This window comes from Calothrix sp. NIES-3974 (assembly GCF_002368395.1).
GTDB lineage: Bacteria > Cyanobacteriota > Cyanobacteriia > Cyanobacteriales > Nostocaceae > NIES-3974.
The window spans coordinates 3,921,662-4,037,004 of sequence record NZ_AP018254.1 but is presented as its reverse complement, the minus strand read 5'-3'; the positions used below and the strand labels follow the sequence as shown (position 1 = coordinate 4,037,004).

Sequence of the window (115,343 nt, the reverse complement as noted above, 5' to 3'; positions counted from 1 at the left end):
CTGTTGCTGTTTTTTGAACCAAACAAAACTAGGCCAACGTTTCCGGACAATAACCTAAACCGCGAACAAACTGTTGGCGAAAAGCTTCTATTTCCTCCCTTTCTGGATTACCGTGGGAAACAATAGCAACTTGGTAACGACGCATCACATCTACTGGATATTGGCCAGCTTCCAAACTCCACAAAGCCATTTGTAGACGCATCGGTGGTTCATAACTAATACCGAGTTCATTTAAAAAAGCGCGGAAATCTCCATCGACCTGGGGTGAAATTTCCCCATCCAGTTTAATCCGTACTACCCAGCCATCGATTTGATGAATTACCGTGACAAATAAAACAGGTAGTTCAGGTCTAGCGTGCAGGTGCTGGACAACCCGCAGCGTTAAACTGGCATTTGCCAAATAATACAAGTATTCCATCTTTAGTGCTAAGGGCCAAAGCCAATCCTACATTTATATTATTGAGATATTTACCTTGCCCCCGGTAGGGTAAAAGCCCCCGTTTTTTGATGGGTAGGTTTACCCAAATTTCATAATGATCTATCCGTGTTACTTAATAGTAACCATCATAAACGGAAAACTGCAAATTGCCCGTATTTAGTTTACAGTTTTCTTATTCTAGCTATATATTCTGTAATTTAGGTGTTTTCCAGAAGCCAATGCAGCCACAATCTTCCCCTTCCGAACTTGCTAGTGACTCTAAGCAACAAGCAACCGACCTGGATCTAGACCACAACCTCATGGGATACGATTACGAGCTACCGAGTCAGATGATAGCGCAAAATCCGGTTGTTCCCCGCGATCGCTCCCGATTATTAGTCGTAAATTCACCCTTGACAGGGGTGACAACACCGCCGATACACACGATTTTCCGTAATCTTCCTGAGTTTTTGCAACCGGGGGATTTGTTAGTCATGAACAAAACAAAAGTGATTCCTGCGCGATTATACGGATATAAAAACACCGGCGCAATCATTGAGGTTTTGTTATTAGAGGAACGCAGTCGTGATACCTGGTTAGCCTTAGTCAAACCCGGTCGTCGGTTTAAAATTGGTTCACAAATCATGTTTGTACCCCCAGGGGTGATCCATCAAAGTAAGGGGGAAACAGAGGATTTAGACTGGGATGATGGGGAGGAAAACCAATTGCCTGAGTTCGACCCCAACCAATCCTACCTGAAGGCAACGGTCATCGATAGCGATGCAAACACCGGTGGCAGAATTTTACAATTTGACCTACCAGGGGGGGTATCATCCCTGATTGAAATCCTGCACCAATATGGCGAAATACCCCTTCCCCCCTACATCAAAAATAGTACCGCCAGGGACGAGCAATATCAAACCGTCTACGCAGACACTCCCGGTTCCGTTGCTGCACCCACAGCCGGGTTACACTTTACACCTGAACTACTCGAAAATTTACAGAAAATGGATGTTGGGCAAGCTTTTGTAACATTACATGTGGGGGTTGGGACATTTCGTCCGGTGGAGGTAGAAGATGTAACCACCCATGTCATGCATGAGGAATGGATTGAAGTCACCCAGGAAACCGTTGATCAGGTGCGTTCGACCCTTGCTCAGGGAGGAAGGATAATTGCCGTGGGAACAACTGCGGTTCGGAGTTTAGAGGGTGCAGCTAGTATATCGGGAGAATTGCAAGCTTACTGTGGGAAAACCAATTTATTTATTTATCCTGGTTATAAATGGCGAGTTGTGGACGGTTTGATTACCAATTTTCATTTACCTCGTTCCAGCTTAATGATGTTAGTTAGTGCTTTAATTGGACGCAAGCGGTTATTGAATTTGTATCAAGAAGCAATTCGTCAGGAATATCGATTTTATTCCTTTGGGGATGCGATGTTAATATTACCAGAAGGAAGGGAGTACAAGAAATTAGTTTGTAATTCGTAATTTGTACTAATAATTTCCCCTTGACGATTGAAAAGGATAGTATGGACTTTGAGGGGTTTATTGGCATATTTTTGGGCATATTTACTAGCTTTAAGGGAAATTTTCGCTGCTAAATACCGAAAGGTCTCCGACGCTAATCCTGCTTGTACCAAAATTTTGTAGGCTGCATCGGCAGTTTCGGCATCCAATACTTGATGAATTATTTCTAAGTCACCACCTGTCTTCGCAACAGCTGCGGCTATTATTTCCAATTTGCCATCGGCTAAATGACTAGATGTATTAAATATTCCCCCAGCTAATTTAATTAATTTCCCCTGGTATCCCAACAATAGGACTTCATCTACGTCGTAAATGGCAGCTTCTACTAATAATGGGCCAATCCAGTTACCCGTTTGTACAATCCGGTCATGGGCAATTCCCAAACCTTCAGCAACTTGCATTCCATTCTGACCGATACAGAAAACCAACTGACGATGCTGTTTTGCTACTGCTTGCAATTTTTGCCGTAATTCTTGCAAATGTGCAGCAGCAGATAAAGGCTGGGAAATACCACTAGTCCCCAACAGAGAAAGTCCTTCTAAAATTCCAAAGGCTGCATTAGAAGTACGTTGGGCTAGTTGGCGACCGAATGGTAATATAATGGAGACTGTAACCGTTTCGCTGTCGTCTATTAAGGGTAGCAAATTCTCCGCAAATAAGCGACGGGCGTAGCTATAAATTGCTCCTTCACCACTGGCTGTTTTTCCCACACCTTCCCCCGCTTCTAGGACTAAAGCCTGAAATTGTCTGTTTGATATTTTCACGTATGCCCAAATCGGTGTGTCCCTGGTTATGTCTAAGTTGTCTCCAGGGTCGCTGATTGTCACCGCCAAGCTACTATCTTGGGTTAATAAAGCTACTTGATTGACTGGTATGATTACGTTGTCTGGTAAGATATTAATTTCCACTTGGTCAATCGGTTGGTGACTTTTGAGGTACATTAGGGCCGCTTTTGCGGCTGTAACGGCGAATACTGGTAGTGTATATCCGGTGCGTGTCATTTGAACCTACTCCCTCTAAATCTAAATACAGAATGCTACATAAAGAGACGTAGCAATGCTACGTCTCTACACAACCCAACGATAATTTTGGTTTTCAGACAAAATGTAAATAATTATAATTCATGACCAAATTCAGCAAATACTTGCTAAATAAGGGCATTATCTATAAATCTATGGATAATACCCTTACATACATGTAGTACTTTTTCAAACAATGGGTTTTGACTTTATTCAAAACAGATTTTAGTTATCTTTTTGTCCACCTTCACGGCTTGCGGTCAGCGTGTAAAGGATGATTAAAAAAACTGAGGGAACTAGTACGAATAAAAGACTCGCAACAAACCCCAAGTCATTCACTTGCATAGCAAGAACGCCTCTCTTTTAGATAGATGTAGTTTCAATTTAACACCTTTAGGATACCATTATTGGAATCCGAGTGTATTGGCGATCGCAAGATATTTTGTTTGCTTTCTATGGTTTGGTGATTACACTCACTGGTCCATGTACCAAGGTTTGACAAGCAAGACGATAGTTGTCTGGTTTCCTCTTCAATAGACGGTTTTCTGCGTCTGTACGGGGAGAGAGATTTTCCATTCCCTCGGTGATTTCGACTATGCATGTCCCGCACTGACCGTAACCACCGCAGTTCATCATTTTACCCCAAACTTTATATATATCAATATTATTTTGCATGGCTGCCAAACGTAAGTTTGCCCCGTTTGCGGCCACAATTTCTTTATTCTCTTTGATGAAGTTGATATTACCCATTGCCTACCACCTCGACTCTACCCTTGTATAATTACTGTCTTGATAACTATAGATGTGGATTTTTCCCACCTCTATGTTACTGCAATTTTGTCACAAAATATAAAGAATTATTACGGAATTAGTCGAAATGCAAACCAAAAAATCAGACAGGTACTCAGACCTGTCTGGAAAAAAACAAATCAAACCCAGTGAAATTATCTGAAACCGACAGCCGCTTGCCAAACGAATGCCAAAAGGAGGAAAAATACGGGGATAATGGGAAGCACATCAACTAGGGGGTCAAAAATTTGGTATGCTTCCGGTAACTTTGCGAGTAGGATTGCTGCTTCCATGTTTGTTTTATCTACCTAACTAAATTCCAACACAGCTTTTCATAATTGATAGGTATCTTAACATAGGCAGTGGACAAAGTTACGTAAAGAAAAGTTGCTAAATATTTGGCGGTTGTTCACCATGCAATACATCTATCTACATGGATTTGCTTCTAGTCCTAATTCAACGAAAGCTCAACAAATAAAGTCCCATCTGGCTGATTTGGGAATTGAATTACAAATTCCCGATTTAAACCAAGGGAACTTCTCCCATTTAACTATGACTCGGCAAATCCAACAAGTTAGCCAGTTATTTAATCATGATGGGGTTGGTATCACTTTGATTGGTTCGAGTTTAGGTGGATTAACGGCTGCACATTTAGCTCAAATGTATACCCAGGTTAAGGGTTTGATGTTGCTTGCACCTGCTTTTGGTTTTTTATCCCATTGGTTAAGCAAGCTAGGTGAAGAGAAAATTAGGGATTGGCAAGGGAAAAAATATCTACCAGTTTATCATTATGGGGAAAAGCGCGAATTACCACTACACATTGAATTTCTTGAGGACGCTAAATTCTACTCGGAGGAAAAGTTACAGCGACCTGTGCCGACTTTGATTTGGCATGGTATAAATGACGAGGTGATTCCCGTAACTGCAAGTCGAGAATATGGGCGATCGCGTCCTTGGGTACAATTGATGGAGGTCACCAGCGATCATAGTTTAGTGGATGTGATGCCAGAAATTTGTGGGGATATAATCAGGCATATCAATATTTTGAGAAATTCCGATCTATCCTGATGTCTGGAAAAGATTTATTGCGGAAAATTGTGAAAAATTTAGAGACGCTCACCATGAACGTCCCTATTTAACTAAAAAAGGAGAATATTCTTGATATTTAAGTTTGACTTTTAACATAATTTAGTAGTTTGATTGCTCCTGATTATGTCTAATTGATTAATTCCCCTAGTCCTACCAGCTATTTCATAGTTTTTCCATTCTGCGGACAATGCCAACAGTTTGGGGTAAAACCCCGACTAATTGCGCAAATGCTTCATCGGGAAGGGATGCAACCACTTCCTTGGGGAAGTATTGCTCAAATTGCTCCAATATCTTTTGGACTCTTACTTTTGCTAATTGACTTTCGGTGATTTGTCTTATCAACCTAATCCATTGCCGTCTAATCAAATATGCTTTTTGGCAATCTTCATGCGATTCGGGAGTCAGCAGTGACAAATTCCCTATGGGAATAACTGCAACACAATCGCGATCGCAATTACCTCCTACCGCAGCACCAGGTCCAGCAAACTCCGCATGGAACTGCTTGAATAACAATAAACCATTTCTTCGCCGACTATTGACGACGAACACTTTGCCACTGTGAAGCATTTTTAACAGGTTTGAGCTAGAGTCTTGCTCAACACCATCGTTGGTAACTAGATATTCAAGAAAGTTGGTGTCTGGGTAATAAGTAGATACCATAGCATTTTGATAGCGTTGACATTCTCCGCTATCCATGTTTTTCAAATTTTCAAGGTATTTAGATTAATGAGAAACAACATGACAAAATTATATGCACCTAATATCTGATTTATTCCAAAATGTTAATAATGGTAAACAACTACTACATCATACATGTCTTAAATCTAAATGATTTAAGTAATCATAATTTTATGGGATTTGTCGATTTTTGTCTTCCTATATCAGTGATTTTCGTTAAAGTTTCTATAAAGTTGATGATTTTAAATACAAAGTTAGGATGATGAATTCTGGTCAAATTTTCACGTATTTTCACGGATGTCAGAATTTGCATACATACGCTATAAGAAAGGGCTGACGAGGAAAAGGGGGAAATCCATTCTCACCTGTTTATCTTGATATATCTCGTGTTTTTCCCAGGTAAGGATTATGGGTTAAATTCGAGGTGATAGGAGTAGCAGTTGGGGGTAGTAAGCGAAAGCTCGCATAAATCACATAACTACTTGATTTGCTGTTGAAGGTTAACGGTTGACAGTTAACAGTCACCCATTAAGAGTAGTGAATGTACAACTTAAATGTGCAACAGCTTATTTGCAGAAAATTCACTCCCTTGCTTGATGTAGAGGGAGTGGGGATTAAGAATGAGCTATTTTCTTGTTTGGTTGTGTCTAGAGAACATGGGAAACTGATTTGAAAGTGTAGACGTGTAGGGTTCCCCAAGGCTGTGGGAAAAACCACTTTCATGCCTTCTAGTATAAGCAGTACACCTTGGCTACTCACTTTCTGTAAAATTCTCTAAAAAGATTTTAATCTCAGTTTGGTAGATATTTGTGTAAAAATATTTGCTGAGAGCGTTGCCAAATACAAAAAATCGATTGAGCTTCCATTTCCTGGTGAACCCGATATCCTTGTTTAAAATAGAGTTGACGAGCTTGTTGATTTTTCTCTAGAACGTGTAAATATATATCTTGAAAACCCCATTCTCTGACTAATTCCTCACTACGTTGCAGGAGACCAGATGCAACTCCACGTCGGCGATATTGGGGATGGACAGCTAAATTCGATAGATAGGGATAGCTGCGACCTAACTGTGTCCAGCGATCGCTGTAACGTAGTCCTAGTTCCACCGTTCCAATGGGTATATCATGGGAGTAATTGGTGTCAATTGCGACCAAGCAAGCTTGATGTGGCTTTGTAGAGGTGACTCTATGCTTTAAATCTTCCGAGATACCCAAACGTAGGAGGGGAAAAGTCCAACCCCAGAAACCTTGGGAGGAGTGGAAACTTTCGGCAATTATTTGGGCGATCGCGTCCAAATCCTCATACTGAGCGAAACGAACCTGGAATTGACATTTTGGTTCGCTAATCAGCGCGGGGGGAGGTTCCTGTTGTGATTGATGATAAAACGAGGATGTCAAGGTAAATATCAAAAAAATAGAATAGATTTGAGACTGGAATCAATTGATGATTTCCACAGATTTTAAACAACATTTCGCCGCTTGGCATCAGTTATTTGCTGGGAATTTCCCAATCTAACTAAAACCATTGGTGATAGTGTATATACTGGCTTATTCTACACTGGTAGTCTACCCTAGACTAGTGGTTTGTCAATCCATAAACATCACACTAGGGAGTAGTAGAAGAATCAACCCGTTATATCGTTTTACTTGAGATGGTTGATACCTGAAGGGAAGCTTTTAGGTGTCGGGGAAGAAAATATCGCAAAATTTGGGTGAAATCCTGGATTTCTTACGATTAATATCGATTCTCTTGTATTTTGAAATAAATGAAACTAGAATAACCAACGGTTACAGCCCTTAATATGTAGCAAGCATTATCGTAAATGATATATGTTGTCAGCCTTGAGTAACGGATTGATTTTCCTTCTACTCCCTGTACAGACAAACCGACAGGTCGTTTGTACTCCCTCTTCCCTGTAAGTTTTACGGTTTTGTGAGAAATGCGGGTACAGTAGTTTTTTGACTGATAACGAGATTGAGTGGACAAAAAAGGTAATCTAAAATCCATAGACGCGTTGGCGAAAGCCATACCTTTAGGCTAGCGGATCGACTGAAGAGTAATCCAAAATCTAAAATAATATTAAGGTGTGATTAGACAGGTGAACTATCGAATCACCAGTCAAAAATCAACACCCTACTATTAACTACCTATTAAATAGGCGATATTTAGAATTTATATTTAATCATCATTCCTTTCACCAATGGTATAGGGAGAGGAAATATCCATCACATCACCAGTACTGACCAAAGCTCGATAGAGTAGAGCGCAAACTTCCGCACGGGTTGCCACCTTATCGCTATCTAATGTGTAGACATTGGGGTAATTAGCGACAATTCCTCTTTCCGTTAAAGCCGCGATCGCATTTCTAATATCACTGCGAATCATGGCAGCATCTTGATACACTGATAAAATTGCCTCCGTAGAACCACTGGGAGTGTAGTTTAAACCTCTGGCGATCGCCAGTAATGTTTCTAGACGGGAGAGGCTTTGTTGAGGTTGGAAACGATTGCCATCAGCTTCTAAAAAGCCCATTTGATAAGCTTCTTGAATTGCACTGTAAGCCCAGTTACTAGTGGAAACATCCACAAATCTTCTTGCTTGACGACGTTTCGCTTTGGCAAATCCTTGGCTTAACATGGCTGCAAATTGAGCGCGGGTGACTTTTTCATCCGGACGGAATTTACCATCGGGAAAACCTTCAATGATTTCCATTGCTGATAATTCGGCGATGAAGTCTTTTGCCCAGTGGTTACTAGGAACATCAGTAAATTTTACCTGAATTCCCCGTGCAACTCCAACTTCCCGGTATTCTATCATTGCTTGGGCTAAATCTTGGATATTATTAGCACTAATCTGATTAATTTTGACTAAATTACCGGGAGTAACCTGCAAAGCTCTAGCTAAATTTGTGTTAAAAGCACTAATGGATCTACCCATCACCGCAGCTACACCTTGACGTAAAGCAAGGGGATAAATGGCATTAGTCGCAATGGTACGTAAACTACTTACCTGAAATTGATTGGTTTGGATTTGACTTGCACTCTGGAGGAAAGTAACTTTTTCTCCACTGACTTGGGTAAAGTAATCGTAGACAGTTGCGTCTGTGTCGATGGAACCATCAAAATTGCGATCGATTCCATACACAGTCCGCACAACTTTATATCCAGAAGGATTATTCGATAAAACTAGGTTTACTACCGTATTGGCTTGTAAGCATTCAAATTCAGTGTAACCAATAAAGCGGTTTTGTTTATCGTATAGTCGCACGACAACGATATCACCAGCTTTCACTCCATTCACAAAGCTAGCTGTTTGTTGAATTCGATATTGGTAATCACCAACAAATCTTTCCTTGTGGTACTTATTACCACGTTTTTTCTTCACTGAAATACGAGCAATTACATCACTGAAATTATTGGCTGGCTGTAAAATTGCTAAGGTAAAACCAGGTTTGCGATTACGCAGAGAAACATTTGCAGCACTGATTTGGACTGTGTTTTCCCCTGAAACCGTTTTACTCGCATCCACCTCAGAGGTGGCGATCGCACTATTGCTAGTAGTAACTACTTGATTCGTACTACTGCTGCTAATAGTTTCCTGTGTTGCGATCGCAGTCGTTGATGAACGACTAGAAATACGTTCACGAATCATCACACTTCTTGCGATCGCAGCTGATGCAATTCGGGTTGACTCTTCATCTAACCTGACAACGCTTCCAGATTGGTTGGTTCGATATACCCACATTTCCTGGTCGTTGCTCACAACGACTTGCCAACCATTTTGTCTACCTTGGTTGCAAACACTTTCTACCTTTAGATTAAAGCAATCATTAGTCCAAATTTGTCGCTCTGCTTTGACGATTCGTAAACTAGATGCAGCTAAACCAGTCCGTCGAGAAATATCACTCAGGATGGCGGTTTTAACTGGTTTTTTGAGCTTCACACCGACATTTCTGTTTTTATCATCATCATCGTCATCATCGTCATCGTCATCATCATCATTTCCGGCAATAATTAATGGATTTTCTGTCGATGACTGGATAGTTTCTGAGGCTGAATTAATTGATTTTGACACAGCTAGTGCAGAAGAAATTGGTGCAAAAGCTGCTAAATAAGCACTAATTAAAACTAATTTTCCAAAAAATGATAGGTAACTTTTATTCATTTGTTTTTACCGGATGTAACATCATTAAACTGAGAAAAGTAACAGTCCATGCACCCTTATTCACTGATTTTATTAATCCCAATTTTTGCTCAAAACTAACATCTCAATCAGTTTGAGTAATTAGTTTAGATAATTAAAGTTATACATATCAATTATTTACACTTATAGCAATAATGTTTTAAATTATACTTAAATTATGGTGATTACAAGTAATGCGCTCGATTTTTTAGTAATTGTTTTTAAAATTACCTTTCTCCGCGTTTTTTGCTTGTCTTGTTGGCTTTAGTCAATGGAAAATGATAGTCTTGTCAAAAATCTTTCCTCAAAAGACGTTAATTTCCTCCGGCAAAAAGTATTATTTTTGACTTAAAAAACTAATTTCTTCATGAAATCCTCACATTTTTCTCCTAACCTGGAAATCGAGACAAAGTATTTAAGATAACGACGGTATGCGGAATTACAGGGAATCCGCTCATCGTTTATGCGCTGCATCTACAAACTCAATCAGTTAAAAAATTCCACACATAATTTGGTGTCATTGACTTTTCCATTATCTGGTAAAGCCAAGGGAAAGATTTGCGCATATTTACTGATACATTGATTCGACCAATGAGATGGTGCTGTTAGTTTACTTTTTTGTGTTTAAGTTAGTCATGTTAGCAATAGCAGAGGACTTCATGGAATTGAAACAGGAAATTTCATCAAATTGCGATCGCTGTATTCTGTACCTTTTATGTATAAACTTCTTGGAAACAGCAGAAAATCATCTAGAATGCAGTCAAATTCAACTCATAGCCCAACAATTTCAGCAATCTTTAATTCAACAAGCTACGATTCATCTCACAGAAGATGGACAAGTGAAATTCATCACTCCAACAGCTAAAGAATTATTACAAAAATATTTTATTTGCCACAACATCTATGCATTACCAGAAATTTTAAAGCGCTGGTTCAAACAGCAAATCTCTCAACTTCAATCTCACAAAATTGCCTTATTATCTCCCAGATATTTCTGCATGGAGCAAGAAAAATCTAAATTAATTATCAAACTAATTCCTAATTCCAGGAGTAGCAATCACTTATTACTTCTAGAAGAACAAGAACTACTTGCATTTTCAATCGCAACTTTAGAATTATTAGGACTAACAAAACGTGAAGCAGAAGTTTTGTACTGGATTAGCAAGGATAAAAGCAATGCTGGAATTGCCAAAGTTCTAGGTTGTGGAGAGGGGACAGTACGTAAACATCTAGAACATATTTACGAAAAACTAGATGTACAAACTCGAACGGGTGCGGTGATGGTGGCTTTAGAAAAGCTGGGATTAATCAAGGGATAATTTATTACAAAATCTTAATAATCACCTTCGCAGATCATCGTATTGTTCATGGAACTAATTCTTGTCATGATGAAATTATCAACACTGAATAGGTTGATAAAAAAAAATCAAATTTTTCATCAATAAAAACAAAGAGGTCAAATATGTATATGCAAATTGAAGAATTAAAACAAATTGCTCCCTCCGCTACAACCATGAGAGATTTTGCGGAGTCATTAAAGAAAGAAGAGCCAACAATTATCCTGAGAGATTATAACGAACCAACATCTCCTCCATATCTACAAAGTGGAGTGGAAATTTTCGATTTTGATAAAAACCCTGCTCCTGTTGGTGAAATGAAAAGTGCTTACGGAACTAGACCAAATGTTGCAGGTGTGAATGTCGTTAATGCAGTGAAAACAGCATTAGGTACTGGTGGTTATTGCTTACATATTTCCGACAGCAGTTACACTGGTTATACTATTTGGGAACTGTATGAGTTCATGAGAAACTTTGATAATACCAACTTGCGTGTTTGGATTCCCGAAGTTTTTGATTGTGATGACTTTTCGGAAGTTCTCCAAGGTAATGTGAGCGGATTTTTCCCGGGAATTGCTTTTGGAACTATTTGGTATGGTTCAAAAGAACCTCCCTATTGGGGTCATTCTGTGAATATTTTCTATTCTTACACTGACAACAAGGTTTATCTCGTTGAACCACAAAGTGATGTTTTCTATTCATTTAATCAAAAGGAATGGGAAGCTTGGATGGTAGTTATCTAGTCTAAAAAAAGAACTGGAACTGTTATCAAATTATTATCTATTAATCAGACGGTTCCAGTTTTACCAAGCTCATACAGCAGTCCGAGCGGGATTTGTGAAATCTTAGATATAGGGTTGTTAACGGTTAACAGTCACCAGTCATTAGCACGCTATTTTTCATGACTTAAATAGGATTGCTGTAACTCACTTGCTCAAGTTTATTTCACCTGGTTAGACTTGAATTTTTCCAAGTCTCCATCTTCACAACTTCCTCATCTTTGTGTTCTAGACTGCAAGTAGTAAAAAAACCAATCAGAAACCAAATATAAATAGAGGGATGAAAGATTATGTTGCTAGAACGTTTAACTCTGACATCGGAAGAAGATACCAGCTTACTTCGAGACAGAATTCCCCTGAATCGGGAATTAAACCTACAAAATCCCAATGAGGTGATAACGGAGTTGCTGCGTCATTTGGTATATCGTAATTTTAAAACAATCGAAACTAATCCTAATCGGTGGTCACTGCAAGAAAATTTAGTCAAATTGGGGACAGGTAATCCCCATCGTTTCCAAGTATTTGTCAATATTAGTTCAGTAGATAATGTCTTTGTACAAGTAGAAATTGTCCGTCAACCGGATCGACCAATAATTTTGCAAAAAGGAAATTACAAAGCTCTAGAAGCTCTGGAGATGGTGCGTAATTTGCCATATTTTCCTGACTACCAAAATCAGTAAATATAGGTAAGTCGGTATGGGGGGATAGTTGATTGTGATACCATCAAAATACCAAACTTTGCTATTAATGCTATCCGGTTTAACCAGCGCGATCGCATTTATCGTGTCCTGGGGTGGTATTTTATCTCCCCAGATATATCTACCATTTACACCATCGCAGATTTTACCAGGAGCAATCAGCCAGGATATAATTTCTGTTATTGCTTCTCTGGGGATAGTTGTTTGTGCGATCGCAATTCAAAGGGGTGTAAATCGCGCTTGGTTGATTTGGCTCGGTTTGTTGGGATATTTATTTTATGGATATGCACTTTACGCGTTAGATGCGATTTATAATCAGTTTTTCCTTGCTTATATTGCGATTGTCGGTTTAACTGTTTATACCGTGATTATTTTCTTTGCCCATGTGAATTTAGATTACTACCAAAGGATTACAGAACGCAGTAAACCCCGGAGGGTGATCGCCATATATTTATTATTTTTGTTCACATTATTTAATATCGTGTGGTTATCCCAAATTCTACCAGCGATTGGGAGTGGTCTCCAGTCAGGAGTCAATACGGTTTTTGTCCTGGACTTGGCGTTTTTCTTACCATTATTAGCAATTTGTGCGGTTTTACTTTTACATCGGAAACCATTTGGCGATTTGCTTGCACCAGTTATTCTTATTAAAGCTGGAACATTGGGTGTTTCCGTCTTTTTCGGTGAATTATTAAAGCCCCAATTCGGTCAAACTATCGACCCTTTTATGGTTGGCTTATTTGCTGTAATGGGTTTTGCTTCACTTGCTTTTGCTAGATTAGCATTGACTCAATTTGGGTAAAAAACTCCATCGAGTAACTTAAAAATAGGGAGTAGGGAGTAGGGAATGGGGTGTGCTAAAAATCAACTTTGATTAAGTTCTAGTGTGTGTAGTATATGACGGCTATTTCCTGTTTACTTGAAAGTAATATCTATATCCTTGCTGAAAAAAATAACTCTAGAAAATAACTTAAAAAAAGCAATTAAATTACATTTATCAGAGGTGTAAATCAATGATTTGGCGTTATATTTTGGCATGGTTGCCAATGGTATTAATTGCGATTATCAATGCGGGGATACGTGAATATACCTACGCAAAATATCTTGGAGAACTTCGCGCTCATCAATTATCAACCCTGACGGGAATATTCGCATTAGGTTTATATATTTGGTTAATTACAAGTATTTGGCCAATCCACTCCACCTCGCAAGCTTTTATAATTGGCTTCATCTGGTTAGGATTAACCCTGGCATTTGAATTCCTCTTTGGTCATTATGTGATGCATAATCCCTGGAGCAAACTACTTGCAGATTACAATATCCTTGCGGGACGGGTGTGGATTTTAGTCCTGATTTGGACTGCGATCGCTCCTGTGATTTTTTTCTCGATGCGACGCATGATTTGATATATAGGTGTATCGATTTAGGGAAACATTAACAGCATTACCAAATTTCTCGTAGAGACGTAGCAGTGCTACGTCTGTTATGTTTCCAGATATTTTCAATGCATCCTGAATCCTGTCTCCTATTTCCTGCATTCTTTTAATCCGGAACCGTCGTGACAAATTCCCTTTGATCCTCATGACAAATCTGTTGGATAATATTACGTCCCGACATTGCAACCACAGGTACACTTCCACCCGGTTCTAACCATTGTCCAATCATATAAAAATTATCCAAACCCGGCAATTTTTTCTCAATTCCAGCGATCATCAAACCCATTGTTTCCTTAGTCAATAACCAACCACAACTAGAACCTTGCCAATTACCTGTGTAGCGTTCGTAACTTAGGGGTGTGGCAACATCAACATATTCAATATCAGCTTTAATCCCCGGATAAAACTCTGCTAATTGGTCGATGAGGATTTGCGATTCCTGAATTTGTTCCACATTGTAAATTGAACGTCCGTAAATTCGCTGCCAGTAATCATAGGGAGTATTTAACATTACCATCATTACCGATTTACCTGGTGGAGCGAGGGAAGGGTCAAAACAGTAGTGTTTGACACCAATTTCGTAGCGGTTTTCCCCGGCAATCAGAATCGGTGTTTCTAGTAAATGTGTCACCCAGTGGGGTTCCTGAGACAAATCCCGGTTAACACCCAGGGAAACTTGCAATTGGGAATGGACAGGGAGATGACCATCATATAATTTTTTGATTTTCTGGTTTAAGTATTTTCCCCCCAACAGATTAAAAATTGTCCCCCGTCCATCACAAGCAGAAATAACACGACCAGCAAAATACTCGCGGTTATCATAAAGTCGCACCCCCACAGCTTGGTTATTTTCCACAAGTACCCGTTCCACCTGAGCACAATAGTGGACTTTACCACCTAATTGTAAATAACGTTGCTCCAGCGATCGCGCAAATTCCAAGGATGCTCCGATGGGAAAACCAGCATTTTTGTTATACATATAAGCAAGCAAAGACATCCCCACCATCATGGGAATACTTGGCCAAGCAAACATGTGAGGAATGGCTGACCTTAAAAAAGGGTTGTGGAAACGTTGAGCAAATTCTTGCGCAGAAATATGGCCCCATTGAGTTAATAATCCCATAAATGGCAGCATTTTTCGCGTTAATCGCCACCAATCACCCCAATTCATCAGATTTTTCGGCTTTTGTTGCAGCAAGGACAAATCAAACTCAGTAAAATCCCAGATACCAGCACAAAATTGTTTAATTAATTTACTATCCTGCGGTGAGAAGTCAAGTAAATGATGTTCCAGTCGGTCAGGGTCGGTATAAACAATCAGGGTTTGTCCAGATGGTGCAATCACCCGCATAAATTCATCATGGTTGACAAATTTGCGTCCTTGAATTGCTCCCAGTTCCTCCCACATGGAATGAAAGGGTTGATTTTTACCCGAACCAAATAGATAATGAATGCAACCATCAAAGGTATATCCCTGACGCTTCCACGCGGTACACAAACCACCAGGGAGATTGTGCATTTCCATAATTTCGCTGCGATAGCCGTTCATCTGTGCATAGCAACCCGCACTCAATCCAGCTATCCCCGCACCAATGATAATAATATCGCAAGAAGAATTAATCATGGGGTTATCGTTGTGATTATCCAACCATGATTTGAATGTAGGGAAAAATCTTGAGGATATTGTGAGCAGTCAAACTCTAGTTCCTAAAAGTTTTCGGGATTTACTAATTTGAATTTGAGTAGGGAGTGGGAAAAACCTCTTTCATTGGTTTTGGTATAATCCTTACATGTAGACCGTAGTGGCTTCTCATTGAGATGGCTACTCCCAATCCTAGTTGAGAACAAAATATGGCGTTGCATAAGTGCAGGATGAATAAGTATTTGAAAGCATCGAAAAATCGTTGAAAATTTGGTCAAATTATCCCCTGATTCTGCAACGCCTAAAATATAATTACTGATTCTGATATTTTTGAAACATTTGGGTTAGAGTTAAATAGGTTTGAATATCAAATATTTGATTTAGTTTCTCATTTTCTTCTAGTTCTAGTAACATACTTTTAAATATTTGTTGTTGTAAACCATTTTCTTTATCCCTAAGTGCGGCTTTATAAATACTCACAGGACAATCTTTCTCTGCCTTTAGATATAACTGCTCTAAATATAGCTTTGTTTCTTCTACCGATTGATGACTAGACAAAGATATTTGTGTCAATATTTCTTGAATATTCTTTTCTGATTTTTTGAGATGAAGTTGCTTCAGTTTTTTGTCTAATTCCTTGATGTAAACTTCTAGATACTTAATATCTCGATCATTCTCTGGTGGCTTATAAACTTTTGAACCCCGATACTGAACAAAGGTAGACCTTTGAATTAATTCGTAACGACATTTTTCAGCTATACCCTTTCTGACAGCATAAAAACACTTCTCTAAGTTAATTACCAAATCTTGACTTAATTGTTGATTTTTTTGACTTTCCTCAATCAAAGTGTTAATTGCCTGTCTGCTTTTCTGCATTGAGCTATAGATTCTATCGCCTAGTAACTCCTGCCAAAAAACTTGAAAAACTATAAATAAAAAGGGTTCTACTCTATAAGCATCCATTTACAGCAGATTCGAGGTTTATGAGGTACAGTAGCAACAATTAGTAAACCAATTTTTTAGATGCTTTGGATCAACTAATGTCAGTGCAATTTTAATTAAACCATCAACTACAGATGCACTTTTAGGAGAAAACTGTTTTAAGAACGCTTTTAATTGTGACCACCAATGTTCAATTGGATTAAATTCAGGGGAATAAGGAGATAGATAAAGAACACTTGCTCCTACAGATTCAATCAAAGGCTTAATCTCTTCGACTTTATGTGCTGGCAGATTATCCATTACAACGACTGCACCAACCCATAATTGTGGAAGTAAAAAATGCTCTACAAAAACTTTATAAGCTTCTCCATTCATTGAGCCATTTAAAGTCATCACAGCTAAGACTTTTTTGAAGCTAATTCCTCCAATTACACTTATTTTTGCACCTCGGTAATATGGTTTAAAATCATAAGCTCTACTCCCGCGATCGCTTCGAGCATGAGTTCTAGTCAAACCAAGCAAAACACCCATTTCGTCTATAAACACAAGGTTTTCTGGGTCTATGTGTTTTACTTTCTCCCAATATTCTAATCTCAGTTTTTGGACTCTTTCTGTTTTCGCTTGGCTGCTACGTAAAGTCTTTTTTTTCGAGTTAATTCTTGTTTTTGCAATGCACAACACATCACACTTGCACACACCCAAATGTTATATTTTTCTCCAAAATACTCGCAATATTCCAATAAAGTTAAATCCGGGTAACTTTGAACCATTTCTGCTAATTCGCTACCGTAATCATCTAGCTTACCCTTCATTGCTCCACCTTGCTTTTTGGGTTCTAGATGCCCTTCCAATCTTTTTTGCCTGATTAGCTTCTGCACATAGCTTTTTGCTATACCAAACTGCACAGCTACTCCTCGAATTGATGTATCACCCTTTTCGTAAGCACTTACTATTTTTTCTCGTAAATCGATTGAGTAGGGTTTCATTTTAATTTTTGATGCACTAATAACAAGTGTACCTCATTTACCTCGAAAGTGCTGTATCTACTAATTAATTACAAAACACACCTTCAATTTATACTATAATCTAGCTATCAGGTTGCGTGTTATGACGGATAAAATAATTGCCAATATGATATTATTCCCCCATTCTTACGGAAATATGTAATTTTGTATTCACGGTTACTATTTCCCGTAAAATTGAGACTATAGGTACTATTACTGATTTTAATCTTAACCTAAACTTAACCAGAAAATAATATGCTTATTAAACTAAAATGGAAAGGAAGTACGTTTTTTCTGTTAGGTTCATTTACCATTTTGTTTCTCACTCTCTGGTATTGGCTAATGCCTACCCAGGTCAAGTTTGCAGCCGGAAGAAAAGACGGTGAAAGTTACAAATTTGCGTTGATTTTCAAGGAATTAGTAGAACAAAATACCTTTCCCCGGATTAATATTGAAGTGATTGAAACCGATGGGACACAAAGTAATTTACAAAAGTTAGGTAATCAACAAGCAGATTTAGGTGTAGCTCAAGCTGATTTATTAGCGATGCCAAATTCTGTACGGAAGCAGTTGAATTTACAACCAGTTGATCTATCAGGTACAAGATTAATTGCAAGTTTATTTCCAGATGCATATCAACTAATTGTTCGCGGGGATGCAGGTATCAAAAGAGTAACGGATTTACGGGGAAAGCGGATTATTATGCCACCGCAGCAAGGAGGACAGATACAATCATTTTATTTTCTAACTGAACATTATGGTTTATCTAAACAAGATTATCAATTTGTAACTGTCACCTCTGATTATGAGATTACAGCTTTTTGTCGGGGAGATGCACAAGCGGTATTTCATGTTAGAGCCATCGGTCATGAAAAAATCCGTCGTTTATTAACAGAATGTCCCCAAGCAAATCCGGAATTAATTGCGATTGATCAAGCTGGTGCATTAAGAATAAAAAATCCCTATATAGAAGAATCCGTAATTCCTAAAGGTGCATATCGGGGGGAAGATCCGATTCCCGAAAACGATATGGAACCCAATAAACAACTGACCACAGTCAAAGTACAACGTTTATTACTGACCCATAGAAACGTGAACCCAGACGTAATTCGTCGGTTAACAGAAGTATTATTTGAACATCGTCAAGATTTTATCCAAAAAATGGAATTACCCCTTGCTGCCTATATTACCCCTCCCCAGGAAACGAAGGTAGATGTGGTTGCGACCCATCTGGGAGCGCAATGGTACTACAATCGAGAGCAACCTTATTGGTTAGAGCAAAATTCCGGGACTTTAGAAGTTTTGTTAGGGGTGATGATACCCCTTGCAGGGTGGTTTTGGTGGTTGTTGCAACAATTAGAACAAGCGCGTAAAGACAAAGCCGATGATTATATTCGCGAAGTCACTGCGCTGATGGATGCGCAGGATTTTCTGTATCGGTTGGTGGAATTGGAAACAAACCCTTCGCTGATGAAGGAAACCGATGCATTGAATGGGAATCCCCAGGTAAATTCAGCCATCGATAAAATAGCTAAAATATTAGTCGAAAAATATGATACGGAAACAGCAAGAGAAAAGGGAATAGTTTCTCAAGAGTCGGTAGTTTCCTTTAGTAGAACCTTGCGGAAAGTGGTTAAAGCACTAGAACAAAGTCAAACTGAACTTGCTAACTATATTTTTGCCCAAACACCTCACAGGGCTGTTATAGTAGGGAGCGATCGCCAAAAACGTCAAAGTCGTAAAAATTTCCTTCCAGCGCTGATTGGCTTTGACCCAAGCATACCTCTTGTCGGTGAAAAAAACCCCCCAGTCATCGATTACCTGGTTTATCAAGCTGTTTTAGACAAAGCTAGAACTCCAGAAAATTCCCCTCCCACACAAATTTTTACATTAGATCAACAGTTCTTGGCAAAAGAAGCTAAATTAATTAGACAAGATTTAGAAGCTATTTTTAAACGAGCTGTGGATGCAATGGTAGAAGAAAGAATTTCCCAAGATTCTTTCCAAGCATTTCGCGCTATTTGGCAAATTGCCGTTGATGACGTAGATCGGGTGATTCGCGAACAACCAGATGTAAAAGTGATGTAAATTAATTAATAGTTTTTAATCAATAACTCTTGTCCTTGAGCAGCCGATTCCTGCTTATAGTTATTCATACCATATTGAAGCGCCCATGCGGTAATATTGGCAAAACTAAACATTTCCCTAATTTCTGGGGAATCATCATAGGTGATAAGCCACTTGTGCGGACATTCGCGCATATTTTTAGCAAATCGTTCGTGATCAAAAGCAGTATGTAAATTTCCTTTCCTACCATAAAGTTTTGATTTTGTCGCACTTAAATAGGGCGGATCAAGAAAAATAAAAACATTTTTCCCGTCTTGAAAGAGTAAGTCCTCGTAATCGCCGCAAGTAATATGAACAGATGACAAATAAACACAGATATCCCGCAGTCGGTCAATCGATGAGTTTGTAAACCTGCGTTCAAAAGCTTGTTGGGAGTATCCACCGGAATCTACAGTACCAGAGAAAGTGATGCGGTTGAGAACAAAAAAACGTACGGCTCTTTCAAAATCATTCAACTTCAGGTCGTCACCAGTCAAATCATTAAATAAATCTCTACCGTTTGTATATTTTTTCTTGATTCTGCTGACTTCATCTGCAAGGGCTTCATTTTCAGTTTTAGCATACAACCAAAAACAACAGAGGTCGAAATTTAAATCATTAATCCAGTACTGCTTGATGCGACAGCCAAATAGTTGTTTTATTGCCAGAAAAACAGAACCACCACCGATAAAAGGTTCTCTGTATTCATCAATATTTAATGGGACATGAGGAAGTATCTGATCAAGTGCTTTAGATTTGCCACCAGGATAACGAAGAGGGCTTTTCGCTTTAGGCATGATTTATTCGTGATTTGCTCTAATTTTATTTTTAATGATGGGAATTATTGTTAATGCTTTGGCAGCATTATAAGTGCTGTAAATTCTTGCAAACGGGTAACTTCTAGTCCTCTTGGGGGAAACCCATTTAGAGTAAGCGACTTCCGTGTCATCTGCTTGTATAATTCCGCTGGCACTGGAATTGTTAGGGTCGAAGTCTGCAAAAGATACTTTTGTCAAATTTTCAGTTAAACAGGCTTTGTATTTGACCCCTCGTATAAATCCCTTGAAATCTAAAATAGACAGCATAGCGTTAGACTAAAGCTTACAAGCAACGATTGATTGTACACCAATATTGTCACTAGTATTAATAGGTATCATGCAGTCTAAAAATCCGGTTGTGGGAAGCTGACGGGGTTTATCAATGTTCCGTTCCATAGACAAGCTTTTCGTATATACTGTTAACTTAGGGTAAGAGTTAAAAAAAGCGAATGGGTAAGGTAATTGCATTTGGGTGGTATGGTGGGAAGTTTAACCATTTAAACTGGCTTCTCCCTCTTTTACCGCAAACAACCCATTACTGTGAGCCATTTGCGGGTTCTGCGGCTGTCCTTCTCAATAGGGAGCCTTCCCCTGTTGAAACCTACAACGATATTGACGGGGAAGTTGTCAACTTTTTTCGGGTGTTACGTGACCAACCAGAAGAACTGATTCGTGCAATTGGGCTAACACCGTTTTCTCGGGAAGAATTGAGAATTGCAGTTGAAGAACCCATAGATAACCTTTCGGAATTAGAAAGAGCGCGTCGTTTCTTTGTTCGCGCTCGTCAAGTCAGAACGGGACTTGCACAAACAGCCAGCGCTGGTAGGTGGGCTTATTGTAAGTTAACTAGTCGAGCAGGAATGGCAGGAGCAGTTTCCCGTTGGTTGGGTAGTGTTGAAGGATTGTCGGAAATTGTCCAAAGACTTTTACGGGTGCAGATAGAAAATGCACCGGCGATCGCAGTAATTCAGCGATACGATAGTGAGGAAACTTTGTTTTATTGTGATCCTCCCTATCCCCATGATTCACGGGGTGACATTCATGCCTATGGATACGAGATGACTGACGACGATCACCGAGAACTTGCCACAGTTTTAAATAAACTTCAAGGTAAAGTTGCTATATCCGGTTATCGTTGCCAATTATTAGATCAGCTTTATAAGGACTGGAACTGTATCGAATCCCCATCAAAACAATGTCTATCTGTCAAACAACCTCGGACGGAGGTACTTTGGACTAACTACGATATTCCAAAGGATAGAAGTGAATGCCAGAACCACGTGAAATCCTCAATACCGCTCTTCGACGCGCTAATGCAAACTTAGGCAAATTAGGGAAGCTGCTGACTATGTTGCTCGTAACCATAAGACAAGCAGCAGAGACGGGAATAGAGGAAGAGTAAACTTATTGAGCCAATAGCCAGCTAACAATTCCTTAAAGCTGACCATCCAGTATAGTATATATGTATGAATATGGGAAAATAACGACGGGAGTCACCCCATGTTTTCTGCTCGCAAATAGGCTAAATTGGACAAATACCATACCTGATTTATATTTCTCTCCCCTATTCTTTTGATTTTGCCATGACTGCCGATATCCCCGATTGGATACGCTTGGAAAAAGCGCTGGAAATTGAAGCCCAACAAGGGTTTTCTGACCTGATGGGTCGGCAGTATCGGTTTAGTGAGTTTTTGAGTCTGACTTTTGGTCAGTTTCCACCAGGAATTGCTACTATCGAACGTCGGCGTTGGCAGGAGTTAGCTGCTAGATTTGCTAACTATCCCAGTTTATCGCCGGATGAGCGTCAACATCTTGTGAATCATACGCGACGCTACATTGAATATCTGCAAAAACCACCCAGTCCCCATCCTTCCCCAACTTCTCCAGGAAATAAATCCCAATATCAAAAAAAGCTACATCCGACTACACCCGTTGTTGAGGAAGTTAGTCGTCGTCTTGCTCCTAAGCTTGATGATCAGCTGAGTCAGTTAGCAGAAATAGGTTCACGTCAAGCTGATAAACTTGCGCGTCTCGGCTTATTTACAGTCCGGGATTTACTATTTTACTATCCCCGTGACCACATTGATTATGCCCGACAAGTCTGCATTCGCGAACTACAACCAGGGGAAACTGTGACAATTATTGCTACGGTCAAAAGTTGTAATTGTTTTACCAGTCCCAAGAATAAAAAATTAACAATTCTCGAGTTACAACTACGGGATAACACCGGAAGAATTAAAATCAACCGCTTTTTCGCCGGGTCAAGGTATACTAGTCGGGGTTGGCAAGAAAGCTTAAAGCGTCGCTATTCCCCCGGAACTACCTTGGCGGCTTGCGGGTTGGTAAAACAAACTAAGTATAACATGATGACCCTGGAGGAACCGGAACTGGAGGTTTTAGCTGGTCCTGGTGATGCCATTGAATCCCTAACCATTGGTCGGGTTGTACCCATTTATTCCCTCACGGAAGGGGTTGTGGCTAATGTGGTGCGCAATGCGGTAATTGCCTGTTTACCAGCGACAATTAATTTAAAAGACCCTTTACCCCACGGTTTGCGGGAAAAATATCGTTTGATGGAACTCAAGGATGCAATTCAAAACATCCATTTTCCCAAGGATAATGAGTATCTGCAAGCAGCTCGTCGTCGTCTAGTTTTCGATGAATTTTTCTATTTACAATTGGGTTTACTGCAAAGACAACAAAAAGCTAAACAAATCCAAACCAGCGCCATCCTTGCACCCAAAGGCGAACTCATCGACCGATTTTACGAAATTCTCCCCTTCCAACTCACCGGTGCGCAACAAAGGGTGGTGAATGAGATTCTTAACGACCTACAAAAACCGACCCCCATGAATCGTTTAGTTCAGGGAGATGTGGGTTCTGGGAAAACGGTTGTGGCGGTGATTGCTACTTTAGCAGCGATTCAATCCGGTTATCAAGCAGCTCTCATGGCTCCCACGGAAGTCCTCGCAGAACAACATTACCGCAAATTGGTCAGTTGGTTTAATTTATTGCATCTTCCCGTAGAACTCCTGACAGGTTCCACCCGCGCAGCTAAACGTCGGGAAATTCACGCTCAACTAGAAACCGGACAATTACCCTTACTGGTGGGAACCCACGCTTTAATTCAAGACCCGGTAAACTTTCAACAACTGGGATTAGTCGTCATCGACGAACAACACCGCTTCGGGGTAGAACAAAGGGCTAAATTGCAACAAAAGGGTATCCAACCCCATGTATTAACTATGACCGCCACGCCGATTCCCCGCACCTTGGCTTTAACTATCCACGGTGACTTGGATGTGAGTCAAATCGATGAATTACCACCAGGACGACAAGCAATTACCACCACCGTTCTGACTAACAGTCAACGTCCCGAAGCCTATGATTTGATACGTCGAGAAATTGCCCAAGGTCGTCAAGTATACGTGGTGTTACCCTTGGTGGAGGAATCGGAAAAACTCGATTTGCGTTCGGCAACAGAAGAACACCGCAAATTACAGGAAAGTATTTTCCCTGAATACAAGGTCGGGTTATTACACGGACGGATGAGTTCCGCCGAAAAGGATGCAGCCATCAGCCAATTTCGTCAGCAGGAAACACATATTTTGGTATCAACCACCGTGGTAGAGGTGGGTGTGGATGTGCCGAATGCGACGGTAATGTTGATTGAACATGCGGAGAGATTTGGTTTATCCCAGCTACACCAGTTACGGGGAAGGGTAGGACGGGGAGCAGCAAAATCCTATTGTTTGCTGATGAATAGTTCCCGCAGTCCCGAAGCCCAACAACGTTTAAAGGTATTGGAACAATCCCAGGATGGGTTTTTTATCTCGGAAATGGATATGCGCTTCCGTGGACCAGGGGAAGTACTGGGGACGCGACAATCAGGCGTGCCTGATTTTACACTAGCCAGTTTAGTGGAAGATGAGGAAATATTAACTTTAGCCCGACAAGCGGCGGAAAAAATTATTGAACTTGACACAACTTTGGAACGGTGGTTTTTGATGAAGGAGGAATTAAAACTGCGGTATACACGGTTGATGGGGGGTGCGATTTTGACCTAGGGGTTACGTGATTTATTTGGGGTGGTTCATAACCTGGATTGCTCACAAATCCCTCAAACTCTCAGGAAATAGTCCGTGACGGGAGTAGGGAATAGAAATAAGAAATAAAATTAAGCTATTACTTAACGCTTAGTGTTCATTTGTTAGGAATAACGCAAAAGTAACACCACTGCGTCATTACGTAGCTTGCTTCCTGTAGGGTGCGGAGGGCGAAGTAATCGAAAAAACCTGCAATTGCTTCCCTACACTGGGTTTCGGTCGCTGCGGACAAATGTTCTTTCTGTAATATAAGTCCTGATTTTTGAGAAATGCAAGATAATACTCATACAAAGAAGGTAAGGTGCAAAGGTTTTATGTTTGTTTTGATGATAATTACATCACTGGACATGGTATCACTCTAATTGGATGGGAATTTCCTGGGAACTTGGCTCAATTAGAGGAGTGGCTTCACGTTGAGATGTCGGACTGTTATGACTCATGCTGAAAAATGCAATGACGAAGCCAAGGAGAATACCGACAGCAAAGGTCCAAGCATGGGAAGGGTAAAGAGAACAGATTAGCCGGCGATCGCTCCCATAAACTTGAATTGACCAACCCTCGTCATGACTAATAGGATTTTGTAGCTTCTGCATTGATAGCTCTCCCGATGTAGATACTTTCACTGGGTTGATCAGCTAAAAAACAAAGCGCTCGAAATCGCAATTCCATCAATTCATCATAGAAGGGATTGATTTTACACAAAGGTGGAATGACGATTAATTTCCGTTGCTTCCAAGAAATGGTACGAGCAAAGGGACATTGGGCTGGAATTAAACGACAAATCAAACGAGCGATCGCAATATTATTGATTTCAATTTGCTTCAACCAGCAACGCATCGGATAAAGTACATCGATGGAATGATGACCTTGACCTGCTGTCCCAGTCGATTGCTGATTTCTGAGAATTCCACTGATAATCATTAGAACTTTGTATCCTCACATCTGGAATTGATGTTTCTAGTTTAAATATAAGCTGCGAAAATAAAAATACCTAAATCATATAAATATAATTTATTCAGTATAAGTATGACTTAATTCTCAACTTCAATGTGGGTTTTAGCTGATATCTTGCACCTGGGGAGAGCTAAAAATAAATTAAACCCACTCAGTTGCAACTCCCATAAATACTTGATCTACTATTGATGGTTAACTGTCATCCATCATTATCCTGTATCTTGTATCCTGTATTCTGTATTCTTTGGAGACCCTGTAGTGCAACCGAAATTAATAATTCATGGTGGAGCTGGTAGTTCCCTTAAAGGTAAAGGAGGTGTGGAAGCGGTACGTCAAGCACTTTCAGCAATTGTGGATCAGGTTTATCACAAGTTAAATGCTGGGGTAAATGCGGTAGATGCGGTTGTTCTCGGTTGTCGGTTACTGGAAGATCATCCCCGTTTTAATGCTGGTACGGGTTCGGTTTTGCAGTCGGATGGACAAATTCGCATGAGTGCATCCCTAATGGACGGTAGTCGTCAAAGTTTTAGCGGTGTGATTAATGTGTCCCGTGTCCAAAATCCGATTAACATGGCACAATTTTTACAACAATTTCCCGACCGGGTGCTATCGGACTATGGTGCTGCTGAACTAGCTAGGGAATTACAGATTCCTTGTTTTAACCCCCTTACGGATTTACGCTTAAATGAATGGTTACAAGAAAGACAAGAAAACTTCCAAAAATCGATGGCTGGGGTGGTTGCCGAAGCGGAGTTATCTACACCTAATGCTCGTCGGGGGACGATTGGTGTAGTAGCCCTTGACCAGGAAGGGAAATTAGCGGTTGGAACATCCACCGGTGGTAAGGGTTTTGAACGGGTGGGACGGGTGAGTGACTCGGCAATGCCAGCCGGTAATTATGCTAATACCTATGCAGCCGTTAGTTGTACTGGTATAGGTGAAGACATTATCGATGAATGTTTAGCTCCACGGATTGTGATTCGGGTGACGGATGGTACATCTTTGTTGGCTGCGATGGAACGTTCATTTACAGAAGCGATGGCAAACAAACGGGATTTCGGCGCGATCGCTCTCGACAGTCAAGGTAATATTGGCTGGGGGAAAACCAGTGAGGTATTATTAGCGGCTTACCATAATGGGGAAAAATACGGTGATACCCTGGAATTGCCAGATGGAATGCAAGTGGGAGTGATTTAGGTAGAGTGGTGGGGGAATGGTTGGGGTGATGGTTTGGTTGGATGTTGTGACTTGGATTTACTTTTCCAGTAATTTGGTTAAAGATAGAGGTAATTGGTTACAGAAATTTCCCAACCTTCACAAGTTCCTCAACATTTTTTTCTACTCTTAAAACTAGAGTTTAATTTGTAACTATTGTGTATACTTGTTAGTCTTACTTACACCTTACCCTGCATCGCTCACAAGTAGGTGGTAAGCATTGAGTAAGGGGTTGATTTTCCTACTAATTCCTGACTTGAAAGGGTGTAGGGAGTTGTGAATAGTGGGTAGGGGAAAAACTGCTTTCATCTCCAAAAGAAGCTGCGCTATGCGCATCTACGGTTCTGGTGTAAGCATGTAGGGGACTTCCTACTCCCTGCAAGTTTGAGGAGTTTGTGAGCAATCCGGGTTACGTATAAATTCGGATGGAAAGTGAAAATAAGTCATAAAAACGGTTCAAAATAACTCAAAAATTTCAATTGTGATATAGAAGGGGGGTATATGGCATCTTCCCATCCATCAGACCGAAATATTCCTAATTATCAACCTCCGATTGCAGGTTTTATCTTCACGGCAATTTTGGGCGGAACTTTAGCATTAGCAGCAATTCGACTATTCCCCAATCAATTTATCCCCCAGGATATTGATATCAGTCCACACAATGTAACATCAATTAACAAGAATCAGCAGCCAGTTCGTGTGATAAATGCAACACGAGAACAAAGTAATTTTGTGACTACTGCCATCAAAAAAGTTGCTCCAGCTATTGTGAAAATAGAAAGCGATCGCACTCTGAAAATACCGATTCCACCGATTTTTAATGACCCTAGCTTCGAGCGCTTTTTTGGCAGAGATCATCAGCAAAGAACCCAGGAGATTCCTTATTTACACAGTAGTAATCAAGGTTCGGGTGTGATTATCAGAGAAGATGGGATGATTTTAACCAATGCTCATATTGTCAATGGAGCGGATCATATTCAAGTGACATTGAGTGATGGACGTAAGCTTGTTGGTACACTTTTAGGAATTGATCAAGAGTTAGATTTAGCAATTGTGAATGTGAATGCGGATAATCTATCTACCGTATCCCTAGGGAAATCACGAGATTTAAAATTGGGGGATTGGGTAATTAGTATTGGCAATCCCTTCGGTCGCGACCAAATGGTTTCTTTAGGAATTGTTAGCACCTTGAAGCATTCAGATGGAGATACAAACCGAAATTTGGAATGGATTCAAACCGATGCGGTAATTAATAGAGCAAATTCGGGAGGTGCTTTACTTAACCACAAAGGTGAGGTGATTGGGATTAATACAGCAGTACGCCCAGATACGACAGGGATTGGTTTTGTCATTCCGATTGAAAAATTTATCAGCGTAAGAGATAGGTTATTAAGCAGTTGATCGAGAGGATGTTTTCCAAGTCGATATTAATGGGAGTAGAGACAACCCGTCGGCTCGTCTGTACAGGGAGAAGGGAATCGGGATTAATGGGAGTAGAGACGACCCGTCGGCTCGTCTGTACAGGGAGAAGGGAATCGGGAGAGATGCGACATGTCGCATCTGTACAGGTTCAAATTTCCTTTCTTCAAAAAGTGGTTGATAAAGTATTTCTGGATATTTGACCAAAATTCTTGCAATTTTAGTTTTCATCTCTTCCAATATTTTATCTCTGGAAAAGCAAGATTTAACATTGAATAAAAATCTTAATTATTCGATGAGAGAAGATTGAAATTGAGACAGATTTATTTCCAAGACTTGTCATTTTTGCAAAGTAAAGAGGGTAAAAACATGTTTATCACCCTGCTAATCGTCACATTCTTTATTTCCCTGATTGTCTCCGGAGTTATTGTCCGCATGTTCGAGCGACCAATTGAAAAAATATTGCGGCGAATTACTGCGGATGATATTAGTCAAGGCTGGCTCAAATACATGAAATTTGCAATCTATGTTGTGGGTATATCCAGTGGTGTGAGAATTTGGTCGTTAGAGAAATATATTACTCCGTTGCAAGTAGAAGGCTCCCAGGTAATTCAACTCACAAGTGAACGTTGGGTTTTGGAAGTCTATGGAACTGTTATTGGAACACTGCAAGGAATTGCTTGGTTGTTGTTAGTCTTTTTTATCTTTGCCTTAATTGCATTTGTAATTATCCGGGCATTTGAAATCAGAAGACCACAAATACAAGAAACGCAAGAACATTCTATGTCTTAAAAATTAATTTTTGCAGAACTATAATAATACTTTTGAAAAAATCCTGGACTTAATCGCAAATTTGCAGTGGTAAACCGAGGGATTCTCGCATTTGCTCATCATATTTGGCATCTTGCCAGTTGCGTGTACTGTGGATTTGGGTAATGGATAAATTTTGGGCTTGGCGTAAGTTGGCTCTGGCAATATTAGCACCAGTTAAATTCGCACCAGCAAAATTAACATTGATTAATTGAGCTTTTCTTAAATCCGTATTGGTGAGATTGGCATAACTCAAATTACCCCAATATAGATTAGCACCATTTAAATGGGCTTGTTGTAAATTTGCTTGACTTAAATTGGCTCGATAGAGATTAACATTGATTAATTCGGCGGCGTACAAATTAGCTAAAGTTAAATCAGCCATTCCCAAATTTGCACCAATCAAATTCCCGTAACTAAGGTTAGCTCGACACAATTTTGCACTATCTAAATCCCCTTCCCGCAAGTCAACACAGCTTAAATTCGTGCCAATCAAATTCGCATTGACTAACACTACTTGACGCAACATTCCATTTTGTAAATCCGCACCAATTAAATTGGCATCACTTAAATTAGCTTGCTTAAGCCTCACACCACACAAATGGGCTAAACTCAAATTTGCACCCACCAAACAAGCAGAATCTAAATTCGCACCATTGAAATTGGCACAGCTTAAATCCGCTCCCCGAAAATTCACATCGGCTAACTGGGCAAAATCAAAATTAACATAACTTAAATTCATCCCCTCCCAACTTTTACCATTATCCATACCAGTTAACTGCAAACCCTGCAAATTAACCGCACGTAAATCTGGTTGCACATGGGGATATTGCTTGCGCCAATCGACCCAAGTTAAGCCACCAGTCGTTAATAATGCCAAATGTTCCCGATTTGCCATACTCAAATTTTACTCCTGACGACCACCCACAGGATGCACACGACCCTTAATATTTTCAATAGCTGCGATCGCACCCCTAGCTCCAGCGAGAATATCTCTTTCGGCTCCCCCTAAATAAACTCGTCCAAAACTGCCAATGGGCATCACTTCTAAAATATTAATAGCTGCGGCTTTTTCGGCTTCATTGGCAGCCAAAGCCGCATAGGCAGCAGGTTCTACCTCCAATACATACAAGGTTTGTCCTGCCAATAATAATTGTCCCCGTCGTCCACGGTTAATTAATTGGGTTTGATAGGGGTCCATATTGCGAATAATCTGGCTAGATACAATCCGTGGTTTGATACACTCATCCCTGGTCACACCTAAAGCTGCTAAAATCGCTTGTCCGGCAGCTCGGGTTTCCCCCTGGGAACCGGAATGGATTTCCAATAAACCATATAAACGTTCTACTGCCTGCAAACCCGGACGCACCGAAGCCGACTTGAGAGCAATATCTGTAATCCGATTAATTTCAATCCCCGGCGAAATCTCAATCCACAACGAAGCTTCCCCCTGTAGTGGTAAGAATCCTTGGGCAACTGTCCCCAGATAGGCTGCATACTGCGGTTGCAAGCTATCTATATAGACATAACTACGTAACTCTACTCCCAAGGCAACTCTCCGGCATTGTAAACAAAAATGAACTTAAACCTAAATTACCATAACCGGGGACAGCAAGGCTTACAAGGGTGGGTTATCATTCCGATTAACTTCTGAATTGGCCAAAGTACGTAAACGGTTAAATTGGCTTAGGGCATAACGGGCGGTTGCTTGTACATTTGTATCTGGGTCTTCCACTGCATGACACAGCATTTGGCTCAGTTGTGCCATCAAATCGTAAACACGAGTCAGGTCGCGAATGGCATTTTGTCTGACTTCAGGACTTTCGTCTTGCAGGGAAATCGCTAAAGCACGGTTCATGGGTTTGAGGGTGCGCACACCAATTTCTGATAATGCCCCTAAAATCAAGCTACGTTGTTGAGAATCGGCATCCACCAATAAATCTACTAAGGGCTGAATTGCCCGTGAATCTCCCTGTTGTCCTAAATCCCAAATGGCTTTGCGTCGTTTGTTGGGGTCGGGACTACGTAAATCCTTCACCATTTCGTCAATAATATTTACCTTGGCGATGCGTCCACTAATTTCCGGTGGCAGGAATTTTTGTTCATGAGCGTGGCGTTCCCAGGGTTCTACTTCAATATTTGTTTGGATTAGGGTTTGCTCAGGGTCTGGAACCAAGCTGTAGTGTTGATTTGTTTGAATTAGGGTTTGTTCGTGGTCAGCAACTGGGCTGTAATGTCCATTGGTTTGAATGAAAGTTTGCCCATAATTCCCCACAGGAGTGTAATCGGTGCGTGTATTTTCAGAACCGTGATAATTTTGCTGATGAGATGACTGATTTTCTGTCTCTACTGCCGATGCAATATCAATAATATCCTTAGTCCCGTCAATTGCGATCGCTTCATCTGGAGTTATGACCGTTGGGTCAGATTCCGGTTTTTTGGGAATAAATTTACGAGTTGCAAAAACGACAGCACCACCACACCCAACTATTCCCATCCCCGCAAACACCCACCATAATATTCCCCTTCCCCGTGATTGATTTTGTCTTGGGGTTTCCGGTTCGGGTTTAGTCCCAACAACAGCAGCACGAGCTTGTATTTCTGCTTCGATCTGCATCCGCGTCGTCGCACCAACAACCCCATCGGAACTTAATCCTTTGGCTGCTTGAAACCTTGCTACAGCTAATCGGGTACTAATTCCATATTCCCCATCAATTTTTCCCGCATAGTATCCCAATTGCTGTAATTGGGTTTGCAATCGTTTGACTGCTTCTCCCGTATCTCCTAAACGTAGGATTCTTTCGTTACTGCTAGGAGTTGGTATCGCAGTCGGTACAATTTGTGACTCACCCACTTCCTCCTGAGCCAACTCAATAATGGGGTTGGTAGGAAAAAAGACAAGGGCAGCCACACGACTGGGAAAAGCCCAATGCCACGAGAGAGCAGTCAATACGAGTAAAAAGGAGGGACATCGCTGCATATGCGAAGTGTTAGCCAGATGTGCTATAAGTTACCGATACCAAGATAACTTCGATCCGTCAAAATGTTAACTTTTATCTTGACAATTTTTTTTCTGATACACTGCTCTGTACAGAAGTAGCCTGTTTTCTTCAGTTTTCCAGTCAATATTGGTGTATTGGGGAGTTGATTGCTTGCAGATGATCAGCTGCTGCGCATTTAAGTTTTATACTCACTAATTTTGATGGCTGAGGAAAGGTAGGTAGTTGCACTAGTCTACGACAACCCTACGGGTATAGCGCTTCAGATTCAAACTATTTCAAGACTAAAGCCACTACTACAAACCCCTCCTAAACTTATGGGACAGACTACTAGGTTTCAAGCATTTTTGAGTCTGTAGTGTATTTCCCTTCCCCTGTATGGGTGTGAGGCTTATTTCTACATCAAAAATGTTTAAATACCGGAAATGCAACTTTAGCCCTCAAGAAATCAAATCCCTGTGCATCGTGAAATAAGAGAAATTTGTCGGTGATATCGCTGTTTGTTTCAGAAATCCGTTGTTTAGCCTTGGTAGTTTATCATTACTCGCATTGTTTTCATTTATCAAACAGGATAGCGATACCGTCAAAATAAATTACATACATGCAGTCACATTTTTCCCAACTTCCCAAAACCCTAAATAAACTTTTAAAAGGTCGCTATCGCTGGTTTTGGCTGACATTAGCAACTTTTTTAATTGTCATATCCCTATGGCAAGCACCCAAGGTGAATCACGGTGCAGCTAAAATCGGGGAAATACATGGTGTATGGATGACAAATACTGGTGTAATTTTGAACTACTACACCACCCGTTTAGACGAAGTTGTTGCCAACATTGCCAAACATAATTTGAATACCATCTATCCTGCGGTGTGGAATCGGGGTTATACTCTCCATCCTAGTTCCGTAGCACCATCTAGGGGTAGTTTATTCTTTGGGGAGCGCCATCACCGACCATTTCTCACCCTAACAGACCCCCTCAAAGGTATAGTACAGCAAGCCCATCGCCAAGAATTACGAATTATTCCTTGGTTTGAATATGGTTTGATGATACCCAAAAATCATGCGATCGCCAAACAACATCCCGATTGGTTGAGTCAAACCCAGCAGGGAAAGATTCATCTTCCCCAAGGAAAGTTTGACCAGAGTGAAAATATGGCTTGGTTAAATCCAGCACATCCAGAAGTCCAGAAATTTATCACCAATTTAATTGTGGATGTGGTCAAACGTTATGCCATTGATGGGATTCAACTTGATGACCATTTTGCCATACCAGTTGAATTCGGCTACGACAACTACACCGTCCAACTTTACCGTCAAGAACATAATGGTTCTCCACCCCCTAAAAATATCAAAAACCCGGAATGGATGGCTTGGAGAGCAAAAAAGTTAACCCAACTCATGGCTAAAATCAGTCAAGCAGTCAAAGTTGAAAAGCCTCAGTTGATTATCTCCCTTTCACCTAATTCCCTGGACTTTGCCTACAAAAATTATTTACAGGATTGGGGTCGATGGGTCAAATCCGGTTTATTAGATGAAGTGGTAGTACAGATTTATAGAAACGATATTCAAACGATTCAAAATGAGTTGAATAACCAGCAATTATTAAATATTCGTTCCCGTGTCCCCACTGCGATTGGTTTGTATACTGGTCCGTTTTTGTCCCCAAAACCAATTCAAAATATCAAACAGGAAATCGCTGTTGTGAAAAACACGAAATATCAAGGAGTCTCCTTTTTCTCGTGGGAAACAACTTTGTGGATTTTCAAAGGTGGTTCTCAGCGACAATTTGAAGCTGGTTTGCGGGAATTTTTGACTTAGACGTAGTATTGCATGGAGACGTAATCGTGGAGAGGTGGAGACGTAATATCATACCAATTTGAAAATAAAGAATGCGACAGATGAATTTTGTAGAGACGTAGCAGTGCTATGTCTCATATTGAGTATGTGTTGCAAACATTTTTGGACGTTGCTGAATTTGGGTATGAATTATGATTATTTACATTTTGTATTGAAACCACAATCATCTCTTCGGTCGATCCACGCTACGCGCGTCTACGTAGAGACGTAGCATCGCTACGTCTCTACACAACGTCAAATTTCCAATTCATATTTTGTATTTAGCAACGCCATTTTTTGAATCGATATTATGTGGAGACGTAATATCTGTGGAGATGTGGAGACCTAATATATTACGTCTCTACCTACATTTTCTGTAAACCCAATACATTTGTGCGCAAACAGGATTTAAACTCCCTGTCTACTCAATATCCCCAGGTAAATGCTAACGTAAAGTATCTAATATCACATTTAACTGGATTTTATCAGTCATGAAAAAAAGATTATTAATGGGTGTTTTCTGTGGGTTATTGGTGATGGGGATGCCAGTTAATCAAACTGCTCAAGCGAATCGGGTGGGAACCTGTGCTTCCCAGTGCGGTGCGAGACCTTTACAATTCACTCCAGGACAGTACGTCCGAATTGAAGTAATTAATCGCACGCCAAGGATGTTGCAATTACAGAAAATAAACGTCACCAACTCGATTCCTATTGCACCGGGAAAAGCGATCCAATTTCCCCAAATGCAGGTGACAGAACCAAATGCATCTATAATATTTTGGGATGAAACCGGACGAGCCTTAAAAGCCGTGGTCAGTCAACCCCATGGGCAGGTTTTGCGGGTAGAGTTGCGTCCCGACTGGTATCCACCCGGCGATCGCTCGATATATATTCGTGATGATGGACGGGTAAATGTATTATAAAATCTAGCTTTGAGGTGGATGATTTCGTTATGTTATGGGTAGAAAGTCCATAAATATTATCACCACCATTCAATTGTAAACTGTTGTCGAATTAGGAAAGTCCTCGCTGATGAGGACTTAATTGGAATTTTGCACCCGTCACGCTGTACTAGTTAATTCAGTTGAAAATCCTCGTGAGAAGTCGGGTTCTTTGTACATATATCTGTAAAATCAGAAAACCACCATAGAAACCCGATTTCTAGTTGCCGAACTCACCCCCTGCTATCTTCTGCATTCTGATCCACATGTCCTTACCTAATCAACGCTGGTATATTCATCCTCCCCAACCCGAACTAGCTCACCAGTTTGCAGCTAGGTTTGAGATTTCGCCAATTATTGGTCAGTTGTTGGTCAATCGTCGTATCACCACTGTGGAGGAAGCGGGGATGTTTTTAGAACCAGAGTCCCTATCTTTACCATCCCCGTTGACAGAATTTGCCGATTTAGTTGTGAGTGTGGAATTACTGCAAGATGCGATCGCAACACAAGCAAAAATTGCAATTTGTGGTGATTATGATGCGGATGGGATGACGAGTACGGCTCTATTATTACGGGGTTTGCGTTATTTAGGTGCCCAAGTAGATTATGCTATTCCTAGTCGAATGCAGGAAGGTTACGGGATAAATAACCGCATTATTGAGGATTTTCACCGGGATGGGGTAAGTATCGTTTTAACGGTGGATAACGGTATTTCTGCCTATGAACCCATTGCTCTAGCTCGTACCCTGGGTTTAAAGGTGATTATTACTGACCACCACGATATTCCCCAGCAATTACCCCCAGCCAATGCCATTTTAAACCCGAAATTACTACCAGAAACTTCTTTATATCGCGGTGTCGCGGGTGTCGGTGTCGCCTATATTTTAGCAGTCACCCTTGCCCAAGCACTAGGACAGACTAATAGTGGTATCCGACAGTCGATGTTGGAATTGTTTACCTTGGGAACCATTGCCGATTTAGCACCCCTTACGGGTGTCAATCGTCGCTGGTTAAAACGGGGTTTACGGCAATTACCTAAATCCCAAATCCCCGGTATTCAAGCTTTGATTCAAATTTCTGGGTTGCAGGTGAGGGAACAGGGAGCTAATAGTAACTCTTCTGTCAACCCTTCCCCTCCCTCTTCTGGTAAAACCCTACGTCCCGATGATATCGGATTTAAACTTGGTCCCCGAATTAATGCGGTGGGTCGAATTGGTGATCCCCAAGTGGTGATTGAGTTATTGACTACCGATGATATGGGTGTGGCTTTAGAGCGAGCCATGCAGTGTGAGGGAACTAACCGTGAACGTCAGTTGATGTGTGAGCAAATTGAGCAGGAAGCGGTGGAAATTGTCGAAACTCAGTTTGTGGATGCGATCGCTGAAGAACGGGTGTTAGTTGTGGTCAAAGCGGGATGGCATCATGGGGTAATTGGGATTGTGGCCTCTCGATTAGTGGAGCGTTATGGTGTGCCTGTATTTATTGGTACCTATGAGGAGGATGGCCAAATTCGCGGTTCGGCTCGTAGTATTCCCGAATTTCACGTATTTGAGGCTTTAGAATTTTGTCAAGATTTACTGGGTAAATACGGAGGACACCGAGCGGCTGGCGGATTTTCCTTACCTGGGGAAAATTTAATGGCATTGCGATCGCGTTTGAGTGAATTTGCTCACCAATGTTTACAACTAGAACACCTCAAACCCCTAGTGAAAATTGACGCACAAGCCGACATTTACCAACTTACTTCCCAACTTTATCAACAACTCAGCCTATTAGAACCCTGTGGAATCGATAATCCCAATCCCGTATTTTGGACACCCAATGTCCGGGTAGTAGAACAGGAAATAGTTGGTAAAAGTCATATTAAGATGACCCTAGCCCAACAGGTAAATAATACAGATTATCGCATCAAAGGAATTATGTGGCGATCGCGCGATTATTTTCCCCTCCCTGGACGGGTAGATATCGCCTACAAACTGCGAGAAAATGAATTTAACGGCAATATCTCCCTGGAAATGGAAATTGTCGGTTTTCGCACTTCCCCAACCGCTCAAATTACCGAAAAACAAACCTCCCTCACCTTTGAATACCAAGGTCGTCAATACATCTGTGGACTTTATCAAAATGGTACAGGCAAAGAACTACGCATCAAAAACCCCGATGGCAACATCCTTGCAGTCCAACTCGAACAACAAACTGGACTCCTAGGAACAAATCGTGAAAATGCCAAACAAGTCGATATATCCCAACCCCACCTACACAACTTGATTCAAGCAGCTCTGTCAGTCCTGGGGTAGGAATTGCAGGAACAGGGAGTAGGGAGCAGAAAGATTTTGTGGAAAAAACAAGGAAATTCCCAAAATTAAGGGCAAACACTTGTTTACCCCTCTATAGAATATTCTGTATCCCGTATCCTACATTCTGTATTCTTTCAAAAACCGCTTGTAAGCCAAGACCGCAAATCCTGCATTTCTCACAAAAAATTTATAAGCCTTGAGTAATGGGTTGATTTTCCTACTACTCCCTACTCCCATCACTCCCTACTCACTGAAAGTTTTAGGAGTTTGTGAGAAATCCGGGAAACGCAAATTATAAATCACCCTTGCGGACTGCTAACAGAAAAATCACAATGGGACCAGACAACATGATTAATGCAACTGCCGTAAGTTGGAAAATCACTTCCCATTTAATACTTGCTAACGCCTCAAACATTTTTCCTCCGAGTTGACCTAAATTAATTTAAAACGGTAAAGAATAAACTACCAAAGAAGTCTTAAGATTAGATTTTATCTGGCTAAGGAGCGCTGTTTTTAATTTACTTAACAAAATTATAAGAAACAACATAATCTGACTCAGGGAGTAGGAAGTAGGGAAGAGGGATTAGAATACATGTAATGCTGACACCAGAATCATAGATACGCGTAGCGCAGTTCCCTGTACAGACGCTACATATCGCGTCTCTACTGACAACGATAATTTTCCCCACCTCGTGAAACAAAATGGCTACTTGGAAATGTGTCAAAAACTGCGGTGCTTGCTGTCATCTAGACCCCCGCGAACGACCCGATTTAGATGAATACCTCACCCCGGAAGAACTGGAATTGTATTTAAGTATGGTCGGTGTCGATGGGTGGTGTATTAATTTTGACCATGATAATCGTGAGTGTCGGATTTATGAAAAACGTCCCCGCTTTTGTCGAGTGCAAGCGGATATTTTTGAGGACATGTATGGAATAGAACCAGAGGAATTAAACGATTTTGCCATTGACTGCTGTCGTCAACAAATTGAAGGAGTGTATGGCGATCGCAGTTTGGAAATGTTACGCTTCGATCAACAGGTGGGATTTTAACATGAGGGTAATCCAATTTAATAATTATCTAATTTTCGATACTGGAAAAGGCATCCCTACCTATTTTTCGGGTTAGATACCCTTTCACCAGAGGATATTTTATTTTCTGGAAGTCCCTTATTTAAGTTTAAGATACTAATATTTCACTGAGGATAATAACAGGTAAACCGGTGATATTACGAAAGCCTCTATCATTAGTAATAAATTGATTACATCTATCGGATAAAGCTGTTGCAACATGAATTGCATCAGGGGTTTTGATGTTAGTTGTAGCCCTTATATTAGCAGCTTGTTGTAGGATGGATTGACTTATAGGAATTAATCGCATTTCTGATGAAATTAAAAGCTGCTCATAAGCGTTAATTAAAATTGAGTTGGAATTTCGCAAAGGTAGAACCAAGGTTTCCATCAAAATTAATTCACTGCTAACAACTTCAATTTCTCCTGCTTGTAGTTTAGTTTTAACCACAGAGGTGAGAGTAGGGGTAGATATTCAGGAAACTTCTTAAAGCTGTAAATTACGGGTGATGTATCTACATATACTAAGCTAGAAGTAGGAATATTTCGCGTTCCGATGATTCCCTTTCCTCTTGAAGATACTTGTCTACTTCTTCAGGTGTTTTAAAAAGCTCCCTCCCAGGTAAATCGTTCAGAATATCTACAGCAGAACGGCGTTTTAGTTCGGCTTTTTCTGGCAAAATCACAAATACATCAACACTATCCCCAATCTCAGCTTCGGGAATTTCAATTTCTATTTTGTTTCCTGGTAAAACCTTGGTTGTGATACGTAAAGCTGATTGCATAATTTATTCCACCTTAGCTCTATTAATTGTACTACCCATCCCTTGAGGCAAAAACAGCGATCGCCTCAAAGTGGAAGAAGCACTTAGGTATGAATTCGCATTGACTGCATGAGTGAAGATACTAAAAACGATATAACCCGTTAATCCACAAATCTAAATGGAGCTAAGCGGTCTCGAACCGCTGACCTCTGCAATGCCATTGCAGCGCTCTACCAACTGAGCTATAACCCCGTAAACTCTTTGTAAGTGTATTTTTGATATTCGCTCAAGTACGAATTAATTGTCAACCCTTGATGGGGAAAATCTTTCAGTTTGAATGCATTGCTTTATAGTTATTTTGATTTATACCCCACTATCACCTTGAAAATCAAACTTTCTTTTAAATTATATTAACTAATGTAATAAGTAACTCATACAGTGACCCATGAGGAAGTAAACTACTAACATTGCTGCCGCCGCCAGGGCCACTAAGGAACCTGCCAACATTAAAGAAAATTCCTTGAGTTCAACGGCTTTTTCCATCAAATGTAGCGACCAGGCGACTAGGGCTACGTCAAATACTAAAATTGGAATTAACATAGGGATTTTGTGGGGTAATTTCTTTTTAAATATTCTTAATTAAGATTAACATTTTTCTCAGTTTGTGTCGAACCCGAAGAAAATTTGGGGTGCGACACGAAAAATTCCGATTTTGCAGATTAGGAACTTCCAAAAAATAAAATATCCTGTAGTTTGGGCTTTTTACCGAAAATTTGGATAATTATTAAATTGGATTCCCTTAACTGAAAACCAATCTATGGTGATAGGCGGACAGGGACGTGGCGATCGCGCAAATAGGATTTGATTTGGGAAACGCTAAGTTGCCCGTAATGTAAGAGGGAGGCTAACAAAGCTGCTTCCGCTTTCCCCTCGGTGACAGCAGCGTGAATATGTTCACAGTTACCCGCACCTCCGGAGGCAATGACGGGGATTTGGACAGCTTGGGCGATCGCACGGGTTAGTTCCAAGTCATATCCGGCTTGTGTGCCATCTGCATCCATGCTTGTCACCAACAATTCGCCTGCACCACGCTTTTCCACTTCACAGGCCCATGCTATGGCATCTAACCCAGTATTTTCGCGTCCTCCTCTGACGTACACATCCCAACCGGGATTTTCTGGGTTTTGCCTTCGTCGTGCGTCAATAGCCACAACAATGCATTGATTGCCAAAGCGATCGCTAGCCCGGTTAATAAAATCAGGGTCACGAACAGCTGACGAATTAATACTAACCTTATCTGCACCAGAACGTAACAGATTTTTAACATTTTCTAAGGATTGGATGCCACCGCCAACGGTGAGGGGAATGAATACCTGTTCTGCGGTTCGGTAAACAACGTCCAAAATCGTGTCTCGGTCTTCATGAGTGGCTGTAATATCTAGAAATACTAATTCATCTGCTCCGGCTTCATTGTAAACCTTTGCTAACTCAACGGGATCTCCCGCATCCCGGAGATTAACAAAATTAATTCCCTTGACAACCCGTCCTGCCTTGACATCCAAACAAGGTAAGATTCTTTTCGCCAACATGCGTTCCTCTTTGTGTTGCTGATTAGATTACCCGGACTTAAATTTTAGACTGGTAGGGGTATTCCTTGAGGAAGATTTTTTTGTAATTAGCAAAAAATTTTACCAGTTAATTGTGGACAAGTTGCCAGTCAATCCCACTCCCTCTGCATCCAGCTATCCATTACCCGGATCTTTCTTAACAAAAAGTAAAAATACTTAAAAGAAGACGAAAGGCTTGATAGGTATAGTTTTGAGAGAGGAAAGATAGGGTGTAAAAAATGGAAAAATGGGCAGCAAGGGAATTGAAGCACTTGGATTTGGGAGATAAACGGCGAAACAAGCGTTTGATAAAGATGGTAGAAGATTTAGCAGCACAACCAACATCGAGTGTACCTCAAGCATGTGGGAGCGTAGCAGCGACAACAGCAGCATATGATTTGTGGAGTTCGCCGTATATAAAACCATCAGATATAAGCAATGGACATATCAAAAGTACAATCGAAAGGGCAAAAGAACACGAGATAGTATTAGCAATACAAGACACAACAAATATGGATGTAACAAGTCATCCAGCAACAGAAGGAATTGGATATCTAGACCAGAGAAAAAGTTTAGGATTAAAAGTACATTCAACGTTATTATCAAGCATAAAAGGAGTTCCACTGGGAGTAATAGACCAACAAGTATGGTCAAGAAATATCGAAGATTTAGGAATAGCAAAAACACGTAGAAAAAGACAAACAGAAGAAAAAGAAAGCCAAAGATGGTTGGAAGGGCTAGAGAGAACAAATAAATTACTACCAGAAAAGATAAAAATCATAACAGTAGCAGACTCAGAAGCAGATATATTTGATTTATTTAATCAGGAAAGACCAGAAAATAGCCACTTACTAATCAGAGGAACTCATAATAGAAAAGTTAGCCATACAGCGAATTATCTACATGAGGCGATCAGGTCAAGTCCAACTCAGGGAGAAGTAGAAGTCAAGGTAAGAAGAAATCCAGAAAGACCAGAAAGGATAGCAAAACTAACAATTAGATACGAAACAGTTGAAATAGAAGTACCAAAAAATAAGCTCGGGCGTTCGCTTTGTAAACCAGTAAAACTACAGGTGATATTAGCAGAAGAAAAGAGTCCACCATCGGAGATAAAACCAATCAGTTGGTTATTGTTAACGACATTGGAAATTAATAGCCTTGAAGATGCGGTAAAATGTGTTGAATGGTATACATATCGTTGGTTAATCGAGCGTTATCACTATACATTGAAAAGCGGTTGTCGAATCGAGGAATTACAACTGGAGACAGGAAAACGCCTATCAATGGCATTAGCGACATATTCGATTGTGGCATGGCGATTATTATGGTTAACTTACCAAGCAAGGGATAATCCAGAACAAAGTTGTGAAACGGTTTTAACTACAGTTGAATGGCAATCTTTATGTGTAAGTGTGAACAAAAACCCAATTCCACCAGATCAGCCACCAACATTAAGAGAAGCTGTACGAATGATTGCTCGACTAGGTGGTTTTCTGGGTCGTAAAGGTGATGGGGAACCTGGAGTCAAGACGATTTGGAGAGGGTTACGACGATTGCACGATATCGCCGTAACTTGGAAGCTAGCCCATCAAATCTAAATGCATACTTTCTGAGTTTTGTCTAATCTTAATGCTTAATCCCTCTACTGAAATCATTTCTATAATCGCTTTTCAGACTTTGTTAAGAAAGATGTGACTAATGGATAGTCGGGGAGGGTCGGGGAGGGGTTTTTTTGTATCTCATTAGACTGAGAAAAGCTATACATCGCGTCTCTACAAACACATGATTTTCAGGTATTACACATTCTTCTTGCCAATAATTCGGAAAAAGATTTTTTCTGCTTCAATCCAGATAAACATCAAACTACTAAAGCCAATACAAATTAGTAATTCCTGCATATTCAAATAATGGGTACCAAAAAAGGCTCTTAAAGGTGGAACATACACCAACATTAACTGCAAAATAGTCGTAATTACCACCGATAGTAAGACAAAAATATTAGAAAAAGGATCCATCTCGATCGCCAAACGGTTATTGGAGCGAATCGCGATCGCATGACCCATTTGAGCAATACACAGGGTAGTAAATACCATTGTTTTCCATGTATCCGGATTTCCGGTGTAGCTGGGGTCATGGGTATGGCGATAGGCCCATGCCATCATGGTAATGGTAGTCACGGCAAAAACAATCCCAATCCGTACCATGTAGGAACCTAAACCCCTGGCAAAAATACTTTCTTTGGGGCTAAAGGGGGGACGTTTCATCACATCTGGTTCCGGTGGTTCCACTGCTAGGGCTAAAGCTGGTAAACCGTCGGTGACTAGGTTCATCCACAAAATTTGTAAGGGGCTTAAAGGGACACCAATTCCCACTGCTGGGTTAAAGGGTAAAATCAAAGGGGCTGCGGCCACGGTGAGGACTTCGCCGATATTACTACCCAAAATATACTTAATAAATCTGCGGATATTCGTGTAAACTACGCGACCTTCTTTCGTAGCAGCGACGATGGTGGCAAAGTTATCATCCAGCAAAATCATATCACTGGCTTCCTTGCTGACATCCGTACCCGTAATTCCCATTGCAATCCCGATATCAGCTTGTTTCAAGGCTGGTGCATCATTCACACCATCCCCAGTCATGGCCACAAATCGACCTTGACGTTGTAAAGCTTGAACAATACGTAATTTATGTTCCGGTGCAACCCGTGCATAAATACTCACCGCGTTGACATGGTTTTCCAATTCCTGGTTACTCATCTTTTGTAAGTCCTTTCCGGTCAGGACTTCATCCTGGTCGGTGGCAATTCCCAAATCAAGAGCGATCGCTCGCGCAGTTAATTGATGGTCTCCGGTAATCATAATCGGACGGATACCCGCATCCCGACATTCCTGGACGGCTGCTCGCACTTCGGGACGGGGTGCATCCATCATCGCTACTAACCCTAACCAGACTAATTCGGTTTCGCTGGTTTCTTCGCTGTCTGGGGATGGTTTTTCCAGCAGGGGTTTATAGGCAAAACCTAGCACCCGTAACCCATGACTAGCCATGTAATCGTTTTCTTTGAGGATGCGCTGACGCACATCTTCAGTCATCAATACCCGGTTTTGGCCATCATCCCATTGGCTGCACCGTGCTAATACCAATTCCGGTGAACCCTTAGTAAACATGATGTATTGTTCTTGACGGATGCGCTGGGAAAATACTGGATCGACATCCCCTAAACTCGCAATTCCCCGATCCACCCTTTCTAACTGACAAATCACACTCATGCGTTTACGTTCGGAAGAAAAGGGAAACTCTCCCACACGGGGTAATTTACTATCCCACTGGTCTTTTTCTACACCACCCTTTGCCGCCAGGGTGACTAAGGCTCCTTCGGTGGGGTCGCCCAAAATACTCCACTTACCCGATTCCTGTTGCAGAACCGCATCATTACAAACAGCACAAGCCACCAGTAAAGCCGAAACTTCCGGGTGGTTATCAAGCCAAATGCGATCGCCATCCAACAAAAACTCCCCCTGGGGTGTGTAGCCTTCCCCGGTGACTCGAAACTCCCGGTTATTGACAAAAATAGTTTGCACCACCATTTTATTTTGGGTTAGGGTTCCCGTCTTATCGGAACAAATAGTTGTCACCGACCCTAAAGTTTCCACCGCCGGTAATTTGCGAATCAAGGCATTTTGGCGCACCATTCTCTGGGTTCCTAAAGCCAAAGTCACCGTAATCACCGCCGGTAATCCTTCCGGAACCACCGCCACCGCCATACTTAAGGATACTTCCACCAACTCCTGGAACGAACCCCATCCCAAGGTTAGCAATCCCACCCCAATCACAATCGCCACCAGAATTAGGGAGCCAGTCACCAGGGTATTACCCAACTCATTGGAGCGTTTTTGTAACGGTGTCGGTTCGCTATCCACCGACTGCAACATTTCCGCAATTTTACCGAGTTCGGTATTCATTCCCGTACCTGTCACCAGGACTTTTGCTCTACCTTGAACAACCTCCGTTCCCTGGTAAACAAAATTCAAGCGATCGCCTAAAGGTGCATCTTCCGGTAAGGTAATATTCGCTCGTTTACTAACAATTTCCGCTTCCCCCGTCAAAGCAGATTCCCGCACCTGTAAATTCGATTCTTCCAGCAATCGACCATCAGCAGCTACCTGAACTCCCGCCTCCAAGAGCATAATATCACCGGGAACCAAATCCTTCGCTGCTACTTCCAACTGTTTGCGATCGCGAATTACCCGCACATTGGGAGAGGATAGTTTTTTCAGCGCTGCTAAAGCTTGTTCAGCCCGACTTTCCTGCACATAACCTAAAATACCGTTGAGAACGACAATCGCCAAAATCGCAATTGTATCCTTAAAGGGTAATTCTTCAGGGGGTAAAGTTCCTGACTGCCATTTAATCAAATCCAATATACCTGAAACAATTGCTACCGCAATCAACAGCAGCAACATAATATTTTTGAACTGATCGACAAGAATCTCCCAGGAACTACGTCCTCCCGATTCTTGCAGTTCATTGACACCGTAGCGTTGTAGACGTTGTGCAACTTCCTGGGTGCTTAACCCCCTATCAGGATCGGTCGATAATAATTCTAGAGCTTGATCGGATTCTAAATTATGCCAAATGGCATTTGTATCAGGTAGAGAGTGGGCAGACATTGTTTAATAAGAAAAGGTGACAAGAATTGGTGATTATACAGCAAGCGGTTAGCTATACCCTCAATCGAAGCAAGGGGATTTTGGCTATTGGGGAAGTCCAAATTTCTAACCGTTTTTAGTATAGTTGGAAGGGAGTAGGAATGAGCGAGGGATCACCTGACTTTATGGGAAGCCAGCGAAATTTGCAGATTGAATACTCTATCCAGCACTTCGCACCCTACGCACGTCTAAGAGGATGTTTGTCAAGTATTAATTCTCATTATTTTGACTATCGTCCTGACTCTGGAGATGGGGTTATAAAGCTGATTGTTCCTTCGAGAGTACAGACACGACATGTCGCGTCTCTTCCCATTCCCCAATTTTACTAATGTACTCATAAAAATTTCGATCTCTTCCTCCTCTGACTTTCGACTTTGCTAGAAATTTATCAAATATAGTAGTCCCAAATCATCGTGAGTAATCTGTTCCCAAAGCTTTTTCTGATTATGGCTATTAGTTAAACCAATTTGAACAACAAAAAATTAGGAGAAATTGATACTTCGCACGTTGATATATTTACCTTTTGGTTTGTTGGCTGTTGATGATTAATCATTAATCATTAACCATTTAGAGAACAAGCTCACTTGATTAATCGTGTCAAGTATATCCCGGATTCTCACAAACCCCTAAAACTTCCAGGGAGTAGGGAAGGGAGAAAAACAACCCATGACTCAACGCTGAACACTCACCTGCTCAAAATGCAGGATATACACCTCTTTAATACGTATCGATACAGCAGTTTTGAGTTTTGTGGAAGTAGGTTATTTCAATTTTAAAAACCTGTGAAAAACGACTTTTACCACCGTTTCCTATCTCCTGTATTCTTGAATTCTGCTGTAATCTATAAAGTCTACAATCCAGTTTTTGGGTATAAAACTACCTGATTGAGTACATCTTCAGTTGAATAATCCTTGAATCAGCGTCATCTAAAACACACAAAACCCTCCAACGCGGTAGAATAACTTGAATTTTGGTCGCCAACCACATCCCCTATTCCTATTTGACCTACTAACCATCAAGAAAATCAGTTTAATATGAGTGTTGCACTCCCCCATACAACCGCGAGCAAAATGTTTTGGAAGCGAACAATTAGACCCCTCTGTGCATCTGCATTAAATGGTATTGCCTTCATCCAGGATACACTCATCGCGATTGACTCGCGAAATGGATATTTACTGGAAATTGACCCAGCTACAGATAATACCCGTATCCGCAATCCCCATCAAGTGAGGGAATTGATGGATGTTACTGGTATTTCCCTCTGGGGAGATCGATTATGGCTAACCAGGGACTTGAGTATCTACTCTTGTCAAATTAATACATTAGGACTGGAGCATTTTGCCACCCTTCCTTACACTGCCAATGGTATAGCTGTCTGGGAATCTACAGTTTATATTACTTGTCAAAAACTCGGTAAAATTTTGGTGTTTAACCGAGATACAGGTACACAAATCACCCAATTTTATGCTCCTGGTGTCGGTTGCGAGAACTTAGCCGTAGATGCTGAAACCCTGTGGGTGTGTGATGACATGGAACAAAGCGTTTATGCCCTCGACCGTGCCACTGGAGAAATTAAATTTAGCATTCTTACCCCCTTCGAGTCACCTACAGGCATAGCCATTTATGTCAATCCTGAAAATCACCAAAAAACCCTATTTGTCGCCTATGCTGGTGAAGAACCCTATATCCGCGATAACCCCAACGCCGACCCCAACCATGAACTAGCCTATCGCGATCGCACTTTTATCCACCCCCTCCACTTCCAATATCACCCGGAAAAACGCTACACCCTCTCCAATGGCTACCGGATTGAAATGTCCTACGTTGAGGAAATTGCTCCCCTAGAAGAGGTCTATATCCCCGATTTAGAATGGCAAATCGCCCTACCCAGTGACACCGACCGTCAAAAAGTTGAGTCCGTCCAAGCCATCGGTTTACCCTTCCAGGAACAAATCATCGATGGTCAAAAAGTTGCCGTATTCAAATTTGACCAACTTACCCCCGGAGAACGCCACATTTTCGGTTGGCGAGCCATCGTACAAGTTCGTAGCATTAAATACCGAATTACTCCTCGTGACGTGGAAAATATCCCCGAACTCAGTCCCGATTTTCAAGCCCGCTACCTCATCGATGATGATGAGTTAGCAATGGATACCAGTATCGTTCGCCAGGCTGCCCGTGATGCCATTGGCACAGAAACTAACCTGTTACGGAAAATGTATAACATCCGTAATTATGTTTACGACCATCTTTCCTATGGTATTAAACCCCACATTGACACCCCGGATATTGTCCTCGAACGCGGAGTCGGTTCCTGTGGTGAATATGTAGGTGTTCTCCTAGCTTTGTGTCGTTTAAACGGGATCGCCTGTCGAACTGTAGGTAGATACAAATGTCCCCCCTACGGAGAACGGCAAAATATTCCCCTCCAACCCGACTTCAACCACGTTTGGTTGGAATTTTATATCCCCGGTTACGGTTGGATGCCAATGGAATCAAATCCCGACGATGTTGGTTATCGTAATGACCATCCCACCCGCTTTTTTATGGGTTTAGCTTGGTATCACTTAGAAATTGGTAAAGGCATCCCCTTTGAAAGTTTAATTAGTAAAGGTAAACGATTAACCAAAGAAGATATTTCTATTGGTGAATTAGCAATTAACCATATTCGATTTACCATTTTAGAAGAATTACCAGGTTTTGATTAATTCCATCAACCCGGGCTTTGGGAATTTTGGATTTGAGATTATCCTGCGGTCGATTCGCTACGCGTCTATGGATTTTGGATTTAAGTGGGTAGGTGTAATTAAATATAAAACCACAATATAAACTATCACTAGTCTCAAAGCCTTACCCCTAATCACTACCCACCTACTTACTCTAGTCTACTGTGCTAGACATTAAGAAATCGGGGAAAACCCCGTACTAAGCGTGTCTATGGATTTGAAAACCCTTACACAGAACTCCCTGAAAACATTTATCTGTCGCATTCATTACTTCAAACTGATACTAGAATTTATCCACAGAGGGAATGGGGAACAGTTCCTTCGCTAGTAAATAGGATGAGTAAGGACAGACGACCCACCAGGTCGTCTGTACGGGAGCTAGGAGTGGGAAAAACTACTTTCATGGGCTTTGGTGTAAATATTACACTTTGGCTATTCTCTGTTAATGTCATTCATAATTATGTATGCGAAGCGTTGCCGTAGGCTATTACGTAGCTTGTTTCCCGCGTAGCGGGTATTACGAATTATTTAATTTATTTTCCTAAATTATCAAATGACCGAACTAGAACGCTACCTATTTGATTTGCAAGGTTTTATCATCGTTGAAAACGCGTTAACACCAACACAGATCCATGAGTTACAGCAAATTATTAATCAAATAATTTGTCAACAAAACCCTAGTCAAGTATCCCCAGAAGCAACCTATCTCCGATTTGATTCATTATTAGGCTGGGGTAAACCATTTCGAGATATTATTGATAATCCTTCCATTACCACCTATTTGCAGGAAATACTAGCCGGAAAATTTCGTTTAGACCACGATTACATCCATATCCTACGTCAAGGTAAAGGACCAGTCGGTGCAAATTTACACGGTGGTGGTACACCCTACGACCCTTGTCAGTATTACGATTTTCGCCAGGGGAAAATGTATAATGGTCTCACCGCAGTCGCCTACGAATTGAACGATGTCGCTCCCGAAGACGGTGGTTTTGCTTGTATTCCTGGTAGCCATAAAAGTAATTTTCCCCTACCAACAAGTATCCGCAATTTAGAACAAAATCCAGAAAATTTGCATCCTTGTATTCAAAAAATAGCAGTTAAAGCTGGTAGCGCAATTATCTTCACTGAAGCATTATCCCACGGCACGATTCCTTGGCGAGGAAAATCAGAAAGACGCACTTTATTTTTCAAGTATTCCCCCCATTCATCCGCTTGGGCAAGATATTACTATAATCTAGATTTATTCCCAGATTTAAGCGATTCTCAGCGACAAATTCTCCGCACACCTGGTATATATCCTTAATCGCTTTTTATCAAAGCTTTTTTTATACTTGAATTCTTATTTTTTGAGAGTAGGAAATTGGGAGTAGTTTATCAGGAAAAATATGCCGTTTGAACCTATTTACAATATAGCCTTTCTCATATTCCTTATTTGCTATTCCCTATTCCCTACTACCCTGGAGACGACCCACCGGGTCGTCTCTACTCCCTATTTCCTATAAATAATTGTGAATAATATTGTCTTCGCCACTGTTCCAAATTTTCAATGGAAATAGATTGAGTCACCACATTCATACTATTACCACGCCAACTCACATCTGCATCAGTTGTAAACACCCCACAAGTCAAATATTCCTTTTGAATATCCCAATATTCGCTAAAACGACTTTTTAAAGTCATCACCTGTTCAAAAACCTTATTACGATGCTTGTTACGACGCTTACGTTCCGTTGCACCAGTTGCTTCTGTGTCAATAAATTTAGTTTCAATTAAAAATAAACTTCCAGTCGTAGTCAAATAAACAAAATCACATTTACCTAAGTCTGTATAATCGGCGATGGGAGATTTTTCAAATAAAAGTAACTCGGAACAACTAGGAAATAAATTGTGAATATTCAAAAATAAGTAAGCTTGCAATAGTAATTCCTTATCATAGGGAAAACAGACCACCCCCTCAAAAAAACGACGAATATCGAGTTGAGACTGTGGTTGAATTTTCCGACAATAGCTAACAAACTTATTCAGTTCATCTGCGGTCATGTAATATTGCTTCATTCTCATTATTGCCGCACAATAGGCCCTAGCATAAAAATATACAATCACTAGGCGGAGTCAAACATCCGCAGATGTAACTATAAGTTGCTTGATTAGCTATTTTACTCAGTTATTATACGGATGACAACTAAGTTATGCAAATTGCACCAGATAGCTTTTCTTGGTTTGACGTACCGGAACAGGTCAAAAAATTACTAATTCAAGCTGCCCAATCATGGGAAAATACTCAAGAGTCGGAACAATATATCAACCAAGCTTTGGAAATCACCAATAATAATATTGATGTTTTGGTTGCAGCCTATAGATATTTTTATTACAAGCATAATTACTTAATGGCATTAAAAGCTGCGGAAAATGTCATGTTATGGGTACAAAAAAATGAAAATTTACCATCTAATCAACAGGAATTAAAGCAAATTATTTTGCAACGTCTTCATGATGCCGAAATTCGTCTATATATAAATGCCTATTCTGCTTCTGGCTTAATTTTAGCTAAACTAGGAAAAGTCGAAACTGCACAGGAAATATGTCAGTTTATTCAAGAGATTGATGTTAATCATGAGTATTTAAGTGCAGAAATTTTACTCGATGTTTTAACCCGTTCTCCAGAAGAGGAGGATTGAAATAATTCGTAATAGCCTACGGCAAGCCGCTACGCGTCTACGTAATAGCCTACGGCAACGCTTCGCGTACGTAATACCTGCTACGCGGGGAGCAAGCTACGTAATTTGTAATTGACTTCCTGTTTCCTACTCCCTGAAAGTTTTAGGTTAAATATATTTGCTATTTTGCATTTCCTAGTTTCTTTAGATTACAATATGAAAAATAAAGATTGGTTAGTTACCGATGATGGTTCTTTTGTGCTTTGTCAATCTGCACGGAAGTGGGATTTATTACAGGAGAATTATCGTTTGTATCGGTTTCTAACGGAATTAGAAGATATTCTCAAGGGTGCAAGTCAAAATATTGATGTTGAGGTCAGCTATTTACCTAATATCAGGATGTTAGTCAGAAAATTAATCCTGAATTCCTATTGGGTACGTAGTCGATTTTCCCTACCTAATCCACAAACAGGGGTATCTGTGGAGATTCTTTATGATGAGTTAGGATTTCCTTTTACTTTCCAGACTGTTAGTTTTGCTCCTGGGACTAAATCTACCATTCACAATCATGGTACGTGGGGAGTTGTAGCAATTTTACAAGGGGAAGAAAAAAATCTCCTGTGGAGAAGTAAAACTCCTGTGGAAATAGCAAATACGGGAAAATGCGTTGAACAAACAGGGGAAATCATTCTCAATACTGGGGATATGATTAGTTTTACACCTGGTGCAATTCACAGTGTGGAAGCATTGGGAGAAAAACCAACGGTGACGTTAAATCTCTACGGTGAAACTGACCCAAAACGACGGTTTGAATATGATTTAGAACAGGGGAAAGTGGTGCGATTTTAGATTTTGGATTGTAAATATTTGGATTCATTCCCTGCATTTTGATGAACTACTCCCTACAAATTTTCGGGATTCGTGAGAAATTTGGGATTCACTTTGTTCAGTAAAAGTTTTGGATTTTGCAGAAAGTTGCGCTGAGAGGATGTGGAAATTAAATGGCTAAAGTTGTTTTTTACGAAAAACCTGGTTGTAAGAATAATACTAAGCAAAAAGTCCTATTGACTGCTGCTGGTCATGATTTGGAAGCTTATGATATTCGGACTTACAATTGGACTCCACAAAAGTTACGGGTGTTTTTTGGAAATCGTCCGATTTCTGAGTGGTTTAATCCTACTGCTCCTAGAATCAAGTCTGGTGAGGTAATTCCAGAAAAATTAAATGCTGATAGTGCTTTAGCGTTGATGATTGCTGACCCTCTGTTGATTCGTCGTCCCTTGATTCAAGTTGGCGATCGCTATGAGGTGGGTTTTGATGTGGAGCGGATTCACGCATGGATTGGTCTCCAACCTGTTGACCCCTCCCAAGCAAATACTAGTCTAGAATTAATGCAGCAAGATTTACAAACCTGTTCACATCACCACGATTCTCATCACCACCACGACGCACAGGGTAATTGTAGTCATTCACACTAGTACCCGACTAACCTCAAAATAACGGGTGAAGGTTAGGGAGTAGGGAGTAGGGATTAGTGAGTAGTCCCCTATCTTAGAGAACATTTGTACGTAACCAAAACATCTAGCTTTAGCTTGTGATGCAAAGCAGATCGACCGAAGGATGGGGGGAGTAGTAAGTTGGGAGTGGGGAAAAACCAGTTTCATTCTGGTGTCAGCAATACATGTAGACTACTTCCTACTCCCTCTGCATCAAGTGAGATTTCTATATAAAAATAAATTTGGCAAAGTTGGCTTTTAGCTGATAAGTGGTTATACTATAGCTCGTCTATCTATACTCTATTTTAATCCCACAAAGCAATACAAGATGGCAGTTTGGTATTGATTTGTGATGGTTTATCGTGTATTTTAAGCTAAAAATCTACCACTGCAATTATTTATTATTGATTGCATCAATCAATACTGGGTGTATTTATAAACTCGTTATCTGTGTCTAAGGGGATGTATTAAAAGTCGATTTTAATACTTAATAAGCTCGTTTTTCGGGGGTAAGAAGCAGGGAATCGGGAGTAGTTTTTAACGACAAATATACAGTTTGAACCTATTGACCGTCTTCCAAAATTAGTGAGAAAAGTATTTATTGATACTTTCTAAACATCCTCCAAACAAACATCGTAATTTCTCAACATGATTTTGTTATCAAAATATGACAATTAGGTTTTTTGCTAACTCTACAAATGTTAAGAAATTATTTTTCTATCCTGATAGCTATTAATTAAATATGCATAAAGAATTCGATTGTCTCAAATATAAATTGTCACTGAGATAGGGTTAATTATGTATAAGTAAATTTTCTTGTGTGGAGGGAGTAGGGTAATACTTAACAGCTAACAGCTTATTTAATAATTTTGAGGAAAAATTCAGCATTTCTTGAATTATCAGGACTTACATGAGGACAACCTAAACACCGTCATTGCGATGTAAGGTAGACGCGAAGCGACTTCTTGCAAAGTAGCAATCCCAAACACCTAATTTCTCGTAACGAGTGCGTAAGTCCTAAATTATCAAAAAATATTTCTGTAAAAATCCTGATATATAGGCAATTGGTGCAGATATTTCTGGATACTGGTAAAAACGAGGGGAAATTTCTGGGAAAGGGAGCAAGTATGAACAGGGATAACGCAGTTGAACAATTGCGTCATTATCAGGAGTATGGGGAGTCGATTCTTCACTTTATTAATGCTGCGGTGGAAAGTCCTCCACCGAAACAAAGTTGGGTACAAACAAGTATTAATGAGAGCATACAAAGGCTGAAGTATCATGCACAGCGTACAGTCGAAATTGCTGCATCCCCTGTGAAAATCGGGATTATGGGGGAGTTTAGTAGTGGTAAAACCCTATTAATTGGTAGTTTAATTGGTTATGCGGATGCTCTACCTGTGAGTGAAACCCCGACGACGGGAAATGTGACGGCTATTCGTTTAATTCAGCAAGCAGAATTTAAGACAACGGAAGTTGGTGAATTTACGGTGCGATACTTGACCCATGAGGGGGTACGGGAGTGTTTGCGGTACATGCTCAAGGAGGTGGAAACCCGTGCAAGTGTGGCCAAATTTCCCCCTGCTGCACTGACGACTTTGCGGAGTTTACAACCAACTACATTTGTTGATAGTAAAAGTATTTTGGCTTGGTGTGAACAAGCTTGGAATCAAACCCAAAGTTTAGAACTGCGATCGCTATTACGGGAATTGGTGGTTTTTGTTCGCACTTATACTTTATTTGGAATTGAAATTTGCGGGAAAAGCTATCGTATTAATCGCGAAACCGCAAATCAGGGGTTACGGTTAGCTGAACCTCCGATGAATATTTTGGAGTTGGGATTTGAGCGGATTCCCATTCCCTATAAACAATGGGATGGGATTGATCGACCCAATGTGGATGATTTACGGAATACATTTAGCTTGATTGGTCGAATTGATGTGACGGTGGAGGTTTCACGGGAAATTTGGGATTTATCGGCTTTGCAAGGGACAAATGAGTTGATTTTACTTGATTTTCCCGGTTTAGGTGCGGCTGATTCCAGTGTCCGGGATACCTTTTTATCGTTGCGGGAATTGGCAGAAGTGCAAACGATCCTGTTGCTATTAAATGGTAGATATCCAGGGGGTGCAACCGCATCCAAAATTCGTACTATGTTGGAGCAGGATAAGGGGGAGGATTTAAAGGAGCGGATTATCGTTGGTGTCGGTCGTTTTAACCAGTTACCTTTGACGGTTGCGGAGGAGCGAGCAATTGATAGTTTGCTCAGTAGTCATGATTTGACTGGGGATGAGTCGATTTTTTCGGTGTTTGCAGAACCGCTGTCGGAGGAGATGGTGTTAGAGCAGATACCGATATTAAAGTTGACAATGGCTAGTGCGAGTAATTTGACTACCCAACCGAAGAATATTGTTTTGCTGTCGCAGTTGTATGGGTTGAGTAAGTTGGATGAGTTATCGAGTCTGTTACAAATTTGTTCACCGGAATTTAAATCGGAGTTAGAACAGCTTTTACAAACGGATGATTGGGAATTGCGGGATAAATGGCGACGTTTAGGGGAGCAAATTATTCCGTCGGGTTATTTACATAAACAGATTTGTGATTTTGCTGACGATGGTGGTTTAGCAAGATTACGGGGATTGTTGAATGAGCATGTGACAATTCACGGAATGCAGCAGCTATTGGAAGATGTGCAACGCGTTGCGGCTGATTTGCGTACTGAACAGTTGGAGTTGGAAAAGATACTTCAGGAAGTGGCTGCCTATATTCCTGCGGTGGAAAATCCTTCCTTTGTGACTTTGCGTCAGGGGATTGAAAATCTAGTGACAATTTATCGTCAGTATCAAGCGGAATTGGAACAGCAACCAATTCTAACTAATCGGACAGGAATTGCCGTGAGTGAATTAGTGAAAAATGAACTTACCCATAAAATCTTTTTTGACTGGAGTGAATGGAACATATTATTTGACCGGACTAAAGGGGGGAAAATCTCTTTAAATAAGGTCATGCGCTTTTTTGAAGAAGATGAAGCAGATGACCCGATTCCAACCCAAGGAGACGATTTTTATCCGGTGTTTGTGCAAACTGTCGATGAAATGCAAGAATTTGCCCATAGTCGCATGAGTGAAGCGGTGGCTGATTGGTTCAGTAAATTGGCCCATGCGGTGGAAACTGAGCGTAGTAAAATTGACCTAATTTTGCAACCCCAAATGGAAGCTTATATCCAAGAGAATTTTGGTAATCGCTCGACAAAGTTGTTTCGGAATTTGATTAGGGCAATTGACCCGGTAAATAAATGGCAACAAATGATACTTACTCGTAGTGGATTAACAGAAAATACCACACCCATAAATGCCAATGCTTTATTTCCCTTAGCGAGACGGGATGCGCGTCACCAAATTGGACAGATTTTTGATTGGAGTCCCCATAAAAAATATCCCAGTCAGGGACGACCTTTTAATCATCAAATTGCTGTACTTCGTTTGCGGAATGAAATTACTGCTAGTTTAGGATTGCATTTGGTGCAGTATGTGAGTTTATTAACTCAACAAACTAAATCATCTTTTTCTGTGGCGACGAAGGAAATTGTTGATAGTTTGCAAGATTTACTTAAGTCGAAAAATGAACCGTTGCTGAGATATATTGCTGCTGCGGAAGATAAACCTGTTTCTAGTCAACCTGCTTGGTTAGAAAATTTATCTCAGTTGGTGGCTGTTTCTTTTCCGGGTGCGGAATAGTAATTCGTAATTTACAATACTGTTTTCATCTGAAGTTGTACATAGTAAGTTGTCCGAAACGAGGAGGAACGACGAGGCAATTTCATTTTTTTCAATGTTAACGAGTTGCTGAGATTGTCGAGTTCCACTTCTTTTCGCACTGCGAGAGCAACAAGCAAGCTACGTAATTACAAAAGCTATATTTTGTCACCTAATTTTAGGTAATTGATATAAATATTATTTGTAGCGTTTCCCTGGACTTGATTGGAGTTGGAAAAGCTATATCTAGTAAAGTTAAGGCTTGTGTGGTTGACTATTATTAAAAGGTAAAAAGTGCGAGTTAAAAAGCAAAAGTAATTAACAGTAATTCAATGTATACTTCACCGATTTCCCTATTACGAGAGGCAATTTCAGGAATATATCAAATGCCAATTAAAATTGAACTTTTAAATCGCTATCAATTACGTTTGAAAGAACAAAAATTAATGCTTCCGGTGATTGAAATTAAACCTACCGAAAGCCCAAATTTACCCCATGTATCGAAAGTTAATATTTCAGTTAGTGGTTCACCTACTGAATTGGCTGTAATTATGCAGTCTGCTTATAAAAGTGTAAATATAGATAATCATCAACCTCTGAAGTTACTCGGACCACAACGGTTGCGTCAAAATGATTGCTTATATACGGAGGAATTACCTCCGGGAGTTGCTTGCACATTGGTAGTAACTGTGGAATACTTTGATTCCGATACTCAGGGAAATCCTGACTTTGATGTGGTGAAGGAGGTGAGTGCTGAATGTTACATTTGGACTCCATCTTCCGAAAAAACGGAATTGCTATCGGAATCGGAATTAGAACCCCAGACTATATTTAGGGAACCAATGGCTCCTACGGAACTGCAAACGGTGTATGTCACAGGGATTCGTAACCAGAATCTTACCTATCCGGGTTGGTTTGCGATTGATTTTGGTACTTCTAATTCTACGGTGACGTTATATGACCCGAAGGTAATTGTCACACCCGAAACCTTACCACGGGAACAGGAAACCAGATTGCGATCGCGGATTGGGGAATGGTTAGCTACACGTCCGACGGGGGAGGAAGCGGGAATAAGTCGTACTGTCTGGGATAGTGAGTGGCAGAAGTTTTTGACGGAATTAAGTCAGGAAATACCCCCTGCTCATCCGGGAAATCGGGATGCAATTGTTGCTTATATCCATCGTGCTGGAAGTACCCAGTTTTTGGATGCGATTCGTCAAATTGAAATGTGTTTGAGTAAACGTTTGGACTGGTTCCGACGTGCTGCTAGTGTGCGGTTAAATGCTATTTACCATGAGGTGTTTCGGGTTCCGGCTCTGGAATGGCAAAGTTTAATACCCGTGGAATTAGATAAAGACCGTCGTCAAAGTGAGATACCCAGTGAATTGGAGGTGATGGGAGTAGACCCCACCCTTTCCCCTGACCATCCCCATAAACTCAAGGTGATATTGGGTGAATCGGCAAAACAGCATCGTCTGGATGCGATTCGTCATGGGGAGGTGATTGATGGACGATTTTTACATTCACCGAAGCGGTATTTTGGTCAAGACCGAGCTTACAAGTTAGGTCAAAATGGCGTAGAAGCAACAATTCCGGTGAATACAATTTTACAGGCTGCCTATGCCCAATTAATTGAACTCACAGATAAATATCGTACAGCCAATGCTGGTAAATGTTCGGATGGCAAATTTTATCGAGCCGTTGTCACCTACCCTACGGTTGCATCCCCCTTTGTGCGTCGAGAAATTGAACATTTGGTGCGATCGCTGGATATTGCGGATGTGCAAATGGCCTATGATGAGGCGGTTTCCGTGGCGATATTCTTTTTGTGGCGGGAATTTGGGGGGGATTTGAATGTGGGGATTGAATCCTTTAAAACCCGTTGTCATTACGATGGAGATAAATGGTGGCAAAATGTGTTAGTGTTGGATATTGGTGGAGGGACGACCGATTTAGCCTTGATTCGTTTGACCCTGAGTGAAATAAATCCCTTTGACGTGGGAGAAGACCGGGGTGACGGGGGACGTTACTACAAACTGACACCCAAATTACTCGGTTCGTCAGGACATTTACAGTTAGGAGGGGAATTAATTACCCTGCGGTTATTTATTGTCCTCAAAGCTGCGATCGCGGATTGTTTATTAACAGCTGTCAGTAACGGTCAGATTCCCAAGGATATACTTAAAGTTCAACCGGAAGAATTAAGCGATCGCTTTTTATTTCAAGGTAAATTCCAATCCGGTGCTTTAATTGCTGCTGTTGACCGGGAGATTCGGGAAGATGATGCCTACAAGGATGCCATTAATGCCATCGAAAAGGTAATCCCCACCCGATGGAAATATGCCCCGAACCGTGCCCAAACTTTTTATACCCTGTGGGAATACGCAGAGGAAGCCAAAATTATCCTTGGAGCCAAACGCCCCAAAGATACTCCCCCAGCCACTTTCACCCTGAATGGAACCCAAATTGCCGAGATTCTCGCCCACAACGAAATCCAACTCAGTGCCGACCTCGCAAGTATAATTTCTGTCACAATCACCACTGAGCAATTTGAACGTTCCGCCGCTCCTGCGATTCGGGAAGCCGTGGCGATCGCTAAGGGATTAGTGGAAAATGCCTTTGCGGCTAAATCCCCTACCCGTCCGGAACAGGTGGACTGGTTAATCCTTTCTGGTAAAACTTGTAATTTTGAATTGGTAAGTAAGGAATTATACCGTGTGTTTGGCAAGTCGGAATTTTTTACTTGGAACCAGGAACGGGTCACTTTTGAGCCAGAATATACTAAAATCGCTACATCTGCTGGTGCTTGTTTTGCCGAAAAACTGCGCCAATTGGGTTTTTCTCCCCAACAATCCAAGGATTTGCTGCGGAAGGGAGCTAATCAATTATACATAGATGTCAAGAATTTATTTTACTTTCTTCCCTGTGCCTTTGCTAGGGAAGTTATCGGGGCAACTCCGGAACCGATATTTTTAGCGGGACAAGAATTATACCAATTAAAACCCGATGATGGGGTGGCGAAATACCGTAGTCCTTGGCAAGGGATGCAGTTAACCAATAATATCATTCGTCAGGACTTTGAAAACATTAAACCCCAACTGTGGGGTAGTTACAACGGTGATGCACTCCGCAAACAACTGCATATGTCCGAAGAGGAGTTCAAAAATCAAATCAAAGTCCAATTTGAAATCGACCAAAAACTGGAAATAGACTTGCTCCTGTGTCGTGGTAATCCCCACTATTACCTATCTTCCCACCATCCCTACCTCGATTTAGCAGCAGCTTGCGGAGTTGCCAATGTCATTTCCCCTGATGGTTGTATACTGGGAGACATTGCCGTCAACGTCATCGAATCTGCGAATGCCCTGAAAACCGATGCCCACACAGTATTATTTGCAGCCAGTACCAACTACCACCATCACTTACAAACATTTCGCGATGACAATAGTCCCAATGCCAACACCGATATTGGTTTAATCACCGAATTACCACCCTTCCCAGCCAACGGTAAACACGCCTTTTATTTCCAATTTCATAACCCCCGTTCCGACCAGTGGGAGTTGATTGGAGAGTTACCCCAACCCGATATCATCAGCGAATATCCCTGTAAATATTACGTCACCCTCACCGCCAAAGGTATTCTCCGTATCCATGCCTTTGATGTCCCTTATTGGGTATCAAATAATCCCCAGGATTTACAGTACGAAGGATGTGTATATCGCGACCATCTCCAACCCCAACCCAACGACATCGAAGCCAAACGAGACCCCTTTTCCGGAGAACATTAGGATTTTGGATTTTAGATTTTGGATTGGAAAACAGATAAATTTCGTAGAGACGTAGCATTGCTACGTCTGGTATTCTGAGCAGAATTATCGAGTGCGATCGCTAAATTCTGGCATTTGTACAGGGTTTTCTTCTAATTGTTTTGACGTTCCCACGACTTAAAGCCGTGGGATTCTTGTTTCATTCAGCCGACTTACTTAAAGGAGTTTCCCCACTTAAGCAGAGGTCGTTCTGTCCACAAGCTTTAGATTCTGTGCGCCCCACAGTACTTTTTAATCCTTTGTTCAAAATCATAGTCGCCGCGTTATGGTCACGGTGCATCACTGTCCCACAACAATGACATTTGTGGGTACGAGTAGATAAAGATTTCTGAACTCGTGTCCCACAAACAGAACAATCTTGCGATGTGTAGTGAGGTGCAACTGCTATCACCCAAATGCCAAAAACTTTGCCATAGTAGTCTACCCAATCAGTAAACAGTGACCACGAAGCGTCACTGATAGATTTAGCTAAATGATGGTTCTTAACCATATTTCGCACCTGCAAGTCCTCATAAACTACCAAGTCGTTTGACTGGACTAGAGTTCTTGCTGTCTTCACAGCAAAATCTTTCCTCTGTCTACTTACCTTGAGATGCTTTTTCGCCAACTTTTTCACAGCTTTGCGGCGATTAGAAGAGCCTTTTTTACATCTAGAAACTTTGCGTTGTTTGCGTTTCAAAGACTTCTCAGACTTACGCAAAAATCTGGGATTTTCAACTGTCTTGCCATCAGAATCAGTGTAGAAAAATTCAAGTCCTACATCAATTCCTACTTGTTTACCATTGTGCTGATGCTGTTCTTTGCGTTCCGCATCAACACAAAATTGGCAGTAATAACCATCTGCTCGTTTAACTACTCTAACTCGCTGAATTTGCTTAGTAGAATAAAAGCTGAAATCACGAGTTCCAACTAGCTGAAATTTCCCTGCTTTAAAACCATCAGTAAAAGTGATGTACTTCTTGTCGGCAGAAATTGCCCATCCTGAAGTTTTATATTCTACGGAATGTCCACGCTTTTTAAATCGCGGATAACCCTTTTTACCTGGCTTTTTAGCTTTACAGTTGTCATAGAAACGCTTAATAGCGCACCAAGCTCTATCGGCAGAAGCCTGACGAGCCATAGAGTTGAGTTTGCCAGCAAAATCAAATTCTTTGGCTAAAACAGCGCAAAGTTTTTGAAGGTCATTCTTGCTAACATCCTTGTTATCTATCCAATGTCTTAGAGCTTTGTTGCGGATAAACAAAGCCGTTCTAATAGCTTCATCTAATAAGCCGTACTGACTTTCTTTGCCCTTCAATTTCGCTTCTAAGACTAACATCGCTCGACCCTGAGATGACAAAAATAATATAGTATATTATGGTTGATAGATACAAGCTATTGACCGCAGTTTGACAAAAAACTTTACATATGTCAGGAAATTACAGGCACAAGACAAAATCAGTCACTATGATTAATTACCACTTCGTCTGGATATCGAAAAGACGAAAAAAGGTGTTAGTTGGAAATGTTGCTATCAGGCTTGAGGAATTGCTTTATGAAAAAACATTCGAGGAAACAATAATCCAGTACTCTGCGAGAAGCCATGCAATGTACCTCTACACAACGAATTGCGCAATGAACGCAACTACGTACTTTTTCTCTCCCATCAAAATTAATGTGGCGGAATACTAGGATAGGTATGAAGTAAAACAAAAACGTTCAGTGTAACTAATGTCATCGAGGGAGACTTGCAATACAAAACTATCTTGAGGATTGCACTTGAATCGGGGAAGTTGAATAAAGTTATCGAACGAGCGAGATGTAACTACCAGTAAAGTTTCTCCCGTATCGTTCAAGATAGCTAATTTTAAATTTTTTGGTAAACAACTTTGTTTAGAATCTGGATAAACCCTAACTTTGATATTGAGTTGTTGATTTGATTCTGGTGACAATACCATTGCTAAAATTACAGATTCACGGTTAAACATAATTTGTTTAACTGCTTTGATTGTCTCTTGTTGTAGTGAAGCAGTATCTTTGAAACATAGATTGAGATTTTGTAGTAATTCATTATTCAACAATGAGTCTAGGGTTTGCCAACCCGCTTGTAAAAATCCTTCTAACCATTCATTTAAGTCAATTACTGAATGACATTGCTGTAAATATTGAGGAAATTCCAGTAATGTAGTTAATTGACTCAATGGTACTTCTTCCCCTATGACACTCTTTGCAAACCCAATTAAAGTCGCAGTTTGTAATAATTCATCAAATTGTACAACTACATATCCCACTTTTGAGGCCCATGTTTCACGGGGAAAGCAAACAAAATCATCGTGGGGGAAAATGTATCGGCATTCTAATTTACCATAGTTTTTAACTATTAAATATGCTGTATCTAAAAAATTTGAAATTATCAATTTATAGCTATCATGTCCTTGACATTCAGTTTCAAAATCTAGACATCTTAAGTAATGATTAACAGCGTAAATAGCAAGGGTATTAAAATAAATTTTCTCAGCTATTACGATATCAATATACTGTTCACAAAACTTGGAAGCAAGTTCATGTGCTTGGGGTGTTAGAGATACACTAAAAGTAAATTGGGATTGCTGTCTGTCATTCATAATTTCCTCCTTTGTAAACTTGGCTTTATGCTTGGATATACTTTTTGATTTCTGGTGCAATCTTTTCTAAATTACGTTGGAAGAAATTACTGAGAGCAGGAATACCTATTTTGAAAGTTTCGGATATTTCTTTCCAGCTTTTACCATCTAAACGGTTGAGCGCAATCACTTGAAACGTAACTTCTGGATGTCCCCTTATATATTTTTGTAGTAGTTGATTTGGGCTAGTTTGTAAATATTCTCGTAGTTGTTCAGAAAGTATGGGTTCTGATTCTGGTTGCGGAATATTTTCTAATTCTTCACCTGCTGGAGATAGTTTGGGTATTGTTGGTAAAGATTGTTGAGCTATTTCAAATAAAAATGAGTTAATATATAAAGACTTCTGTCGGATTAATTGAGCTATGAAAAATATGAATATAAATAGGGCAATTATTTTGAATGTAACTAGATCCGCAATTAAACTTTTTGCATTTAATCGCAGCCAGAAAATCATTTCTCTTTGATTAATCGATTGAATAAAATTAGTTAATTGATATTTTCTTCTAATGATTTTAGCATTAAATTTTTGAATTAATGGGTCAGATTTCCTCATTTGATAGTTACGTAATATCATATCAAAGCGGAAATTTAACCAAGGGATAAATCTACCTTTGCAGGGATTATAAGTATTAATATGTCGATACAACCAAATCCAAAGTTCATTTTTAGCATCTTCATAGATATCATCATATATATGCGCTTTATGCAACAATTTATCAGATAAAATAATTGCATTAATTAACACTTGAAAACCTAACTGCCATTGACTTGTTTGGGGTCGATATTGAGCTACTACTAAAGCTAATTGTTGCAAACAGGCTTCATTTAAGACCTTGCTAAAAGTACGCGATCGCACTTCTTTAATCCATACCGTTACGTTTAATTGAGTGCATTTACCACCATCCAGACTTTGAACAATTTCTTGTTTTAATTCCAACTGTAGCGCTTGATAGATATCGAGATAGACACCACAAAGCAGTTGATGGCGTTGATGACGAAATAAATTAGATGAACGTAACAGATAATCACTTAGGGTGACTATTGCTTGCTGACGTTCATCACCTATGGGTGGAGATGTTTGGACTTGAATGATAAGTTGCAGCAGTTTTTCATCCATAATTTATCTTGAACTATTCGTCTCTAATCTTTAATCCTTCCTTTATTTGGGTTTTTATACATTTAGCGATACAAAATTTACAAAACTTATTTTTGGCAAATTTGTATAAAACTTTTTGTAATCGGTTGATTAAGCAATAGAAACAAGTAAAAGAAAACTTAACTCGCTTTACCTTGTTTTTCCAAAATATAAATTCTTGCTAATAGGAGTAAAAGTATGAAAATCAAGCAATTATTAGTTCCACTCAGTTTTTTGACTCTATTGATGACAACACAAGTTACATCTGCAAAAGATATGGTGGGGTGGAAAGTAATGGGTAACGGTTCGGGGATTGTCGAAGGACAAAAATACAGCTTATATAATCTCGACCAAAAAGACTATCTAGGTTACAAAGACCGACGAGGAGCAAACCTAGGTTGGGACAGTCAACCTAATTCAGGAATGAAAATAAAGCGTCAAAGCGGTAGTGGAGCAATTAAATGTGGAGAGAAGTTTGCTTTGTTTATTGAGAAAGAATGGGTTATCTACGATCAGCAAACCACAGGGATCAATCTCTCAACCAGAACTCAACTCGCTGATGACCGCTATCAGTGGAAGTTCTCCAACTGTCAATCCGGTGAAGTCATTCAATTAAATAAACCCGTAACTCTCGTCAATACAGTCGAGAATGACTCTGTTGTTGGTTGTAAACGTGTTTGGGGTGTGAATCTTTGCTGGGCTGATACGGTATTTACTTATGACGCTCAAAATTACCATAAGGATGCGATTCCCTCTTGGATCAAAGATAAAGTACCAGTTCCATTACCTTAATTTGGTAACTTGAAGTCATTGGTTAATCCGCAGATCGAGGAATTCGTAGAGAGGATTATTCACCAGAAAAAAGAGAATTTAAACTAATTTTTTTTAGATTATTTAGGTTTTATGGGTAGAGTTTTATCTAACTTTATCCATACTTTTTGTTGAACTAGAAAAAATCAGAGGAAAAAATATAAATTGTATAAAAACAGAATTATTGAGGTGATTAATAAATAGATGTCAGGTAAGTACAGTTTACTTGCAATAAAAATTTCTCTTATTTGCCAAATTTCAGGAGATTTTTCCATGTTAAAACGTTTTCTGACCATTTTTATATTAGCAACAACCGCTTTTGCGACGATTTCATCATCATCCTTACTTCCAGTTTCTGCTTCAGAAGAAATATCACCCCCAATTGCTGAATTATCCAATACACAATTATCGCGAGAAGAAACAGTACTTCAAGATGTTAAACCAATCAAAAGTAAAGTTAGTGAAGTTTACGAAGGATTTATTTCTTCGGATAAAATTGATTCATTGAAGCAACAACCTGAAGCTGTTTTACAAAAAGCAGGAATCAGAGTTCCTAGTCGAGCTAAGATAGAATTTTCTGGTGAGACTAATGTTAATAGAGCGCAAAGACGTAGAACCAGAGTTACTATTATTATCTTTGGTGACGGTACTGTTGTGATAATAGTTAGACAATAGGATATACTGAATTAGTTTCAGTGTCCCTAACTGATTGTCACTAATTGGCTTAGATAACATCATAAGTCGGGTTTTTATACTTATAAAAAGCCCGACTTTTAAGACAACTATTTGGAATACAACTTAATTATTAAGCTCAATCATGGATTTAAGAGAGAAATGTGAGAGAATTTAAAAATTAACACAATATCATGTAAATTATGAAAATTATCAAAGTTACCCAGGATGATTTCAATGAGTGGTTAGAACTGTCCTTAAAACTGTGGTCAGACAACTCAATTGAGGAAATGCAAGAAACTTTAACTGATATTCTCCAATCTTCTCGTGAAGCCGGGTTTATAGTTAAAAATAATGATGGGAAAGCAATTGGATTTATGAATCTTTCACTTCGGTATGAGTATGTCCCAGGTGCTACCCAAAACCCTGTTGCATATGTAGAAGGAATTTATATCGAAGAAGAATATAGAAGACAAGGTGTAGGTAGATACTTAATTAAGTTTGCTCAACAATGGGGACTGGAACATGGATGTATAGAATTGGCTTCAGATGCTTTATTAGAAAATACAGAAAGTTATGAGTTTCATACCAGTGTTGGATTTCAAGAAGTAGAAAGAGTTGTCACTTTTATTAAGCCGATAATTTATGATGGCTAATGCTAGAAGCTTTGATTCACAAAAATACCCCTATTTTTGTTTTGTGATTTAGCAGTTCAAAATACAAAAAACAAAAGACTTATTTTTGATGATTTTGTATAAAACTTGATGTTATTGATGGATTAAGCAATAGAAATCGATTACACAAAGGAAGGAAATTATGAAACACCTATATTTCCCTGTCGTCGCAGGTCTCCTTGTTGTTTTGGAATTATCATTACCATGTACTTCACATGCCAAGCCTGTAGACTCAGATTCAGTCGCTCAAAAACAGTGTAGCCTAATTCGTGCCGATGGAAGTGTACACGTAGGAAAATGCAAAAATGTCTGTGCTGGTAAGACGATAGAAAGGGACTATACTAGTCGATATGGTTCTAGATACAAATGCTCTGCTTCACAAAAGAATGCTCCTAATTGAGGGAAGTGCTGTTGAAGTTTGTTAAAAACCTCACCTTAATTTTGTATCTGAAACTACAAGACGATTTGAGTTATTTATCCGGAAGCAATTTCCCCCAACTCATTCCCACTTCAGCACTATTTTGAAACAAAATGGGTAGCCAAGTTGCATAGGGAAATTCATCTTCCCAAGCTTCTAATCTCTCCCGTGCTTGTCGGACTGCGGTATACAATGACTCTCCCCGAGAAAAAGTGGTGAGAAAATTTTTTAAAAACTCCTGTGCCACTTTATCTGGTACAGGTTCTCGCATAACTATCATTTGGGGAATGTGCAAATCTGCTAATTCTTTTGCCAATCCTAAACCATCACAGGAGTTAAAAATGGCAAGTTGTAAACCGCGTTCGATTGCTTTTGTTAAAGCATGTTTGAGTTCTTTTATTCCCAGCAATTTAGTTTGATTAATTAACATTTTGCCTGTGCTACCGTCAATTTGGGATGAACTATGTCCGGAGAAACAAAAAATATCCCAACCCTGTTCGTCCCAAAGTTGTTGATGTAATTCTTGGATGGTTGGTTCGACGAGAAAAACAGTTTCGCATTCTGGTAATTTTTCTAAAACTTGACGGTCTGCTTCTACATCGATTCCTGTACTATTACCAAGAATTGTTAAAATCCTGGTTTGATGACGAGTAAATTGTAATTTTCCTGCTCTTTCTCCAATTGTTGATAAAGCAATTTCTGCTTGACGATAGTGTCGAAAAAAATCCCATAGATGCCAAGGAAGCCGTTGCAAATGAATATCTTTAGTTTGAAGGATGATTGGTACTTGTTCTCGTAGTGTGAGATGGGAATGTAATTCTCTGACGATTGGTTGAAATTGGATGGAATTGAGCCAATTATCCAGATTTATTTCTAATTGATCGCCATAATAATTTAGTTCTTGGCGAGAAAAATTTGTCATCGTGTCTTCTGTATCAAATGTAATCCGTCCAAACCAATTTTGAGAACGATAAATTTGTCGCCATTGTTGATATAGTTGTAGAATATTTGGCGCGGGTGGTAATTTTGCTGTAAATGTCATTGGTAGAGGATGTTCATGACTGCATACCAAAGCTGTGACGGGAAAACCATCATCAAAGTTACCTTCTCCCAAAGTTAGAATAATTAATTTATTAATGCGGCTTGGAAGATGATGATAATTTAAACCTTGTTGAGCTAATAATTTGGTAATCTCTGTCATTTCTGCCGAATGTTGGCGGTAAATTTCGATTTGGGCTTGTTTTCCTTCTAATTCGGCTTGATATCTAGTTTCAATTATTTTGAGTTGCTGTTGATATTTTTGTTGTAAATCTTGGTGAATTTTACCCTTATCTGCATTTTCAGAAACATTTACTTTGACAACAATCAAGCCATCACCCTTATTTTCAATACTATTAATTGTCAGTTTTTCTGTGTAATTTTTGGCTGCAACTTCTTTGATGGCAATAATTAAGGCTTCCCAATCAACACCATTGCGGAAAATTAAATCAATTGTATCGACAACTACTTGGAAAAGCTTGCTAAATTCTCCTTCTCGAAATATTCCACTTGCAGGATGTCTTTCTCGCTGCTGATTGCGTAAATAAATGTATTCGCAAGTGATATTTTCTAGTTGGGTTTTTGCGTCAATATGCCAATTTTCTAAACAAGCTGCGGTCAGATATGCTTGTTGAAAATTAGTTCCTAATGCTTGAATGTTGGTGAGATTTGCTCTTTCTAAAATCGCTCCGACCAGTAGAGATTTACTAATATTTGCTTCAGTCAAATCAGCATCACTCAAATCTGCATATGCTAAATTTGCTCCCTGGAGATTACAACCTCGATAGGATTTACGCACACCCCGACGACTAACGACTAAATCCCGTACCGGAGGATTACTCAAAATAGTCCCGTCAACTCTTGTTAAATCGAGATTTTTAGCAAGATGAAAATTAGTCCCTGTAATGTTTGCATGACGTAAATCTGCACTTTTGAGAATTGCTTGGGAAAAATCAGCATTTTCCAAGTTTGCATTACCAAAATTAGTACCACCAAGAGTAAATAAAATTCTGCTGATTTCCTGAATTATAGTAAATTTTTTATCTTCCAATAAACATCGCCAACTAATATAAATACTCATGGATAACAGCGCGATCGCAACTCCTACAGCTATTGGCAAAGCTGGCATTATCAAAGCGGTTGGCTGAGAATTGGCGATTTTAAATACCGCGATCGCAACAGAAATCGTAACTATACCAAAAGTTATTTTTAATACACTCATCAATTTGGGTCTGGCTTCAAAGGTCGCTCCCAAAACAGCGATCGCACCGCTAACGGTAGCAATTATCGCCCAAATTCCTGCTGCTGCTGCTCTCCAAGCTCCTGCACCCACCATTTTTAATCCAGATGCACCTAAATTTAATCCTAATACAGCCCCTAAAATAACAACAATTGTCCCCCCAATTCCAGCCATTGCCAGCAAAGCCATAACTAAACCCTGACGAATGCTACTCAGACAAAAAACCCCTAAGACAATCGCAACAATCAAACCAGGAATACCATTTTCGACGTTAGGTACACCATCGTATAATGGCTCCGAAGACTGAAATATTGTCTCAGTAAAGATGACAGCAGCAATCCATGCAGAGAAGACACTGACAATTGCCAAAAGTAGCGAGCAAACAACACTGAAAATCGCCCAATGAGTTTCTACTCCTGCTTGAGCGTAACTAAAATTGGTATTAACTAAATTTGCCTCCCGAAAGTCCGCACCTTTGATACAGCAGATTCGAGGTTTATGAGGTACAGTAGCAACAATTAGTAAACCAATTTTTTAGATGCTTTGGATCAACTAATGTCAGTGCAATTTTAATTAAACCATCAACTACAGATGCACTTTTAGGAGAAAACTGTTTTAAGAACGCTTTTAATTGTGACCACCAATGTTCAATTGGATTAAATTCAGGGGAATAAGGAGATAGATAAAGAACACTTGCTCCTACAGATTCAATCAAAGGCTTAATCTCTTCGACTTTATGTGCTGGCAGATTATCCATTACAACGACTGCACCAACCCATAATTGTGGAAGTAAAAAATGCTCTACAAAAACTTTATAAGCTTCTCCATTCATTGAGCCATTTAAAGTCATCACAGCTAAGACTTTTTTGAAGCTAATTCCTCCAATTACACTTATTTTTGCACCTCGGTAATATGGTTTAAAATCATAAGCTCTACTCCCGCGATCGCTTCGAGCATGAGTTCTAGTCAAACCAAGCAAAACACCCATTTCGTCTATAAACACAAGGTTTTCTGGGTCTATGTGTTTTACTTTCTCCCAATATTCTAATCTCAGTTTTTGGACTCTTTCTGTTTTCGCTTGGCTGCTACGTAAAGTCTTTTTTTTCGAGTTAATTCTTGTTTTTGCAATGCACAACACATCACACTTGCACACACCCAAATGTTATATTTTTCTCCAAAATACTCGCAATATTCCAATAAAGTTAAATCCGGGTAACTTTGAACCATTTCTGCTAATTCGCTACCGTAATCATCTAGCTTACCCTTCATTGCTCCACCTTGCTTTTTGGGTTCTAGATGCCCTTCCAATTTTTTTTGCCTGATTAGCTTCTGCACATAGCTTTTTGCTATACCAAACTGCACAGCTACTCCTCGAATTGATGTATCACCCTTTTCGTAAGCACTTACTATTTTTTCTCGTAAATCGATTGAGTAGGGTTTCATTTTAATTTTTGATGCACTAATAACAAGTGTACCTCATTTACCTCGAAAGTGCTGTATCTGCATGGCTGAAATTCGCACCAGCCAAATTTTTACCACGAAAAGAACGCCCCCGTAGTTTTTGATAGGAGAAGTTTATATCGGTTAATTCGTGGTTTTGATCATCATGAGTAAACATCGCGATCGCGCAGCGACTCCTCCAGAGTTTCACATCTACAAGTGTAGTTAGATTATCTACAACCTTGATAAGTGCTATTTCGGAAAAATAAAATATCTAGATTTGACTCCTCCTGTGTCTGTAGGTGCTTTCTGATGTTAAAAGCAATTTCATCCAGTTGAGAGCGTCGGCTTTCATCCCAATTTCATGAATATAGTGAGTAACCGCTGCTTCGATTCCAAACCATTCCGGTAGAAGCTGTAGAATTTTTTGACATAAGTAGGCTTGACCTAACTCAGCCTTTGTAATCTTAATCATTCTATGTTTTTCTCTGGTATTTTGATTTTATATTGGAGCGATACATCTTTTCTCAAGATTAAAGTCATTTTCCAAAGCCCATTCAACTAAACCCACCCAGAACATTTCTATGGTCTTTGCAATGGTGTCAAAATCATTTAATTTACCATCCATCACTATTTTGCATAACTCTAAATACCCTTGTGGTCGATTCTCAAATTCAAGTGATTCCTTTAGCATCAATGCTCTAGTTGAGTAGCATTTTTTGTGAGCTAATCCAATTGCTAATGCTCCTTGTTCGGCGATACCACAGGCTAAAATAGGTAAATAACCCATATTGCTTGTTAAACGACTATTACGTAACTTACCAATATCCTCATAGATGTTACCAATAATAATTTCACGGATAGCATCAACAAACAATTCTTGAGGTAAAGACTCAAGGGTATTTTGAAGCTTGATGAAAAAGTCATGGCTACCATGCAACAGCTTTAAATCAAAATAAGCACCATGCGTTATTGCCCAGTCTTCATCCACCGTTGCAGCTTAATTGAGGATAACATCTTCACTCTCAAAATTTATCTCAATCTTACATCCATCTTCAATCCACTCCCACGAGTAATCTTCTTCTTCTGTGTTCAGGATGCATTTGATTTCAATATCTGAATAGAGTTGATCTGTACCCCGTGCTAAAGAGCCATATAAACCGATTGCAATCACTTGTTTTTCCTTGAGAGTAAGAATTCTTTGAATTATTTGATCAGCTAGGTTTAAGCGATCTATTTGCTGTGTTGGTTTAGGTTCTAAAAACATAATTTTGACAAATTCCTTTAAAAATATTCATGTAGCTTCATGATTTTCAACCAAAGCAAGCCCTATTTCCAGTAGCTAGAGTAGCACTGACCAATAATTTGAAATTCTAGAGATTTGTAAAGGGCGATCGCTCCCGCATTATCCTTATTCACCCACAACCTTACCCTGGGATAGGTCTGTAATAATTCCTCCAGCAAGAACACCAGTAATTTACGCGCAAATCCCCGTCTACGGAATTGGGGGAATGTAAAGGGAGCAATGACAAGCGCATCGCGTCTAGTTGTAGTATAGCGGACTACAGAAACAATTTGATTTTCATATTCCAAAACAGCAATGTTGCGTTTCTGTATCCAATTATCCCAAGGGTGATTTAAACTACCACTACCTCTTTCTGCTAAATAAGCTGCTGCATAGGCTTGTAACACAGGCTTATCTTGACTGATAGCCCAACGTCCTACACCACCTAGAGGAATTTGCTTACAAACCATGACAAATTGCTCACATTCCCGTTGGGGTGAATATTGTTGTAAGAGTAGGGGATGAATCCAATTTTTGGTTTGCAAAGAACTACATACTTGCTGAGGACAACTGCGTTGAGTTGCTTCTTGGAGTAGAGATTTGGCTGTTTCGTAGTTACAACTTTCTATTAATACGCTTGTACTACGAGTCCTTGCCATCATAATCCCTTGGATATTATTGACATCCAGGGAATTATTTGGGGATGGAGTGTAAGCGATCGCAACTAATCCACCTTGTTTGTGGGGAATAATTTTGTGTTGGAGAAGATAATTGAGAGCTAGTTCTAAATTGGGGTTTTCGATTTGCTGGTTTTCCAACAACACAGTTACAGTTTGAATCTGTTCTAGAGAAGGAGTTTGGATAATTTTTAGTTCGCTTGATGTACTGCTATCCATCATTCATTTACCCAGATGATGATGATAGATACAGTTTCTTATTTGTGATTTTCGACATCAAAATCTGGATAATCTATCTTTTTGAGTGCGATCGCAGCTTTCGGATATGAACAAGGATAATATCCATGTTCCGGAACCATCTCTGAAAATAACTCGATAAAAATCTAAACTTTCGTGGAAATTAGGGAAATTGTAGGGTAGTATTCCATAAATCGAAAGACACTATCGTTTTATCCACCGCTTATTACTCGAACATTTTACTGATATGCTGGTTTAGTATATGTCTCATATTCTGGTTGAAAACCTGAAAAAAACCTTTTTGGTATCAGAAAGAAACTCCGGATTACTAGGTTCTATCAAAGGACTTGTGCAACGCAAAGCCAAAGAAGTTCATGCACTTAAAGGAATTTCCTTCTCAATTCAACAGGGGGAACTCGTCGGTTATATTGGACCGAATGGAGCGGGAAAATCCACCACCATCAAAATTTTAAGTGGTATTCTCGTCCCTTCAAGTGGTAAATGTGTAATTAATAACCGTATTCCCTGGGAAAATCGTGTTCAGCATGTCAGACATATTGGGGTAGTGTTTGGTCAACGCACTCAATTATGGTGGGATTTACCTGTGATTGAGTCCTTTGATTTGTTACGGGATATTTATCGGGTTCCCCAGGTGCAGTATGAAAAGATGCGAGATGAGATGATAGAAATACTTGATTTAGCGAGTTTTCTATCTACTCCCGTCAGACAATTAAGTTTGGGTCAAAGGATGCGATGTGATTTTGCAGCAGCAATGTTACATCAACCAGAAATCCTATTTTTGGATGAACCCACAATTGGGTTAGATGCGGTATCAAAACTTGCAGTGCGAAAACTGATCAAAACCGTGAATAAAACCCATAACGTCACCACTATCCTGACTACCCATGATATGGATGATATTGAAGCCTTATGTGACAGAATAATTATTATTGGTGGAGGTGAAATACTTTGTGATGGTTCCCTAACGCAATTGCGATCGCAAGTTTCTTCCCGTCGCTACTTAAAAATAGATTTGAAAGTAGATACTAACAATAATTTAAGTAATCCATTTCAATTTGACTCACCGGAAATTAATATTATTTCTCAAGCAGGTCGTACTATTACTCTCTCATTTGACCCAACAAAAATATCTGCCGCATCCTTAATTAATCAAGTCACATCCCAACGGGAAATCGAAGATTTATTTGTCGAAAATCCCCCAATTGAAGAGATAATTGCAGAATTATATGCAAAATCGGGAGCCAAGTTAGGAGATATCTAAATGCAAGCATATTATTCCCTATTTATAGCTAGATTCGCCCTACTTTTGCAATACAGAATTGCAGCGTTAGCTGGGATTATCACCCAGATGTTTTGGGGTTTCATCAAAATCATGGTTTTGCAAGCATTTTATACAAGTAGCACCTCTCCCCAACCAATGACATTCACTGAAGCTGTTGGTTATGTGTGGTTAGGACAGGGATTTTTATTTGCGATTGTTCCTTGGGGTGGTGACAAAGAAACTCAAGCAACAATTCGCTCTGGTGCTGTGGGATATGACTTACTCCGACCAATCGACTTATATAATTTCTGGTTTGTACGCTCTTTAGCAATGCGAATAACCCCCTTATTTCTGCGCGCAATTCCCCTTTTATTTGTGGCATTTTTGCTTATTCCCTGGCTAGGCTTACCTGAATGGGGACTCAGTTTTCCTCCTTCCAATACGGCTGCAATTGCTTTTTTATTATCATTTATTGGGGCAATTATCCTGTCTTCAGCTATTACCATGTTGCTGACGGTTTCAATGATGTGGACTCTTTCTGGTGAAGGAATAAATAATATTTTACCTCACCTAATTACCATTTTTTCGGGAATGGTTGTACCATTACCATTTTTCCCCGAAAGTCTACAACCATTACTCAACGCGTTGCCATTTTCTGGACTCCTTGATCGACCTTTTCGTTTATTCACTGGCAATTTACCAGCAGATGCTTTACTTTGGGTTTTACTCCATCAATTTTTTTGGACCATCGTAGTTATTTCTCTGGGACGTTTTTTGGTAAACTGTGGAGTGAAAAAGTTAGTAATTCAGGGAGGATGAAAATAATTCGTAATACTCCCTACGCGGGAAACAAGCTACGTAATAGCCTACGGCAACGCTCGCGTATGTAATTATTTATTTAGCTTTGTATCGTTGCGGGATGATAATCCAATTTGTATGGGCTGAAACTTTTGTTAAATCAAGAAAAATTTCTTCGTATATATTAAAATCATCCCTTGATTATGCAACACCTATTAGTTAGTAGAGATAAAGGTATCTGTGAGTTTATCTGATTTACAATTAGCTATACAATCAGTAGGAAGATGAATGATTTTCGATTGTATTTTCGGTATATTAATATCTCTTTAAAAGCACAAATGCAGTATCGAGTTTCATTCATTTTACAAACTTTTGGTCAATTGATGACAACTGCATTCGAGTTTTTAGGTATTTGGACGCTATTTAATCGGTTTCATACGATTGGTAATTGGGAATTGGGAGAAATTGCCTTATTTTATGGCATGGTCAATACGACTTTTGCCTGTGCAGATGCTTTGGGAAGGGGATTTGATACGTTTTGGCGAATGATTAAAAATGGAGATTTTGACCGTTTATTATTGCGTCCCCGTTCGACAATTTTACAACTTTTAGGGGCGGAATTAACTTTAAAACGTATCGGTAGATTATCTCAGGGTTTTATAATTTTAATCTGGTCGCTTTCGACTCTAAATATAACCTTAAATCTGCCAAATATATGGTTACTATCTGCTTCATTTCTGGGAGGAATAGCTCTTTTTTTAGGTATTGTCGTAATTGCTGCAACTCTAACTTTTTGGACAATCGATTCCCTAGAAATTATGAATATTTTTACCTACGGAGGAGTAGAAACAGCACAATATCCCCTGGCAATTTATAGTCAATGGTTGCAACGCTTTTTTACTTATATCGTACCTCTTGCTTGTGTCAACTATTTCCCTTTGCTAGCTATATTAGGTAAAGAACAAGAATTGGCGATTCCTCAATGGTTTTGCTACCTTTCACCAATGCTCGGAATCGTGTTTTTGGTGGTTGCGATCGCCTTTTGGAAACTGGGAGAACGCTACTATTGTTCTACTGGTAATTAATCAGCGATCGCCTAATACAGTTTTACACCACATCCTCAAACAAGCGATCGCCTCGATGCAATCTATAAGCCATTTGATAGGTTTGTCCTTGCGATCGCACTGTCGGTGCGTGAGCGGCTAAATATCGGGATGCAGCGACTAAAATGTTAATCCCAGTGGGAGTATTACCCCATAGGGAATACTGACGAAAAGCAGCTTCCATCTCCTGAATTACGTGAAATTGCCGGTTTTCACGCAATAATAATTTACCTAACATTCCCAAGAGAGATTCTGGTTTTCCTCCACTGTAAAGATAGCAACCGACTAACTCCCCAACCTGGTTAACTTGCTGCTGTCGATCGAGTAAATCTGGTAGTTCCCGTAATAATTCTGCGGGATTTTCCACCGTTTTATCTGGTTTCGGAAGACGTGCAGCAGGTACATTCAGAAAGCGATCCAGATATACACTCATCGCTGCATCAAACACCCCTCGCAATAATTCCGGGGAAGCTACCCGTCGTAATCCTTGGTGGACAGCGTTGGCAAAAGTAAAGGTATGATGGGCACTATCCCAATCGTTAAAATCATTATTGGTGCTAAATTGGGCAATCCGCAAAGCTGCTGTATAGGTGACAATTGCTGCTAATTCTACCTCACCACATCCTTGACGTAGAGCAGTAAGCAGGGAATCGGCGATCGCTTGGGGATTATCACCCAGTAATATTGGTATGAGTTCCTCCCTGTGGTTCCAAGTTCCCCGTTTGCTTTTCCCCTCAGCCAAAGCACTCGGTAATTCTGCAAAAGCTGCTTGTAAAATTGCCACCAAATCCATAGGAGAACGCCAAGACCTGGATTCCTCCATGCGAAAGGCTTTGGCATAGCCTGGAACTAAACTGGTTAGGACAATTTCCGCATTTTGCCAACCTGTTGCATCCAAAGCTTCTAAAGCCTTATTGGTAAAATCTAAAGTATGACCCACATCAATATAGCGATGGTCGGTAACTACAGTAAATAGCATCTGGGCTATTTGTTCTGGAGATGCACCTACGCGAATTACCGATGCTAAACAGCGTTCTGCACCCTCTGCATCTCTCACCTCAATAAACTGACGAAACCAATTTTGTAAAATAGGTAGTTTTTCTAGATTATCCGCACCAGGTAGGGGTTGGATGGGGAAGCGAGGTGGTTGATTACTGGTATCCCCTGCAACTGCGGCTAAACCGTGATAGATAGCACGGGGTTTGTCTTCCCCATCAAGATAGGGTAATAGATTCATCATGCAAGTATGGATTGTTAAACCCGTATCCCAACCACTCTGACGGTAACGCACCCCAAAATCCAAACCCATACGAAATGGTTCAGTAGGGTTAATTTTCCTATCCAACAAAGCGATTACCGATTTGCCAATGATTAAAGAAATTCCTTTTTCTAGGCCATCCTGGAGACGCTGACGGTGGTGAGTCAACACATCTGCATGGATACCCAAATCAACCCATACCTCCCCCTCACGAATTTGGACAGGGAAAGCTGGTAAATCATCAGCCCAAGAGTCGAAGGTTCCCCCACTCATTAAATCGAAACGAGCATAGTGCCAATCACATGTGAGAATACAATCTTTCACCGTTCCCCGATGTAAGGGAAAACCCATGTGAGGACAACGATTATCTACGGCATAAATTTTATCATCCACACTCACAAGTAATAGTGTATGTCCAGCGACGGCAACAACTAATCTACCTGATTTACGAACATCATCTAACTTGGCAGCACGGACATAATTTTCATTCTGAGTATTCATTGTTAACAGTAATTTGGAAAAGTTGTGTTAAAAATATTTTTCTATTTCCAGTAACTAGAGTAACACTGACCAATAATTGGAAAATCTAGAGATTTGTAAAGCGCATCGGCACCTTCTCATGGTGTGTAATTCTCAAATTCTGGTAAGTAGGTGGGTGGTGAGTAGTGAGAGACACGATATATCGCGTCTGTACGGGGTTAAGGCTTTTTGCCGAATGATTGGTTACATTGTGGTTTTATGTTTAATTGCACCTACCTACTTTGCAGTTGTCAAAATCATCAGCTATTTTTAATACGTCAAGTTAGCAATAATCGGTACAATTTTCAAAGATGAATCGTCACTACGTGTGATGAACACTTCCTCTCCAGGTGCAACTTCTTCAATCAGCCTAATTGAGTTTCTGCTACTTGTAAATTAATTTGGTGCATGGATGGTCTCCACTGAAACCTAATATTTTAAAACTACTCCCTGTAGAGAAGACCCGACGGGTTATCTCTACCGACTCCCTGTTCCCTACCCTCACGCTTCAGACTTTTGACTGCAAACCCTACTTAACAATTGGATATCCGATGCCTGAACAAAACCAAGCAGAAAATTTACAACTAGACAAAAGCTGCACCCAGGAAATAATTCAAACTGCTTTAACAACAGAAAATGAAGATGTTTATTGGGACTTAGTGCATATTTTACGAATCCGTGGTGGAGATGAAGAATTTACAGCAGCCTCCCATTTATGCGAGGGTAAAAATCCCCAGGAAAGAACTTTAGGTGTTAACATCCTTGCCCAATTAGGGACTACACAGGGTAATTTTTGTACTCGCGAACGGGGAGAGATTTTATTAAAATTACTGTCCTATGAGGAAGATGAAAATGTTTTAGCAGCGATTGGTTATGCTTTCGGACATTTACAAGATGCAAGGGGAATTTTTCCGTTAATTAAATTTAAAAACCATGCCAATTGTAATGTCAGAATGGGTGTTGTTTTTGGTTTGAGTTGTCAGGAAGATGAGTCAGCAATTCAAGCATTGATCGAATTATCTGGTGATGTAGATAACGAGGTAAGAAATTGGGCAACTTTTGGCTTGGGTTCACAAATTGCCATCGATACCCCAGCAATTCGAGATGCTTTATATCAACGCATCATTTCCGAAGTTGAAGACGATAAAGATGACACAGTTGCTGAAATCCGTGGGGAAGCATTATTAGGTTTAGCCATCAGAAAAGATCAACGGGTCATTGAACCACTAATTACGGAATTGGAAAGCGGTTGTGTGGGAAGATTATCTGTAGAAGCTGCATTGGCAATAGGAGATAATCGGTTGTATCCTAGCTTAATGAAGTTGCAAGATTGGTGGGATGTGGATGTTGAGTTATTGCAAGCAGCAATAGCTAAATGTCAAACTTCTAATTAGCGTCGTACAACCTCGATGGCAAAACCCTCGTCAATAATCAAAAATAAAATAATTAAGTGCTACTTATAACAACGACACTTCCTGCAATTACTTTCCAATCATCATGAAACTGCTTCCAAACTCGCAGATAGCGAAATTTGCCATTGATTTCCTGTCCAAAATAATTACCTTGAATTTCCACCGTAACTGCAACAATAATATTGTCACCTATTTGGTGAATCATGCGATCGCTGGGTGTGAGTGTACGCCAGTTAACATGACCCGAACGGTAATTATTTAAATCCATTGCTTTGGTTACGGTTTGTCCATCGGGTGTGTGAAATAAAAGCTCGTCGTGCAGTAGTCGATCTAACAGTTCAATATTATTGGTTTGCATCGCTTCTAGAAGTTTCTCTTCCTTCGCGATCGCCAATTCCAGGTCGGAGGTATTCATGTATTTACAATTCTTGCCTACTTAGGGTGTTTAAAGGGTAAATAAATTAGACTTAAACCATCGCAAAGATAGTATTACAGCCATTATCCACTTTAAACTGGAAAATAAAGCAAATCTATAGACTACAATCCAGAACGTAGCACGCTGTTTACAATTATTGGAGCAGAAAGCCCACCAGCAACAGACTAAAAATCCCAAAAATTTTTAGTCTGTTGAGTTATGCGCGGGGTGGGACGGGCAGTTTGCTCAAGCCGGGAAACCCGTCCATGCAACTGCCCTCATGAATGGGAAGCACCTTTAGGTGCAGTCCCATTGTTAGCGAGTTTTTTGATTAGCAATATACTTTTTAATTATCTCACTTGAAGCGTCACCCGCAGTTCCACAAAAATAACTTCTTGTCCACATTGAAGGCATTCTCATTAAATGCGGAAATTCTTGTCTTAATACCCTAGAAGTATATCCTTTTAACCTAAACATAATTTGGTCTGGGGCTAATGTTGGAGAACTGCTCACAAAAAGATGTACATGGTCTTCCATGATTTCAAGAGCTAGAATCTCGCACCCTAGTTATGAATGTTTTTTCATAAAGCAATTCCTCAAGCCTGATAGCAACATTTCCAACTAACACCTTTTTTCGTCTTTTCGATATCCAGACGAAGTGGTAATTAATCATAGTGACTGATGTTGTCTTGTGCCTGTAATTTTCTAGCATATGTAAAGTTTTTGTCAAACTGCGGTCAATAGCTTGTATCTATCAACCATAATATACTATATTATTTTTGTCATCTCAGGGTCGAGCGATGTTAGTCTTAGAAGCGAAATTGAAGGGCAAAGAAAGTCAGTACGGCTTATTAGATGAAGCCATTAGAACGGCTTTGTTTATCCGCAACAAAGCTCTAAGACATTGGATAGATAACAAGGATGTTAGCAAGAATGACCTTCAAAAACTTTGCGCTGTTTTAGCCAAAGAATTTGATTTTGCTGGCAAACTCAACTCTATGGCTCGTCAGGCTTCTGCCGATAGAGCTTGGTGCGCTATTAAGCGTTTCTATGACAACTGTAAAGCTAAAAAGCCAGGTAAAAAGGGTTATCCGCGATTTAAAAAGCGTGGACATTCCGTAGAATATAAAACTTCAGGATGGGCTATTTCTGCCGACAAGAAGTACATCACTTTTACTGATGGTTTTAAAGCAGGGAAATTTCAGCTAGTTGGAACTCGTGATTTCAGCTTTTATTCTACTAAGCAAATTCAGCGAGTTAGAGTAGTTAAACGAGCAGATGGTTATTACTGCCAATTTTGTGTTGATGCGGAACGCAAAGAACAGCATCAGCACAATGGTAAACAAGTAGGAATTGATGTAGGACTTGAATTTTTCTACACTGATTCTGATGGTAAGACAGTCGAAAATCCCAGATTTTTGCGTAAGTCTGAGAAGTCTTTGAAACGCAAACAACGCAAAGTTTCTAGATGTAAAAAAGGCTCTTCTAATCGCCGTAAAGCTGTTAAAAAGTTGGCGAAAAAGCATCTCAAGGTAAGTAGACAGAGGAAAGATTTTGCTGTGAAGACAGCAAGAACTCTAGTCCAGTCAAACGACTTGGTAGTTTATGAGGACTTGCAGGTGCGAAATACGGTTAAGAACCATCATTTAGCTAAATCTATCAGTGACGCTTCGTGGTCACTATTCACTGATTGGGTAGACTACTATGGCAAAGTTTTTGGCATTTGGGTGATAGCAGTTGCACCTCACTACACATCGCAAGATTGTTCTGTTTGTGGGACACGAGTTCAGAAATCTTTATCTACTCGTACCCACAAATGTCATTGTTGTGGGACAGTGATGCACCGTGACCATAACGCGGCGACTATGATTTTGAACAAAGGATTAAAAAGTACTGTGGGGCGCACAGAATCTAAAGCTTGTGGACAGAACGACCTCTGCTTAAGTGGGGAAACTCCTTTAAGTAAGTCGGCTGAATGAAACAAGAATCCCACGGCTTTAAGTCGTGGGAACGTCAACAATTACAGCAGATTCGAGGTTTATGAGGTACAGTAGCAACAATTAGTAAACCAATTTTTTAGATGCTTTGGATCAACTAATGTCAGTGCAATTTTAATTAAACCATCAACTACAGATGCACTTTTAGGAGAAAACTGTTTTAAGAACGCTTTTAATTGTGACCACCAATGTTCAATTGGATTAAATTCAGGGGAATAAGGAGATAGATAAAGAACACTTGCTCCTACAGATTCAATCAAAGGCTTAATCTCTTCGACTTTATGTGCTGGCAGATTATCCATTACAACGACTGCACCAACCCATAATTGTGGAAGTAAAAAATGCTCTACAAAAACTTTATAAGCTTCTCCATTCATTGAGCCATTTAAAGTCATCACAGCTAAGACTTTTTTGAAGCTAATTCCTCCAATTACACTTATTTTTGCACCTCGGTAATATGGTTTAAAATCATAAGCTCTACTCCCGCGATCGCTTCGAGCATGAGTTCTAGTCAAACCAAGCAAAACACCCATTTCGTCTATAAACACAAGGTTTTCTGGGTCTATGTGTTTTACTTTCTCCCAATATTCTAATCTCAGTTTTTGGACTCTTTCTGTTTTCGCTTGGCTGCTACGTAAAGTCTTTTTTTTCGAGTTAATTCTTGTTTTTGCAATGCACAACACATCACACTTGCACACACCCAAATGTTATATTTTTCTCCAAAATACTCGCAATATTCCAATAAAGTTAAATCCGGGTAACTTTGAACCATTTCTGCTAATTCGCTACCGTAATCATCTAGCTTACCCTTCATTGCTCCACCTTGCTTTTTGGGTTCTAGATGCCCTTCCAATCTTTTTTGCCTGATTAGCTTCTGCACATAGCTTTTTGCTATACCAAACTGCACAGCTACTCCTCGAATTGATGTATCACCCTTTTCGTAAGCACTTACTATTTTTTCTCGTAAATCGATTGAGTAGGGTTTCATTTTAATTTTTGATGCACTAATAACAAGTGTACCTCATTTACCTCGAAAGTGCTGTAAGAATCTAATCCTCCAAAGCGATCGCGGAATTTTTGTCGTAATGTCTCTACATCTTTTAACTGTTGCATGGTTTGTTCTACTAAATTATTACTCCTGTTCAGCTCGTAGATGTTCCTGTATTTTCCAAGGTTAATCCATCAATTCCGGCTATCAATCCTTTGAGGAAAACTTCAGGAGTAATCCCCAATGCAGTCAAATCGGTCACGGGGATTTGCACTAATCCAATATCAGAAAAAGGGTTGATTAATCATAGGGGTTTCTGTTAGTATGGAAATGAGGCTGTCAGGGGCTAATAGACTCTATTGCATGAGAATGATAATCGCCTATAGGGCTACAAGCCTCTCACTGTAAGTCTTTGAACCGAAAGGAATATAGCTTCCACCCAGTCCTTGGAGGATATACTGGGTATGAGGAATGAACATTTTTTAGTAGGTTGCAGCAGAGAAATGTTTAGCGTCTACCCCGGAACGAATCACGCACATCCGGAAAACCTTCAACCATTATTGGGAAAGGGGAAAGCTTAAAACTATTCCCTGTACAGACGCGACATGTCGCGTCTCTCCCCATTCCCTACTTATATCGATTATCTTTTACTTGGAAATAAATGAAACTAGAATAATTAACGGTTATAGCTACTGATATGTAGCAATCATTAGCGTAAACGATATTAACGTGAATTCGACGAATTATAAACGCTACAATCCCTGTGAATCCATGATTTTGAAAGTTAAGGTTTAAAGTAACCTCATCCATTATTTGAGAACAAAGTCAATAACTGACTGATTCCAGGTTTAATGATTTTATTCTCAACATCATACTTGGAGGTTTTTAAAAACTTCTATTTTCTACGAATGTTACTGGACAGGAGTTTCAGGCTTTATAAATCATCGAACTCACGTGATATTAGGGCTGACTGAAAAATAGCAAAACTCTGATATTGCAAGAATTAAAGGGTATTTCTAGTCGCAAAAAGTGCTTTCCGAATAGGTATATAAGGCTCAAAAACCTGGTATTGGTAATTTTTGCAGCCAGTGAAAAGTGAAACTGGAATGGTTAAAGCTATTCCCTACTCCCTACTCCCTACCCTCACGAAAAAACTTTTTCCGCAGACCCTACTTATATTGAGATGAAACTGCATATAATTTTTTTGCGTGTAGTTGTGTAGCTTACTTTTTGCTCTCGTAGTGCGGAAACAGCTGGAACTCGGCAATCTCAGCAACTCATTAACATTGAAGATTATGAGATTGCTTCGTCATTCCTCCTCGCTTCGGACAACTTGTGATGTGCAACTTCAGATGAAAACAGTATTACACAATATTGTATCCTGTATTTTTTCACTCTGCTGTAAATTTCTATGGCCTTACCTGTCAAGCTTTATGATAGCAATCATATTGACGAATTCAATTTCAATAGAGATAATACCCAACATTCCCAATTGATTGCAGCCTATTTTATTCCCATGATGAAACTAGGCTCATTGCCGTTTATCCAGAATGTAAACACCCAATTATATTTACTCACTGCTGGAAATCTCACCCTTCCCGTTACAGTTAATGATTTAGAATTAGAAAACTGTTATGTTTGCTCACCCTACAACCACTATATTACCTATACCAAAGTAGAACTGACAAACCTGAAAAATCCATTTTTAGAAACAACCATTGCCCACATACTCGACCTTCTCGGAATATTTGCCGCTCAAGCACAAATCAATCGAGTGGTCATCGTAAATAACTTACTTTTATCCACGAATTTATATCCCCCCATCTCAACACAGGAAATTCAAGCCATTACCACATTTCTTTGCCAAAAATTCCCGAACCACGCCATCATGTTTCGTTCGATTAATACATTTGTGGACAACGAACTAATGCATGGATTCCAAACCAATAATTACCATTTAATCGGTAGTCGGCAAATTTACCTCTTCAATCCTGCGGACAAATCCTTACGACGTAGTAAAATGCGATCGCGTCTCAAACAGGATACCCAATTAATTCATAAACATGGATATACAGTTTTAGATAAATCAGCAATTACTGCTGAAGATATCCCTCGAATTGTAGAATTATATAATCTGCTTTATTTAGAAAAATATTCATACCATAATCCCCAGTTTACCGTGGAATTTATCAAATTAACCCTACAAAACCCCGCTTGGTGTTTTCAAATCCTCAAAAAAGACCACCGCATCGATGGAGTAATCGGTTATTACCACGTGAATAACATGATGACTACACCTATTCTTGGTTATGACACCCAATTACCCCAGGAAATCGGATTATATCGAATGCTGTCAGCACTTCTGACGAATACAGCCAAAACTGAAAAAATGATTCTGCATCAAAGTTCCGGTGCAGCATCCTTTAAAAGATTACGAGGATTCCTTCCCAATATAGAGTATAGTGCGGTTTATATTTCCCATCTCCCTTGGTGGCGAAAAATTATTTGGCTGATTTTAAAATTATTAGTGAATAAACTGGCTATTCCCTTGATGCAAAAATATAAATTATAAGCAGGTAGATGGGAGTAAGGAGACTGGTTTGATATTTCATTGTCCCTATGATAACCTGAAAGACTATCAAAACTCTGCGTTGAAATAATCACCTTTGTGAAAACAGATAGCATCTTTTACCGTCTCTTTCAAGAATTTCCCAGCATCTTCTTTGAACTAATTGGTTATTCTCCCGAAATCGCCAGTGAATATCAATTTTCATCAGTCGAAATCAAGCAAACAGCATTCCGTATTGATGGTGTATTTATTCCCCAAAGTCAAGAACAGCCAATTTATTTTGTCGAAGTTCAGTTTCAAGAGGATTTGGGAATATACTCACGCCTATTTACAGAAATAAATTTATACTTGCGACAAAATAAACCTGAAAATGATTGGTTCGCTTTCGTTATTTACCCAAGTCGAAATATTGACACTGCATCAACCATCCATTACCGCGAATCCTTTGCCTCTGGAAGAATTACCATCATTTATCTAGATGAGCTAGGGGAAGTTGCATCCCTACCCATTGGTGTTGCTACGATTAAATTAATCATCGAAAATCAAAATCGGGCAATTGAGTCAGCCAGGGAATTGATTACTAGAACCAATCAGGAAGTTGAGACAGGACAACAACAGCAACAATTGTTACAAATAATTGAAACGATATTGGTTTATAAGTTTCCCACTATGGAGATTGAGGAGATACAAGAAATGTTTGGATTAAGCGAGTTAAAGCAAACAAGATTTTATCAACAAGCATTCGCAGAAGGAGAGCAGAAAGGAAGACAGGAAGGAAGACAGGAAGGAAAGTTACTTGCTGTACCACCAATGTTAGCTGCTGGGTTGACGATCGAGCAGATAGCGGAGGCTTTGGAGTTAAGCGTGGATGATGTGAGAAAAGCTGCACAACAGTCTGAGTAAACAAAAGGATATGAGCGATCGCTTTCTTCAGCCTGCAATCATAATCCACGTTTCAAATCGGTATCACACACATGCGATCGCTTATTTCCCATAAATTTTCTCTAAACACTTTTTCCTGAAAATCCGACAGTGTTACATATTCGTAATATCCCGTAAATATCTCAATAGTTGAGATATACAGGAATTATCAGGGGTTCAACGATAGGGGATCAATCATGCAAATTTTAGATCACGGGATTACCCATCTCAATACTAGCGATCGCTTTCACCAACTACAGTTAATGTTACGCGATCGCTGGCGTACCATTGACATGTTTGATCATAGCGATGCTGATATTTTAGTTGTCCCCTCCCTCAGCCTTGATCAACGGGAAATTGAAAAAGTTGAAGGTTTTGAACATTACGAAGAACGATTATTATTCTCCCTCATTCGCCTCCGCAATCCCCGTACCCGATTAATCTACGTCACCTCCAAACCCCTTCACCCTAGTATTATTGATTACTACCTGCAACTGTTATCCGGTATCCCCTTTTCCCACGCTCGTAACCGTTTATTACTACTTTCCACCTACGATGCATCCCCCAAACCCCTGACGGAAAAAATCCTCGAACGTCCGCGACTTATAGAACGTATCCGCCAAGCTCTTCGCTTAGAAAAGTCCTTCATGGCTTGCTACAATGCCACCCAGTTGGAGGCTGAACTCTCAGTAAAATTAGGTATACCATTGTATGCAGCATCACCCGAATTGCAAATTTGGGGAACCAAAAGTGGTAGTCGGCAAATATTTGCAGAAGCTGGTGTACCCCATCCCGATGGTAGTAAACTTGTTTGGAATGTAGATGATTTAGCAGTTGCAGCAGCAGAATTATGGGAACGTCAACCTAGCTTGCAAAGAATGGTAGTCAAGCTGAATGAAGGAATTTCTGGAGAAGGAAATGCACTATTAGACCTGCGACCAATTGCTGACTATGCACCCCATAGGGTATCCCAAATAGGAACCATTGCAGCCATCCATAAATCCTTCCCAGAAATGCGATTTCAAGCTCACCAAGAAACCTGGCAAAATTTCGGTAGTAGAATCCCCGAACTTGGTGCAATTGTCGAAGCTTTCGTAGAAGGAGAAATCAAGCGCTCCCCCAGTGTCCAGGGTCGTATCACCCCCAGTGGAGAAGTGGAAATATTATCCACCCACGACCAGATTCTCGGTGGTCCCGACGGACAAATCTATTTAGGTTGTCGCTTCCCTGCTGACGAATCCTATCGCTTACAGTTACAGGAATTAGGCATTAAAATCGGTAACAACCTGGCTGAAAAGGGTGCATTAGAACGCTATGGAGTTGATTTTATTACCGTTGACAAAGGTAACGGGGAGTGGGATATCCAAGCAATTGAAATCAACCTTCGCAAAGGAGGAACAACCCATCCGTTTATGACTTTAAAGTTGTTAACCAATGGGAGTTATGATTTAAAAACGGGTTTATTTTTGAGTCAACATGGGTGTCCCAAATATTATATTGCCACCGATAACTTGCAAAATCGTAAATATTGCGGTTTGTTACCCAATGATTTAATGGATATTATTGCCCACCATCGTCTCCATTTTAATTCCGGAGCCGAAACCGGAAGTGTATTTCATTTAATGGGGTGTCTATCGCAGTTCGGTAAATTAGGTTTAACCAGTATTGGTGATACACCAGAACAAGCTCAAGAAATTTACGACCGAGTTCAAGAGGTTTTAGATATAGAAAGTTGTAATCCCCCCGATGAATTTACAGCTTTTTCTGAATATGTTTACTCTGTTGATTGGATGGGTTGTAGTTTATAGATACCAGGAATTATTCTGTATTCTCCAATGGACATACTAATTATTGAAGACGAACCGGAAATCGCTGGATTAATTCAACGCAACCTGGAAAAAGAAGGTTTTACCTGTAGAATTGCCAAAGATGGGAATCAAGGCTTGCAGGAATTTGACCACCAACCCCCCGATTTAATTATTCTGGATTTGCTGATTCCCGGAATCGATGGTTTAGAAGTTTGTGCCCGAATTCGTCAGCAACCGGGAAACAAAGACCCCTATATCCTCATGTTGACAGCGCGGGGGGAAGAAATCGACCGGGTAATTGGTTTATCAACGGGTGCTGACGATTATATGGTCAAACCCTTCAGTCCCCGGGAATTAGTAGCTCGTGTTCGGGCTTTATTGCGTCGGAGTATGCGTCAAACGGCACGGTTACCCCACATTTACCATACTCCCCATTTTACCATTGATATGGAAAAACGTACCGCCACCAGGCAAGATGGAGAAAACCAGGTGGAAGCATTAGATTTAACGGCTTTAGAATTTGAATTACTCAGTACCTTTATTGGTCATCCTGGTCGAGTATGGAACCGCAGCCAATTAATTGATAAGTTGTGGGGAGATAACTTTTTTGGGGATGAAAGGGTTGTGGATACCCATATTGCCAGGTTACGTAAGAAGATCGAATTTGATTCAGCCAACCCACAGTTTATTAAAACAGTCATTGGGGTTGGCTATCGGTTTGAAGATGGTTAAGCGACTTTTTCATTCTTTGTCACCACCACTGACATTAAAATCCTTTGCAGAAACACCTAAAACAGCCAATCCACCAGAGGTGATATAGCGACACAATTGCACCAGAACGGATTGCTCCCCACCAAATGTGTTAGGAGAAAAGGCAACAAATCCAGTAAAGGATAAAACTATGCCAATAACAGTTGTTTTCCAGTTACTACAAATCGCTTTTTTTGTTCCTTCCATTGCGGGAGAATGGTGTTGATGGTGAGGGGATGATGTCTGAACTGTATTTACTGGAGAATTATCGGTTGTGTCTCCAGAGGAAACAGAGGAATTCATATTTGTATTCGACATATTAAATAACTCCAAAAATGTGCCTGAACAAGAATATGTTGGATTTGAGATTTGAGATTTGAGATTAATCTTCGATCGATCTGCACCACGTGTGTCTATGGATTCTGGTTCAATACGGTTCAGTTAGAATGGAAAGCCCTGAATTGCGTATTATTATTGGGTTACATTGCAGAAGGTGAATCATATCGCTTTGATTTGATTCGTTACGCCGTAATCTAACCTACAATTCTTTTTATAATAACTGTATGGGTTTATCAGAAAATGTAAACCGTATTGAATCCGGGATAATATATGAACAATGAAAGTGGTGATGCCAGCCTAATTTATTATATTTATCTTGATGAAAAAACTTGACAGCAAAAATTAGTGTAATTTGTAATTTGTAATAGCCTACGGCAAGCCGCTACGCGTCTACGTAATAGCCTGCGGCAACGCTTCGCGTACGTAATTTGTCATACTCGCTACGCGGGAAGCAAGTTATGTAATTTGTAATTTGTCATAGCTTACGGTCAGGCTGTGCCTATGTAATTTGTAATTAAAAAGGTTTTGATTCCCCTTTAAATAAGTATTCCTGTTTTCGTAGGGGTTAAATCCCTATCTCAAACAGAATTATGAGTATAGATACAGGTTCTTTGCTGTGGGCTATTATAAATTACGAATTATTCATGATTGAACGCTGTTATCTATTTAACCAACCCCACTCATCGCTATTCCGGATAAGTTCTCTGATTTTCTCCAATCTTGTATTTTGTACCATTACACAGTCAACAATCAAAAGCATGCCACATACTTAGGTGATAAAATCAAATTCAGGTAAATCTCAAATCTATAATCAATAATTAATCCCCTAACAATCCCTTGCGATTCCATGTTCTGGAAACAACAAGTAGCAATTTTTTCGGCAATCATCCTGGGTATACCCGTATTTATCACAGTCTACCTGCTGCAATTACCATCCCTGGGACACTTGAAACTAGCTGCACCGGAGTGTCGGTTACAAAAATGGCGTTTACCAACCAACTCAACTTCAACTACCCCATCCGTCCTCATACCCCGTCCTGCAATTACTTTTTGTTCCCAAGATCAATCCTGTTTGGATACCCAATTATGGGGGGATTCCCAAACACCGGGAGACAAAACGGCATTAATTCAATCGATTGATCGCAGTTTGACCTACCTCAATACCCCAAGGGCTGAAACTGCCTACAAAAATTATCCCATCTCCGGAATTACTCTCCCACGCACCATCAAATCCTTACAAAGATTTCGGCAATTAGTGCAAATCAGCCGTTCTCCCCAGGAACTCAACTCCTATATTGCCCAAGAATTCCAACTATATCAATCAATAGGTAGCGATCGCAACGGGTCAGTTTTATTCACAGCCTACTACGAACCTGTTTATCAAGCTAGTCGTACACCCACCCCCGAATATAAATATCCTATCTACCGTCGTCCCCCCGACTTGGAAAAATGGCCCCGTCCTCACCCCACTCGCATCGAATTAGAAGGTGCAGATGGACTACAAGCTTCTCGCAGCAAACTACGTGGTTTGGAAATATTTTGGTTTCGCGATCGCATGGAGCCAATTTTAATCCAAATTCAAGGTTCAGCGAAGTTAAAACTCACCGATGGGAGGGAAACCCATGTGGGCTATGCTGGTAATACTCGCCACAATTATCAAAGCATTGGTCGAGCTTTGGCGGATGATGGAGTCATACCCCTAGAAGAGGTGACAATGCCCGCGATTTTGGAACATTTTCGCCGCAAACCCCAGGATTTAAACGTTTATATTCCCCGTGACCCCAGTTTTGTCTTTTTCCAAGAAAATCCAGGTATACCAGCAACCGGCTCCATCGGTGTACAATTAACCGCAGACCGTTCGATTGCCACTGATAAATCTTTAATGCCACCTGGTGGATTAGCTTTGATTCGCGGCTATATCCCCGTCATTACCCCAGGGGGAAAACTGCAATCCCAGGTAATCAGTCGATTTGTCCTCGACCAAGATACCGGAGGAGCAATCAAAACCCCCGGTCGAGTCGATTACTTCGTCGGTACTGGCAAAGTCGCTGGAGACCGAGCCGGAATTACTAAAGGTAGAGGACAATTATTTTATCTGTTTTTAAAGTAGATGGTAATCGGATTTTGGATTACTTTTCCTAGGCGTATAGGATGTTCGTAGACTAGTACAAGTTGGCGGAAATATCCAGACCATTTATCTAGTGACTATGCTCTGCGTAGCCATCCAGTGCGTGAGGGCTACCGCCTTCATTCACCCACCCTTGAGTTCCCACGCGGAGCATGGGAGCTAGGGAAATAGCTTAGAAAGCTCTTATTATACAAGAGTTCGATTTCCATTATATCTTTCCTATTCTTTTTCTTTTTCTCTTGCAATTAGTATAATTATTTACCATTAGCCATGTTTGATGTTCTTAATTCCCTTTTAGGTCGTCACCCAGAACAGATCAAAGCAAACGTAGAAATTTATACTTGGCAAACCTGTCCCTACTGTATTCGGGCAAAAATGTTACTGTGGTGGAAAGGTGTTAAATTTACTGAATATAAAATTGATGGAGACGAAACTGCAAGGGCAAAAATGGCGGAGAGAGCTAATGGTCGGCGCACAGTTCCCCAAATTTTTATTAATCAAAAACACATTGGTGGATGTGATGATATTTACGCTTTAGATACCAAGGGTCAACTCGATCCCCTTTTGCAGCAAGCTCCTATATGACTTTCTTGAGAATTAGGGAGTAGGGAGTAGGAATGAGTTCGGCAATAAAAAGAGCTTTTACTTGTCTCCTCGTGCGGAAAACCTAAGTGTTCCCAAGCAGCGAGTAGGAATGAGTTCGGCAATAAAAAGAGCTTTTACTTGGGAAGAGTAGTTATACCGTTTTACTTTGAAGTTGATACCTGACGGAGAGCTTTCGGGAACAGGGGAGAAAAGAAATGAATGCTTGTACTATGAACCAGGCAAAGTTTTTGTGGTGGCTACTCCCTATTTCCAACTCCCTACTTACCATAATTTACGAATTAGTCTAAAATAAATGGTGTATGTTAGGTTGGCCTTTTTCTAACCAAATTCATGACTATAGCTCCGGAATTAGAGACTGTTCAAGGGATTCAGGAAGATGTTATTCTACTGCCAACGGACTTATTGAGTGATGAACCTCCCTTGGAAACCGAACTGCATCTACGACAAATTATCTTGCTGTTGGAATGCTTAGAATGGCTGTGGCGAGACCGAAATGACTTTTATGTTGCGGCGAATTTAAGTATTTACTATAGTACTCATAAAATTAAAAATCGTGACTTTTGTGGGCCGGATTTTTTTGTGGTATTAAATACGGAACGCAAGGTTAGGAAAAGTTGGATAGTTTGGGAGGAAGATGGAAAATATCCCCATGTAGTTGTGGAAATTCTGTCTGATTTTACTGCGAGTGTGGATCGGGAAGGGAAAAAACAACTTTATCAAGATATCTTTCGTGTCCATGATTATTTCTGGTTTGACCCCTATAGTTTGGAGTTTGCGGGTTTTCATTTAGTTGATGGTAAATATCAACCCCTGGAACCCCATTCTCAAGGTCATCTCTGGAGTCACCAGTTAGGGTTATATATTGGTATTCATCAAGGCTTACTGCGATTTTTTACCCCGGATGGGGAGTTAGTTCCGACACCAGAAGAAACAGCTATTCAGGAATGCGATCGCGCCAATAGATTAGCTGCAAAATTACGGGAATTAAGCATCGACCCGAATAATATTTAATTAATTATATATTGGAAGATATCGTTAAGAAATACCTTTTACTACATACCTGGATATATTTCCCTTTTGCTGTGTTGACGGTTAACAGGTGACATTTAAACATTAACCATCTCCAATCAAAGGCTTAATTATTGGCTTTGCAAAGTATATCTCAAAAATTTACCAATTTATCTGCTCAAGAATTCTATTTACCACAGCACTTACGGTATTCTTTCAATAGATGCGGGATGTGTTCCATATCAAACCTTAATTTATCGCTCTGATGTGACTAATATCTGCCTTCAAATCACGATCATAATTTTCCACACACCAGCTAACTTTAATTAAATAACTAAAAAGACGATAGTAAATTTATGAGTCAACAACCAATTGAACAAATTGAAATTTCCTTAAGAGCATCCGAATTGAACTTACGTAAAAACGCTCTAGACGAATTAGGAAAATTTTCGGCAGACGTGGCAATTCCGGTTTTGCAAAGATTATCCCAAGAACCGGACTTTGCTCTCCGTCGTTTAGCAGTAATGGGATTAGGTAATCATCGGACAAACGAGTCTTTTCAGGCTTTGCAACGAATTATCGAAAAAGACGAAGATGCCAACGTATTAGCGGAAGCAGCTAATTCGATTTTTGAATTCGGAGAGCAAGCAATTCCCGTATTATCTGGATTATTCAAGCGATCGCAAAATTGGTTAGTACGACAGACCGTGATTTCCCTACTGGTGGAAACTACCAGTTACGCGGATTTATTAGAAATCGCCAAAATTGCCATTACCGATCCAACCCAGACAGTCAAAGAAGCAGGAATTTTAGCACTAGGTCAAATCCTGAAATCTCCCCTACAACAACAAGCTCTAGAGATTCTCACCCAACTTAGTTATAGTCCAGATTGGCGTACCCGTTGGCGAGTTGCGATCGCTCTTCAACATAGTCAAGCACCCCAAGCCAAACAACTGATCTCCCAGTTACAACAGGACGAGCATTATCGCGTGGTTGCTGCTGCTTTGGAAGTCGCAACTGGAAATAATTAGGTCAAACCCACATCCTGTGAACACAGCCAAACAGGAAAATAATAGAGACGTAGCATTGCTACGTCTCCACTGTGCCAAAAACATTTTGTGTTGTTGTCAACGCTCCGGTGAACCGGAATATACAACACCCTACGACATTAACCTGATTGGAGAATACAATATTGCCGGGGAAATGTGGAGCGTTCTCCCCCTGTTTCAAAAGCTGGGAATTCGAGTTCTCTCGAAAATTACGGGTGATGCTCGCTACCGGGAAATCACCTACGCTCACCGAGCTAAACTTAACGTGATGATTTGCTCGAAAGCCTTAATCAATGTGGGACGCAAGATGGAAGAAAAGTACGGCATTCCCTACATCGAAGAGTCTTTCTATGGTGTAAACGACATGAATCGTTGTTTACGTAATATTGCGGCTAAACTAGGTGATGCAGACTTACAAGCACGCACAGAAGCCTTAATTGCCGAGGAAACCAGTAAACTGAACTTTGCCCTTGCACCCTACCGCACCCGTCTCAAGGGGAAAAAAGTTGTAATTTATACGGGTGGTGTCAAAAGTTGGTCGGTGGTCTCTGCGGCAAAGGATTTAGGTATGGAAGTAGTAGCCACTAGTACAAAAAAAAGTACGGAGGAAGACAAAGCCAGAATTAAAGAATTACTAGGGAAAGAAGGGATTATGCTAGAAAAGGGTAATCCCCAGGAAATATTACGAGTGATTAATGAAACCAAGGCTGACATGTTGATTGCCGGGGGACGCAACCAATACACAGCCCTAAAAGCAAGAATTCCCTTTTTAGACGTTAACCAAGAACGTCACCACACCTACGCTGGTTATGCAGGGATGTTAGAAATGGCACGGGAATTAGATGAAGCTTTATATAGTCCCGTTTGGGAACAGATTCGTCAACCCGCACCCTGGGAACAAGAAATTGAACCCTGGGAATTGGAATTAGCATCTTAGGATTTTGGATTTTGGATATCCCCCTACTCCCTGTACAGACGACCCGTCGGGTCGTCTCTACTCCCTATTCCCTATTCCCGACTCCCTACTCCCTGTACAGACGACCCGTCGGGTCGTCTCTACTCCCTATTCCCTACTCCCTCAAATAAACACAATGGCTATAGTAGTAAATCCCAATAAACCCGTAGTAGTTAATCCCCTCAAGCTGAGTCAACCTTTGGGTGCGACTTTGGCTTTTTTAGGTTTGAAGGGTGTAATTCCCTTGTTACATGGTTCCCAGGGTTGTACAGCCTTTGCGAAGGTAATTTTAGTGCGACATTTTCGAGAAGTGATTCCCTTGTCAACTACAGCGATGACCGAGGTGACGACAATTCTCGGTGGTGAGGAAAATATTGAAACGGCGATTTTGACCCTTGTAGAAAAAGTCAAACCGGAAATTATTGGTTTGTGTACCACGGGTTTAACGGAAACTCGTGGGGATGATATGGAGGGTATTCTCAAGGATTTTCGCAAAAAACATCCAGAGTTGGCCTATTTACCAATTATTTTGGTTTCCGCTCCTGATTTTAAAGGTTCACTGCAAGATGGGTTTGCTGCTGCTGTGGAAGCAATAGTGAAACAAATGCCTGTTTATGGTGAAACAATTCCGAATCAGGTGACGATTTTAGCTGGTGCAGCTTTTACTCCGGGGGATGTGCAGCATATCAAGGAAATTGTCCGGGATTTCGGTTTAAATCCGATTGTGGTTCCAGATTTATCCACATCGATGGATGGTCATCTGGGAGATGATTGGAGTCCGATTACCGTGGGGGGAACTACCACTGAAGAATTACGACAGATTGGACGTTCTGCATTTGCGATCGCACTTGGTGAAAGTATGCGGGGTGCAGCATCGATTTTGGAGGAACGGTTTAATATCCCCTTTGAGGTGTTTCATGAGTTAACGGGTTTACACCCAGTTGATGAGTTTATGCAAGCATTATCAGACCTGAGTGGTGTCAGTGTCCCCCACAAATATCGCCATCAACGTCGTCAACTCCAGGATGCAATGTTAGACACGCACTTTTATTTTGGACGAAAACGTATATCGTTAGCATTAGAGCCAGATTTGTTGTGGTCTACGGTGTTATTTTTACAGTCAATGGGGGCAGAAATTCACACAGCCGTCACAACCACGCGATCGCCGCTTTTAGAACATCTACCAGTTGAAAAGGTGGTCATTGGTGATTACGAAGATTTTAGCAATTTTGCCCAAGGTTCGGATTTGTTAATCGGTAATTCCCATGCAGCACCAATTTCCCGCAGTCTAGGTATTCCCCTATTCCGTCAAGGAATTCCTATTTTTGACCGTCTGGGAAATGGTCAAGCTTGCAAAGTCGGCTATCGCGGGACGATGGAAATTTTATTTGAAATCGGTAACACTTTGCTGGAAACAGAAGAAGGTAAGGCTAGGGATTTAAATTATGAAATGTAAATATGTAATTTGTAATACCCGCTACGCGGGAAGCGAGCTACGTAATAGCCTACGGCAAGCTGCTACGCGTCTACGTAATGCTCTCTGTAATTCACAAAGCTAAATTTAGCAGTGATTTTGTAGATTCTATTGCCTAATTTTAGAGAATTGAGATTACATGCGAGATTATAATTCTCTTGTTGGAGAGCAGATACAATCTGCCAAGTTATTTCTCAGTGCGGTAAAATTAGTTCTTTTCAATTTGGAAACCTGAATTTTCTAGCTATTCTAATTATTCAATAGATGATTTGTAGATGCCAAATAATATCACTTCAAAGCTGGCTTGCAGATAACTCAATCATACCATGCCATCCTCTAAAATTAGCTGATAAATTGAAATGTTTTACATGAGAAATTAGGCAATGATTAATTGATTAACCGCATATATATTTTATTTTTTATATTCAGGATTGAAAGATTATGAATAATTATCATCCTTATATGTCTATCTCTCCTGTCTTCTATCTACCGTCTCTAACCTATTCTTTTACCCACAAGGAAAATCCATGAAAATCGGCTTTACGACTAGTGACCAAAAACATATCAATGCTCACTTTGGCTGGGCAAAAATGATAGATATTTACGAAGTTTCGGAAGACGGTTATGAGTTTTTAGAAACCCGTAAGTTTGAAGGAGATTTACGACAAGATGGTAACGAGGATAAAATCCAACCAAAGTTAGAAGCGTTAGAGGATTGTACAATTGTTTATGTTACAGCAATTGGTGGAACAGCCGCAGCAAAATTAATTAAAAAAGGAGTGACACCAGTTAAAGCTAAATCTGAATCGGATGAAATTAATGTTGTCCTTGAAAGATTAGTGCAGACCTTAAAAGGAAGTCCCCCACCTTGGTTGCGTAAAGCCTTACAAAAAGGTAAAAGCTTTAGCGAAGAACTAGAGGAATAAGTCGGGTTTTTATCACCTAATCATCATTATTTGCGATTACGGGTATTTCTCTAATCTTCGATAAGTTTTCTCACAGATTCGCGTGTCTACAAAACTCGACTTCTTCATTGGGGTATTCATGTTGATGTAACAAACTATTGGTTAGTCTGAAGCTAAAATTCGCATCAATTATATAACTACTTGTTTAGGGATAACAGTTAATTGTCATCCATCAAAAGTAGTGAATATACAAATAAAAATGCGCAACCTCTGACCAACTGAATATCAAAATCAGTCAAGATTCCATATGAGTGACAAAAACACTAGCAAAAGTGAAGTATCTGCGGAAGTATTAACATCTCCCTTTCTCCAAGCAATCATCAAACAGATTCGTGGACAAGATACCTACGGAACCTATCGTCAGTGGTCCGATGATTTACTCTTAAAGCCGTTTATTGTCACCAAGCAGAAAAAACGGGAGATACCTGTAGACGGTGAAATTGATCCGATGACAGTATCACGCATCATGATATTTTATCGTGCGATCGCAGGGTGTATTGAAGCGGAAACTGGGTTATTGTCTCAAGTTGTGGTAGACCTGGGACACGAAGGGTTTGGATGGGCTTTAGTTTTTTCGGGACGGTTATTATTAGTCACTAAAACATTGCGAGATGCACACAGATTTGGATTTGATTCCCTCGAAAAACTCGCTGAGGAAGGTGAGAAATTAATCGCCAAAGGTATTGAATTAGCCCAAAAATACCCCGAAGTTGGGAAACTTTGAATATGAGAATACAGGAGGGAGATACGAATAAAAATACTTCTGATTTCCTATTCTCTAGTACAGATAACCCGACGGGTCATCTCTAACCTCTCTTCCTACTCCCTATTCCCCACTCCCTACTTACTATGTCCGAAGCAGTCACAATTGAAGAGTTAAAAATGCAAATCAAACGCCTTAATAGTAAGGCTGGTCAAATGAAAATGGATTTGCATGATTTAGCAGAAGGTTTACCAACTAATTATCAACAATTAATGGATGTTGCTGCCCAAACCTATGCAATTTTTCACCAACTTGATGAATTAAAGCAGCAATTAAAACGCATGGAGCAAAAATAATGAGTGCTAGCTTAGATGAATTTAAGCAGTTGGTCGATGCGGAGGAATTTTTCCAGTTTTTTAATCTTCCTTATGACCCGAAAATTGTTAATGTTAATCGCTTACATATTCTCAAGAAATTTTCTTTATATATTCAAGAAATTGATGCCAATCAACCGGGTCTGAGTAGCGCGGAAAAGCTCAGTCAATATTGTCAAGCACTACAAAATGCCTATGCAACTTTTGTGGATTCAAATGCTCAAGAACAAAAGTTATTTAAGGTATTTAATCAAAAGCCAAAAAATGTAGTCACCCTGACAGAAATTACATCGGATTCGGAGGTAGAAAGTGATTGAGCTTACGCCGACCGATTTAGAACGTTACCGTCGCCAAATTACCTTACCCAACTTTGGTGAATTGGCACAGAAACGGCTCAAGTCAGCAAAGGTTCTAGTGACGGGGGTAGGAGGTTTAGGTGGTACAGCTGCCCTATATCTTGCAGTCGCAGGAGTAGGACGGTTAATCCTCGTTAGGGGTGGTGATTTGCGGATGGATGACATGAATCGTCAGATTTTAATGACTGATGATTGGGTCGGAAAACCGCGTGTATTTAAAGCCCAAGAAACACTACAAAGGATTAATCCTGATATTGAAGTGGAAGCGGTTTTTGATTACATCACCCCAGAAAATGTGGATTCACTCGTTCAGTCAGCAGATATGGCTCTGGACTGCGCTCACAATTTCACCGAGCGAAATCTTTTGAACGAAGCTTGTGTAAAATGGCGCAAACCAATGGTGGAAGCAGCTATGGACGGGATGGAAGCTTATCTGACCACCATTATTCCCGGAGTCACACCATGTTTATCTTGCTTGTTTCCGGAAAAACCGGATTGGGATAGGCGTGCATTTTCCGTTTTAGGTGCTGTTTCTGGGACTCTAGCTTGTTTGACTGCTCTCGAAGCCATCAAACTAATTACCGGATTTAGTCAACCATTGTTATCCCAATTGTTAACAATTGACCTCAATCGGATGGAGTTTGCCAAACGTCGTTCCTACCGCGATCGCGCTTGTCCTGTTTGCGGTAATACTGCACCTTGGCGTTATTCCCAGTCTTCACCGATGGAGTCGGCAAATAAGTAAGGAGACAGAATACAGAATTAATTATGCTTATTTTGGCAATAATTTTGCTAATTTTAGCATTATTTTGTGCATCTATTGCTTACAATTCCACTATGGAATTTATGCAGATTACCAGCATTGTGATGGCATTGGGTTGCTTAGGATTAAGTGTTTTGTTTTCCCCTGTACCAATGGAAATTGCCATTTTAATTACACTGTCTATTGTCATACCCAAAAGTTCTCATCTTCTGTGAAAAATAATTGACTTTGTTGATGATTGATTTCCATCACTTCAGCAAATTATCAATACATTGACAAAATCGTCAATCAACCATTAACTAACAACCAATCCGGAGGATTAATGACTGTTACATTAACAGAAAAAGCTGAATTTCGTTTACGCGAATTATTGCTTGGTTCCAACCCGAAAACCAGCAAACCCACCAAGGGAATTCGTCTTTCCGCGAAAGGTGGTGGTTGTAATGGTTATGAATATGGGATGGAAGTAACTTCTGCACCGAAACCCGATGACATGGTAATTGAACAGGGTCAAGTGCAGATTTATGTTGATGCCAATAGCATTACTCTCTTGGAGGGAATGGTCATCGATTTTGTGGAAGGTGTGATGGAAAGTGGCTTTAAATTCACTAATCCCAATGCTAAAGATACTTGCAGCTGCGGTAAATCTTTCAGTGCTGGTGACTGTACTCCCCAGGGAACTCCCTGTAAATAACTGAACTGAAAATCAATACAATACCATTTGGGATTTTGTGGAAATTTGGGGAAGAGAAGTTACCAGGAAAATTTTCTTTCCGGTAAACTTCGGGGGAGATTTATTCTTCCATCCAACTTTACCAAGATGGATTTTAGATTTTGGTTTGTGAAGTATTTGCTGTATCAGCTTTTCACATTTCCATCTATCGCAATCATTTTTCCAATTGGTATAAATTTACATACAACTACTTTGAGGAGAACACATAATGGCTAGTTACCAAGTAAGACTTATTAACCAAAAAGAAGGTTTAGATTCAGTCATCGAAGTTGATGAAGATGCCACTATTCTTGATGCAGCAGAAGAAAATGGCATTGAATTACCCTTCTCTTGTCATTCCGGTTCTTGCTCCAGCTGTGTAGGTAAAGTAGTTGAAGGTGAAATTGACGATAGCGACCAGATTTTTTTAGATGACGAGCAACGGTCTAAAGGTTTTGCTTTGCTGTGCGTCACCTATCCCCGTTCTAATTGCACCATTAAAACCCACCAAGAACCTTATCTGGTTTAGTTTTCGCACGGTCATATATTCCCTTTTAGTTTGTTGACCCTTGACAGGTGACAGTTAACCTTTAAGGATTAACCACATCTACACGAAAAGCTCACTTTTTGACCGTGTAAAGTATAGCTTACAGATGGCTTTTGATTGATTACAAATTAATTTGCATCCCTGATTTTGAGTAATTGGGGATGTTTTTTTGGGAAAATATCGGTAAGTGTTACATTTGCTTTCAAGGCGATCGCATTTAGGTTGAAGGGAGGGATTAAATTTATTGAAAGGAGAACTTAGTGATACTTTTTTTGAAGCACTTCCAGAAGAGAAACTCCAGCAATGGGAATGAAAAGCCTTACCCCCGTACAGACGGGATATATCGCGTCTCGGAAGTACAGACGACCCGACGGGTCGTCTGTACTCCCTGATCTGAACGACAATTTTCACCACCCACCTACTTATCATTCCACATCAAGATTTTTGAACATGGGAGAGTGATATTTATGAAGGTAATACCCCAAAGTTGTCTGTCGAAAAATTTTTTAGGTTACTCTAGAAATGTAGTCGGTAAGGTCGCTCTCCTATGAGTGTCGTCATCTCAGATGAAATCCTGCAAGCCTCTCAACTTACACCAAGTGAGTTTCGCCAGGAAATTGCTATATACCTGTTTCAAACGGGTCGTTTAACCCTTGGTTACGCTAGCCGTTTGGCAGATATGCCACTTAATGCTTTTCGTCAACTTCTAAAGCAGCGCCAAGTAGCATTGTACTCCTATGACGTTGAAGATTTTGAGTTGGATTTGAAAAATTTACGGGAACTGGGGCGATTGTGATTGTTATTAGTGACACATCCGCAATCACGAATTTGGCATCAATAAACAAGCTAGCTCTCTTGCCTCTTCTCTATCAGCAGGTCATCATTCCAGAAGCAGTATATCGTGAACTTGTAGACATTGAGCCACCCGTACCGGGAAGTGCTGAAGTTCAAGCAGCTAGTTGGCTAGAAGTTAAATTAATTACTAATCGTGAAGTTGTTGAACGCCTTCAAACTGAGGTGAGATTAGATCCCGGAGAGTCTGAGGCAATCGCGCTGGTTTTGGAACTTGGAGCCGATTTACTACTCATTGACGAGCGTCGCGGCAGAGCAGAAGCTGACCGTTTGGGTATCAAAATTACTGGGCTACTAGGCATTTTAGTTGAGGCAAAACGTTAGCTGAGGGTAAGATTCATCCTGATGCAACATGTTTGGCGAAAATGCGATGGTAGTCAAGCTTTGGTGAGACTTGCAATAGGTATCCTTAATTGACCCACTGAAGATGCTATACTCCTGTATATATTGAGGCGGAGCCTCCCAAATCCCATCCCCACGCAGAGTGTGGGGACGAGGATGAGCCTCCCAAATCCCATCCCCACGCAGAGGATGGGGATGAAGATGGTCAGGTCTCCTATATCCTGTATTCTATTAGAGTACAGATTGCGCTCTGGCTCGTAGTGCTGGTCGAGAAAAGACGGCTTGTAAGCCAGATTGTCGTTCCTCTGCAACTTCTGGACCTACATTCCACAGGCTTTCAAAGTAGAAAAAGGCTACACCTAAGCCACTTTGTTGAGCAGCTCTTACCTGGGATTGGATTTGACTAATCGGTACACGTTTGGTACGTAATCCTGCCATAATGCCAATTCCTGTGGGGATGATTTGCTTGGATTCGAGGACTTCTGGACGGGTAATTTTGCTGCTAAAGGCTGTTAAATCGTCACGATAAACCTGCATGACCAATTCATCGACTATTCCCAATCGCACCCAGTTCAACCAATCCTGTAGTTGTAGTTTGTAGGCAAAGTCGTAATAATTGGGTGATACGGAGAAAATTGCGTTGGGTTTGCGAGCTTTGACTGCTTGATTGAGTTGTACCATGAAAGCGGTAATTTTATCTGCTCGCCATTTTGTCCATGCTTGGTCTTTGGGGTTTGCAGGGGGAGGATTACCTGTTTCTTGGGTATATAAATTGGTGGTGTAACGGTCGTAACCAAATTGGTAGGGTAAACTCATGTGGTCATCGAATTGGATACCGTCAACGTCGTATTTGGTGACCATTTCCAAGATGAGGTTGGTAATAAACTGTTGCACTTCTGGGTGGAAGGGATTTAACCAAGCAACTTCCCCAGCAGCACTGATAGATGTACGAGAACCATCTCGTTTTTGCGTTAACCATTGGGGATGATTTAGGGCTAATTCCGATGTTTCCGGAGCCATAAATCCAAATTCAAACCAGGGTATAGCTAATAAACCTTGACGGTGCGATCGCGCAATTACCTCCGCGAGGATATCCTGTCCTTCGGTTCCCCGAAATACAAATGGTTGAATCTGGTGTCTTTGAGCAACCTCACTGGGATACATCACATATCCAGAGTTCCACACCACCGGGTAAATTGTATTAAAATTGAGTTGTTTTAATTTGCTTAAAGCATTTTCCAACCGATTGCGATCGCGCAATACTCCTAAGTCATTATTGGTAATCCAAACCCCACGAATTTCCTGTTGGGGTAGTCTCCGTACTGGTGCTGTTGGTGGGGTGGGAGGAACTGGTTGAGGTTGAGGTTGAGGTTGGGGTTGAGGTCGAGGTTGGGGGGGTGGATAATTGGGTAACGGCTGGGGATTGGGTGGTGGTAAAACCGACGGATTGGGAAAAATCGGAATTGATTGGGCTGATACTGGTATGATTTGATGCCCAAACATCGCCGTCACTAGGGACAATACAAATAGCAGGGGTAACACCCGCTTTGATACGTACTTCCAAGCCAAACCAGGGTTTATACTGAAATTAGATTTAGAACCACCAAAAATCAACTTGGATCGGAAGTTGAATGTGGAGGCGAACCACCTACGCCAGAGTGTTACTTTGTATTTAAGTTTACTCGCCATTATCCTTGTTTTTACTACCTAGGTCGGATTAAGAACAATTTAGCTGTGTCCAATCATTAGTTGTTTAAATATCCAGCATTGACAGGGTTAAATGCAATCTGGCATCAAACGATTACAGTAGGATAGCTGACGTATGAAGTATACAAAGTGTGCCCATCTCTGATTTTAGCTTACCGATTGGGGTTGACGCAGCATGGGGAAAATTGGCGGTGATGTACCCACTTGAATCTGGTCAAGCAGTTCAAATCCATGTCGTTCGTAGAAAGGAATATTCTCCGGTTTAGATGATTCCAGGTAAGCACTGAAGCGATCGCGATCGCATTATTGCTGGAGAATGTGCTGCATTAATCGCGAACCATACCCTTTTCTATGTTCCTTGGGGTCTACACCAATCATGGCTAAATACCAATGGATTATGACAAACAGTTAATTTATATCAAGTATGTTTTGACTCATGCTGAATATGATAAGGAGTATTGGAAAGATGACCCTTATTTTTAATCAAGATAAATATCAAGAACTATTAGTAAAATATCAACCAAAAATTATCAGAACGGAAGCTGAAAACGACGGAGCTTTAGAAATTGTCGAGATGTTGATGCATCAGAAACAACGCTCACCCGAAGAAGATGAACTATACGATTTACTAATTACTCTCATTGAAAAATTTGAATGGGAATATTATTGTACCCATGAAAATTCTAGTCTCTATTCCATGTTACTTTTTCTCATGGAGCAAAGAAATATTCAGCAGTCTGATTTAGTAGGTATAATTGGTTCTAAAGGTGTTGTTTCCGAAGTTGTCAACGGTAAGCGGGAAATTAGTAAAGCCCAAGCAAAGGCTTTAGGAGCTTTTTTTCAAGTCGATCCAGGTCTTTTTATCTAATTTATCTAATGTGATGGATTGTCTTGACATACCCTAATACCCTAAATCGATAAAACCTTTGCGAGCAATTACAGCAATCCGAGCAGGTGGTAATTGAAACTGTCCATAACAATTGGTAATTTCCACTTGAAAACCGATTTGCTGTAATTTTTCAGCTAATTTCGTTGGATTAAATAAACGTTGATGATGGACTTCCTCACTGCGTCGATAAAGGTCAAGTAATATCAGACTCCCTGAATTAATTTAGATGAATTTTATTCGGCGATCGCTGAGATTAAATCTATGAAAAAAGGTAATTAAATCATGTTAGGTTTTGACCGCATTACATTTGACCCTCGTATTATGGCTGGACAAGCTTGTATTCGGGGAATGCGAGTTCCAGTTTCATTGATTTTGAATTTAGTTGCAAATGGTAAAACTGTGGCTGAAATTATCGAGGATTACCCGTATTTAGAACCAGAAGATATTCAACAATCATTGATGTATGCTGCATGGTTAGCTCGCGAGCAGGTTTACCCGATAGTTGGTGAGAAAGCTGGATGAAATTTTTAGCAGATACGGGAATCTCACCTCGTACCGTCAATTGGCTCAAACCTGTGGGTGATTTGAGGTAGATTTAGCGATAGGGGCAATTATTTCTGTGGGCGATCGCGATTTTCGAGTTAGGCAATTACCAATATTTTAGCCCGCAATACACCATCAAAGCGTAAAAGTTTGTATGCTGAGACTAATACGTCTTCATACTTCTTTAAAAACCTGTGCAGGAAGATTTTCGCTTAATACTCGATCTAGTTTCAGTTTTGGCTGTAGCTGCGGTTGGTGGTCTGTTTGCCGCGTTGTTGCGTCAACCGGTGTTGCTTGGCTATTTAATCGGTGGGATGATTGTCGGTCCTGCGGGGCTAGGATTAATTAAGGAATTAATTCAGGTGGAAACCTTAGCCCAGTTTGGAGTAGCATTTTTACTGTTTGCCTTGGGGGTAGAATTTTCCCTAGGGGAGCTACAAAAAGTGAAAGCGATCGCACTGGGTGGGGGAGGTTTACAAATTATCCTCACGATTACCGTCACTGCTTTAGTATCTCTGGCGGTGGGGTGGGTGACAAATCCTGCCCAGGGAGTATTTTTAGGTGGTATTTTATCTTTATCTTCGACTGCGGTGGTTCTCAAGTCGTTGATGGAGAGTAATGAAACCGAAACCCCCCACGGACAGGTTTTACTGGGTATTTTGGTGGTGCAGGATTTGGCGTTAGGATTAATGTTGGCAGTTTTACCAGCATTAGACCAACCCCCAGAATTAATCGGTATAGCTGTCCTCAAGGCTTTGGGGTGGTTGGGTTTATTTGCCGCAGGAGCAATTATTGCCGGGATGTGGTTAATTCCACCCTTATTGCGGTTATTAGCGAGGACGGAAAGCCGAGAATTGTTTTTATTGGGTGTGGTAGCCTTATGTTTGGGAATTGCTCTAATTACGGAGGAATTGGGTCTTTCGATTGAAATGGGGGCTTTTGTTGCGGGGTTAATGATTTCGGAGGTAGAATACGCTGACCAAACCCTTTCCTATGTGGAACCACTACGGGATATTTTTGCCAGTTTATTTTTTGCCTCCATTGGGATGTTAATTGACCCGGTGTTTCTCTGGAACAATCTGGAGTTAATTCTCGGTTTGGTAGCGATAGTATTTATTGGTAAATTTTTAATTGTCACCCCTCTAGTTAAGTTATTTCGCTATCCCCTGAAAACAGCTTTAATTGCAGGCTTGGGATTAGCCCAAATCGGGGAATTTTCCTTTGTTTTAGCCAGTGAAGGACAAGCACTGGGTTTGGTTTCCCGACGGGTATATTTACTGATTTTAGGTACAACAGCTGTCACCTTGGTAATTACCCCTTTTGTCCTCCGTCTTCTCCCCCTGATGTTTGATTGGTTGGAATCCATTCCCTGGTTTCAACCCTATTTAACTGGAGGAGGAAAACCCTTAGATATCGCCGACGAAATACCTTTTAAAGACCATATTATCGTCTGTGGCTATGGAAGGGTTGGTAAAAATCTCGTGAAATTACTCCAACAAAACGAAATTCCCGTTATTGTAATAGACCAATCCGAAAGTCGGATTCAACAATTACGGGATGCAGGTATCCCCTATGTATACGGGAATTGTGTCAGCTTTCATGTATTAGAAACAGCCTGCGTCAGTACCGCCAAGGCTATGGCTCTAGCTCTACCAGACCCCGCCAGCACCAGATTATCATTAAAACGGGCTTTAGAACTTTCCCCCGATATTAATATCGTCGTCCGTGCGATCGATGATCGCAATATTGAGGCATTATACCAATTAGGCGCAAGGGAAGTTGTCCAACCAGAGTTTGAAGCTAGTATCGAAATGGCAACCTACCTCCTCACCGATGCAGGATTACGAGTTGGTCGGGTACGACGGGAAATGCAACAAATTCGCGATCGCCATTACCTCGATTTACGTCCAGAGGAAAGCGAGTCGGAAGTTGCGAATTATCTGCAAAGAGTCACCCAGGATTTAAATAAGCGTTGGTATGATTTACCACCCCAATCACCCTTAATTGGTATGACCCTAGAGGAAGCGGATATTCGTTATTTAACCGGGGTCAGTTTAATGGCTATTCGTCGCGCAAATGGCAAAGAAATCGATTATCCCGATATCAAAACCAAACTGGAGGAGGGTGATAAATTATTAGTAGTCGGTTCTTCTGAAGAATTTGCCGCTTTAGAGGAATTTGCCAAGGGACAAGCAGCAGTTCCGGGAAGTGCTTGTCAGTGGGTAGAAATTAGTCCTGATGCGATGATTTTGGGGAAAACTATTGAGGATTTAGATTTACGAAAAAAGTTTGGTGTCCAAATTCAAGCGATGCGTCGTGATAGCAAATTTATCCGTTTTCCCGAACCCACTATTGATTTACAACCCCGTGACCAAGTGCTGCTTTGCGGTAATCTTCCTGCACTCCAACAGGTGGAACAGATGCTAGTTAGTAATAATGTTGATTTCCATATACCTGTTTTTGAAGGGGAAAAACCTGATTATCCCACCATTGATGATTTGCGTAGTTAAACTCATTGTAGACGTAGCATTGCTACGTCTCTACAGGTTGCTAATTTGTTATTCTATTCTTGTTGTTGTAATTCTTCTGCTACCAGTTTCAAACGTTGTAATTGTGCTTCCATATCTGCTTTTGTTAACTTTTGCGCAAAGGTTTCAAATCCCCATTTCACGATTGGGTTAGGAATGGTAAATTCAAATCGGTTGACTAATTGTGTACCCTTCAGTTGTGGTTGACATTCCCAGGTGTCCCGTCCGTGAAAAAAGCCGGTAAATTCCCATACAACTAACCCTGGTTTCCTCTCTACGACTTTACTATGCAATGTTGGTTGTAATAGGGGTATTTGAATAATAAATTCGCTTTCTCCGCCAATTTCTGTATTCCATTCACCTATTGGTTGACAGCGTAAGGCTGGATTTAGCCAGCGATGCATTAGGGTTTGATTGGTAATGCAGCGTTCGACTATGGTTGCACTGGCATTAATTTTGACCGATTGCTCAAAGATTTTATTGCCGCTCATGTTGTCGATTCCTACTCTGCCATCTAATGTAAACCAGAATGGGAGTGAGGGGGTATACAAGTTCTGAGGTAATATTAATTAGTTCGTCTAAGAATTCGGGTTATTAGCCAGATTATTTGATTTCATCCAGACTTCTAACCAAAGAAAGGTAATTTAATTATTCCGTGACGGGGACTAAATAGGAATGCTAGGATGAAAAATCCGGATGCTACTAGGACAATGGCTGGACCGGAGGGGTAGTTGAAAAAGTAACTTAAATACATGCCAGATATACTTGATAATATACCAATAATGGCGGCAGTTAACATGACTTGATGAAGGCGATTGACCAGTAAATAGGCTGTAGCGCTGGGTGTGATTAGTAGGGATAAAACTAAAATTACACCGACTACTTTCATGCTCGCGACGATGGTGAGGGCTATTAGGAGCATTAAACCAAAGTTGAGGTAATTGACGTTAATGCCTGCTGCTTGTGCCCCTACGGGGTCAAAGGTATAAAATAATAGTTCTTTGTAAATGGCAAAGACGACTATCAAGACAAATAGGGTAATAATTGCTGTGTCACGGACTTCCGGAGGGGTGACGCTGAGAATGTTGCCAAAGAGGAAATGATTCAAATCGATTTTATTAGTTTTTTGAATTACCGTAATTAATATTACACCTAGAGCAAAAAAAGCCGAGAGGACAATCCCCATTGCTGCATCTTCTTTAATCGGCGATCGCGTTTCTATCCAGGTGATGACCAATGTACTAATCACCCCGGCAATAAATGCACCGATAAAAATATTACCACCTAATAAAAATGCGATCGCTAATCCTGGTAACACGGAATGACTAATGGCATCTCCTAACAGAGCTAGTTTGCGTACCATTAAGTAACTACCAACTACTGCACACAGGATACCAACGAGTATGGCAACTATCAAGGAACGTTGCATAAACCCGTATTTTAATGGTTCTAATAGGTTTGATAATATCAACACTTTGTTTAGATGAAATTTTTTTTGATGAAAATATAGGGGAATTGGGTTTGGTTTTTGAATCGATTGGTAGAGACAAACCGTCGGGTCGTCTCTATGTCAACCGTCAACAATTCACGCTGCATCCGTAAAATAAATTACCTGACCACCGTAGGCTTGCCGGAGATTTGTATCCGTAAATACCTGCTGACGCGTACCACTGGCTATCACCCGTTGATTTAACAGGATTAGGTCGTCAAAATTAGCGATGGATTCCCCTAAATCATGGTTCACCACCAAGACGATTTTACCTGCATTGGCTAGTTCATGGAAAACCTCAAAAATAATCCCCAGGGTTTTCTGGTCAATCCCCACAAAGGGTTCGTCAAAGCAGTAAATATCTGCATCAGTGGCTAAAGCACGGGCTAAAAATACTCTCTGTTGCTGTCCTCCAGATAATTCTCCGATGGGACGGTGGCTAAAATCAGCCATTTCTACCCGTGCTAAAGCTGCTTTGGCTATTTGCCGACTTTGGGCTGAAAATTGTCGCAACCACCCGGTTTTTTTCACCCTCCCCATCATTACCACATCCCATACATTGGCAGGATAGGTCCAATCAATTTGACTACGTTGGGGTAGGTAGGCCACTTTTTCTAGCTGGTGGACTAGGGGTTTTCCTTGATACATTACTTTTCCACTATGGGATACCAATCCGAGCATTGCCTTCATCAGCGTACTTTTACCGGCTCCATTGGGTCCAAATATACCCGTAATCCGTCCCGGTTTAACGATGAGGTTTACATCTGACAGGGCTAAAACTTCTCGATAATTCACACTGAGATGATTCACAATAATTCCCGCAGGGGGTTTGGGTGCGGTATTTTTTTTGTCTATAGAAATTACGCTCATCCCTTAATACTCCCACTTATACCATTTTTGGATTACTCTAACGAGAAGTCCTACGGACTATAGATTTGAGATTTCCCTGACGGGAACCCCTTGTTATATCAGGGTTTCATCTTTCTATCTGTCGTATTCTCGCCAAATAATGAAAAGATTATGAAAATAATATACCCTAAAAAATGAGGCAAAGATGAAAACTGTGGAAAAGATTACAAAACGCAATCGGAAGAGAAAAATGTGGAAAAATCGTTACCTGGTTAGGATTGGTAGTTGGGGATGGGGGAAAACGGGTAAATTCGGATTTTGTCTGATTTGTAGTACTTTGATTATCGCTTGTCAGTCACCGAATCCGTCTGTGTCTGAGGATGGGAAAGCGGGTCAACCAAAGGTAGTGGTTACGAATACGATTATTGGGGACTTAACGGCAAAAGTTGCAGCAGACAAGGTGAATTTGGTATCCTTGCTTAGACCTGGTGATGACCCCCATGTGTACGAACCGACACCTCAAGATAGTCGTGCTTTGGAATCAGCGCAGTTGGTGTTGTACAACGGTTATAATTTGGAACCTGGGATTATCCGAATGATGGAATCAACCAGTCGTCAAGCTAAACGGGTTGCGGTGGGGGAGGTTGCAAAACCTTTGACTTTATCAAAAAATGGTGAAACTGTTCCCGACCCCCATGTGTGGGGAGATGTGAAAAACGCTATTCTGATGGTGGGAAAAATTCGCGATGAGTTAGCAGGTGTATCCCCCGAAAATAGGGCTTTATTTACTAAAAATGCGGAACAGTTAATTGCCGAATTAAAGAAGTTAGATAATGCGATCGCACAACAAATCCAAACTATTCCCCCGCAAAACCGGAGGTTGGTGACGACCCATGATGCGTTTCAATATTACGGTAAAGCTTACGGAATCGAGATTTTAGGTACGTTGATCGGTATTAGCACTGAAGAACAACCTAGCGCTCAAACTGTGAAAAATCTGGTGACAACGATTCAAAAAAGTCGAGTTCCCACCATCTTTGCAGAAACAACCCTAAATCCAGATTTAATTAAAACTGTTGCTCAGGAAGCTAATGTGAAATTAGCCACAACACCATTGTATTCCGATTCTATTGACGTTAGAGGTAGTCGGGGAGACTCCTATATTAAAATGATGCAGGAAAATACAAAAACCATTGTGGAAGGGTTGGGAGGAACAGGATTTTAGATTGTGGATTTGGGATTTTAGGTCGTGTAGAGACGTAGCATTGTTACGTCTGTGCTTTGAGTATATTTTCAGCAGTTGCATTCATTTCTGGGAAAGTTAGGGATACAATTTGTTGATTACCAGTAAATACCGTTTACTTGTAAGTCTTTCCTTGCAAAAAGCCAACTGTCACCTGTTCCGTTAAGGGGTCAACAATCCAATACTCATCCACACCAAAGTCTGCATATTCTGGGGTTTTGATGCGATAATCGCGGTCAATCGACTCAGGGAATACCACCTCAACAATCAAGGGGGGTGGGGTTTTCAAAATTGCAGAGGTATTTTCAATTGCAGCAACTTGTTGGGGAGTTATCATCAACACATCTGGTCGTCTCGGTTGTTTGTTGGTTAGAACTTCAACACCATTAGCACGAGGTTCCAAACTTAATCCCAAACGCTGCTTTTCCAGAAAGAAACGAACCACTAGAAAAGTGATAATAGCTTCATGTCTACCAGTTCCAGGAGGCATTTCTACTAATACCCCATTTTCGTCCAGTTCGTAACGCTTGTCCGTACCATCATCGTAAGCTAAATACTCCTCCAGAGTCATCTTTATTGGGACATAATCACCTCCAGTTCGGATGAAATGGCTATGCAAAATCCAAAATCCAAAATGATATTACTGCCATGATTTGGGAAATATAAATACCAGTAACCCCAATCGAGTTGTGGTGATTTCCTATGGCTGAAGATATAACCGAAAAGATTCCATCTACAAACAACCTGACTACGGATATTGACCATCAAAGTCCAAGCAAACAGCTGCAAAATCTACCATCAACGGAACTTTTGGTCAAACTTTCTCCCCATGCGATCGCACTTCTTGATTGTAACATGCGCTATGTGATGGTTTCTCCGTGTTGGCAGGAAAATTATGGTTTGAGTCATCAGGATATCATCGGTAAATCCCACTGTGAACTTTTTCCCCATTCTCTCCCCTATTGGGAGGAAGCATACCGTTTGTGTTTACAACAGCATCAAACCATCTCTAGGGAGGATTGTTTAGTTCGTCCTGACGGCGATTTGGAATGGTTGAGGTGGGAAATCCATCCCTGGTACAGCGAAGATGGAGATGGGGTGATTGGGGGTGTAATTATGTTCACTGAGGTCATCACTGCAAGTAAACGTCTCCAGCAGCATCTTTGTCTCCAGTCGATATTAACAGGTATTATTGGTGAGTTTACTAACTTTTCCCTAGCTAGTGGTAAATTTCTAGAGGACGTTTGCTCCGGTTTAAATTGGGACGTTGGTCAACTCTGGATGTGTGATGGGCAAAATCATCAACTTAATTGCGATCGCACCTACCTCCATCCCCATCAAGAATCGTCTCTGTCCTGGGAATTAACTGCAATTAATCAATACCTAATCGATTCCCACCTCTTACATCAAGTCATCTCACAGGTAAAACCGATGTGGGTTGAGACGGATGTAACAGCAGGGATAAATTCTGGTTTAGCCTTCCCTATTATATGCGATCGCGCTGTTGTTGCGGTAATTGTTCTTTTAAGTCCAAAAAAGCGCTTTCAGGACTTCCATTTGTTAGAAATCATGCTCAACGTTGGCAAAAAACTGGGTCAATTATACAAACGCCAGCAAATTGAAACCCAATTACAACAGTCCCAAGAACAATTAGCAGCCAAAATCGAGAAAAGAACAGCACAACTACGTCAAATGCAAATGCGTTTATCGCGACTGATGGACAATGTTCCGGGAATGATTTATCAGTTTCGTTTAGACCCGGATGGAAGCCAATCGTTTCCCTATGTGTCCTCTGGATGTGAAGAGATTTACGGAATCAAAGCACAAGCTATATACGAAAATGCCTATGTATTGTTTGGGGTGACGGAACCGGAAGATTTACCCATATTAGAACAAACAATCATTGAATCAGCCCAAACATTGGCAAAGTGGGAATTAGAATGGCGCATTACGACTCCCTCTGGTGAAAAAAAATGGTTAAAAGGAGTTTCTAAACCAGAATTACAAGCAGATGGAGTAATTATTTGGGATGGTTGTATTGTCGATATTACGGAACGGAAACAAGCGGAAATATCCCTAGCGGAACTGAACGAACAACTAGAACAAAAAGTTACAGAAAGAACTAATCAGTTGCAGCAAATTCAAACACAATTGCAGCAAATGACTGATAATATTCCGGGGATAATTTATCAGTTTATTTTAGATACAAAAGGAAATCAATATTTTATTTATATATCTTCTGGATGTCGAGATATTTATGGAGTTGAACCGCAGCTAATTTTAGAAAATTCCATAGATATTTTTGCCAATATTCATCCGGAAGATATTCCCAAAATGCAGGAAAGCATCCTACACTCTGCCCAAACCTTAGAAAAATGGGAATTAGAACACCGAATTATTACTAATTCTGGTCAACAAAAATGGCTAAAAGGTATTTCCAAACCCCAATTACAACCAGATGGTGCGATTATTTGGGATGGATGCATATTTGATATTACAGCACAAAAGGAGGCAGAGGAAAAAATCCGGGAACAAGAAGAATTTCTCCGCAGTATTTATGAAGGCACAGAACATTGCGTATTTGTTTTTGATGTTCTGGAAAATGGTGAGTTTCGTTATTCTGGGTGGAATAAATCTACTGAGAAAATAACTGGTTTAAGTTATGAAGATGTGATTAATAAATCTCCTCAAGAATTATTTCCTGGAAGTCAAGGAGAAGTAATTTATCAGCGCTATCAAACCTGCGTACAAACGGGAACAACAATTAGTTACGAAGAATGCTTAAAATTCCATGACACGGATATGTGGTTTTTAACTACAATTAATCCCATTAGAGATAGCTACGGTCGAGTCTACCGATGTATTGGTACATCTTTGAATATCACAGACAGAAAGCAAGCAGAGGAAGCCTTAAGAGAAAGTCAACAGCGTTTACAAACAGTGATTTCCTCGGCTCCGATTATTCTCTTTGCCATCGATAAAGCCGGATATTTTACCTTTTCCGAAGGTCATGGATTAAAAAAATTAGGACTTCAAAGAGGGGAAGTTATTGGTACATCAGTTTATGATATGTATCAAGATACGCCAGAAATTATTGAGCAAATAAATCGAGCGCTTCAAGGTGAAGAATTTACTTGTATATCTGAAATGCCTGGTATTTGCTTTGAAAGTCGTTATTCACCAGTTTATAATCAAGCGGGGGAGGTAACAGGAATAATTGGCGTTTCCGTTGATATTACTGAACGAAAACAAGCGGAAATACAATTACAAAAACAAAAGGAAGATTTACAAGCTGCACTACAAGAAATTAAGCGTACTCAAACCCAACTGATTCAAAGTGAAAAAATGTCTAGCTTAGGACAAATGGTAGCAGGTGTAGCCCATGAAATCAATAATCCAGCCAGCTTTATTCATGGGAATCTCATTCCTGCGAGCGAATATACTCAAGATTTATTACAGCTAATTCAACTTTATCAACAATATTATCCAGAACCAGTTGCAGAAATTCAAGAAAAAATTGCAGCCATAGATTTACCCTTTATTCAGGAAGATTTACGGAAAATTTTCACCTCCATGCAGGAGGGAACTAGAAGAATTCGCGAAATAGTTTTATCCCTACGTAATTTTTCTCGCCTAGATGAAGCTGAATTTAAAACAGTTGATATTCACGAAGGAATTGAAAGCACTTTACTGATTTTACACAATCGTCTCAAGGGCAAACCAAATCAGTCAGAAATCCAAATTATTAAAAAGTATACTGCAATTCCCCAAGTAGAATGCTACCCTGGACAACTAAATCAAGTATTTATGAATTTACTGACAAATGCGATTGATGCACTAGAAGGAATTGTCAATCCTTGTATTACTATTAGTTCCCAAATCCTTGCTGATAATTACGTACAAATTCAAATTACAGATAACGGAATTGGCATTCCTACAGAAATAATTGGTAAATTATTTGACCCATTTTTTACCACCAAAGATGTTGGTAAAGGAACAGGTTTAGGTTTATCAATTAGCTATCAAATAATTGTGGAAAAACACCAGGGTCGATTATATTGTCAATCCACTCCCCAGGTGGGAACTACATTTGTGATTGAAATTCCCATTCAACATCGAATATGAATGGGGTCGGTGGAGAAAATTATTGTTATAGGCAGGGAGAGACGCGATATATCGCGTCTATACGGGAGTCGTGACAAAATGACGACTGGAGGAGAGAAAAGAAGTGAATGCTTCCACTAAAAACCTGATTTGATGGAAAATTGATGCAAAAATGGGGATACTCCTAACCACTGACGGTCAACACTCAACAAAACCCAAAAGTAATTATAAAACGAATATGGGTTTTAGCTAACTACCTTCTAGATAGATGACAGTGATCCAGCAAAATAGTTGAAATAATTATAATTAGAAGATAATGTGTAAATCTCCATGACAAACAAAGTTTTAATTTTAGGTGGAAGTGGTCGAATTGGTGGCAGTGTTGCTGAAGATATTCATCGCTATACCCCTGCTCAGATTACAATTACTGGACGTAAATTTGAGATAGATCATAATCATGATTTTACCTATCTCAGCCTAGATTTAGATGATATTCAGACTCTCAATCAAGCCATTGCAGAAAGTAATTTAGTCATTCATTGCGCTGGACCATTTCATTTTCGTGATACCCAAGTTTTAGAAGCATGTATTAAATTTGGTGTGAATTATCTGGATGTCAGTGACCACCGTTCCTATACCGCTAAAGCACTCAAATTAAATAATCTCGCTCAAACCGCAGGAATTACCGCCATCATTAACACAGGTATTTTTCCCGGTATTTCTAATAGTATGGTGCGTCAATGTGTGGAAGCATTAGATGAACCAGAAACTATCCATCTAAGTTATGTTGTATCCGGTTCTGGAGGTGCAGGAGTCACCGTCATGCGCACTACTTTTTTAGGTTTACAAAATCCCTTTGCGGCATTAATAAATGGGGAATGGCAACAGATAAAACCCTATACACAACGGGAAATAATCGACTTTCCTCTACCCTACGGTCGTTGTGGTGTTTATTGGTACGATATGCCAGAAACATTCACCTTACCAGCAACTTTTCCTACGGTAAAAACAACCATTACCAAATTTGGTTCCCTTCCCGATTATTATAATCACCTAACCTGGATTACAGCC

105 protein-coding genes, 1 tRNA gene and 3 pseudogenes (1 of these 109 cut by a window edge) are annotated in these 115,343 nt (G+C 40.3%); 61 read left to right on the top strand and 48 right to left on the bottom strand.

Annotated elements, in window-relative coordinates; all coding sequences use genetic code 11:
* Nucleotides 1-28: 28 nt before the first annotated feature.
* Nucleotides 29-418 (bottom strand): hypothetical protein, encoded by a 390-nt coding sequence (locus tag CDC37_RS16260; RefSeq protein ID WP_096623168.1) that lies wholly within the window; start codon nt 416-418, stop codon nt 29-31.
* A gap of 239 nt (nt 419-657) precedes the next feature.
* Between CDC37_RS16260 and queA the strand changes: the two genes are divergently transcribed.
* Nucleotides 658-1,908 carry a tRNA preQ1(34) S-adenosylmethionine ribosyltransferase-isomerase QueA gene (gene queA, locus CDC37_RS16255; RefSeq protein ID WP_096623166.1) on the top strand — a complete coding sequence of 417 codons (1,251 nt, stop codon included), beginning with the start codon at nt 658-660 and terminating at the stop codon, nt 1,906-1,908.
* On the opposite strand, the gene cbiD is transcribed toward queA, so the two are convergent.
* The 4 genes from cbiD to CDC37_RS16235 form a co-directional block, all read right to left on the bottom strand.
* The gene (gene cbiD / locus CDC37_RS16250) at nt 1,836-2,948 is read right to left on the bottom strand and encodes a cobalt-precorrin-5B (C(1))-methyltransferase CbiD (protein ID WP_096623164.1); all 1,113 of its coding nucleotides are present in this window, start codon (nt 2,946-2,948) and stop codon (nt 1,836-1,838) included. The genes queA and cbiD overlap by 73 nt on opposite strands.
* Nucleotides 2,949-3,191: 243 nt before the next feature.
* The gene (gene psbM, locus CDC37_RS16245; RefSeq protein WP_096623162.1) at nt 3,192-3,311 is read right to left on the bottom strand and encodes a photosystem II reaction center protein PsbM; all 120 of its coding nucleotides are present in this window, start codon (nt 3,309-3,311) and stop codon (nt 3,192-3,194) included.
* A 108-nt stretch (nt 3,312-3,419) separates the two neighbouring features.
* Entirely contained in the window at nt 3,420-3,716 is a 297-nt protein-coding gene (locus tag CDC37_RS16240) for a 2Fe-2S iron-sulfur cluster-binding protein (protein WP_096623160.1), read from the bottom strand.
* A 194-nt stretch (nt 3,717-3,910) separates the two neighbouring features.
* Nucleotides 3,911-4,048, bottom strand: coding sequence for a photosystem II reaction center protein K (locus CDC37_RS16235; protein ID WP_096623158.1), 138 nt, complete (start codon nt 4,046-4,048; stop codon nt 3,911-3,913).
* Between the two features lie 121 nt (nt 4,049-4,169).
* Between CDC37_RS16235 and CDC37_RS16230 the strand changes: the two genes are divergently transcribed.
* Nucleotides 4,170-4,823, top strand: a complete 654-nt coding sequence (locus CDC37_RS16230; RefSeq protein WP_096623156.1) for a YqiA/YcfP family alpha/beta fold hydrolase — start codon at nt 4,170-4,172, stop codon at nt 4,821-4,823.
* Nucleotides 4,824-5,006: 183 nt separating this feature from the next.
* Here CDC37_RS16230 and CDC37_RS16225 read toward each other — a convergent pair whose 3' ends face one another.
* The 3 genes from CDC37_RS16225 to CDC37_RS16215 all read right to left on the bottom strand — a co-directional run bounded on the left by CDC37_RS16225 (nt 5,007) and on the right by CDC37_RS16215 (nt 9,686).
* On the bottom strand, nt 5,007-5,540 hold the full coding sequence (locus CDC37_RS16225) for a hypothetical protein (RefSeq protein ID WP_096623154.1): 534 nt from the start codon (nt 5,538-5,540) through the stop codon (nt 5,007-5,009).
* A 773-nt stretch (nt 5,541-6,313) separates the two neighbouring features.
* On the bottom strand, nt 6,314-6,919 hold the full coding sequence (locus CDC37_RS16220; protein ID WP_096623152.1) for a GNAT family N-acetyltransferase: 606 nt from the start codon (nt 6,917-6,919) through the stop codon (nt 6,314-6,316).
* Between the two features lie 781 nt (nt 6,920-7,700).
* Nucleotides 7,701-9,686: an S-layer homology domain-containing protein gene (locus tag CDC37_RS16215; RefSeq protein ID WP_231943087.1), complete on the bottom strand. Its 1,986-nt coding sequence runs from the start codon at nt 9,684-9,686 to the stop codon at nt 7,701-7,703.
* Between the two features lie 653 nt (nt 9,687-10,339).
* Here CDC37_RS16215 and CDC37_RS16210 point away from each other — a divergent pair.
* The 5 genes from CDC37_RS16210 (at nt 10,340) to CDC37_RS16190 (ending at nt 13,924) form a co-directional block, all read left to right on the top strand.
* On the top strand, nt 10,340-11,023 hold the full coding sequence (locus CDC37_RS16210) for a response regulator transcription factor (protein ID WP_197707018.1): 684 nt from the start codon (nt 10,340-10,342) through the stop codon (nt 11,021-11,023).
* A gap of 149 nt (nt 11,024-11,172) precedes the next feature.
* A complete protein-coding gene (locus CDC37_RS16205) occupies nt 11,173-11,784 on the top strand; it encodes a hypothetical protein (protein ID WP_096623150.1) in 612 nt (203 codons plus the stop codon).
* Between the two features lie 326 nt (nt 11,785-12,110).
* Nucleotides 12,111-12,500: a hypothetical protein gene (locus CDC37_RS16200; protein WP_096623148.1), complete on the top strand. Its 390-nt coding sequence runs from the start codon at nt 12,111-12,113 to the stop codon at nt 12,498-12,500.
* 34 nt (nt 12,501-12,534) lie between these two features.
* A complete protein-coding gene (locus CDC37_RS25270) occupies nt 12,535-13,320 on the top strand; it encodes a hypothetical protein (protein ID WP_231943086.1) in 786 nt (261 codons plus the stop codon).
* 211 nt (nt 13,321-13,531) lie between these two features.
* On the top strand, nt 13,532-13,924 hold the full coding sequence (locus CDC37_RS16190; protein WP_096623146.1) for a hypothetical protein: 393 nt from the start codon (nt 13,532-13,534) through the stop codon (nt 13,922-13,924).
* 136 nt (nt 13,925-14,060) lie between these two features.
* Here the strand turns inward: CDC37_RS16190 and CDC37_RS16185 are convergent, their stop codons facing one another.
* The 4 genes from CDC37_RS16185 to CDC37_RS24990 form a co-directional block, all read right to left on the bottom strand.
* A complete protein-coding gene (locus tag CDC37_RS16185; protein WP_096623144.1) occupies nt 14,061-15,578 on the bottom strand; it encodes a phytoene desaturase family protein in 1,518 nt (505 codons plus the stop codon).
* A 330-nt stretch (nt 15,579-15,908) separates the two neighbouring features.
* Entirely contained in the window at nt 15,909-16,472 is a 564-nt protein-coding gene (locus CDC37_RS16180) for a hypothetical protein (RefSeq protein WP_157780766.1), read from the bottom strand.
* A gap of 105 nt (nt 16,473-16,577) precedes the next feature.
* Entirely contained in the window at nt 16,578-17,219 is a 642-nt protein-coding gene (locus CDC37_RS24440) for an IS630 family transposase (RefSeq protein ID WP_197707004.1), read from the bottom strand.
* A complete protein-coding gene (locus tag CDC37_RS24990; protein ID WP_096619923.1) occupies nt 17,132-17,524 on the bottom strand; it encodes a helix-turn-helix domain-containing protein in 393 nt (130 codons plus the stop codon). The genes CDC37_RS24440 and CDC37_RS24990 overlap by 88 nt, the downstream gene beginning before the upstream one ends.
* 273 nt (nt 17,525-17,797) lie before the next feature.
* On the opposite strand from CDC37_RS24990, the gene CDC37_RS16165 reads away from it, so the two are divergent.
* On the top strand, nt 17,798-19,630 hold the full coding sequence (locus tag CDC37_RS16165) for a TAXI family TRAP transporter solute-binding subunit (RefSeq protein WP_096623140.1): 1,833 nt from the start codon (nt 17,798-17,800) through the stop codon (nt 19,628-19,630).
* A gap of 5 nt (nt 19,631-19,635) precedes the next feature.
* Here the strand turns inward: CDC37_RS16165 and CDC37_RS16160 are convergent, their stop codons facing one another.
* A complete protein-coding gene (locus CDC37_RS16160) occupies nt 19,636-20,445 on the bottom strand; it encodes a DNA adenine methylase (protein ID WP_096623138.1) in 810 nt (269 codons plus the stop codon).
* A 470-nt stretch (nt 20,446-20,915) separates the two neighbouring features.
* Here CDC37_RS16160 and CDC37_RS16150 point away from each other — a divergent pair, with 470 nt between their 5' ends.
* Together CDC37_RS16150 and recG are read left to right on the top strand one after the other, a co-directional pair.
* Nucleotides 20,916-21,791, top strand: a complete 876-nt coding sequence (locus tag CDC37_RS16150; protein WP_096623134.1) for a DNA adenine methylase — start codon at nt 20,916-20,918, stop codon at nt 21,789-21,791.
* 258 nt (nt 21,792-22,049) lie between these two features.
* The gene (gene recG / locus CDC37_RS16145; RefSeq protein ID WP_096623132.1) at nt 22,050-24,533 is read left to right on the top strand and encodes an ATP-dependent DNA helicase RecG; all 2,484 of its coding nucleotides are present in this window, start codon (nt 22,050-22,052) and stop codon (nt 24,531-24,533) included.
* A 606-nt stretch (nt 24,534-25,139) separates the two neighbouring features.
* Here recG and CDC37_RS16140 read toward each other — a convergent pair.
* Nucleotides 25,140-25,493 (bottom strand): Mo-dependent nitrogenase C-terminal domain-containing protein, encoded by a 354-nt coding sequence (locus CDC37_RS16140; RefSeq protein ID WP_096623130.1) that lies wholly within the window; start codon nt 25,491-25,493, stop codon nt 25,140-25,142.
* 291 nt (nt 25,494-25,784) lie between these two features.
* On the opposite strand from CDC37_RS16140, the gene CDC37_RS16135 reads away from it, so the two are divergent.
* The 3 genes from CDC37_RS16135 to CDC37_RS16125 all read left to right on the top strand — a co-directional run bounded on the left by CDC37_RS16135 (nt 25,785) and on the right by CDC37_RS16125 (nt 28,952).
* Entirely contained in the window at nt 25,785-26,723 is a 939-nt protein-coding gene (locus CDC37_RS16135) for an isoaspartyl peptidase/L-asparaginase (protein ID WP_096623128.1), read from the top strand.
* Nucleotides 26,724-27,242: 519 nt separating this feature from the next.
* On the top strand, nt 27,243-28,142 hold the full coding sequence (locus CDC37_RS16130; protein WP_096623126.1) for a trypsin-like peptidase domain-containing protein: 900 nt from the start codon (nt 27,243-27,245) through the stop codon (nt 28,140-28,142).
* Between the two features lie 387 nt (nt 28,143-28,529).
* Nucleotides 28,530-28,952, top strand: coding sequence for a hypothetical protein (locus CDC37_RS16125; RefSeq protein WP_096623124.1), 423 nt, complete (start codon nt 28,530-28,532; stop codon nt 28,950-28,952).
* Nucleotides 28,953-29,001: 49 nt separating this feature from the next.
* On the opposite strand, the gene CDC37_RS16120 is transcribed toward CDC37_RS16125, so the two are convergent.
* The 3 genes from CDC37_RS16120 to CDC37_RS16110 form a co-directional block, all read right to left on the bottom strand.
* A complete protein-coding gene (locus CDC37_RS16120; protein WP_096623122.1) occupies nt 29,002-29,868 on the bottom strand; it encodes a pentapeptide repeat-containing protein in 867 nt (288 codons plus the stop codon).
* Between the two features lie 9 nt (nt 29,869-29,877).
* Entirely contained in the window at nt 29,878-30,519 is a 642-nt protein-coding gene (locus CDC37_RS16115) for a hypothetical protein (protein WP_096623120.1), read from the bottom strand.
* A 69-nt stretch (nt 30,520-30,588) separates the two neighbouring features.
* Nucleotides 30,589-31,950, bottom strand: a complete 1,362-nt coding sequence (locus tag CDC37_RS16110; RefSeq protein ID WP_096623118.1) for a peptidoglycan-binding protein — start codon at nt 31,948-31,950, stop codon at nt 30,589-30,591.
* A gap of 620 nt (nt 31,951-32,570) precedes the next feature.
* Here CDC37_RS16110 and CDC37_RS16105 point away from each other — a divergent pair.
* From CDC37_RS16105 to recJ, 3 genes are all read left to right on the top strand, one after another.
* Nucleotides 32,571-33,788, top strand: a complete 1,218-nt coding sequence (locus CDC37_RS16105) for a glycoside hydrolase family 10 protein (RefSeq protein WP_096623116.1) — start codon at nt 32,571-32,573, stop codon at nt 33,786-33,788.
* A gap of 509 nt (nt 33,789-34,297) precedes the next feature.
* On the top strand, nt 34,298-34,729 hold the full coding sequence (locus tag CDC37_RS16100; protein ID WP_157780765.1) for a hypothetical protein: 432 nt from the start codon (nt 34,298-34,300) through the stop codon (nt 34,727-34,729).
* A 284-nt stretch (nt 34,730-35,013) separates the two neighbouring features.
* Nucleotides 35,014-37,044, top strand: coding sequence for a single-stranded-DNA-specific exonuclease RecJ (gene recJ / locus CDC37_RS16095; RefSeq protein ID WP_096623112.1), 2,031 nt, complete (start codon nt 35,014-35,016; stop codon nt 37,042-37,044).
* Between the two features lie 292 nt (nt 37,045-37,336).
* Here recJ and psb30 read toward each other — a convergent pair whose 3' ends face one another.
* A complete protein-coding gene (gene psb30 / locus CDC37_RS16090) occupies nt 37,337-37,459 on the bottom strand; it encodes a photosystem II reaction center protein Ycf12/Psb30 (RefSeq protein WP_096623110.1) in 123 nt (40 codons plus the stop codon).
* A gap of 287 nt (nt 37,460-37,746) precedes the next feature.
* Here psb30 and CDC37_RS16085 point away from each other — a divergent pair, with 287 nt between their 5' ends.
* On the top strand, nt 37,747-38,097 hold the full coding sequence (locus CDC37_RS16085; protein WP_096623108.1) for a YkgJ family cysteine cluster protein: 351 nt from the start codon (nt 37,747-37,749) through the stop codon (nt 38,095-38,097).
* Nucleotides 38,098-38,224: 127 nt separating this feature from the next.
* Here CDC37_RS16085 and CDC37_RS24985 read toward each other — a convergent pair whose 3' ends face one another.
* The 5 genes from CDC37_RS24985 to hisF form a co-directional block, all read right to left on the bottom strand.
* The gene (locus CDC37_RS24985; RefSeq protein WP_231943085.1) at nt 38,225-38,566 is read right to left on the bottom strand and encodes a type II toxin-antitoxin system VapC family toxin; all 342 of its coding nucleotides are present in this window, start codon (nt 38,564-38,566) and stop codon (nt 38,225-38,227) included.
* A gap of 73 nt (nt 38,567-38,639) precedes the next feature.
* A complete protein-coding gene (locus tag CDC37_RS16075; protein ID WP_096623106.1) occupies nt 38,640-38,900 on the bottom strand; it encodes a hypothetical protein in 261 nt (86 codons plus the stop codon).
* A gap of 158 nt (nt 38,901-39,058) precedes the next feature.
* A tRNA-Ala gene (locus CDC37_RS16070) sits at nt 39,059-39,131 on the bottom strand.
* 162 nt (nt 39,132-39,293) lie between these two features.
* A complete protein-coding gene (locus tag CDC37_RS16065; RefSeq protein WP_096623104.1) occupies nt 39,294-39,479 on the bottom strand; it encodes a hypothetical protein in 186 nt (61 codons plus the stop codon).
* 215 nt (nt 39,480-39,694) lie between these two features.
* On the bottom strand, nt 39,695-40,468 hold the full coding sequence (hisF, locus tag CDC37_RS16060; RefSeq protein WP_096623102.1) for an imidazole glycerol phosphate synthase subunit HisF: 774 nt from the start codon (nt 40,466-40,468) through the stop codon (nt 39,695-39,697).
* Nucleotides 40,469-40,725: 257 nt separating this feature from the next.
* Here hisF and CDC37_RS16055 point away from each other — a divergent pair, with 257 nt between their 5' ends.
* Nucleotides 40,726-42,084 carry an IS4 family transposase gene (locus CDC37_RS16055; protein ID WP_096620005.1) on the top strand — a complete coding sequence of 453 codons (1,359 nt, stop codon included), beginning with the start codon at nt 40,726-40,728 and terminating at the stop codon, nt 42,082-42,084.
* Between the two features lie 198 nt (nt 42,085-42,282).
* Here the strand turns inward: CDC37_RS16055 and CDC37_RS16050 are convergent, their stop codons facing one another.
* Nucleotides 42,283-45,156 (bottom strand): cation-translocating P-type ATPase, encoded by a 2,874-nt coding sequence (locus CDC37_RS16050; protein WP_096623100.1) that lies wholly within the window; start codon nt 45,154-45,156, stop codon nt 42,283-42,285.
* Nucleotides 45,157-46,229: 1,073 nt separating this feature from the next.
* On the opposite strand from CDC37_RS16050, the gene CDC37_RS16045 reads away from it, so the two are divergent.
* Together CDC37_RS16045 and CDC37_RS16040 are read left to right on the top strand one after the other, a co-directional pair.
* On the top strand, nt 46,230-47,903 hold the full coding sequence (locus tag CDC37_RS16045) for a transglutaminase domain-containing protein (RefSeq protein WP_096623098.1): 1,674 nt from the start codon (nt 46,230-46,232) through the stop codon (nt 47,901-47,903).
* Nucleotides 47,904-48,474: 571 nt separating this feature from the next.
* Nucleotides 48,475-49,227: a phytanoyl-CoA dioxygenase family protein gene (locus CDC37_RS16040; RefSeq protein ID WP_096623096.1), complete on the top strand. Its 753-nt coding sequence runs from the start codon at nt 48,475-48,477 to the stop codon at nt 49,225-49,227.
* 179 nt (nt 49,228-49,406) lie between these two features.
* Here CDC37_RS16040 and CDC37_RS16035 read toward each other — a convergent pair whose 3' ends face one another.
* Complete coding sequence (locus CDC37_RS16035) at nt 49,407-49,964, bottom strand: hypothetical protein (protein ID WP_096623094.1); 558 nt, start codon at nt 49,962-49,964, stop codon at nt 49,407-49,409.
* Nucleotides 49,965-50,113: 149 nt separating this feature from the next.
* Here CDC37_RS16035 and CDC37_RS16030 point away from each other — a divergent pair, with 149 nt between their 5' ends.
* From CDC37_RS16030 to CDC37_RS16010, 5 genes are all read left to right on the top strand, one after another.
* On the top strand, nt 50,114-50,602 hold the full coding sequence (locus tag CDC37_RS16030; RefSeq protein ID WP_096623092.1) for a hypothetical protein: 489 nt from the start codon (nt 50,114-50,116) through the stop codon (nt 50,600-50,602).
* 195 nt (nt 50,603-50,797) lie between these two features.
* A complete protein-coding gene (locus tag CDC37_RS16025) occupies nt 50,798-51,430 on the top strand; it encodes a cupin (protein WP_096623089.1) in 633 nt (210 codons plus the stop codon).
* Between the two features lie 152 nt (nt 51,431-51,582).
* Nucleotides 51,583-52,059: an ArsC/Spx/MgsR family protein gene (locus tag CDC37_RS16020; RefSeq protein ID WP_096623087.1), complete on the top strand. Its 477-nt coding sequence runs from the start codon at nt 51,583-51,585 to the stop codon at nt 52,057-52,059.
* Between the two features lie 1,145 nt (nt 52,060-53,204).
* Nucleotides 53,205-55,814 carry a dynamin family protein gene (locus CDC37_RS16015; RefSeq protein WP_096626301.1) on the top strand — a complete coding sequence of 870 codons (2,610 nt, stop codon included), beginning with the start codon at nt 53,205-53,207 and terminating at the stop codon, nt 55,812-55,814.
* A 404-nt stretch (nt 55,815-56,218) separates the two neighbouring features.
* A complete protein-coding gene (locus CDC37_RS16010; protein ID WP_096626299.1) occupies nt 56,219-59,620 on the top strand; it encodes a molecular chaperone in 3,402 nt (1,133 codons plus the stop codon).
* 178 nt (nt 59,621-59,798) lie between these two features.
* Here the strand turns inward: CDC37_RS16010 and CDC37_RS16005 are convergent, their stop codons facing one another.
* The gene (locus CDC37_RS16005) at nt 59,799-60,977 is read right to left on the bottom strand and encodes an RNA-guided endonuclease InsQ/TnpB family protein (protein ID WP_096623085.1); all 1,179 of its coding nucleotides are present in this window, start codon (nt 60,975-60,977) and stop codon (nt 59,799-59,801) included.
* A gap of 89 nt (nt 60,978-61,066) precedes the next feature.
* Here CDC37_RS16005 and CDC37_RS25835 point away from each other — a divergent pair.
* Nucleotides 61,067-61,210 (top strand): annotated as a pseudogene (locus CDC37_RS25835) (transposase); the annotation flags it as partial.
* 116 nt (nt 61,211-61,326) lie between these two features.
* Here CDC37_RS25835 and CDC37_RS15995 read toward each other — a convergent pair.
* Nucleotides 61,327-62,262 carry a DUF1822 family protein gene (locus CDC37_RS15995; protein ID WP_096623083.1) on the bottom strand — a complete coding sequence of 312 codons (936 nt, stop codon included), beginning with the start codon at nt 62,260-62,262 and terminating at the stop codon, nt 61,327-61,329.
* A gap of 25 nt (nt 62,263-62,287) precedes the next feature.
* On the bottom strand, nt 62,288-63,418 hold the full coding sequence (locus CDC37_RS15990; protein ID WP_096623081.1) for a hypothetical protein: 1,131 nt from the start codon (nt 63,416-63,418) through the stop codon (nt 62,288-62,290).
* Nucleotides 63,419-63,634: 216 nt separating this feature from the next.
* On the opposite strand from CDC37_RS15990, the gene CDC37_RS15985 reads away from it, so the two are divergent.
* The 3 genes from CDC37_RS15985 (at nt 63,635) to aac(6') (ending at nt 65,574) form a co-directional block, all read left to right on the top strand.
* On the top strand, nt 63,635-64,228 hold the full coding sequence (locus CDC37_RS15985; RefSeq protein WP_096623079.1) for a hypothetical protein: 594 nt from the start codon (nt 63,635-63,637) through the stop codon (nt 64,226-64,228).
* A 222-nt stretch (nt 64,229-64,450) separates the two neighbouring features.
* Nucleotides 64,451-64,921 (top strand): hypothetical protein, encoded by a 471-nt coding sequence (locus tag CDC37_RS15980; RefSeq protein WP_157780764.1) that lies wholly within the window; start codon nt 64,451-64,453, stop codon nt 64,919-64,921.
* 200 nt (nt 64,922-65,121) lie between these two features.
* On the top strand, nt 65,122-65,574 hold the full coding sequence (aac(6'), locus tag CDC37_RS15975; protein WP_096623075.1) for an aminoglycoside 6'-N-acetyltransferase: 453 nt from the start codon (nt 65,122-65,124) through the stop codon (nt 65,572-65,574).
* A gap of 488 nt (nt 65,575-66,062) precedes the next feature.
* On the opposite strand, the gene CDC37_RS15970 is transcribed toward aac(6'), so the two are convergent.
* The 7 genes from CDC37_RS15970 to CDC37_RS15940 form a co-directional block, all read right to left on the bottom strand.
* Nucleotides 66,063-68,657: a pentapeptide repeat-containing protein gene (locus tag CDC37_RS15970; RefSeq protein WP_096623073.1), complete on the bottom strand. Its 2,595-nt coding sequence runs from the start codon at nt 68,655-68,657 to the stop codon at nt 66,063-66,065.
* A 127-nt stretch (nt 68,658-68,784) separates the two neighbouring features.
* Entirely contained in the window at nt 68,785-69,426 is a 642-nt protein-coding gene (locus CDC37_RS24435) for an IS630 family transposase (RefSeq protein WP_197707004.1), read from the bottom strand.
* Nucleotides 69,339-69,731, bottom strand: coding sequence for a helix-turn-helix domain-containing protein (locus CDC37_RS24980; RefSeq protein WP_096619812.1), 393 nt, complete (start codon nt 69,729-69,731; stop codon nt 69,339-69,341). Before CDC37_RS24980 ends, CDC37_RS24435 begins: the two co-directional genes overlap by 88 nt.
* Before the next feature lie 37 nt (nt 69,732-69,768).
* A complete protein-coding gene (locus CDC37_RS24430) occupies nt 69,769-69,939 on the bottom strand; it encodes a pentapeptide repeat-containing protein (protein WP_157780763.1) in 171 nt (56 codons plus the stop codon).
* Nucleotides 69,940-70,230: 291 nt separating this feature from the next.
* Nucleotides 70,231-70,719, bottom strand: a complete 489-nt coding sequence (locus tag CDC37_RS15950) for a kanamycin nucleotidyltransferase C-terminal domain-containing protein (protein WP_096623069.1) — start codon at nt 70,717-70,719, stop codon at nt 70,231-70,233.
* A 9-nt stretch (nt 70,720-70,728) separates the two neighbouring features.
* Nucleotides 70,729-70,995 (bottom strand): nucleotidyltransferase domain-containing protein, encoded by a 267-nt coding sequence (locus CDC37_RS15945; protein ID WP_096623067.1) that lies wholly within the window; start codon nt 70,993-70,995, stop codon nt 70,729-70,731.
* A 62-nt stretch (nt 70,996-71,057) separates the two neighbouring features.
* Nucleotides 71,058-71,912, bottom strand: a complete 855-nt coding sequence (locus tag CDC37_RS15940) for a GNAT family N-acetyltransferase (RefSeq protein WP_096623065.1) — start codon at nt 71,910-71,912, stop codon at nt 71,058-71,060.
* A 277-nt stretch (nt 71,913-72,189) separates the two neighbouring features.
* Here CDC37_RS15940 and CDC37_RS15935 point away from each other — a divergent pair, with 277 nt between their 5' ends.
* From CDC37_RS15935 to CDC37_RS15925, 3 genes are all read left to right on the top strand, one after another.
* Complete coding sequence (locus tag CDC37_RS15935) at nt 72,190-73,209, top strand: ABC transporter ATP-binding protein (protein WP_096623063.1); 1,020 nt, start codon at nt 72,190-72,192, stop codon at nt 73,207-73,209.
* Nucleotides 73,210-74,028, top strand: a complete 819-nt coding sequence (locus CDC37_RS15930) for an ABC transporter permease (RefSeq protein ID WP_096623061.1) — start codon at nt 73,210-73,212, stop codon at nt 74,026-74,028. It begins immediately after the preceding gene.
* Between the two features lie 263 nt (nt 74,029-74,291).
* Nucleotides 74,292-75,092 carry an ABC transporter permease gene (locus CDC37_RS15925; protein WP_096623059.1) on the top strand — a complete coding sequence of 267 codons (801 nt, stop codon included), beginning with the start codon at nt 74,292-74,294 and terminating at the stop codon, nt 75,090-75,092.
* A gap of 22 nt (nt 75,093-75,114) precedes the next feature.
* On the opposite strand, the gene CDC37_RS15920 is transcribed toward CDC37_RS15925, so the two are convergent.
* Nucleotides 75,115-76,869, bottom strand: coding sequence for a Rieske (2Fe-2S) protein (locus CDC37_RS15920; RefSeq protein WP_096623057.1), 1,755 nt, complete (start codon nt 76,867-76,869; stop codon nt 75,115-75,117).
* Between the two features lie 569 nt (nt 76,870-77,438).
* Between CDC37_RS15920 and CDC37_RS15915 the strand changes: the two genes are divergently transcribed.
* Nucleotides 77,439-78,281: a HEAT repeat domain-containing protein gene (locus tag CDC37_RS15915; RefSeq protein WP_096623056.1), complete on the top strand. Its 843-nt coding sequence runs from the start codon at nt 77,439-77,441 to the stop codon at nt 78,279-78,281.
* 52 nt (nt 78,282-78,333) lie between these two features.
* Here the strand turns inward: CDC37_RS15915 and CDC37_RS15910 are convergent, their stop codons facing one another.
* Complete coding sequence (locus CDC37_RS15910) at nt 78,334-78,714, bottom strand: nuclear transport factor 2 family protein (RefSeq protein ID WP_096623054.1); 381 nt, start codon at nt 78,712-78,714, stop codon at nt 78,334-78,336.
* A 315-nt stretch (nt 78,715-79,029) separates the two neighbouring features.
* Nucleotides 79,030-79,426, bottom strand: a pseudogene (gene tnpA, locus CDC37_RS15905) (IS200/IS605 family transposase).
* A gap of 88 nt (nt 79,427-79,514) precedes the next feature.
* Here tnpA and CDC37_RS15900 point away from each other — a divergent pair.
* Entirely contained in the window at nt 79,515-80,693 is a 1,179-nt protein-coding gene (locus CDC37_RS15900) for an RNA-guided endonuclease InsQ/TnpB family protein (RefSeq protein WP_096623052.1), read from the top strand.
* Between the two features lie 59 nt (nt 80,694-80,752).
* Here the strand turns inward: CDC37_RS15900 and CDC37_RS24420 are convergent, their stop codons facing one another.
* Genes CDC37_RS24420 through CDC37_RS25570 form a run of 3 tightly spaced genes read right to left on the bottom strand, consistent with a single transcriptional unit; the run spans nt 80,753 to nt 81,824 of the window.
* Nucleotides 80,753-81,394 (bottom strand): IS630 family transposase, encoded by a 642-nt coding sequence (locus tag CDC37_RS24420; RefSeq protein WP_197707004.1) that lies wholly within the window; start codon nt 81,392-81,394, stop codon nt 80,753-80,755.
* Nucleotides 81,307-81,699, bottom strand: coding sequence for a helix-turn-helix domain-containing protein (locus CDC37_RS24975; RefSeq protein WP_096619923.1), 393 nt, complete (start codon nt 81,697-81,699; stop codon nt 81,307-81,309). The genes CDC37_RS24420 and CDC37_RS24975 overlap by 88 nt, the downstream gene beginning before the upstream one ends.
* Nucleotides 81,696-81,824 (bottom strand): hypothetical protein, encoded by a 129-nt coding sequence (locus CDC37_RS25570; protein ID WP_255408815.1) that lies wholly within the window; start codon nt 81,822-81,824, stop codon nt 81,696-81,698. Before CDC37_RS25570 ends, CDC37_RS24975 begins: the two co-directional genes overlap by 4 nt.
* Before the next feature lie 1,286 nt (nt 81,825-83,110).
* On the opposite strand from CDC37_RS25570, the gene CDC37_RS15885 reads away from it, so the two are divergent.
* The 4 genes from CDC37_RS15885 (at nt 83,111) to CDC37_RS15870 (ending at nt 87,729) form a co-directional block, all read left to right on the top strand.
* Nucleotides 83,111-84,271 carry a GNAT family N-acetyltransferase gene (locus CDC37_RS15885; RefSeq protein WP_096623050.1) on the top strand — a complete coding sequence of 387 codons (1,161 nt, stop codon included), beginning with the start codon at nt 83,111-83,113 and terminating at the stop codon, nt 84,269-84,271.
* 96 nt (nt 84,272-84,367) lie between these two features.
* Nucleotides 84,368-85,171, top strand: a complete 804-nt coding sequence (locus CDC37_RS15880; protein ID WP_096623048.1) for an Rpn family recombination-promoting nuclease/putative transposase — start codon at nt 84,368-84,370, stop codon at nt 85,169-85,171.
* A 215-nt stretch (nt 85,172-85,386) separates the two neighbouring features.
* Nucleotides 85,387-86,997, top strand: coding sequence for a peptide ligase PGM1-related protein (locus CDC37_RS15875; RefSeq protein WP_096623046.1), 1,611 nt, complete (start codon nt 85,387-85,389; stop codon nt 86,995-86,997).
* A gap of 27 nt (nt 86,998-87,024) precedes the next feature.
* Nucleotides 87,025-87,729 carry a response regulator transcription factor gene (locus tag CDC37_RS15870; RefSeq protein WP_096623044.1) on the top strand — a complete coding sequence of 235 codons (705 nt, stop codon included), beginning with the start codon at nt 87,025-87,027 and terminating at the stop codon, nt 87,727-87,729.
* A 9-nt stretch (nt 87,730-87,738) separates the two neighbouring features.
* On the opposite strand, the gene CDC37_RS15865 is transcribed toward CDC37_RS15870, so the two are convergent.
* The gene (locus tag CDC37_RS15865) at nt 87,739-88,065 is read right to left on the bottom strand and encodes a hypothetical protein (RefSeq protein ID WP_231943084.1); all 327 of its coding nucleotides are present in this window, start codon (nt 88,063-88,065) and stop codon (nt 87,739-87,741) included.
* 868 nt (nt 88,066-88,933) lie between these two features.
* Between CDC37_RS15865 and mltA the strand changes: the two genes are divergently transcribed.
* From mltA to CDC37_RS15785, 16 genes and pseudogenes are all read left to right on the top strand, one after another.
* The gene (gene mltA / locus CDC37_RS15860; protein WP_096623042.1) at nt 88,934-90,196 is read left to right on the top strand and encodes a murein transglycosylase A; all 1,263 of its coding nucleotides are present in this window, start codon (nt 88,934-88,936) and stop codon (nt 90,194-90,196) included.
* 288 nt (nt 90,197-90,484) lie between these two features.
* Nucleotides 90,485-90,799, top strand: coding sequence for a glutaredoxin 3 (gene grxC, locus CDC37_RS15855; protein WP_096623040.1), 315 nt, complete (start codon nt 90,485-90,487; stop codon nt 90,797-90,799).
* 351 nt (nt 90,800-91,150) lie between these two features.
* Nucleotides 91,151-91,831 carry a Uma2 family endonuclease gene (locus tag CDC37_RS15850; protein WP_096623038.1) on the top strand — a complete coding sequence of 227 codons (681 nt, stop codon included), beginning with the start codon at nt 91,151-91,153 and terminating at the stop codon, nt 91,829-91,831.
* 353 nt (nt 91,832-92,184) lie between these two features.
* Nucleotides 92,185-92,859 (top strand): HEAT repeat domain-containing protein, encoded by a 675-nt coding sequence (locus CDC37_RS15845; protein ID WP_096623036.1) that lies wholly within the window; start codon nt 92,185-92,187, stop codon nt 92,857-92,859.
* A 103-nt stretch (nt 92,860-92,962) separates the two neighbouring features.
* A pseudogene (locus CDC37_RS15840) lies at nt 92,963-93,814 on the top strand (nitrogenase component 1); the annotation flags it as partial.
* A gap of 154 nt (nt 93,815-93,968) precedes the next feature.
* On the top strand, nt 93,969-95,288 hold the full coding sequence (nifN, locus tag CDC37_RS15835) for a nitrogenase iron-molybdenum cofactor biosynthesis protein NifN (protein ID WP_096623034.1): 1,320 nt from the start codon (nt 93,969-93,971) through the stop codon (nt 95,286-95,288).
* 545 nt (nt 95,289-95,833) lie between these two features.
* Nucleotides 95,834-96,232, top strand: a complete 399-nt coding sequence (nifX, locus tag CDC37_RS15830) for a nitrogen fixation protein NifX (protein ID WP_096623032.1) — start codon at nt 95,834-95,836, stop codon at nt 96,230-96,232.
* A gap of 286 nt (nt 96,233-96,518) precedes the next feature.
* Nucleotides 96,519-96,995 carry a NifX-associated nitrogen fixation protein gene (locus CDC37_RS15825; RefSeq protein WP_096623030.1) on the top strand — a complete coding sequence of 159 codons (477 nt, stop codon included), beginning with the start codon at nt 96,519-96,521 and terminating at the stop codon, nt 96,993-96,995.
* A gap of 125 nt (nt 96,996-97,120) precedes the next feature.
* On the top strand, nt 97,121-97,330 hold the full coding sequence (locus CDC37_RS15820) for a CCE_0567 family metalloprotein (protein WP_096623028.1): 210 nt from the start codon (nt 97,121-97,123) through the stop codon (nt 97,328-97,330).
* Nucleotides 97,330-97,665: a nitrogenase-stabilizing/protective protein NifW gene (gene nifW, locus CDC37_RS15815; protein WP_096623026.1), complete on the top strand. Its 336-nt coding sequence runs from the start codon at nt 97,330-97,332 to the stop codon at nt 97,663-97,665. The genes CDC37_RS15820 and nifW overlap by 1 nt, the downstream gene beginning before the upstream one ends.
* Nucleotides 97,658-98,449, top strand: a complete 792-nt coding sequence (locus CDC37_RS15810) for a HesA/MoeB/ThiF family protein (RefSeq protein ID WP_096623024.1) — start codon at nt 97,658-97,660, stop codon at nt 98,447-98,449. The genes nifW and CDC37_RS15810 overlap by 8 nt, the downstream gene beginning before the upstream one ends.
* 23 nt (nt 98,450-98,472) lie before the next feature.
* Nucleotides 98,473-98,682 (top strand): hypothetical protein, encoded by a 210-nt coding sequence (locus CDC37_RS15805; RefSeq protein WP_096623022.1) that lies wholly within the window; start codon nt 98,473-98,475, stop codon nt 98,680-98,682.
* Nucleotides 98,683-98,789: 107 nt separating this feature from the next.
* Nucleotides 98,790-99,161: a HesB/IscA family protein gene (locus CDC37_RS15800; RefSeq protein ID WP_096626295.1), complete on the top strand. Its 372-nt coding sequence runs from the start codon at nt 98,790-98,792 to the stop codon at nt 99,159-99,161.
* 247 nt (nt 99,162-99,408) lie between these two features.
* A complete protein-coding gene (locus tag CDC37_RS15795; protein ID WP_096623020.1) occupies nt 99,409-99,708 on the top strand; it encodes a 2Fe-2S iron-sulfur cluster-binding protein in 300 nt (99 codons plus the stop codon).
* Nucleotides 99,709-100,273: 565 nt separating this feature from the next.
* Entirely contained in the window at nt 100,274-100,522 is a 249-nt protein-coding gene (locus CDC37_RS15790) for a UPF0175 family protein (RefSeq protein WP_096623018.1), read from the top strand.
* Nucleotides 100,519-100,902, top strand: coding sequence for a DUF3368 domain-containing protein (locus CDC37_RS15785; RefSeq protein ID WP_231943083.1), 384 nt, complete (start codon nt 100,519-100,521; stop codon nt 100,900-100,902). The genes CDC37_RS15790 and CDC37_RS15785 overlap by 4 nt, the downstream gene beginning before the upstream one ends.
* A 249-nt stretch (nt 100,903-101,151) precedes the next feature.
* Here CDC37_RS15785 and CDC37_RS15780 read toward each other — a convergent pair whose 3' ends face one another.
* Together CDC37_RS15780 and CDC37_RS25830 are read right to left on the bottom strand one after the other, a co-directional pair.
* A complete protein-coding gene (locus CDC37_RS15780; protein ID WP_231943082.1) occupies nt 101,152-102,462 on the bottom strand; it encodes a family 10 glycosylhydrolase in 1,311 nt (436 codons plus the stop codon).
* A 468-nt stretch (nt 102,463-102,930) separates the two neighbouring features.
* The gene (locus tag CDC37_RS25830; RefSeq protein WP_197707082.1) at nt 102,931-103,005 is read right to left on the bottom strand and encodes a GNAT family N-acetyltransferase; all 75 of its coding nucleotides are present in this window, start codon (nt 103,003-103,005) and stop codon (nt 102,931-102,933) included.
* A 12-nt stretch (nt 103,006-103,017) separates the two neighbouring features.
* On the opposite strand from CDC37_RS25830, the gene CDC37_RS25825 reads away from it, so the two are divergent.
* The 4 genes from CDC37_RS25825 (at nt 103,018) to CDC37_RS15755 (ending at nt 106,569) form a co-directional block, all read left to right on the top strand.
* Nucleotides 103,018-103,110, top strand: a complete 93-nt coding sequence (locus CDC37_RS25825; protein ID WP_197707017.1) for a type II toxin-antitoxin system HigB family toxin — start codon at nt 103,018-103,020, stop codon at nt 103,108-103,110.
* Complete coding sequence (locus tag CDC37_RS15765) at nt 103,094-103,495, top strand: helix-turn-helix domain-containing protein (RefSeq protein ID WP_096623016.1); 402 nt, start codon at nt 103,094-103,096, stop codon at nt 103,493-103,495. The genes CDC37_RS25825 and CDC37_RS15765 overlap by 17 nt, the downstream gene beginning before the upstream one ends.
* A gap of 303 nt (nt 103,496-103,798) precedes the next feature.
* A complete protein-coding gene (locus CDC37_RS15760) occupies nt 103,799-104,038 on the top strand; it encodes a DUF433 domain-containing protein (protein ID WP_096623014.1) in 240 nt (79 codons plus the stop codon).
* A gap of 215 nt (nt 104,039-104,253) precedes the next feature.
* On the top strand, nt 104,254-106,569 hold the full coding sequence (locus CDC37_RS15755) for a cation:proton antiporter domain-containing protein (RefSeq protein ID WP_096623012.1): 2,316 nt from the start codon (nt 104,254-104,256) through the stop codon (nt 106,567-106,569).
* Nucleotides 106,570-106,622: 53 nt separating this feature from the next.
* On the opposite strand, the gene CDC37_RS15750 is transcribed toward CDC37_RS15755, so the two are convergent.
* The 3 genes from CDC37_RS15750 to CDC37_RS15740 form a co-directional block, all read right to left on the bottom strand.
* Entirely contained in the window at nt 106,623-107,078 is a 456-nt protein-coding gene (locus tag CDC37_RS15750) for an SRPBCC family protein (RefSeq protein WP_096623010.1), read from the bottom strand.
* Between the two features lie 134 nt (nt 107,079-107,212).
* Nucleotides 107,213-108,055 carry a metal ABC transporter permease gene (locus CDC37_RS15745; RefSeq protein WP_096626291.1) on the bottom strand — a complete coding sequence of 281 codons (843 nt, stop codon included), beginning with the start codon at nt 108,053-108,055 and terminating at the stop codon, nt 107,213-107,215.
* 117 nt (nt 108,056-108,172) lie between these two features.
* Nucleotides 108,173-108,946, bottom strand: a complete 774-nt coding sequence (locus tag CDC37_RS15740) for a metal ABC transporter ATP-binding protein (protein ID WP_096623008.1) — start codon at nt 108,944-108,946, stop codon at nt 108,173-108,175.
* Between the two features lie 229 nt (nt 108,947-109,175).
* On the opposite strand from CDC37_RS15740, the gene CDC37_RS15735 reads away from it, so the two are divergent.
* The gene (locus tag CDC37_RS15735; protein WP_096626289.1) at nt 109,176-110,150 is read left to right on the top strand and encodes a metal ABC transporter solute-binding protein, Zn/Mn family; all 975 of its coding nucleotides are present in this window, start codon (nt 109,176-109,178) and stop codon (nt 110,148-110,150) included.
* Between the two features lie 133 nt (nt 110,151-110,283).
* Here CDC37_RS15735 and CDC37_RS15730 read toward each other — a convergent pair whose 3' ends face one another.
* Nucleotides 110,284-110,739, bottom strand: a complete 456-nt coding sequence (locus CDC37_RS15730) for a Uma2 family endonuclease (protein WP_231943081.1) — start codon at nt 110,737-110,739, stop codon at nt 110,284-110,286.
* 131 nt (nt 110,740-110,870) lie between these two features.
* Between CDC37_RS15730 and CDC37_RS15725 the strand changes: the two genes are divergently transcribed.
* Both CDC37_RS15725 and CDC37_RS15720 read left to right on the top strand, forming a co-directional pair.
* A complete protein-coding gene (locus CDC37_RS15725; RefSeq protein WP_096623006.1) occupies nt 110,871-114,293 on the top strand; it encodes a PAS domain S-box protein in 3,423 nt (1,140 codons plus the stop codon).
* 309 nt (nt 114,294-114,602) lie between these two features.
* Nucleotides 114,603-115,343, top strand: partial view of a saccharopine dehydrogenase family protein gene (locus tag CDC37_RS15720; RefSeq protein ID WP_096623004.1) — the 5' portion only. The gene runs 357 nt beyond the window's last position; the window shows 741 of its 1,098 coding nt (coding positions 1-741); it begins with the start codon at nt 114,603-114,605; its stop codon lies beyond the right edge, outside the window.

Excerpts from the sequence above, each read along its gene's own strand:
- CDC37_RS16105 (WP_096623116.1), top strand. The coding sequence starts at position 32,571 with ATGCAGTCACATTTTTCCCAACTTCCCAAAACCCTAAATAAACTTTTA.
- CDC37_RS15935 (WP_096623063.1), top strand. The coding sequence starts at position 72,190 with ATGTCTCATATTCTGGTTGAAAACCTGAAAAAAACCTTTTTGGTATCA.
- grxC (WP_096623040.1), top strand. The coding sequence starts at position 90,485 with ATGTTTGATGTTCTTAATTCCCTTTTAGGTCGTCACCCAGAACAGATC.
- CDC37_RS16230 (WP_096623156.1), top strand. The coding sequence starts at position 4,170 with ATGCAATACATCTATCTACATGGATTTGCTTCTAGTCCTAATTCAACG.
- CDC37_RS25570 (WP_255408815.1), bottom strand. The coding sequence starts at position 81,824 with ATGCAACAGTTAAAAGATGTAGAGACATTACGACAAAAATTCCGCGAT.
- CDC37_RS15865 (WP_231943084.1), bottom strand. The coding sequence starts at position 88,065 with ATGTCGAATACAAATATGAATTCCTCTGTTTCCTCTGGAGACACAACC.
- CDC37_RS16065 (WP_096623104.1), bottom strand. The coding sequence starts at position 39,479 with ATGTTAATTCCAATTTTAGTATTTGACGTAGCCCTAGTCGCCTGGTCG.
- recJ (WP_096623112.1), top strand. The coding sequence starts at position 35,014 with ATGTCCTTACCTAATCAACGCTGGTATATTCATCCTCCCCAACCCGAA.
- CDC37_RS15845 (WP_096623036.1), top strand. The coding sequence starts at position 92,185 with ATGAGTCAACAACCAATTGAACAAATTGAAATTTCCTTAAGAGCATCC.
- CDC37_RS16045 (WP_096623098.1), top strand. The coding sequence starts at position 46,230 with ATGAGTGTTGCACTCCCCCATACAACCGCGAGCAAAATGTTTTGGAAG.
- psb30 (WP_096623110.1), bottom strand. The coding sequence starts at position 37,459 with ATGTTTGAGGCGTTAGCAAGTATTAAATGGGAAGTGATTTTCCAACTT.
- CDC37_RS24990 (WP_096619923.1), bottom strand. The coding sequence starts at position 17,524 with ATGAAACCCTACTCAATCGATTTACGAGAAAAAATAGTAAGTGCTTAC.
- CDC37_RS15930 (WP_096623061.1), top strand. The coding sequence starts at position 73,210 with ATGCAAGCATATTATTCCCTATTTATAGCTAGATTCGCCCTACTTTTG.
- CDC37_RS25825 (WP_197707017.1), top strand. The coding sequence starts at position 103,018 with ATGGATTATGACAAACAGTTAATTTATATCAAGTATGTTTTGACTCAT.
- CDC37_RS16125 (WP_096623124.1), top strand. The coding sequence starts at position 28,530 with ATGTTTATCACCCTGCTAATCGTCACATTCTTTATTTCCCTGATTGTC.
- CDC37_RS15985 (WP_096623079.1), top strand. The coding sequence starts at position 63,635 with ATGAAAATCAAGCAATTATTAGTTCCACTCAGTTTTTTGACTCTATTG.
- cbiD (WP_096623164.1), bottom strand. The coding sequence starts at position 2,948 with ATGACACGCACCGGATATACACTACCAGTATTCGCCGTTACAGCCGCA.
- CDC37_RS15740 (WP_096623008.1), bottom strand. The coding sequence starts at position 108,946 with ATGAGCGTAATTTCTATAGACAAAAAAAATACCGCACCCAAACCCCCT.
- CDC37_RS15790 (WP_096623018.1), top strand. The coding sequence starts at position 100,274 with ATGAGTGTCGTCATCTCAGATGAAATCCTGCAAGCCTCTCAACTTACA.
- CDC37_RS16035 (WP_096623094.1), bottom strand. The coding sequence starts at position 49,964 with ATGACCGCAGATGAACTGAATAAGTTTGTTAGCTATTGTCGGAAAATT.
- CDC37_RS15795 (WP_096623020.1), top strand. The coding sequence starts at position 99,409 with ATGGCTAGTTACCAAGTAAGACTTATTAACCAAAAAGAAGGTTTAGAT.
- CDC37_RS15800 (WP_096626295.1), top strand. The coding sequence starts at position 98,790 with ATGACTGTTACATTAACAGAAAAAGCTGAATTTCGTTTACGCGAATTA.
- psbM (WP_096623162.1), bottom strand. The coding sequence starts at position 3,311 with ATGCAAGTGAATGACTTGGGGTTTGTTGCGAGTCTTTTATTCGTACTA.
- CDC37_RS15990 (WP_096623081.1), bottom strand. The coding sequence starts at position 63,418 with ATGGATGAAAAACTGCTGCAACTTATCATTCAAGTCCAAACATCTCCA.
- CDC37_RS15730 (WP_231943081.1), bottom strand. The coding sequence starts at position 110,739 with ATGACTCTGGAGGAGTATTTAGCTTACGATGATGGTACGGACAAGCGT.
- CDC37_RS16180 (WP_157780766.1), bottom strand. The coding sequence starts at position 16,472 with ATGCAGAAAAGCAGACAGGCAATTAACACTTTGATTGAGGAAAGTCAA.
- CDC37_RS16005 (WP_096623085.1), bottom strand. The coding sequence starts at position 60,977 with ATGTTAGTCTTAGAAGCGAAATTGAAGGGCAAAGAAAGTCAGTACGGC.
- CDC37_RS16085 (WP_096623108.1), top strand. The coding sequence starts at position 37,747 with ATGGCTACTTGGAAATGTGTCAAAAACTGCGGTGCTTGCTGTCATCTA.
- CDC37_RS16030 (WP_096623092.1), top strand. The coding sequence starts at position 50,114 with ATGCAAATTGCACCAGATAGCTTTTCTTGGTTTGACGTACCGGAACAG.
- CDC37_RS16120 (WP_096623122.1), bottom strand. The coding sequence starts at position 29,868 with ATGGCAAATCGGGAACATTTGGCATTATTAACGACTGGTGGCTTAACT.
- nifW (WP_096623026.1), top strand. The coding sequence starts at position 97,330 with ATGAGTGCTAGCTTAGATGAATTTAAGCAGTTGGTCGATGCGGAGGAA.
- CDC37_RS15945 (WP_096623067.1), bottom strand. The coding sequence starts at position 70,995 with ATGTTTTTAGAACCTAAACCAACACAGCAAATAGATCGCTTAAACCTA.
- CDC37_RS16130 (WP_096623126.1), top strand. The coding sequence starts at position 27,243 with ATGGCATCTTCCCATCCATCAGACCGAAATATTCCTAATTATCAACCT.
- CDC37_RS16260 (WP_096623168.1), bottom strand. The coding sequence starts at position 418 with ATGGAATACTTGTATTATTTGGCAAATGCCAGTTTAACGCTGCGGGTT.
- queA (WP_096623166.1), top strand. The coding sequence starts at position 658 with ATGCAGCCACAATCTTCCCCTTCCGAACTTGCTAGTGACTCTAAGCAA.
- CDC37_RS16215 (WP_231943087.1), bottom strand. The coding sequence starts at position 9,686 with ATGAATAAAAGTTACCTATCATTTTTTGGAAAATTAGTTTTAATTAGT.
- CDC37_RS15760 (WP_096623014.1), top strand. The coding sequence starts at position 103,799 with ATGTTAGGTTTTGACCGCATTACATTTGACCCTCGTATTATGGCTGGA.
- CDC37_RS15900 (WP_096623052.1), top strand. The coding sequence starts at position 79,515 with ATGTTAGTCTTAGAAGCGAAATTGAAGGGCAAAGAAAGTCAGTACGGC.
- CDC37_RS24980 (WP_096619812.1), bottom strand. The coding sequence starts at position 69,731 with ATGAAACCCTACTCAATCGATTTACGAGAAAAAATAGTAAGTGCTTAC.
- CDC37_RS16185 (WP_096623144.1), bottom strand. The coding sequence starts at position 15,578 with ATGATTAATTCTTCTTGCGATATTATTATCATTGGTGCGGGGATAGCT.
- CDC37_RS16165 (WP_096623140.1), top strand. The coding sequence starts at position 17,798 with ATGCTTATTAAACTAAAATGGAAAGGAAGTACGTTTTTTCTGTTAGGT.
- CDC37_RS16140 (WP_096623130.1), bottom strand. The coding sequence starts at position 25,493 with ATGATTATCAGTGGAATTCTCAGAAATCAGCAATCGACTGGGACAGCA.
- CDC37_RS16225 (WP_096623154.1), bottom strand. The coding sequence starts at position 5,540 with ATGGATAGCGGAGAATGTCAACGCTATCAAAATGCTATGGTATCTACT.
- hisF (WP_096623102.1), bottom strand. The coding sequence starts at position 40,468 with ATGTTGGCGAAAAGAATCTTACCTTGTTTGGATGTCAAGGCAGGACGG.
- CDC37_RS16150 (WP_096623134.1), top strand. The coding sequence starts at position 20,916 with ATGGGTAAGGTAATTGCATTTGGGTGGTATGGTGGGAAGTTTAACCAT.
- CDC37_RS16055 (WP_096620005.1), top strand. The coding sequence starts at position 40,726 with ATGGAAAAATGGGCAGCAAGGGAATTGAAGCACTTGGATTTGGGAGAT.
- recG (WP_096623132.1), top strand. The coding sequence starts at position 22,050 with ATGACTGCCGATATCCCCGATTGGATACGCTTGGAAAAAGCGCTGGAA.
- CDC37_RS16020 (WP_096623087.1), top strand. The coding sequence starts at position 51,583 with ATGGCTAAAGTTGTTTTTTACGAAAAACCTGGTTGTAAGAATAATACT.
- CDC37_RS15765 (WP_096623016.1), top strand. The coding sequence starts at position 103,094 with ATGACCCTTATTTTTAATCAAGATAAATATCAAGAACTATTAGTAAAA.
- CDC37_RS16100 (WP_157780765.1), top strand. The coding sequence starts at position 34,298 with ATGAAAAAAAGATTATTAATGGGTGTTTTCTGTGGGTTATTGGTGATG.
- CDC37_RS16075 (WP_096623106.1), bottom strand. The coding sequence starts at position 38,900 with ATGCAATCAGCTTTACGTATCACAACCAAGGTTTTACCAGGAAACAAA.
- CDC37_RS15885 (WP_096623050.1), top strand. The coding sequence starts at position 83,111 with ATGGCCTTACCTGTCAAGCTTTATGATAGCAATCATATTGACGAATTC.
- CDC37_RS15805 (WP_096623022.1), top strand. The coding sequence starts at position 98,473 with ATGCTTATTTTGGCAATAATTTTGCTAATTTTAGCATTATTTTGTGCA.
- CDC37_RS16210 (WP_197707018.1), top strand. The coding sequence starts at position 10,340 with ATGTTAGCAATAGCAGAGGACTTCATGGAATTGAAACAGGAAATTTCA.
- CDC37_RS16025 (WP_096623089.1), top strand. The coding sequence starts at position 50,798 with ATGAAAAATAAAGATTGGTTAGTTACCGATGATGGTTCTTTTGTGCTT.
- CDC37_RS15980 (WP_157780764.1), top strand. The coding sequence starts at position 64,451 with ATGTCAGGTAAGTACAGTTTACTTGCAATAAAAATTTCTCTTATTTGC.
- CDC37_RS15825 (WP_096623030.1), top strand. The coding sequence starts at position 96,519 with ATGAGTGACAAAAACACTAGCAAAAGTGAAGTATCTGCGGAAGTATTA.
- CDC37_RS15750 (WP_096623010.1), bottom strand. The coding sequence starts at position 107,078 with ATGAGCGGCAATAAAATCTTTGAGCAATCGGTCAAAATTAATGCCAGT.
- CDC37_RS16200 (WP_096623148.1), top strand. The coding sequence starts at position 12,111 with ATGTTGCTAGAACGTTTAACTCTGACATCGGAAGAAGATACCAGCTTA.
- CDC37_RS16050 (WP_096623100.1), bottom strand. The coding sequence starts at position 45,156 with ATGTCTGCCCACTCTCTACCTGATACAAATGCCATTTGGCATAATTTA.
- nifN (WP_096623034.1), top strand. The coding sequence starts at position 93,969 with ATGGCTATAGTAGTAAATCCCAATAAACCCGTAGTAGTTAATCCCCTC.
- CDC37_RS15725 (WP_096623006.1), top strand. The coding sequence starts at position 110,871 with ATGGCTGAAGATATAACCGAAAAGATTCCATCTACAAACAACCTGACT.
- CDC37_RS16205 (WP_096623150.1), top strand. The coding sequence starts at position 11,173 with ATGCAAATTGAAGAATTAAAACAAATTGCTCCCTCCGCTACAACCATG.
- CDC37_RS15910 (WP_096623054.1), bottom strand. The coding sequence starts at position 78,714 with ATGAATACCTCCGACCTGGAATTGGCGATCGCGAAGGAAGAGAAACTT.
- CDC37_RS16040 (WP_096623096.1), top strand. The coding sequence starts at position 48,475 with ATGACCGAACTAGAACGCTACCTATTTGATTTGCAAGGTTTTATCATC.
- CDC37_RS16015 (WP_096626301.1), top strand. The coding sequence starts at position 53,205 with ATGAACAGGGATAACGCAGTTGAACAATTGCGTCATTATCAGGAGTAT.
- CDC37_RS15820 (WP_096623028.1), top strand. The coding sequence starts at position 97,121 with ATGTCCGAAGCAGTCACAATTGAAGAGTTAAAAATGCAAATCAAACGC.
- CDC37_RS16110 (WP_096623118.1), bottom strand. The coding sequence starts at position 31,950 with ATGCAGCGATGTCCCTCCTTTTTACTCGTATTGACTGCTCTCTCGTGG.
- CDC37_RS15920 (WP_096623057.1), bottom strand. The coding sequence starts at position 76,869 with ATGAATACTCAGAATGAAAATTATGTCCGTGCTGCCAAGTTAGATGAT.
- CDC37_RS16010 (WP_096626299.1), top strand. The coding sequence starts at position 56,219 with ATGCCAATTAAAATTGAACTTTTAAATCGCTATCAATTACGTTTGAAA.
- CDC37_RS15875 (WP_096623046.1), top strand. The coding sequence starts at position 85,387 with ATGCAAATTTTAGATCACGGGATTACCCATCTCAATACTAGCGATCGC.
- CDC37_RS16235 (WP_096623158.1), bottom strand. The coding sequence starts at position 4,048 with ATGGAAGCAGCAATCCTACTCGCAAAGTTACCGGAAGCATACCAAATT.
- CDC37_RS15925 (WP_096623059.1), top strand. The coding sequence starts at position 74,292 with ATGAATGATTTTCGATTGTATTTTCGGTATATTAATATCTCTTTAAAA.
- CDC37_RS15870 (WP_096623044.1), top strand. The coding sequence starts at position 87,025 with ATGGACATACTAATTATTGAAGACGAACCGGAAATCGCTGGATTAATT.
- CDC37_RS15940 (WP_096623065.1), bottom strand. The coding sequence starts at position 71,912 with ATGATGGATAGCAGTACATCAAGCGAACTAAAAATTATCCAAACTCCT.
- CDC37_RS15735 (WP_096626289.1), top strand. The coding sequence starts at position 109,176 with ATGTGGAAAAATCGTTACCTGGTTAGGATTGGTAGTTGGGGATGGGGG.
- CDC37_RS16240 (WP_096623160.1), bottom strand. The coding sequence starts at position 3,716 with ATGGGTAATATCAACTTCATCAAAGAGAATAAAGAAATTGTGGCCGCA.
- nifX (WP_096623032.1), top strand. The coding sequence starts at position 95,834 with ATGAAAATCGGCTTTACGACTAGTGACCAAAAACATATCAATGCTCAC.
- mltA (WP_096623042.1), top strand. The coding sequence starts at position 88,934 with ATGTTCTGGAAACAACAAGTAGCAATTTTTTCGGCAATCATCCTGGGT.
- CDC37_RS15995 (WP_096623083.1), bottom strand. The coding sequence starts at position 62,262 with ATGAATGACAGACAGCAATCCCAATTTACTTTTAGTGTATCTCTAACA.
- CDC37_RS15915 (WP_096623056.1), top strand. The coding sequence starts at position 77,439 with ATGCCTGAACAAAACCAAGCAGAAAATTTACAACTAGACAAAAGCTGC.
- CDC37_RS16160 (WP_096623138.1), bottom strand. The coding sequence starts at position 20,445 with ATGCCTAAAGCGAAAAGCCCTCTTCGTTATCCTGGTGGCAAATCTAAA.
- CDC37_RS15850 (WP_096623038.1), top strand. The coding sequence starts at position 91,151 with ATGACTATAGCTCCGGAATTAGAGACTGTTCAAGGGATTCAGGAAGAT.
- CDC37_RS24975 (WP_096619923.1), bottom strand. The coding sequence starts at position 81,699 with ATGAAACCCTACTCAATCGATTTACGAGAAAAAATAGTAAGTGCTTAC.
- CDC37_RS16190 (WP_096623146.1), top strand. The coding sequence starts at position 13,532 with ATGATTTGGCGTTATATTTTGGCATGGTTGCCAATGGTATTAATTGCG.